Annotated in this window: 112 protein-coding genes, 2 tRNA genes and 1 pseudogene (1 of these 115 running past the window's edge); 57 read left to right on the forward strand and 58 right to left on the reverse strand. The window is 62.5% G+C overall.

Features of this window, described 5'->3' with window-relative positions:
• The 7 genes from OOJ09_RS13265 to OOJ09_RS13290 all read left to right on the forward strand — a co-directional run.
• Positions 1–495, forward strand: a 495-nt coding sequence (locus OOJ09_RS13265) for an aquaporin (protein ID WP_269905655.1), incomplete at its 5' end; no start/stop codon positions are given.
• Positions 492–914 carry an arsenate reductase (glutaredoxin) gene (gene arsC, locus OOJ09_RS13270; protein WP_269905656.1) on the forward strand — a complete coding sequence of 141 codons (423 nt, stop codon included), beginning with the start codon at positions 492–494 and terminating at the stop codon, positions 912–914. The genes OOJ09_RS13265 and arsC, both read left to right, overlap by 4 nt.
• 19 nt (positions 915–933) lie before the next feature.
• Positions 934–1,635 (forward strand): arsenical resistance protein ArsH, encoded by a 702-nt coding sequence (arsH, locus tag OOJ09_RS13275; RefSeq protein WP_333474468.1) that lies wholly within the window; start codon positions 934–936, stop codon positions 1,633–1,635.
• Positions 1,636–1,784: 149 nt separating this feature from the next.
• Positions 1,785–2,669, forward strand: a complete 885-nt coding sequence (locus tag OOJ09_RS13280) for a DMT family transporter (RefSeq protein ID WP_269905657.1) — start codon at positions 1,785–1,787, stop codon at positions 2,667–2,669.
• Between the two features lie 188 nt (positions 2,670–2,857).
• Complete coding sequence (arsA, locus tag OOJ09_RS13285; protein WP_269905658.1) at positions 2,858–4,612, forward strand: arsenical pump-driving ATPase; 1,755 nt, start codon at positions 2,858–2,860, stop codon at positions 4,610–4,612.
• A 507-nt stretch (positions 4,613–5,119) separates the two neighbouring features.
• Positions 5,120–5,422 (forward strand): helix-turn-helix domain-containing protein, encoded by a 303-nt coding sequence (locus OOJ09_RS32050; protein WP_420107513.1) that lies wholly within the window; start codon positions 5,120–5,122, stop codon positions 5,420–5,422.
• Positions 5,305–6,417 (forward strand): tyrosine-type recombinase/integrase, encoded by a 1,113-nt coding sequence (locus tag OOJ09_RS13290; protein WP_269905659.1) that lies wholly within the window; start codon positions 5,305–5,307, stop codon positions 6,415–6,417. Before OOJ09_RS32050 ends, OOJ09_RS13290 begins: the two co-directional genes overlap by 118 nt.
• Positions 6,418–6,522: 105 nt before the next feature.
• On the opposite strand, the gene OOJ09_RS13295 is transcribed toward OOJ09_RS13290, so the two are convergent.
• The 4 genes from OOJ09_RS13295 to OOJ09_RS13310 form a co-directional block, all read right to left on the reverse strand.
• Positions 6,523–7,791: an O-antigen ligase family protein gene (locus OOJ09_RS13295; protein ID WP_269905660.1), complete on the reverse strand. Its 1,269-nt coding sequence runs from the start codon at positions 7,789–7,791 to the stop codon at positions 6,523–6,525.
• On the reverse strand, positions 7,788–9,323 hold the full coding sequence (locus OOJ09_RS13300; protein ID WP_269905661.1) for an undecaprenyl-phosphate glucose phosphotransferase: 1,536 nt from the start codon (positions 9,321–9,323) through the stop codon (positions 7,788–7,790). Before OOJ09_RS13300 ends, OOJ09_RS13295 begins: the two co-directional genes overlap by 4 nt.
• Positions 9,324–9,421: 98 nt before the next feature.
• A complete protein-coding gene (locus OOJ09_RS13305) occupies positions 9,422–10,552 on the reverse strand; it encodes a glycosyltransferase family 4 protein (RefSeq protein ID WP_269905662.1) in 1,131 nt (376 codons plus the stop codon).
• A gap of 11 nt (positions 10,553–10,563) precedes the next feature.
• Positions 10,564–11,127, reverse strand: coding sequence for a polysaccharide biosynthesis/export family protein (locus tag OOJ09_RS13310; protein WP_258593017.1), 564 nt, complete (start codon positions 11,125–11,127; stop codon positions 10,564–10,566).
• A 258-nt stretch (positions 11,128–11,385) separates the two neighbouring features.
• On the opposite strand from OOJ09_RS13310, the gene OOJ09_RS13315 reads away from it, so the two are divergent.
• Entirely contained in the window at positions 11,386–13,635 is a 2,250-nt protein-coding gene (locus tag OOJ09_RS13315) for a GumC family protein (RefSeq protein ID WP_269905663.1), read from the forward strand.
• A gap of 44 nt (positions 13,636–13,679) precedes the next feature.
• On the opposite strand, the gene OOJ09_RS13320 is transcribed toward OOJ09_RS13315, so the two are convergent.
• From OOJ09_RS13320 to OOJ09_RS13345, 6 genes are all read right to left on the reverse strand, one after another.
• Entirely contained in the window at positions 13,680–14,516 is an 837-nt protein-coding gene (locus OOJ09_RS13320; protein WP_269905664.1) for a GNAT family N-acetyltransferase, read from the reverse strand.
• Positions 14,517–14,521: 5 nt separating this feature from the next.
• Positions 14,522–15,268, reverse strand: a complete 747-nt coding sequence (locus tag OOJ09_RS13325; RefSeq protein ID WP_269905969.1) for an aspartate/glutamate racemase family protein — start codon at positions 15,266–15,268, stop codon at positions 14,522–14,524.
• A 2-nt stretch (positions 15,269–15,270) separates the two neighbouring features.
• The gene (locus tag OOJ09_RS13330; RefSeq protein WP_269905665.1) at positions 15,271–16,089 is read right to left on the reverse strand and encodes an ABC transporter permease; all 819 of its coding nucleotides are present in this window, start codon (positions 16,087–16,089) and stop codon (positions 15,271–15,273) included.
• Position 16,090: 1 nt separating this feature from the next.
• Positions 16,091–17,002: an ABC transporter permease gene (locus tag OOJ09_RS13335; protein WP_269905666.1), complete on the reverse strand. Its 912-nt coding sequence runs from the start codon at positions 17,000–17,002 to the stop codon at positions 16,091–16,093.
• Between the two features lie 89 nt (positions 17,003–17,091).
• Complete coding sequence (locus tag OOJ09_RS13340) at positions 17,092–18,381, reverse strand: ABC transporter substrate-binding protein (RefSeq protein WP_269905667.1); 1,290 nt, start codon at positions 18,379–18,381, stop codon at positions 17,092–17,094.
• Positions 18,382–18,415: 34 nt separating this feature from the next.
• Positions 18,416–19,504 carry an ABC transporter ATP-binding protein gene (locus OOJ09_RS13345; protein WP_269905668.1) on the reverse strand — a complete coding sequence of 363 codons (1,089 nt, stop codon included), beginning with the start codon at positions 19,502–19,504 and terminating at the stop codon, positions 18,416–18,418.
• 262 nt (positions 19,505–19,766) lie between these two features.
• Here OOJ09_RS13345 and OOJ09_RS13350 point away from each other — a divergent pair, with 262 nt between their 5' ends.
• Positions 19,767–20,480, forward strand: a complete 714-nt coding sequence (locus OOJ09_RS13350) for a GntR family transcriptional regulator (protein WP_269905669.1) — start codon at positions 19,767–19,769, stop codon at positions 20,478–20,480.
• Between the two features lie 83 nt (positions 20,481–20,563).
• Here the strand turns inward: OOJ09_RS13350 and OOJ09_RS13355 are convergent, their stop codons facing one another.
• Complete coding sequence (locus tag OOJ09_RS13355) at positions 20,564–21,790, reverse strand: GNAT family N-acetyltransferase (protein WP_269905670.1); 1,227 nt, start codon at positions 21,788–21,790, stop codon at positions 20,564–20,566.
• A 91-nt stretch (positions 21,791–21,881) separates the two neighbouring features.
• Here OOJ09_RS13355 and OOJ09_RS13360 point away from each other — a divergent pair, with 91 nt between their 5' ends.
• Positions 21,882–22,940 (forward strand): polysaccharide deacetylase family protein, encoded by a 1,059-nt coding sequence (locus tag OOJ09_RS13360; RefSeq protein WP_269905671.1) that lies wholly within the window; start codon positions 21,882–21,884, stop codon positions 22,938–22,940.
• 22 nt (positions 22,941–22,962) lie between these two features.
• Here OOJ09_RS13360 and OOJ09_RS13365 read toward each other — a convergent pair whose 3' ends face one another.
• Positions 22,963–23,178, reverse strand: a complete 216-nt coding sequence (locus OOJ09_RS13365) for a DUF2842 domain-containing protein (RefSeq protein ID WP_269905672.1) — start codon at positions 23,176–23,178, stop codon at positions 22,963–22,965.
• Positions 23,179–23,375: 197 nt separating this feature from the next.
• Between OOJ09_RS13365 and OOJ09_RS13370 the strand changes: the two genes are divergently transcribed.
• Positions 23,376–24,467 carry a COX15/CtaA family protein gene (locus tag OOJ09_RS13370; protein WP_269905673.1) on the forward strand — a complete coding sequence of 364 codons (1,092 nt, stop codon included), beginning with the start codon at positions 23,376–23,378 and terminating at the stop codon, positions 24,465–24,467.
• 19 nt (positions 24,468–24,486) lie between these two features.
• Here the strand turns inward: OOJ09_RS13370 and OOJ09_RS13375 are convergent, their stop codons facing one another.
• The 3 genes from OOJ09_RS13375 to speB form a co-directional block, all read right to left on the reverse strand.
• Positions 24,487–24,807 (reverse strand): hypothetical protein, encoded by a 321-nt coding sequence (locus OOJ09_RS13375; protein WP_269905674.1) that lies wholly within the window; start codon positions 24,805–24,807, stop codon positions 24,487–24,489.
• 175 nt (positions 24,808–24,982) lie between these two features.
• Complete coding sequence (argC, locus tag OOJ09_RS13380; RefSeq protein WP_269905675.1) at positions 24,983–25,909, reverse strand: N-acetyl-gamma-glutamyl-phosphate reductase; 927 nt, start codon at positions 25,907–25,909, stop codon at positions 24,983–24,985.
• Positions 25,910–25,939: 30 nt separating this feature from the next.
• Complete coding sequence (gene speB / locus OOJ09_RS13385; RefSeq protein ID WP_269905676.1) at positions 25,940–26,950, reverse strand: agmatinase; 1,011 nt, start codon at positions 26,948–26,950, stop codon at positions 25,940–25,942.
• A gap of 124 nt (positions 26,951–27,074) precedes the next feature.
• Here speB and OOJ09_RS13390 point away from each other — a divergent pair, with 124 nt between their 5' ends.
• From OOJ09_RS13390 to OOJ09_RS13400, 3 genes and pseudogenes are all read left to right on the forward strand, one after another.
• A complete protein-coding gene (locus OOJ09_RS13390) occupies positions 27,075–28,283 on the forward strand; it encodes an acyltransferase family protein (RefSeq protein WP_269905677.1) in 1,209 nt (402 codons plus the stop codon).
• Between the two features lie 96 nt (positions 28,284–28,379).
• On the forward strand, positions 28,380–29,438 hold the full coding sequence (locus OOJ09_RS13395; RefSeq protein ID WP_269905678.1) for a glycerophosphodiester phosphodiesterase family protein: 1,059 nt from the start codon (positions 28,380–28,382) through the stop codon (positions 29,436–29,438).
• A pseudogene (locus OOJ09_RS13400) lies at positions 29,438–29,593 on the forward strand (DNA polymerase III subunit chi); the annotation flags it as partial. The gene OOJ09_RS13395 and the pseudogene OOJ09_RS13400, both read left to right, overlap by 1 nt.
• 145 nt (positions 29,594–29,738) lie before the next feature.
• On the opposite strand, the gene OOJ09_RS13405 reads toward OOJ09_RS13400, so the two are convergent.
• The 3 genes from OOJ09_RS13405 to OOJ09_RS13415 all read right to left on the reverse strand — a co-directional run bounded on the left by OOJ09_RS13405 (position 29,739) and on the right by OOJ09_RS13415 (position 31,894).
• Entirely contained in the window at positions 29,739–30,473 is a 735-nt protein-coding gene (locus OOJ09_RS13405; RefSeq protein ID WP_269905679.1) for a class I SAM-dependent methyltransferase, read from the reverse strand.
• A gap of 239 nt (positions 30,474–30,712) precedes the next feature.
• Entirely contained in the window at positions 30,713–30,868 is a 156-nt protein-coding gene (locus OOJ09_RS13410) for a hypothetical protein (protein WP_269905680.1), read from the reverse strand.
• 147 nt (positions 30,869–31,015) lie between these two features.
• Positions 31,016–31,894, reverse strand: coding sequence for an aldo/keto reductase family oxidoreductase (locus OOJ09_RS13415; RefSeq protein WP_269905681.1), 879 nt, complete (start codon positions 31,892–31,894; stop codon positions 31,016–31,018).
• Positions 31,895–31,985: 91 nt separating this feature from the next.
• On the opposite strand from OOJ09_RS13415, the gene OOJ09_RS13420 reads away from it, so the two are divergent.
• Positions 31,986–32,885 (forward strand): LysR family transcriptional regulator, encoded by a 900-nt coding sequence (locus OOJ09_RS13420; RefSeq protein WP_269905682.1) that lies wholly within the window; start codon positions 31,986–31,988, stop codon positions 32,883–32,885.
• 99 nt (positions 32,886–32,984) lie between these two features.
• On the opposite strand, the gene rpsI is transcribed toward OOJ09_RS13420, so the two are convergent.
• From rpsI to OOJ09_RS13435, 3 genes are all read right to left on the reverse strand, one after another.
• Positions 32,985–33,467: a 30S ribosomal protein S9 gene (gene rpsI, locus OOJ09_RS13425; protein ID WP_091578186.1), complete on the reverse strand. Its 483-nt coding sequence runs from the start codon at positions 33,465–33,467 to the stop codon at positions 32,985–32,987.
• A 1-nt stretch (position 33,468) separates the two neighbouring features.
• A complete protein-coding gene (gene rplM / locus OOJ09_RS13430) occupies positions 33,469–33,933 on the reverse strand; it encodes a 50S ribosomal protein L13 (protein WP_010915638.1) in 465 nt (154 codons plus the stop codon).
• Positions 33,934–34,148: 215 nt separating this feature from the next.
• Positions 34,149–34,613 (reverse strand): PaaI family thioesterase, encoded by a 465-nt coding sequence (locus OOJ09_RS13435; RefSeq protein WP_269905683.1) that lies wholly within the window; start codon positions 34,611–34,613, stop codon positions 34,149–34,151.
• A 152-nt stretch (positions 34,614–34,765) separates the two neighbouring features.
• On the opposite strand from OOJ09_RS13435, the gene OOJ09_RS13440 reads away from it, so the two are divergent.
• The 6 genes from OOJ09_RS13440 to OOJ09_RS13465 all read left to right on the forward strand — a co-directional run bounded on the left by OOJ09_RS13440 (position 34,766) and on the right by OOJ09_RS13465 (position 39,193).
• Complete coding sequence (locus OOJ09_RS13440; RefSeq protein WP_269905684.1) at positions 34,766–35,587, forward strand: enoyl-CoA hydratase; 822 nt, start codon at positions 34,766–34,768, stop codon at positions 35,585–35,587.
• 2 nt (positions 35,588–35,589) lie between these two features.
• Positions 35,590–36,012 (forward strand): VOC family protein, encoded by a 423-nt coding sequence (locus OOJ09_RS13445; protein WP_269905685.1) that lies wholly within the window; start codon positions 35,590–35,592, stop codon positions 36,010–36,012.
• A complete protein-coding gene (locus OOJ09_RS13450) occupies positions 36,012–36,794 on the forward strand; it encodes an AAA family ATPase (protein WP_269905686.1) in 783 nt (260 codons plus the stop codon). Before OOJ09_RS13445 ends, OOJ09_RS13450 begins: the two co-directional genes overlap by 1 nt.
• Complete coding sequence (locus OOJ09_RS13455; RefSeq protein WP_269905687.1) at positions 36,791–37,312, forward strand: CoA-binding protein; 522 nt, start codon at positions 36,791–36,793, stop codon at positions 37,310–37,312. Before OOJ09_RS13450 ends, OOJ09_RS13455 begins: the two co-directional genes overlap by 4 nt.
• Positions 37,313–37,561: 249 nt before the next feature.
• Complete coding sequence (locus OOJ09_RS13460; protein ID WP_269905688.1) at positions 37,562–38,842, forward strand: O-acetylhomoserine aminocarboxypropyltransferase; 1,281 nt, start codon at positions 37,562–37,564, stop codon at positions 38,840–38,842.
• Positions 38,843–38,848: 6 nt separating this feature from the next.
• A complete protein-coding gene (locus tag OOJ09_RS13465; RefSeq protein WP_256750831.1) occupies positions 38,849–39,193 on the forward strand; it encodes a cupin domain-containing protein in 345 nt (114 codons plus the stop codon).
• On the opposite strand, the gene OOJ09_RS13470 is transcribed toward OOJ09_RS13465, so the two are convergent.
• Positions 39,194–40,150: a hypothetical protein gene (locus tag OOJ09_RS13470; RefSeq protein WP_269905689.1), complete on the reverse strand. Its 957-nt coding sequence runs from the start codon at positions 40,148–40,150 to the stop codon at positions 39,194–39,196.
• A gap of 135 nt (positions 40,151–40,285) precedes the next feature.
• The gene (locus OOJ09_RS13475; RefSeq protein WP_269905690.1) at positions 40,286–41,536 is read right to left on the reverse strand and encodes a cytochrome P450; all 1,251 of its coding nucleotides are present in this window, start codon (positions 41,534–41,536) and stop codon (positions 40,286–40,288) included.
• A 104-nt stretch (positions 41,537–41,640) separates the two neighbouring features.
• Between OOJ09_RS13475 and OOJ09_RS13480 the strand changes: the two genes are divergently transcribed.
• Positions 41,641–42,744 (forward strand): NAD(P)/FAD-dependent oxidoreductase, encoded by a 1,104-nt coding sequence (locus OOJ09_RS13480; RefSeq protein WP_269905691.1) that lies wholly within the window; start codon positions 41,641–41,643, stop codon positions 42,742–42,744.
• 13 nt (positions 42,745–42,757) lie between these two features.
• Here the strand turns inward: OOJ09_RS13480 and OOJ09_RS13485 are convergent, their stop codons facing one another.
• A complete protein-coding gene (locus OOJ09_RS13485) occupies positions 42,758–43,348 on the reverse strand; it encodes a hypothetical protein (RefSeq protein WP_269905692.1) in 591 nt (196 codons plus the stop codon).
• Between the two features lie 329 nt (positions 43,349–43,677).
• Between OOJ09_RS13485 and clpP the strand changes: the two genes are divergently transcribed.
• From clpP to OOJ09_RS13510, 5 genes are all read left to right on the forward strand, one after another.
• On the forward strand, positions 43,678–44,307 hold the full coding sequence (gene clpP / locus OOJ09_RS13490) for an ATP-dependent Clp endopeptidase proteolytic subunit ClpP (RefSeq protein ID WP_256750838.1): 630 nt from the start codon (positions 43,678–43,680) through the stop codon (positions 44,305–44,307).
• 295 nt (positions 44,308–44,602) lie between these two features.
• Positions 44,603–45,877 carry an ATP-dependent Clp protease ATP-binding subunit ClpX gene (clpX, locus tag OOJ09_RS13495; RefSeq protein WP_023759839.1) on the forward strand — a complete coding sequence of 425 codons (1,275 nt, stop codon included), beginning with the start codon at positions 44,603–44,605 and terminating at the stop codon, positions 45,875–45,877.
• A gap of 306 nt (positions 45,878–46,183) precedes the next feature.
• A complete protein-coding gene (gene lon, locus OOJ09_RS13500) occupies positions 46,184–48,595 on the forward strand; it encodes an endopeptidase La (protein WP_269905693.1) in 2,412 nt (803 codons plus the stop codon).
• A 196-nt stretch (positions 48,596–48,791) separates the two neighbouring features.
• Positions 48,792–49,064, forward strand: coding sequence for an HU family DNA-binding protein (locus tag OOJ09_RS13505; RefSeq protein ID WP_023798342.1), 273 nt, complete (start codon positions 48,792–48,794; stop codon positions 49,062–49,064).
• A gap of 328 nt (positions 49,065–49,392) precedes the next feature.
• The gene (locus OOJ09_RS13510; protein ID WP_269905694.1) at positions 49,393–49,575 is read left to right on the forward strand and encodes a hypothetical protein; all 183 of its coding nucleotides are present in this window, start codon (positions 49,393–49,395) and stop codon (positions 49,573–49,575) included.
• Between the two features lie 217 nt (positions 49,576–49,792).
• Here the strand turns inward: OOJ09_RS13510 and OOJ09_RS13515 are convergent, their stop codons facing one another.
• Positions 49,793–50,815, reverse strand: a complete 1,023-nt coding sequence (locus tag OOJ09_RS13515) for an aldo/keto reductase (protein ID WP_269905695.1) — start codon at positions 50,813–50,815, stop codon at positions 49,793–49,795.
• Positions 50,816–50,981: 166 nt separating this feature from the next.
• On the opposite strand from OOJ09_RS13515, the gene OOJ09_RS13520 reads away from it, so the two are divergent.
• Both OOJ09_RS13520 and OOJ09_RS13525 read left to right on the forward strand, forming a co-directional pair.
• Complete coding sequence (locus tag OOJ09_RS13520) at positions 50,982–51,548, forward strand: SIS domain-containing protein (RefSeq protein ID WP_269905696.1); 567 nt, start codon at positions 50,982–50,984, stop codon at positions 51,546–51,548.
• 3 nt (positions 51,549–51,551) lie between these two features.
• The gene (locus OOJ09_RS13525) at positions 51,552–52,295 is read left to right on the forward strand and encodes a creatininase family protein (protein WP_269905697.1); all 744 of its coding nucleotides are present in this window, start codon (positions 51,552–51,554) and stop codon (positions 52,293–52,295) included.
• Here OOJ09_RS13525 and OOJ09_RS13530 read toward each other — a convergent pair.
• The 4 genes from OOJ09_RS13530 to OOJ09_RS13545 form a co-directional block, all read right to left on the reverse strand.
• Complete coding sequence (locus tag OOJ09_RS13530; RefSeq protein WP_269905698.1) at positions 52,292–52,606, reverse strand: hypothetical protein; 315 nt, start codon at positions 52,604–52,606, stop codon at positions 52,292–52,294. The genes OOJ09_RS13525 and OOJ09_RS13530 overlap by 4 nt on opposite strands.
• A complete protein-coding gene (locus OOJ09_RS13535; RefSeq protein WP_269905699.1) occupies positions 52,603–53,520 on the reverse strand; it encodes a carbohydrate ABC transporter permease in 918 nt (305 codons plus the stop codon). Before OOJ09_RS13535 ends, OOJ09_RS13530 begins: the two co-directional genes overlap by 4 nt.
• 12 nt (positions 53,521–53,532) lie before the next feature.
• Positions 53,533–54,654, reverse strand: a complete 1,122-nt coding sequence (locus tag OOJ09_RS13540; protein ID WP_269905700.1) for a carbohydrate ABC transporter permease — start codon at positions 54,652–54,654, stop codon at positions 53,533–53,535.
• Between the two features lie 96 nt (positions 54,655–54,750).
• Entirely contained in the window at positions 54,751–56,415 is a 1,665-nt protein-coding gene (locus tag OOJ09_RS13545; protein WP_269905701.1) for an ABC transporter substrate-binding protein, read from the reverse strand.
• Positions 56,416–56,703: 288 nt separating this feature from the next.
• Here OOJ09_RS13545 and OOJ09_RS13550 point away from each other — a divergent pair, with 288 nt between their 5' ends.
• The 4 genes from OOJ09_RS13550 (at position 56,704) to OOJ09_RS13565 (ending at position 60,006) form a co-directional block, all read left to right on the forward strand.
• Positions 56,704–57,762 carry an ABC transporter ATP-binding protein gene (locus OOJ09_RS13550; protein WP_269905702.1) on the forward strand — a complete coding sequence of 353 codons (1,059 nt, stop codon included), beginning with the start codon at positions 56,704–56,706 and terminating at the stop codon, positions 57,760–57,762.
• 27 nt (positions 57,763–57,789) lie between these two features.
• On the forward strand, positions 57,790–58,242 hold the full coding sequence (locus OOJ09_RS13555) for an RbsD/FucU family protein (RefSeq protein ID WP_269905703.1): 453 nt from the start codon (positions 57,790–57,792) through the stop codon (positions 58,240–58,242).
• Positions 58,243–58,246: 4 nt separating this feature from the next.
• Complete coding sequence (gene rbsK / locus OOJ09_RS13560; RefSeq protein ID WP_269905704.1) at positions 58,247–59,176, forward strand: ribokinase; 930 nt, start codon at positions 58,247–58,249, stop codon at positions 59,174–59,176.
• 83 nt (positions 59,177–59,259) lie between these two features.
• On the forward strand, positions 59,260–60,006 hold the full coding sequence (locus tag OOJ09_RS13565) for a hypothetical protein (protein WP_269905705.1): 747 nt from the start codon (positions 59,260–59,262) through the stop codon (positions 60,004–60,006).
• Positions 60,007–60,195: 189 nt separating this feature from the next.
• Here OOJ09_RS13565 and OOJ09_RS13570 read toward each other — a convergent pair.
• Positions 60,196–60,272 (reverse strand) — tRNA-Asp (locus tag OOJ09_RS13570).
• Between the two features lie 217 nt (positions 60,273–60,489).
• On the opposite strand from OOJ09_RS13570, the gene OOJ09_RS13575 reads away from it, so the two are divergent.
• Positions 60,490–60,565, forward strand: a tRNA-Val gene (locus OOJ09_RS13575).
• On the opposite strand, the gene OOJ09_RS13580 is transcribed toward OOJ09_RS13575, so the two are convergent.
• The 6 genes from OOJ09_RS13580 to OOJ09_RS13605 form a co-directional block, all read right to left on the reverse strand.
• Positions 60,553–60,822: a hypothetical protein gene (locus tag OOJ09_RS13580; protein ID WP_269905706.1), complete on the reverse strand. Its 270-nt coding sequence runs from the start codon at positions 60,820–60,822 to the stop codon at positions 60,553–60,555. The two genes, OOJ09_RS13575 and OOJ09_RS13580, sit on opposite strands and share 13 nt — an antisense overlap.
• Positions 60,823–60,994: 172 nt before the next feature.
• Positions 60,995–61,765, reverse strand: coding sequence for an SDR family NAD(P)-dependent oxidoreductase (locus tag OOJ09_RS13585; RefSeq protein ID WP_269905707.1), 771 nt, complete (start codon positions 61,763–61,765; stop codon positions 60,995–60,997).
• A gap of 13 nt (positions 61,766–61,778) precedes the next feature.
• Complete coding sequence (locus OOJ09_RS13590; protein ID WP_269905708.1) at positions 61,779–62,774, reverse strand: ABC transporter permease; 996 nt, start codon at positions 62,772–62,774, stop codon at positions 61,779–61,781.
• A gap of 123 nt (positions 62,775–62,897) precedes the next feature.
• Positions 62,898–63,938, reverse strand: a complete 1,041-nt coding sequence (locus OOJ09_RS13595) for a sugar ABC transporter substrate-binding protein (protein WP_269905709.1) — start codon at positions 63,936–63,938, stop codon at positions 62,898–62,900.
• Between the two features lie 38 nt (positions 63,939–63,976).
• Positions 63,977–64,741 (reverse strand): ATP-binding cassette domain-containing protein, encoded by a 765-nt coding sequence (locus tag OOJ09_RS13600; RefSeq protein WP_269905710.1) that lies wholly within the window; start codon positions 64,739–64,741, stop codon positions 63,977–63,979.
• Complete coding sequence (locus tag OOJ09_RS13605; protein WP_269905711.1) at positions 64,738–65,904, reverse strand: ROK family transcriptional regulator; 1,167 nt, start codon at positions 65,902–65,904, stop codon at positions 64,738–64,740. Before OOJ09_RS13605 ends, OOJ09_RS13600 begins: the two co-directional genes overlap by 4 nt.
• Positions 65,905–66,205: 301 nt before the next feature.
• Between OOJ09_RS13605 and OOJ09_RS13610 the strand changes: the two genes are divergently transcribed.
• On the forward strand, positions 66,206–66,829 hold the full coding sequence (locus tag OOJ09_RS13610) for a class I SAM-dependent methyltransferase (RefSeq protein WP_269905712.1): 624 nt from the start codon (positions 66,206–66,208) through the stop codon (positions 66,827–66,829).
• Positions 66,830–66,959: 130 nt separating this feature from the next.
• Here OOJ09_RS13610 and OOJ09_RS13615 read toward each other — a convergent pair whose 3' ends face one another.
• Together OOJ09_RS13615 and OOJ09_RS13620 are read right to left on the reverse strand one after the other, a co-directional pair.
• Positions 66,960–68,264, reverse strand: coding sequence for a M23 family metallopeptidase (locus tag OOJ09_RS13615; protein ID WP_269905713.1), 1,305 nt, complete (start codon positions 68,262–68,264; stop codon positions 66,960–66,962).
• 149 nt (positions 68,265–68,413) lie between these two features.
• Positions 68,414–68,881, reverse strand: a complete 468-nt coding sequence (locus tag OOJ09_RS13620) for a peroxiredoxin (RefSeq protein WP_269905714.1) — start codon at positions 68,879–68,881, stop codon at positions 68,414–68,416.
• A 95-nt stretch (positions 68,882–68,976) separates the two neighbouring features.
• On the opposite strand from OOJ09_RS13620, the gene OOJ09_RS13625 reads away from it, so the two are divergent.
• Positions 68,977–72,357 carry a DUF3971 domain-containing protein gene (locus OOJ09_RS13625; protein WP_269905715.1) on the forward strand — a complete coding sequence of 1,127 codons (3,381 nt, stop codon included), beginning with the start codon at positions 68,977–68,979 and terminating at the stop codon, positions 72,355–72,357.
• 6 nt (positions 72,358–72,363) lie between these two features.
• Here OOJ09_RS13625 and tyrS read toward each other — a convergent pair whose 3' ends face one another.
• On the reverse strand, positions 72,364–73,617 hold the full coding sequence (gene tyrS, locus OOJ09_RS13630; protein WP_269905716.1) for a tyrosine--tRNA ligase: 1,254 nt from the start codon (positions 73,615–73,617) through the stop codon (positions 72,364–72,366).
• Between the two features lie 144 nt (positions 73,618–73,761).
• Positions 73,762–73,953 (reverse strand): hypothetical protein, encoded by a 192-nt coding sequence (locus OOJ09_RS13635; RefSeq protein WP_143019425.1) that lies wholly within the window; start codon positions 73,951–73,953, stop codon positions 73,762–73,764.
• On the opposite strand from OOJ09_RS13635, the gene OOJ09_RS13640 reads away from it, so the two are divergent.
• The 4 genes from OOJ09_RS13640 (at position 73,931) to OOJ09_RS13655 (ending at position 77,545) form a co-directional block, all read left to right on the forward strand.
• Positions 73,931–74,665 carry a glycosyltransferase family 2 protein gene (locus OOJ09_RS13640; RefSeq protein WP_269905717.1) on the forward strand — a complete coding sequence of 245 codons (735 nt, stop codon included), beginning with the start codon at positions 73,931–73,933 and terminating at the stop codon, positions 74,663–74,665. The two genes, OOJ09_RS13635 and OOJ09_RS13640, sit on opposite strands and share 23 nt — an antisense overlap.
• Entirely contained in the window at positions 74,658–74,993 is a 336-nt protein-coding gene (locus tag OOJ09_RS13645; RefSeq protein ID WP_256750863.1) for a lipid-A-disaccharide synthase N-terminal domain-containing protein, read from the forward strand. Before OOJ09_RS13640 ends, OOJ09_RS13645 begins: the two co-directional genes overlap by 8 nt.
• A gap of 41 nt (positions 74,994–75,034) precedes the next feature.
• On the forward strand, positions 75,035–76,684 hold the full coding sequence (locus tag OOJ09_RS13650; RefSeq protein WP_269905718.1) for an ArnT family glycosyltransferase: 1,650 nt from the start codon (positions 75,035–75,037) through the stop codon (positions 76,682–76,684).
• A gap of 75 nt (positions 76,685–76,759) precedes the next feature.
• On the forward strand, positions 76,760–77,545 hold the full coding sequence (locus OOJ09_RS13655) for a phosphatase PAP2 family protein (protein ID WP_269905719.1): 786 nt from the start codon (positions 76,760–76,762) through the stop codon (positions 77,543–77,545).
• A gap of 20 nt (positions 77,546–77,565) precedes the next feature.
• On the opposite strand, the gene OOJ09_RS13660 is transcribed toward OOJ09_RS13655, so the two are convergent.
• Positions 77,566–78,216 carry an FMN-binding negative transcriptional regulator gene (locus tag OOJ09_RS13660; protein ID WP_269905720.1) on the reverse strand — a complete coding sequence of 217 codons (651 nt, stop codon included), beginning with the start codon at positions 78,214–78,216 and terminating at the stop codon, positions 77,566–77,568.
• A gap of 21 nt (positions 78,217–78,237) precedes the next feature.
• Positions 78,238–78,912, reverse strand: coding sequence for an alpha/beta hydrolase (locus OOJ09_RS13665; protein WP_091578247.1), 675 nt, complete (start codon positions 78,910–78,912; stop codon positions 78,238–78,240).
• A 241-nt stretch (positions 78,913–79,153) separates the two neighbouring features.
• On the opposite strand from OOJ09_RS13665, the gene OOJ09_RS13670 reads away from it, so the two are divergent.
• The 6 genes from OOJ09_RS13670 (at position 79,154) to OOJ09_RS13695 (ending at position 85,763) form a co-directional block, all read left to right on the forward strand.
• Positions 79,154–80,332, forward strand: a complete 1,179-nt coding sequence (locus OOJ09_RS13670) for a cysteine desulfurase family protein (protein ID WP_269905970.1) — start codon at positions 79,154–79,156, stop codon at positions 80,330–80,332.
• 188 nt (positions 80,333–80,520) lie between these two features.
• Positions 80,521–82,038: a Fe-S cluster assembly protein SufB gene (gene sufB / locus OOJ09_RS13675; protein WP_269905721.1), complete on the forward strand. Its 1,518-nt coding sequence runs from the start codon at positions 80,521–80,523 to the stop codon at positions 82,036–82,038.
• 27 nt (positions 82,039–82,065) lie between these two features.
• Positions 82,066–82,821, forward strand: coding sequence for a Fe-S cluster assembly ATPase SufC (gene sufC / locus OOJ09_RS13680; RefSeq protein ID WP_269905722.1), 756 nt, complete (start codon positions 82,066–82,068; stop codon positions 82,819–82,821).
• Between the two features lie 25 nt (positions 82,822–82,846).
• Complete coding sequence (gene sufD, locus OOJ09_RS13685; protein WP_269905723.1) at positions 82,847–84,115, forward strand: Fe-S cluster assembly protein SufD; 1,269 nt, start codon at positions 82,847–82,849, stop codon at positions 84,113–84,115.
• 5 nt (positions 84,116–84,120) lie between these two features.
• Positions 84,121–85,365, forward strand: coding sequence for a cysteine desulfurase (locus OOJ09_RS13690; RefSeq protein ID WP_269905724.1), 1,245 nt, complete (start codon positions 84,121–84,123; stop codon positions 85,363–85,365).
• Positions 85,366–85,370: 5 nt separating this feature from the next.
• Positions 85,371–85,763, forward strand: coding sequence for an SUF system Fe-S cluster assembly protein (locus tag OOJ09_RS13695; RefSeq protein WP_256750870.1), 393 nt, complete (start codon positions 85,371–85,373; stop codon positions 85,761–85,763).
• Positions 85,764–85,765: 2 nt separating this feature from the next.
• Here OOJ09_RS13695 and OOJ09_RS13700 read toward each other — a convergent pair whose 3' ends face one another.
• On the reverse strand, positions 85,766–86,302 hold the full coding sequence (locus OOJ09_RS13700) for an STM3941 family protein (RefSeq protein WP_269905725.1): 537 nt from the start codon (positions 86,300–86,302) through the stop codon (positions 85,766–85,768).
• Between the two features lie 173 nt (positions 86,303–86,475).
• On the opposite strand from OOJ09_RS13700, the gene sufA reads away from it, so the two are divergent.
• On the forward strand, positions 86,476–86,856 hold the full coding sequence (gene sufA, locus OOJ09_RS13705) for a Fe-S cluster assembly scaffold SufA (protein WP_013532156.1): 381 nt from the start codon (positions 86,476–86,478) through the stop codon (positions 86,854–86,856).
• Positions 86,857–86,889: 33 nt separating this feature from the next.
• Here sufA and OOJ09_RS13710 read toward each other — a convergent pair whose 3' ends face one another.
• Complete coding sequence (locus OOJ09_RS13710; protein ID WP_269905726.1) at positions 86,890–87,387, reverse strand: GFA family protein; 498 nt, start codon at positions 87,385–87,387, stop codon at positions 86,890–86,892.
• A gap of 90 nt (positions 87,388–87,477) precedes the next feature.
• On the opposite strand from OOJ09_RS13710, the gene OOJ09_RS13715 reads away from it, so the two are divergent.
• The gene (locus tag OOJ09_RS13715) at positions 87,478–87,801 is read left to right on the forward strand and encodes a TfoX/Sxy family protein (RefSeq protein WP_269905727.1); all 324 of its coding nucleotides are present in this window, start codon (positions 87,478–87,480) and stop codon (positions 87,799–87,801) included.
• Positions 87,802–87,812: 11 nt separating this feature from the next.
• On the opposite strand, the gene OOJ09_RS13720 is transcribed toward OOJ09_RS13715, so the two are convergent.
• Both OOJ09_RS13720 and OOJ09_RS13725 read right to left on the reverse strand, forming a co-directional pair.
• On the reverse strand, positions 87,813–88,730 hold the full coding sequence (locus OOJ09_RS13720) for a pseudouridine-5'-phosphate glycosidase (protein ID WP_269905728.1): 918 nt from the start codon (positions 88,728–88,730) through the stop codon (positions 87,813–87,815).
• Between the two features lie 75 nt (positions 88,731–88,805).
• Positions 88,806–89,750, reverse strand: coding sequence for a carbohydrate kinase family protein (locus tag OOJ09_RS13725; RefSeq protein ID WP_269905729.1), 945 nt, complete (start codon positions 89,748–89,750; stop codon positions 88,806–88,808).
• 281 nt (positions 89,751–90,031) lie between these two features.
• Here OOJ09_RS13725 and recA point away from each other — a divergent pair, with 281 nt between their 5' ends.
• Entirely contained in the window at positions 90,032–91,129 is a 1,098-nt protein-coding gene (gene recA / locus OOJ09_RS13730; protein WP_269905730.1) for a recombinase RecA, read from the forward strand.
• Between the two features lie 273 nt (positions 91,130–91,402).
• Positions 91,403–94,069 (forward strand): alanine--tRNA ligase, encoded by a 2,667-nt coding sequence (alaS, locus tag OOJ09_RS13735; RefSeq protein ID WP_269905731.1) that lies wholly within the window; start codon positions 91,403–91,405, stop codon positions 94,067–94,069.
• Positions 94,070–94,295: 226 nt separating this feature from the next.
• On the opposite strand, the gene OOJ09_RS13740 is transcribed toward alaS, so the two are convergent.
• Positions 94,296–94,922, reverse strand: a complete 627-nt coding sequence (locus tag OOJ09_RS13740; RefSeq protein ID WP_269905732.1) for a glutathione S-transferase family protein — start codon at positions 94,920–94,922, stop codon at positions 94,296–94,298.
• Positions 94,923–94,999: 77 nt separating this feature from the next.
• Positions 95,000–96,211, reverse strand: coding sequence for an NADP-dependent isocitrate dehydrogenase (locus OOJ09_RS13745; RefSeq protein WP_269905733.1), 1,212 nt, complete (start codon positions 96,209–96,211; stop codon positions 95,000–95,002).
• Between the two features lie 217 nt (positions 96,212–96,428).
• Here OOJ09_RS13745 and OOJ09_RS13750 point away from each other — a divergent pair, with 217 nt between their 5' ends.
• The 3 genes from OOJ09_RS13750 to OOJ09_RS13760 all read left to right on the forward strand — a co-directional run bounded on the left by OOJ09_RS13750 (position 96,429) and on the right by OOJ09_RS13760 (position 98,396).
• The gene (locus tag OOJ09_RS13750; RefSeq protein ID WP_269905734.1) at positions 96,429–97,349 is read left to right on the forward strand and encodes an RNA methyltransferase; all 921 of its coding nucleotides are present in this window, start codon (positions 96,429–96,431) and stop codon (positions 97,347–97,349) included.
• Positions 97,342–98,142: a glutamate racemase gene (murI, locus tag OOJ09_RS13755; protein ID WP_269905735.1), complete on the forward strand. Its 801-nt coding sequence runs from the start codon at positions 97,342–97,344 to the stop codon at positions 98,140–98,142. The genes OOJ09_RS13750 and murI overlap by 8 nt, the downstream gene beginning before the upstream one ends.
• 65 nt (positions 98,143–98,207) lie before the next feature.
• Positions 98,208–98,396 carry a DUF3008 family protein gene (locus OOJ09_RS13760; protein ID WP_269905736.1) on the forward strand — a complete coding sequence of 63 codons (189 nt, stop codon included), beginning with the start codon at positions 98,208–98,210 and terminating at the stop codon, positions 98,394–98,396.
• Between the two features lie 68 nt (positions 98,397–98,464).
• On the opposite strand, the gene OOJ09_RS13765 is transcribed toward OOJ09_RS13760, so the two are convergent.
• A complete protein-coding gene (locus tag OOJ09_RS13765) occupies positions 98,465–98,671 on the reverse strand; it encodes a hypothetical protein (RefSeq protein ID WP_269905737.1) in 207 nt (68 codons plus the stop codon).
• A gap of 381 nt (positions 98,672–99,052) precedes the next feature.
• On the opposite strand from OOJ09_RS13765, the gene rpsD reads away from it, so the two are divergent.
• From rpsD to OOJ09_RS13780, 3 genes are all read left to right on the forward strand, one after another.
• Positions 99,053–99,670 carry a 30S ribosomal protein S4 gene (rpsD, locus tag OOJ09_RS13770; protein ID WP_269905738.1) on the forward strand — a complete coding sequence of 206 codons (618 nt, stop codon included), beginning with the start codon at positions 99,053–99,055 and terminating at the stop codon, positions 99,668–99,670.
• 131 nt (positions 99,671–99,801) lie between these two features.
• Complete coding sequence (ttcA, locus tag OOJ09_RS13775) at positions 99,802–100,695, forward strand: tRNA 2-thiocytidine(32) synthetase TtcA (protein ID WP_269905739.1); 894 nt, start codon at positions 99,802–99,804, stop codon at positions 100,693–100,695.
• Positions 100,685–101,512: an inositol monophosphatase family protein gene (locus OOJ09_RS13780; protein WP_269905740.1), complete on the forward strand. Its 828-nt coding sequence runs from the start codon at positions 100,685–100,687 to the stop codon at positions 101,510–101,512. Before ttcA ends, OOJ09_RS13780 begins: the two co-directional genes overlap by 11 nt.
• 56 nt (positions 101,513–101,568) lie before the next feature.
• Here OOJ09_RS13780 and OOJ09_RS13785 read toward each other — a convergent pair whose 3' ends face one another.
• The 6 genes from OOJ09_RS13785 to OOJ09_RS13810 form a co-directional block, all read right to left on the reverse strand.
• The gene (locus tag OOJ09_RS13785; RefSeq protein WP_269905741.1) at positions 101,569–102,837 is read right to left on the reverse strand and encodes a multidrug effflux MFS transporter; all 1,269 of its coding nucleotides are present in this window, start codon (positions 102,835–102,837) and stop codon (positions 101,569–101,571) included.
• A 172-nt stretch (positions 102,838–103,009) separates the two neighbouring features.
• Positions 103,010–103,345 (reverse strand): Grx4 family monothiol glutaredoxin, encoded by a 336-nt coding sequence (gene grxD / locus OOJ09_RS13790; protein ID WP_269905742.1) that lies wholly within the window; start codon positions 103,343–103,345, stop codon positions 103,010–103,012.
• Between the two features lie 180 nt (positions 103,346–103,525).
• Positions 103,526–103,759 carry a BolA/IbaG family iron-sulfur metabolism protein gene (locus OOJ09_RS13795; protein WP_010909092.1) on the reverse strand — a complete coding sequence of 78 codons (234 nt, stop codon included), beginning with the start codon at positions 103,757–103,759 and terminating at the stop codon, positions 103,526–103,528.
• A gap of 125 nt (positions 103,760–103,884) precedes the next feature.
• Positions 103,885–104,397, reverse strand: coding sequence for a hypothetical protein (locus OOJ09_RS13800; RefSeq protein ID WP_269905743.1), 513 nt, complete (start codon positions 104,395–104,397; stop codon positions 103,885–103,887).
• Positions 104,394–106,625: a phosphoribosylformylglycinamidine synthase subunit PurL gene (gene purL, locus OOJ09_RS13805; RefSeq protein WP_269905744.1), complete on the reverse strand. Its 2,232-nt coding sequence runs from the start codon at positions 106,623–106,625 to the stop codon at positions 104,394–104,396. Before purL ends, OOJ09_RS13800 begins: the two co-directional genes overlap by 4 nt.
• A gap of 122 nt (positions 106,626–106,747) precedes the next feature.
• Positions 106,748–108,166: a PLP-dependent aminotransferase family protein gene (locus OOJ09_RS13810; protein ID WP_269905745.1), complete on the reverse strand. Its 1,419-nt coding sequence runs from the start codon at positions 108,164–108,166 to the stop codon at positions 106,748–106,750.
• A gap of 93 nt (positions 108,167–108,259) precedes the next feature.
• Between OOJ09_RS13810 and OOJ09_RS13815 the strand changes: the two genes are divergently transcribed.
• Entirely contained in the window at positions 108,260–108,511 is a 252-nt protein-coding gene (locus tag OOJ09_RS13815) for a DUF1127 domain-containing protein (RefSeq protein WP_269905746.1), read from the forward strand.
• A 65-nt stretch (positions 108,512–108,576) separates the two neighbouring features.
• On the opposite strand, the gene OOJ09_RS13820 is transcribed toward OOJ09_RS13815, so the two are convergent.
• The 3 genes in view from OOJ09_RS13820 to OOJ09_RS13830 are tightly spaced (at most 2 nt apart) and all read right to left on the reverse strand, a layout consistent with a single transcriptional unit that may run on beyond the window.
• Entirely contained in the window at positions 108,577–109,221 is a 645-nt protein-coding gene (locus OOJ09_RS13820; protein ID WP_269905747.1) for a Pr6Pr family membrane protein, read from the reverse strand.
• A gap of 2 nt (positions 109,222–109,223) precedes the next feature.
• Positions 109,224–109,631 carry a hypothetical protein gene (locus OOJ09_RS13825; protein WP_269905748.1) on the reverse strand — a complete coding sequence of 136 codons (408 nt, stop codon included), beginning with the start codon at positions 109,629–109,631 and terminating at the stop codon, positions 109,224–109,226.
• A protein-coding gene (locus OOJ09_RS13830; RefSeq protein ID WP_269905749.1) for a glutathione S-transferase family protein crosses the window boundary here: on the reverse strand, positions 109,628–110,117 show its 3' portion. Its footprint extends 176 nt past the window's final position; the window shows 490 of its 666 coding nt (coding positions 177–666); its start codon lies off the right edge, out of view; its stop codon occupies positions 109,628–109,630. The genes OOJ09_RS13825 and OOJ09_RS13830 overlap by 4 nt, the downstream gene beginning before the upstream one ends.

Consider the following 110,117-nt stretch of genomic DNA (forward strand, 5'->3'; position numbering starts at 1 on the left):
CACTTCAATCCGGCGGTAACGCTGGTCTTTGCCTTGAAGCGGGAGATCGAGACCAATACGGCCGCGGCCTACGTCCTGGCCCAGGTCGCAGGCGGCATCGTCGGCACGTTGCTGGCACACGCTATGTTCGAGCTGCCGGTGTTGCAGTTGTCTGAAACCGCGCGGACTGGAAACGGCCAATGGATCGCCGAAATTGTCGCGACCTTTGGCCTGGTCTTCACCATTCTTGCCGGCCTGCGGGCTCGCCCGGACTCAATCCCGTGGCTGGTCGGGCTCTACATTACCGCCGCCTACTGGTTCACGGCATCGACCTCCTTCGCCAATCCGGCTGTCGCCATTGCGCGGGCACTGTCCAACACCTTCGCCGGAATCCGCCCTGTCGACTTGGCGGGGTTCATTGTCGCCGAACTTTTAGGCGCGCTGCTTGCCATGGGTTTGGCTGCGTGGCTGCTCACCGAGGCGAAACCAATCAGACAGATGAAAGCAGCAGAATGACCATCACTATCTACCATAACCCAGACTGCGGCACGTCGCGCAACACGCTGGCCATCATCAGGCAATCCGGCGAGGAGCCGGAGGTGATCGAATATCTGAAGAATCCGCCATCGCGGGAACGGCTCGTCGAGCTTATCGCGGCGATGGGGATGACGCCGCGCCAACTGCTCCGCGAGAAGGGCACGCCCTACGCCGAACTCAATCTCGGTGATCCGAAATGGACTGACGATGAAATTCTGGATTTCATGCTGGCGCATCCGATCCTGATCAACCGGCCGATCGTCGTCAGCCCGCTCGGCGTCGTCCTGGCGCGGCCGTCGGAAAAGGTGCTGGACATCCTGCCCAACCCGCAGATCGGCGCGTTCACCAAGGAGGATGGCGAGGTGGTCATAGACTCGCAAGGCAAGCGCGTAGCCTGATCACGTGCCCGAAGAAGCTTTGCCGAACCTGGACGAGGAACAGTTCCAGCCGATTGACCTGCAGGCGCTGCTGGACGCGCCTCGCTCAATCCACAAGCCTCGCGTGCTGATGCTCTACGGGTCGCTGCGCGAACGATCCTATTCGAGGCTCGCTACCGAAGAGGCGGCCCGTATTTTGCGTCGCTTGGGCGCCGAGGTTCGCATCTACAATCCTTCGGGCCTGCCGCTGCCGGATTCAACGTCGGTCGAACACACCAAAGTGAAGGAATTGCGGGATCTCTCGATCTGGTCGGAAGCCCAAGTTTGGTGTTCTCCCGAGCGGCATGGCGCCATGACCGCCATCATGAAGGCGCAGATTGATTGGCTGCCACTCTCATTGGGCGGCGTGCGGCCCACCCAGGGCCGGACGCTTGCCGTCATGCAGGTTTCCGGCGGCTCGCAGAGTTTCAACGCCGTCAACCAGCTGCGCATCCTCGGCCGCTGGATGCGCATGGTCACCATCCCGAACCAGTCGTCGGTGGCAAAAGCCTTTAATGAGTTCGACGAGGCCGGCCGCATGAAACCGTCGCCCTACTACAACCGGATCGTCGATGTGATGGAGGAGCTGATGAAATTCACCTTGCTCCTGCGTGATCGATCGGCCTATCTCACGAGCCGTTACTCCGAGCGCATCGAAAGCGCGGAGGAGGTTGCCAAGCGGGTGAACCAGCGGTCGATTTGAGCCGGCTGGTTGGCGCAAACGGGACGGCGGCAGCATCGTTGTAGGTCGACTATCGGCGCCCTGAGACGCACCTCCGTCTATGACGATCTGTAGGGGAATTCGGGTGGCATCTGGATTTCGCATCAACACGCCAGCGGCGAGATCGATCAATGAGACGGCGTGACGTTCTCATCGCGACGATGCCTCCGGTGCTGTGGGCAATCGCCTACACCGTGGCGAAGCCGGCTATGGAACGCTTTCCGCCATTGTTTCTCATGAGCCTTGTCTACGCGGTGACGGCACTGGCTCTGTATCGGCCGTGGCAGCTGCGGCAAACATCGCTGTGGGCCGTGATCGCGGCAGCGACACTTGGCGCCAGCTTGCAAAGCGCGCTTATTTTCAGCGGCATCGCCCATGTCCCTGCCACCATGGCGATACTCGCTGTTCAATCCCAGGTTCCGTTCGCGGTTCTCGCAGCTTGGCTTGTCGGTCAGGAGCAGACAAACGCTCGCCGCCTGGTGGGTGTTGTGGTCGCCTTGGCGGGGGTCACGCTGATCGTTGGGCTGCCGAACTCCGTTGGTGAATCCAGTGGCCTGTTGTTGATTGTGCTTGGCACGCTCTGCTGGGGTGTTGCCCAAGCCATCATTCGCACCAAATCCCGAGATCCCGGCGCACGCCTGATGGGAATGATGGCGGCAATTGCCGCGCCACAACTGCTGATCATGTCGCTTATTCTGGAACGTGGGCAGCAGGCAGCCATGGTCCAAGCGACCGTGTCTCAATGGTGCGCAGTTGCTGTCTTGGCGGTTGGAGGTTTCGTCGCCGCGTATTCGATCTGGTATGGCCTGCTTCGCCGACATCGCATTGATGAAATCGCCCCGTTCATCCTCCTGATGCCGCTCTTCGGCGTGCTGACGGCACATGTGCTCCTTGGCGAGGCGATCACCCCGCTGGTCATAACTGGAGGCGCGATCATCCTCATGGGTCTCATACTTGTCGTTTTTACACCGACTGTGGATGACGCAGTGTCTGCCGAGCCGTTGCCTCCTGGATGATGGCCGTCGTGGCTGGACCGTGTGTCACTAACTGAATGCCGGGGCAATCCATGAAGAAATTGTCCAACCCACCGCGAAAGCAGCAGTCTAGAAAGGCCGCCGTTCCTCGCCGGGTTGCCCTCGATCAAGTCCATCTGCTCGACTTGCTGTAAGCTCAATCCCAAGACGACCAGCAACTATGGACCCCCATGACCCAGTTCAGCGCACTAGAGCATCCTACTCGATATCTGTTTTTCACCGGGAAGGGTGGAGTGGGCAAGACTGCGCTGAGCTGTGCGAGTGCGCTTGCCTTGGCAGATCGGGGTCTGCGCGTGCTGCTAGTCAGCACCGATCCAGCGTCCAATCTCGACGAAATGCTCAATGTCGAGTTGTCGGATACCCCTAGACTGGTCCCAGACGTCCAAGGGCTTCTGGCGTTGAACATTGATCCGGAGGCCGCGGCAACGCAATACCGCACACGCGTGCTCGATCAGTTGGATCCCGATGCCACTGATACGGAGCGCTCGACGATCCGGGAACAGCTCTCCGGTGCCTGCACGACAGAAATCGCGGCGTTCGATGAATTCGTTGGCTTGCTGGCAGGCGATGCGCCCGGTTTCGACCACGTCATTTTCGACACTGCCCCAACTGGCCACACCCTACGGCTACTCAGCCTGCCGAAGGCGTGGACAGGTTTTCTGCATGACAACGATCGAGGAGCCTCATGCCTTGGGCCACACTCGGGCCTGAAAATGCAGGAGCAACGTTTTCAGGAGGCTTTGCACTGCCTCGGCGATCCCGCCCGCACTTCGATAGTGCTGGTGACACGCCCCGATCAGGGCGCGATCCGCGAGGCCGCCCGGACGTCGAGTGAGCTCGATGCGCTTGGACTCTCCAACCAGTCGCTTGCCATCAACGGCATGTTTCGCGCGCAAGACAAGTCCGACGCAGTTGCCTCGGCACTCGAACAGGAGCAGGAAAACGCTCTCGCCGCGATGCCTGCTTCGCTGGCGAAGCTGCCCCGGGATGAGTTTCCGCTGCTCGGATTCGATATGATTGGATTGCCAGCGCTTCGCGCGCTTTTGTCGCCAGCGGCGGCGCCAGCTGTAATCGATGCTGCGGAAGCTGCACCTATCGATCTTCCTCGCCTCTCGCACCTTGTGGAGGAAATCGCACACGGCGAGAAGGGCCTCATCATGGTCATGGGCAAAGGTGGCGTCGGCAAGACAACTGTCGCCGCGGCAATCGCGGTCGGACTTGCAGAACGTGGCCATGCGGTGCATCTCACGACCACCGATCCGGCTGCTCATGTGCAGTTGGTCGTGGAAGGAGCGATGCCTGGGCTTACTGTTGATCGCATCGACCCGATCGCAGAGACGAGACGCTATATCGAGAAGATCATGTCGTCTCGCGGGCGGGATCTCGATGACGAAGGCAAGGCGTTGCTGCGAGAGGATCTCGCTTCACCATGCACCGAAGAGGTCGCGGTCTTCCATGCATTCTCGCGGGTCGTCGCGGAAGCGCGCAGCGCCTTTGTCGTGATCGACACAGCCCCTACTGGTCACACGCTTCTGCTTCTGGATGCCACCGGCGCCTACCACCGGCAAATGACACGTCATCTGGATCCCGCCGCGCCCGGGCGCGCGGTTACTCCGTTGATGCGCTTGCAGGACGCAAACTACACCCGCATCATCCTCGTGACCCTTCCTGAAACTACGCCGGTCTCCGAGGCAGGCGCGTTGCAAGACGATCTCCGCCGCGCAGGCATCGAGCCCTATGGCTGGATTATCAACAAGAGCATGATCGCATCTGGCACCCACGATCCCCTCTTGCGCTCAAGGCTGAAGGGAGAAAGAGCGCAGATTGATCGTGTCCTGGCGGCCTACGCGAAGCGGGTATATCTGCTTGGATTTCGCACCACGCCGCCGGTTGGGCTGGGCGAACTCAAGAACCTTGCGAGCTAGCAACACAACGCGGGCGAAGATTCGCCAGCAACGCCGACGATGTCGAACGCAGTTCAAAGCGCCGCAAGAAAAGAGATGCTGTGCTGATCGAGATGCATCGAACCGCGAGACGAACTGACGGTAGTCGCCAGCAAGTGGATACCATTCCAGCCTCCCTGATGGGCGAGGTCAGCTGGCGCGGGACCTGTGTTGCTTACGCGCCATTCTGCCCCAGATTGCGCTTCCTCGCGATCCGCCGCAACAGGCCGTCAATTCCGTATCGAACGATGCGGCCGCTCCGTTCAGGGAACGCGGATCGCTCGTTACATGGGTCATTTTGACGGACGTCACAATGTTACAAAATGTCTTATAAGTTATTGATTTTATTTATGTAACCCAGAGTTCAATCCTCTCTGGCAACACCGCAGAGTAGACCAGAACTTGAGCAAGAATGCTTCAAATCGGCCTGATTGATGGCTGTAACAATTCGTGAAAATAGCCCATCGACTTATTGCTATAACCTCAAAGATGTTGAGGTTGCTCACCCCCACCCAAGCTGCTGAATTTCTCGCTGTCACTCCGAAGCACTTGCTCGAGCTGACGAACGAAGGCGCTGTGCGCTGGGTGAACATTGGTCTTGAAGGCAAGAGGCCCACCCGTCGCTATAGACAAGACGACCTTGCCGAGTTCATTGCAAAGCGGAGCCAAAAGGCATGCCGGTATACCGAAAGCACGGCAAACCAGAATACACCTATGATTTCCAATTTCTCGGTCGTCGATTTTCCGGTCCCACGGGCACGAGCAACAAGCGCCAGGCGGAACGCATCCTAGAGCAAAAGCGGCAGGAAGCGCGGAGCAAGCTGAAGGCGGCTGCAAGCTTCACTGCCGAAGGACCAATGACACTTGAGATAGCTGCTTCCCGCTATTGGCTGGAGGTGGGGCAGCACCTGGCCAATGCCGATAACTACTACCGCTTTCTCGGGTGGCTCCTCGATCATTTTGGCAAGCATGTCACGCTGGACCGGATCTCGGACTCCTTGGTGGCTGCAATGGTATCGCAGAGGCGCAGCGACGGCGTCAGCAACGCCACTGTCAATCGCACCGCTACAGTTCCGCTCCGCGGCATCATGACCCGAGCGAAGAAGACCTGGAAGGTCCCGGTCGGTGATATTGACTGGAGCAGGCATATGCTCAAAGAGCCGAAGGAACGCGTTCGTGAAGCCAGCCAAGACGAAGAGAAGCGCCTGCTGAATGCGATGCGCGACGACTATGCACCCGCTGTTCGGTTTGCCCTCCTAACCGGTTGCCGTCGCATGGAGATCGTCGACCTCACGTGGTCCCGTGTTGACTTCTTTGGCAGGATGATCACCGTCACTGGCAAGGGCGATAAGACGAGGGTCCTGCCGATGACAGACGCGGTGCATGCCCTCTTGTGGGCTCTGAAGGACCACAATCCGACGTCGGTCTTCACCTACGTTGCCCGAAGAACAAACAAACGTCTCAAGCTCGTCAAGGGAACCCGCTACCCAATCACGATGGAAGGCTTCAAGACAGCCTGGCGACGCTACAGAGATAAATCAGGCGTGGAGAACTTCCGGTTCCACGACACGCGCCATACAGCGGCGACGAGAACCCTGCGCACCGGCAACATGAAGATCGTGCAGAGGATGCTGGGCCACGAAGACATCACCACCACGGCGAAATACGCCCATGCGATGATCGAAGATATGCGCATTGCCATGGAGGCAGCAAACCACACCGGAAGTCACACCGGACGAGGAAAGAAAGTCACTAGCGAACTGAAAGATAAGAAGAAATCAGCCTGAGCAACCTTGCCCCCCAGTCAAGTGCGCTACCGGGCTGCGCTACACTCCGGACCGGTCGCGATGTATCGTGATAACCCCGCTCGGGTCAACCGAATTCGGCGACTTTTATCTTGCTGCGATTGCGGGTGCGGGCGAACCCGGCAATGCCGGCCGCAGCAGCCGCTGATGCCGGTATTCCAGCGCGATTGCGCCCCAGATCAGCCCGAGCAGCAGGTAGACATGGCGCCAGTGATCGATGTCGATGAAGGTGCCGAGCCCGATATTGCCGATGAAGGCGACGTAGGCGCACAGGAGATAGGGTTGCCACGGCCGGTCGCGCAGCAGGATGCGGAAACCGGCTGCTATCGTCCAGGCGACGAGCGTCAGGAACGACACGAAACCGAGCCAGCCATAGTCCATCAGCATCTTCAGCCAGATGTCGTGGGTGTCTTCGCCGAAGATCGTGCCGAAGACCAGCGGGCCGATACCGAACGGGTGCTCGAGCGCCATCTGGAAGCCGATCGCGTAGCGGGCGAAGCGGCCGAGTCGCGCCGTGTCGTAGCTCTGTTCGAGATGGGCGCGGTTGGAAAACATCTCCGCCACGCCGGGCAGTTGCAAGATGACGATCATGGCGATGACGAGCAGCGCCAGTGCCGCGATCGTCATCACCACCACGCGCAGCCGGAGCATGCCGCTGGCGCTCTGCAGGAACAGGCAGCCGGTGAGCAGGATGGCCGAGACGGCGAACATGCCCCAGGCGCCGCGCGAGAAGGAGAAGAAGATGCCGGCGGTGATGATCAGCAGCGGCACCGCCAGCAGCGGCATGCGCGGGATCGGTCCGGTCAGCAGCAGGTAGAGCAGATAGATGCCAGGCAGCACGAGGAATGGGCCGAAGACGTTCGGGTCCTGGAAGGCGCCGGCGGCGCGGTCGTATTTGGTGAACATCTCCGCGCCCGGGAAGGCATGGAAATAGCCGGCAATGCCGAGCAGCGAGGTGATCACCGCCGACACGACATAGGCGAAGAAGATCAGCCGGTAGAGGCTGGGTTGCGCCGCCGTCACCGAGGCGAAGAACACGGCGGTGAAGGCGAGAAACAGCGAAACGGAGAGATAGAGCGGGGTGTTGGCGAGGTCCGACATTTGCGTCATGGCGATCATGCCGCCGATGTTCATCGTCACCAGCAGCACCAGCAGCGGCAGTGCCGCACGCGAAATCCTCAGGCCGAAGAGCGCCCAGATGGCGATCAGCCCCGCCATGTAGAGTTCATAAGGCGCCGGTTCGCTGATGACGAAGCCGGACAGGAATATGCCGAGGAAAACCGCCGCCGATGAGATCAGCGAGATCAGCTTGGCGTTGACCGCGCCCAGTGGCAGCTCGTGGGAAATCGCGCTCAATAGGCGTTTTCCGTGTTCAGCAACCGGATCGGCGTCAGGAGCAGGATCCGCAAGTCGAACAGCAGCGACCAGTTCTCGATGTAATAGAGGTCGTACTCGGTTCGCATGCGGATCTTCTCGTTGGTGTCCATCTCGCCGCGCCAGCCATTGATCTGCGCCCAGCCGGTGACGCCGGGCTTGACCTTGTGGCGCGCGAAATAGCCGTCGACCACTTCGTTGTAGAGGAGATTGTGCGACTGCGCGGCGATGGCGTGCGGGCGCGGACCGACAAGCGACAGCGAGCCGAGCAGCGAGTTGAAGAATTGCGGCAGTTCGTCGATCGAGGTCTTGCGGATGAAGCGGCCGACGCGGGTGACGCGCGGATCGTTCCTGGTCACCGTCTGCTTGGCGGTCGGGTCCGACCGGTCCGTGTACATCGAGCGGAATTTGTAGACCTCGATGATCTCGTTGTTGAAGCCGTGCCGCTTCTGGTGAAACAGCACGGGTCCCTTGCTGTCGAGCTTGATGGCAATGGCGGTCGCCAGCATCACCGGCGAGAACACGACGATGCCGATGAGGCTGAAGACGATGTCGAAGGCACGCTTGGCGACCGAATCCCAGTCGTTGATCGGCTTGTCGAAGATGTCGAGCATCGGCACCGAGCCGATATAGGAATAGGCGCGCGGACGAAATTGCAGCGCATTTGAATGTGCCGACAGGCGGATATCGACCGGCAGCACCCACAGCTTCTTCAACAGCTGCAGCACGCGCGATTCGGCCGTCAGCGGCAGCGACACGATCAGCATGTCGATGCGGGCGATGCGGGCGAATTCGATCAGTTCGGAAATGGTGCCGAGCTTGGGATAGCCGGCGACGATGGGCGGCGAGCGCTTGTCGCCGCGATCATCGAAGATGCCGCAGATACGAATGTCGTTGTAGGGCTGCTTTTCGACGGAGCGGATCAGGATTTCCGCTGTCTTGCCGCCGCCGACGATGACAGCGCGCCGCTCCATGCGGCCGTCGCGCGCCCAGCGCCGGATCAGCTTCGACATCACCAGCCTGAGGCCGAAGATGAGGATGAAACCGACGACGAACCAGGTCCCGAACAGCAGGCGCGAATAATCTTCCGACATCTTCGTGGCGAAGGCAGTCAACGCCATCAGGGCGAAGGTGCCGGCCCAGACCAGCAGGACGCGGCCAAAATTGGCGATCGGCCGCATCAAGGCAACAACCTGGTAGCAGTCGGTGACGTCGAGCAGCACCACGGCAAGGAAAGACGTGGCGGCAATCGCCAGCGGGTACTGCCAGGCGAGATAGTTGAAGAACCCGACATAGTAGAAATAGACGCTGAGCCCGGACAGGAACAGCAGCCCGAATTCGACCATGCGCAGGACGCCGCTGACCATGATCGGCGACATCGTATCGCGCCTGTACTGTGACGCGACCTGGCGGGCGACGTCGTTCATGCCGCCGGGCGCATCGCCGTCGGTCGGGGCGTCGAATTTACGCACCGCCTCTGCTGAAAAGCGGTGCGCGGGGTCGATCTCGTTCATGGGGCTTTTCCGCAAGCTTCCCTTCGGTGAATAGCAAAAGAGAGCTAAGAAACCCTTGAAACAACAGGTGGCTTTGGAATGGCTTGGGGGGTTGCGGCCTACTTGTTGAGCGCGGCGAAATAGGCCTTCTCTATCTCGGCGGCCATCACATCGGCGCCGAAGCGTGCCTTGAGGCTGGCCTCATCGGGCATCAGGTTGCGATAGGCGGCGGGGTCGGCCAGCGCCTGGCTCATCCTGGCCGCAAGCTCGATCGGGTCGGGCCGGATCAGGGCAGGGGAGCCAGCGCCGAAAATCTCTGGTATGCCGCCGACGGCCGTGGCGATCATCGGTTTTCCCGCGGCTAGCGCCTCGAGGACGATGTAGGGCATGGCTTCTGCGCGCGACGGAACGACCACGAGCGCCGCCAGCGCGAAGGCTTCCCTGGCCGGCATCGGCGGCAGGAAACGGACATTGCCATCGAGCCCGAGGCGCTTCACTTGACCATGGTAACGCGGCAGGTCGTCACCGTCGCCCACCATGACCGCGGTAAGCGCGCGGCCGAGCTGGGGGCCGGCCGCGGCCAGCGCATCGATGAAGATGTCGGGTCCCTTCAGGTCGCGCATCATGCCGATATAGAGCAGATCGGCACCATCGGCCCCGGTGATCACCGGTTCGAACTCGGCGGCACGCAGGCCGTTGTAGACCAAGGTGTTCGGGATCGGCGGTTCGCCGACCTTGCGGCGATAGGTTCGCCTTTCGTAGTCGGAAACAAACAGCAGGCAGTCGGTGAAGCGGGCCATGAACCGCTCGAGCGCGAAGAACAGCTTTCCGGTGGTCGTGTTCTCGTCATAGTGGAGGGAGCCACCATGCGGCGAATAAAGGCGGGCTACGCGAGACCTTGATACCCGCAACAATGAGCCGAACAGACGGGCATAGGCGCCACCCTTGGCGCCGTGCCCGTGCAGCACGTCCGGCCGCAATTCCTTGATGATCCTGTAGGTGCGCCAGGCCGACGCCGCGTCGCCCGGGCCGACATGGCGTTGCATCGGCGTGCGATGGATGCCGAGCGCCAGCATATCGTTCATCTGCTCGAACAGGCGCTCCTCGAATTCTCCACCCGTCGTCGAATCGCAGACGATGCCGACCGAATGCCCGGCGGCAACCTGTGCCTCGGTCAGGTCGCGCACATGTCGGAAAATTCCTCCGACGGGTGAGCGAAAGCAATGGACGATCCGGAGTTTGTCCGCCACGTGGTGGTTCGTCAGAAGAGACGTTCGCGGACGTAGACGGTATCTCCGGGCAGCAGCGGGTCGGAAGTGACCACGCGGCCGGTCATCACCTTGCCGTTAATGTCGCGGGTGATGTCGACGCTTTCCTGGTTGGCGCGCGGTGTGAAGCCGCCGGCAATGGCGATCGCCTTCTGCACCGTCAGGCCGGGGACGTAGGAATATTGACCGGCAGCGCCCACTTCGCCCATGACGAAGATCGGCCGGTAGCGGTCGATCTCGACCGAGACGTCGGGATCGCGCAGATAGCCTTGTCGCAGCTTGTCGGCGATTTCCTTTTCCATCTGCTGTGCGGTGTGGCCGCGTGCCGGTACGGCGCCGACAAGCGGGAAGGAGAGATAGCCGGATTGGTCGACACTGTAGGTATTGGTCAGCCCGTCCTGCTCGAACACGGTGACGCGGACGCGGTCGCCGGCGCCGAGGCGGTAGGGCTGATTGAGCACCTCGTGGAAGGCTGCCGGCGTCGGCCGGTAGCTGGAGCAGCCGGCAAGCATCGATACGGCAAGCAGCGCGCGAAAGAGGGAAGCAGTGCTTTTCATGACCGGACACGTACCTTCGACTGGTCGCTGCAGCGTCGCAGCAAGCTCGGGGATCGAGTTTCGTTATCATCCTGTTAGGGTTAATGGCCGGTAAAGGAGGTGGCGGATACGGCGAGCGTCGGCAAGAGTTTTCGCGGTCTTTGGCGGTTTTGTTTGTTGCCTTCCAGTAAACCCTAACGACAGCTTACCGTGATCTTAACGGCTGAGTTACCATAGTTGTTTACGGTGCATCCTGACCCAGTACCGGAGTAGGGATGCATGTCCGTTCAGTCCGCGGCCGCAGATGTCGACGTCGATCTCAGGCAGCTCTTCGCCAGTCTGGCGAGGAACTGGCTGCGCATCCTCGTCGTCACGCTGGTGGTGACCGGCGCGGCTTTCGCGTTCGCCTCGACGGCAACCCGGCACTACAAGGCCCAGGCACAAGTGGAGATCATTCCACGTGAATCGGTCTATACGCGGCCGGCCGGCAACAACGACACCGACAAGCCAATCCTCGATGAATCGGGCATCGCCACCCAGGTCCAGATAATTTCCTCAAATGACATCCTCAAGCAGGTGGCGCAGAAGCTCGATCTGGCGAAACTGCCCGAATTCGACGAAGCAGCCGGCATGTCATCGTTGAGTCGCCTGCTGGTTCTGGTCGGGTTGAAAAGCGACCCGATGGACATACCGGTCGACGAGCGCGTGCTGAAGAAGATGCGCGAGAAGCTCAACGTCTATGGCGTTGAAAAGACCCGCATTATCGCCATCGAGTTTTCCTCGCAGGATCCGATGCTCGCAGCGGCGGTCCCTGACGCCATTGCCGCTGCCTATATCGCTGGCCAAGGGACAGCCAAGCTCGAATCCAATGCCGCGGCCGCTGATTTTCTGGCGCCGGAGATCGCCGACCTGCAGCAGCAGGTCAAGGCTGCCGAGGCCAAGGTCGCGACCTACCGCGCCCAGTCCGATCTTCTGATGGGCGGCAACAACTCGGTGCTGGCCACGCAGCAGCTTGCGGAGCTGTCGAGCGAACTGTCGAAAGTGCGTGGCAATCGTGCCTCGGCGGAAGCGACAGCGGACAATGTGCGCAAGGTGCTGCGGAATGGCGGTTCGCTGGATACGGTGCCGGAAGTCCTGTCATCGGACCTGATCCAGCGTCTGCGTGAGCGACAGGTCGAATTGCGCTCCAATATCGCCGATCTGTCCACGACCCTGCTTGGCAATCATCCGCGCATTCGCGCGCTGAAGTCGCAACTGGCCGATCTCGATGCACAGATCCGCGGCGAAGCCGAGAAGATCATAAAGGGCCTGCTGGCGCAGGCCGATACGGCCAAGGCGCGCGAGAGCCAGCTTGTCGCCGATGTCAATACGCTGAAGGCGGCTTCGGCGCGCGCCGGCGAACAGCAGGTCGATCTCGACGCACTGCAGCGCGACGCCGCTGCCAAGCGCCAGCAACTCGAGCTTTATCTGACCAATTACCGCGAAGCGGCTTCTCGCCAGGATCGCAAGTATCTGCCCGTCGACGCCCGCATCTCCTCAAAGGCCTCGGTACCGTCCGAGCCCTATTTCCCGAAGGTCCTGCCGATCGTCAGCGCCGCTTTCGTCGCATCGCTGCTGATCATGGCCATTGCGACGCTTCTGCAGGAGCTGTTTTCAGGCCGCGCGATGCGGCCGGCGGCGGGTGCCGGCTTCGAGCCGATCGATGAGGTCGCGATGCCGGTTGTCCGCCAGGAACCCGCTACCCTCCAGGAGATGGGGGAATATCCGGCTGAAGCGGTGGTCGAGCCCGACAAGGCCCCGCTGCCCTATACAACTGCAATGCCCGAGACCGTCGCGTCCGATATGGCCGAGGCCCCTGGCATGGTTGCGGTGCCCGAGGCGGTGCCAGCCGAGCGTATCGCCGACGAGATCGAACCGGCACGTTCCAGCCTGGGTGAGATCGACATCGAAAAGGCGGCTGAGAAGCTGATCGCAAGCGGGGCCGCGCGCGCCATATTCGTCTCTCCGGAGGGCGATGAGGCAGCCGCATCGGCGGTCCTGGTGGCGCGCGAGGTCTCGGACGCCGGCCTGCGCGTCTTGTTGCTGGACCTGACGGCGTCGGGGGCTGCCTCGCGGCCGATGCTGGACAGTGGTCTTTTCCCCGGCATCACCAATCTGCTCGCTTCGGAAGCGCAGTTCAGCGACGTCATCCACGCCGATCTCTACTCGGACTGCCACGTCATCCCCGTCGGCACCGCCGATCCGGTCCGCGCCATGCGCGCGGCCGATCGGCTTCCGATCATCATGCAGTCGCTGACCACCGCCTATGACCTTGTCGTTGTCGAATGCGGACCGGCCGATGCGCAGGGTATCGGCCGTCTGGCCGGCGATGCCACCGAGGTCTTTCTCTCGATGCTGGAACCGGACGACGAAGTGGCACAGGCCGCGGTCAAGCTGATCGAAAGCGGCTATCCCGACCTGACACTGGTGACGCCGCTCGGCCACGAGCCGCCCGGCAATCCGGTGCCGGGACGGCGCTCCGCCGCGTGAAAGAGCCGTAGAGCGCTTGTGGGGGCCTGTTCGGAGGTCCGGTTCTATCCCAGCTCCAGGGTCGTCACGCCGAATATCCGGTGCGGGCCGAGCTTCGGGGGCGGACCCTTGTACATGCGGGTGGTGGTGAAGGTCGGTGAGAAGCCTGCCGCATCGAGCGCGGCGATGAAGTCCACATTGGCGGCCGGAACGTCGATGTGAAAGTCGCCGCCCTCGCACGCACCCGCCAGCCCCTCCAGCAGGTGCAGCGCGACTCCGATATCGTCGGCAAACAGCGGGCCGATCTTAAAGCCATTGCGACAGGAGCGCGCCACGGCATAGCCCGTCGTTCCAAGAGATGAGATCACCGCCAGCGCGTGGTGGGGCGGCTGCAGCCATCGCCGCAGGAAGGCGCGCCGAGGGGCGGGGAAGCAATGGGCATCATAGGCGATGATGTCGGGTACGAGCTCGGTCTTCACCGTCCTGAGTCCGTCCGCCCTGACCGGCGGGCCCGCCTTGCGGCCGCTGTAGCGGATTGTTTCATAGGCCGGACTGAAGCCCTTGCGCCGGTAATTGGCCTGCTGCTCTGCCACGCCGTCGAGGCCGACGGTGCGACCGGCAAGTCTTTTCATGCCAGCGTTCCAGACCGCCTTGCCGAAGCCTTTGCCGCGCTTGTCCGGCCGGCAGATGTAGAGGCCGATGAAGCCGAATTCGCGGCCATAGGCCACCGCCGAGATCGCCGCGACCATTTCGTTGCCGACGAAGGCACCGATGAAGCCTTCGGGGTCCGCGGCCTGGAACATCGCCGCGTCCTCGAGACCAGGGTTCCAGCCTTCCGCCGCTGCCCAGTCGATCAGGACCGTCAACTCCTGCAGCGACAGCGTGCGGATGGTTGGCTTCATTGCGCTCACTCCGCTGCGACTGCTCCGGGTGAGAAGGATTTCAGCACACCACGATAGGGCTTGGCCAGCGGGCTCGCATAGGCGCCGCGCTTCGATGTCGACAGGCCGAGTGCGATCAGCGCCTCGGCCTGCTTCAGCGCCGCGCCGACGCCGTCGATGACCGGCAGTTCGAATTCCGCCTGCAGCCGGTGCGCGAGATCGGCCATGCCGGCGCAGCCGAGCACGATGGCCTCGGCGCGGTCCTCGTCGACGGCGCGGGCGATTTCGTCGCGCAGCTTTCCGACCGCGCCCGATGCCGGATCGTCAAGCGCAAGTACCGGAATGTCGGCGACGCGCACGCGCGCCCGTCCCGCCATGCCGTAGCGCTGCACCAGCGCCTCCACCGGCACGCGCGAGCGGTCGGTGGTGGTGACGACGCTGAATCGCTGGGCGATGAAGGACGCCATGCCGAGGGCCGCCTCGCAGATTCCAATGACGGGAATCGCGGCCATGGCGCGCGCCGCGTCGAGGCCGGTGTCGTCGAAGCAGGCGATGATGGCCGCCTGCGCGCCGCGCCGCTCACCGGCGGCGATCTCCATCAGCAGGCCAGGCACGGCGAGCGCCTCGTCATAATAGCCTTCGATCGAGGCCGGCCCCATCGATGAGGTCACGGCGACGACCTCGGTCCAGGCGCCAGCCGCCGCGCGCGCCGCGGCCGCGATGGTCTCGGTCATGCTGGCCGTCGTGTTGGGATTCACCACCAGTATCCGCACGATCAAGCTCTCGCCCGGCGGCGGCCGACATGGAGGATGGCGCCCAGCGTTGCCAGGATCACCAGGAAGGAAAACACGGTCGTCACCGTGCCCAGCGCATAGAGCACCGGCGTCGTCACATTGGTCGTCATGCCGTAGATTTCCAGCGGCAGCGTGTTGAAGGTGCCCGACGTCATCAGCGTGCGGGCGAATTCATCGTAGGACAAGGTGAAGCCGAACAGGCCGACGCCGATCAGGCTCGGCGCGATCATCGGCAGCACGACGTGGACGAAGGTCTGCCAGGAGGTGGCGCCCAGATCGCGCGCGGCTTCCTCATAGGCAGGCGAGAAGCGGTTGAAGACGGCGAACATGATCAGCACGCCGAAGGGCAGCGTCCAGGTCAGATGCGCGCCCAAGGCCGATGTGTACCAGGCCGGGCGAAAGCCGATCTGCTGGAAGACGACGCCGATGCCCAGTGAAATGATGATCGAAGGCACGACGAGGCTGGCGACGGCGAGGTAGAACAGGGCCGTGGCGCCTCGGAAATTCCGGCGGAAGGCAAGACCCGCGAGCAGCGACACCACGACGGTGACGATCATCACCATGACGCCCAGCACCAGCGAGCGCCTGAAGCTGCCGCCGAAATCGCCGACCGCCTGGCGTTCGAACAGATTGGCGAACCAGTGCAGCGACACACCATTGAGCGGAAACGTCAGTCCGCCCTCGGGCCCCTGGAAGGACAGGATCAGGATCGCCGACAGCGGGCCATAGAGGAACAGCACGAAGAGCGTGAAGAACACTGCCAGCACGTAGAATTCGAAGCTGCGTTTTTCGTGGCTCATGTCACAGTTCTTTCCTGATATCGACGATGCGCAGGATGCCGGCGACCATCAAGAGCACCAGCACCAGCAGCACGACGGCGTTGGCGGCGGCCGCCGGATATTGCAGCAGCGACATCTGGTTTTTCATCATCAGCGCCACCGACGCGCTCTGCCCGCCCGACATCACCTGCACGGTTGAGAAATCGGCCATCACCAGGGTGACGACGAAGATGGTGCCGATCGCCATGCCTGGCTTGGCCAGCGGAATGATGACGTTCCACAGCACTTGCCAGCCCGAAGCGCCGGCGTCGCGGGCGGCCTCGACCAGCGAGCGGTCGATGCGCATCAGCGTGTTGAAGATCGGCGTCACCATGAACAGCGTGTAGAGATGCACCATGGCCAGCACGACGGCGAATTCGGAATAGAGCAGCCATTCGATGGGCTTGGGCACAATGCCCAGATGCACCAGCGTAGAATTGATCAGGCCGTTGCGGCCGAGCACCGGGATCCACGAGATCATGCGGATGATGTTGGAAGTCAGGAAGGGAACGGTGCAGACCAGGAACAGCACCATCTGCATGGCCGTGGTGCGGATGTGGAAGGCGAGGAAATAGGCGACCCAGAAGCCGATGAACAAGGTCAGCGCCCAGACGATGGCCGCGAATTTGATCGTGTTGAGATAGGTTTTCCAGGTGACCCAAGAGCCCAGCACGTCGGAATAGTTGGTGGCCAGGAAATCCGGGTACATGGCGGCGAAGTCGTAGTCCCAGAAAGAGACGACGACGATCATGATGATCGGCAACAGCAGGAACGCACCGAGGATCAGCGCCAGCGGCGCCGATTGCAGATAGGGCGTGACGGCGCCGAGCGAGAAGCGGCGGCGCCTGGCGGGTTTCGCGGCGGCGATTGCGGGACGTTCGAGCGCGACTGTCATCAATGCTCTCGGGTTTGGCGATGCGGCCTGAGCCGTGTTCCCTTCTCCCACGAGGGGAGAAGGGAAGAGGAGGCGCGCGCTAGGCTTCCTTACGCCGCGATGAATTCGTTCCAGCGCTTCACCATGTAGCGGTCCTCGTCCATGACGGAGTTCCAGCAGGCGACATGGCCCATGCGCTCCTCGAACGAGCCGCCGTCGCGCAGCGCGCCGGCCTTTTCCATGACGGTGCCGTCGGGCGCCTTGATGTCGCCCTTGGCTGGCTTGCCCTCGATCCAGTAGCCCCACTCGTCCTCGGTCATGAACTTCTTGGCCGAGACCATGTTGGCCGAGTAGTAGCCCTGGCGGTTGAGATAGCCGCCGACCCAGCCAGACGTGTACCAGTTGATGTATTCATAGGCGGCGTCGAGCTGGGCGCCCGAGAGATGCGCCGCCAGCCCAAGCCCGCCGCCCCATGAGCGGTAGCCTTCCTTGAGCGGCTGGAAGCGGCAGGCGATACCCTTGGAACGTACGGCGGCGACAGCCGGCGACCACATCGACTGGATGACCACTTCGCCCGACGCCATCAGGTTGACGCTCTCGTCGAAGGATTTCCAGAAGGCGCGGAACTGGCCGCCCTGCTTGGCCTTGATCAGGAAGTCGATGGTCTTGTCGATCTCTTCCTTGGTCATGTTGCCCTTGTCGGCATATTTGATGTTGCCCATGGCTTCCATGATCATGGCGGCGTCCATGATGCCGATGGACGGGATGTTGAGGATCGCGGTCTTGCCCTTGAAGGCCGGGTCCATGATGTCGGCCCAGGTGGTGATGTCGCGGCCGACGAGATCGGGGCGGATGCCCAGCGTGTCGGCGTTATAGATGGTCGGCACCATCGTGAACCAGTTGGTCGGCGCCTTGGCGAACACCTTGCTGTCCTGCGCCTCGACGAAGCCGACCGTGTGCGGCGCGGTGCCTTGGGCAATCACGCTGTCGGGCGTCAGCTTGCCGGTTTTGAACAGCGGCACCAGCTCGTCGTAATATTTCAGCTTGCTGACATCCATCGGCTGCAGCACACCGGTGGGGAACACTTTCTTGCAGATCCAGTATTCGATGTCGGCGATGTCGTAACTGTCGGGCTGGGTTACGGCGCGCTGGGCGGCGGCGTCGGAATCGGTCGCGGTCATTTCCAGCGTGATGCCGAGGTCGGCCTTGCACTTGTCGGCGATGGCATTGAGGTTCGACACGCCGGTGCCGAACTGGCGCAACGTGATGTTGGATTGCGCCCAGATCGTCGGGAAGCCGGTGATGGCGCCGGATCCGGCGGCGAGGCCGACGGCCGCCGCACCTGTCTTGAGCAGCGAGCGGCGCGATATGCCCGTCTTGGCTTGCGTGGTGTTTGTCATGTCTATTCCCCTTTCTTGTTTTGCTTCGTTGGCGTCATGAATGAAGGCGGCCGAGGACGATCGCGTCTTGCGGATCCCAGGCGAGCGGTACGGCGTCGCCGATGGCGACCGGTTTGGCGAAGAAGTCGGAATCGTCGACGATGACCGTGAAATCGCCGATGCCGGCGCCAGTGACGGAGAGCTTCACCGTGGCGCCGCGGTATTCGATGTTGGAGACGATGCCGGTGAAGCCGAGGCCGGGCGAGGCAGCGGCGCCGATGCGCACATGGTCGGTGCGGATGGCGATGTCGATCGGCTGCCCCGCCTCCTGTGGCTTCCCGCTGGCGGCGAGCGAGCCACCGCCATTGACGTCGAAGACGACCATGCCGTCCTGGTTGCCGGTGACGCGGCCGGAGATGACGTTGTGGTCGCCCATGAAGCGCGCGACGAAAGCGGTTGCCGGCCGCTCGAACACGTCGCGCGGCGGGGCCGCCTGCTCGATGCGGCCGTCATTCATCACCACGATCAGGTCGGCGAGCGCCATCGCTTCCTCCTGGCTGTGGGTGACGTGGACGAAGGTGATGCCGAGCGACGTCTGCAGTTTCTTCAACTCGGCGCGCATGCGGATCTTCAGGAACGGATCGAGTGCCGACAGCGGTTCGTCGAGCAACAGCGCCTCGGGATCGGTGATCAGCGCACGCGCCAGCGCCACGCGCTGCTGCTGGCCGCCGGAAAGCTGCGCAGGGCGGCGCGTGGCATAGGCCTCCATCTGCATCAGCTTGAGCATATCCAGCGCCTTGGCGCGGCGCTGTTCCTTGTCGACGCCCTTCATCTTGAGGCTGAAGGCGACATTGTCGATGAGGTCGAGATGCGGGAACAGCGCATAGGACTGGAACATCATCGCCGTGCCGCGCTTGGCCGGCGGCAGGTCCGTCACGACGGTGTTGCCGAGGCGTACATCGCCGCTGGAGATGCTCTCGTGGCCAGCGATCATGCGCAGCGTGGACGTCTTGCCGCAGCCGGAAGGGCCAAGCAGACAGCAATAGGTGCCGGCGGGGATCTTCAGGCTGATATCCTCGACGGCGGTCGTCGTTCCATAGACTTTCGAAACGGACACGATGTCGATTTCGGCGGCTTTGGACATCAGGCTTCCCCGTTTGGTCGCATTAACCAAAGCATCATGCGTGCCAATCGCGAGGCGAGTGGCCAAGCGGTTGAATCGTCGGCAGAATCTGAATTCCTGATCGCTGCTCACGGAACGGGCTGGCTTGTGCATTGCACAAATAATGGGCTATTGTAAGCGATATGCACAAAAATCGTATGCAATCTTTTTTGCCTTCGTGTTCACTTTGCCTCTCGTGCTGGCCTTGCGAGTCGCGCTAGAAGGAGGCAGGACACCTTCCGCCATGAACATCGCCGATCAGGTCTATTCAGCCGCCGACAGCGCCACGCAGGATCGCGCCCAGACGATCCGCGACCAGCTGCGCGACGCCATCGTCGATCGCCGGCTGGCGCCAGGCACCAAGCTGTCGGAAGGCGAGGTCGGCACGTTGTTCGATGTCTCCCGCACTGTCGCACGCGCGGCCCTGCAGATGCTGTCCTTCGAAGGGCTGGTGCGCACCGAGCGCAACCGTGGCGCCTTCGTCGCCAACCCGTCGCCAGAGGAGGCGCGCCAGGTATTCGCCTCGCGCCGGCTGATCGAGCCGGGCATCGCGATCGCCGCCTGCGGGCGCGTAACCGCCGCCGACATCGTCGCCTTCAGGGCGCAGCTCGACGAGGAGGGGCGCTTTATCGCCGAGCGCGGCCCACATGCGAGACGCTCCGAAATCAAGGCGTCGGGCGACTTCCATCTGCTGCTGGCCTCGGTTGCCGGCAATGCCATCCTGCAGCGCTTCATGGAGGAGCTGGTGGCGCGCTCGTCGCTGGTCATTGCCCTTTATGGACGATCCGGCGCGTCGGCCTGCGGGCACAGCGAGCACACGGGCATTGTCGGCGCGCTGGAGAGCCGAGATTCCGGGCTGGCGAGCCGGCTGATGCTGCACCATATCGACCATATCGAGGCGGATCTCGATCTGCGCGTCAGGGCCGGCCCGGCGCTCAGGGAAGCCCTGAATTTCTGAGACCCGGGGCATGATTTCGGAAAAGATCATGCTCAAACGAACAGATGGAGCCTCATCCCGATTCCATCGCGATGAAACGGGCTCTAGCTTTCGTCCTCGGTGCGAGCCGCTGTCTGTCCCGCCGCCTTGCGGCGCAGCATCTTGGTCAGCTTCCAGACCGTCGGGCTGTTCTTGATGAAGGCTTTCAGCCGCGCACCTTGCCGGAGCGTCAGCGCCAGCGCGCGGGCCTTCAGGGTCAAGGGAAACAGCACTTCGAAATGCTGGGTTTCGATATCGCACCACAGCCGCTTGTAGGGCTCGTCGCCGACGGAGAAATCGTAGACCTCGAAACCGGTCTCGCAGGCTTCCTGGATGTTGTCGAAGAACAGGAAGTCGCCCGGGCTGGTGTGGCCGAGATCGTCCTCGGCGATCGCCCCGAACTCGCAGATCAGGCGCTTGCCCGAACGGCTTGAGCCTGTGATGGCACGCAGCTTGCCGGCGACCTCGAGCCCGTGCAGCACGAAGAAAGGCTTGTCCTCGGCAAGCGCTTGCGTGAACAGCACGCGGAAGAAGCCACGCACTTGCTCGTCGGCGAAGACGTTGGTGATGCCCATCTTGCGGAAGCGGAACTCCTTCATCTCGAAGAAGGCGTCGAGCAGCCTGTTCACCTCGTCCGGAGTGGTGGCCTCGATGCGGCGAAGGCTGCCGACGGCCTCGAACTTGCGCATCTGCGAGCGGTGCTTCTTGCGCTTGCGCTTGCCGCTGGCGCGCAACAGCAGCGCATCGAAGCCATCGGCGAGATTAACTGCCAGCGACAGATTGGGACTGGCAAAATGGTCAAACGAGGCGAGTGGATTGGCGACGCCATCGAGATCGGGCAGCAATCTTTCCAGTGCCAGGAGGTCGATGTCAGGACGTGCCTTGGCAATGGCGGTCAGCATCGATCGGATGGCCGGGATATCCGGCCTGGCCAGCCATTGCGGATCGACGGCGATGAAGTTGCCGTTGGCGTGGCGCCCACCCATGAAGCGGGCGACGCGGAACGGTCCGGTGCGGCTGACCTCCAGGGCCAGCGAGAAAACCGGCCTGCCTTCGGCGTTCAATGTCGCGACAAGCAGATCCGGTCCAAGCTGCCCAGCCCAGTTCAGGACCCAGGCAGCACTCTGCGCCGGCGCAAACAGCGCCGAGCGGCAGAACTCGGCATAGGCCGCGAGGCCCTCGGCGGATGCCACGGATGTCGACGGCCCGGCCTGGTCCCGCGGCAAGGCGCGGGGCGACGCCTCGGTCGCCGCGAGCCGATTGCCGTCAAATGACGCTGTTGCGTCAACCATACCTCAATCCTTAGGGCGTATTGATCGCGATTTGGGGGTTCGCGTAGGCGCATTCCGTGCTTGGATCAGCCTAGGCGCAAAAGGTGAATGAATGATCGACGGAGGCGAGGCAATCCGGAAACTGGCGCTGAACGTCGCCCGCTATTCCGGTCTCGCACCGCTGGCCAAGCCGTTCATCGGCGGCATTGGCGCCATCCTGATGCTGCACCGCGTCACCGCGACGCCGGAAAAGCCTGACAGCGTCAACCGGCATCTGAATATCGCGCCCGGCTTCCTTGACGCCGTGATCGCCGACATGAAGGCGAGCGGCTATGCCTTCGTCCCGATGGACGAAGCGGTTGAGCGCATCAAGGCAGGCGGCAAGGGCGGTCAGTTTGCCACCATCACCGCCGATGATGCCTATCGTGACAACATGACCGAGGCGTTGCCGGTGCTGGAAAAGCATGGCGCGCCGATCACCATATATGTTGCGCCCGGACTGATCAGCGGCACCGCCGATCTGTGGTGGGAGGTGGTCGAGGACATCGTCAATGCAGGCACCCGGCTGACCTTGAATACGCCAGGGGGCCCATTGACGATCGATTGTTCGACCCCGGCCAAAAAGCTTCAGGCCAACGCACGCCTTCACGCCCACCTCACCTCAGAAGTCCGCGAGGAGGACCTGCGGGCCGTGCTGCGTGACCTGGCGGACGCAACAGGCGTCGACGCTGACGGCCCGCGTCTGCGGACACTGATGAACTGGGATGAAATCCGCGGCATGGCCGCGCATCCGCTGGTGACGATCGGCGCCCATACGATCAACCACAGCAATCTGAAGCGGCTTTCCGAAGCCGATGCTCGGCACGAGATCGGCGCCGTGCGCGGCCTGTTGCAGGCTGAACTGGGCGAAGAACCGCGCCATTTCGCTTATCCCTATGGCTATGCCAGCGCGGTGGGCTGCCGCGAAGTGGGGTTCGCCCGCGACGCCGGCTATATCTCCGCCGTGACGACGCGCCACGGTGTGCTGCGCGCCGAACATGCCGGCTTCCTGCACGCCTTGCCGCGTATTTCAATCAACGGCCGCTACCAGAGCCTCGCCCACATCCGCACCATGCTGTCGGGCGTGACGACGCCGCTCGCCAACGCCGGCAAGATGCTTGTCACCATCTGACCACAACTGGCCGAGGTGCGGTTCAGCGCTTGGTCCGTGGTTCCAGCATCAGCCACTTGATGATGCCCATCGCCGGCAGCACCCAAAGCAGGCCGCTCAGCAGGAAGAACAGGAAGTGCACCCACGGCCCCGACTCCGACAGTCGGGCGACCGCGAAGATCGATGCGAGCAGCGCATAGATGATGACCAGCGCCACCAGCAGAAACGTTCCGATCAGCTTTTTCAGGCGCACGGGCATGGATGGCCTCCTGGTCGAGCCTGTCGGGAACCCGGACAGGGATCCCGGCGAGCTCAGGGTGTTGGCTTCGCATAGGCCTTGACGCGAAGCGGTGCAACCCGGCAGACGCGGCGCGACGGCGTGCCGCGCCGCCCGGTCTTGCCAGCACCGGTGCGATGGTCCACCAATCCGGGAAACCAACATGCCGGGACAAGACCATGGCTGCCATATCAGCTGCCGCGCCATTCGTGGCCCGCGACCGCGACCTGTACAACCGGGCGCTGGTGCGCGGCTGGCTTTATGTCGTGCTTCTGGTGCTGTTCGCGCTGGTGCTGGTCGGCGGCGCCACAAGGCTCACCGATTCCGGTCTCTCGATCACCGAGTGGAAGCCGATCCACGGCGTGATACCGCCACTCAACGATGCCGAGTGGCAAGAGGAATTCCAGCTCTACCAGCAGATCCCGCAATATGCCGAGCTCAACAAGGGCATGAGCATCGAGGCGTTCAAGTCGATTTTCTGGTGGGAATGGGCGCATCGTATCCTGGCGCGCAGCGTCGGCCTGGTCTTTGCCTTGCCGCTGCTGTTCTTCTGGGCAACGCGCCGCATCGAACGCGGCCTGGGGCCGAAACTTGCGGGCATTCTCCTCCTTGGCGGCCTGCAGGGCGCCATCGGCTGGTGGATGGTGGCCTCCGGGCTGGTCGACCGCGTTTCGGTCAGCCAGTACCGGCTGGCGACCCATCTGACGCTGGCCGCGCTGATCTTCACCGCGACCATGGTCGTTGCACGCGGGTTGGCGCCGCATTCCGAACCCGCCGCCGATCGTTCGACGCAGAGGCTGGCCGGCTTCATCGTGCTTCTGGCGCTGATCCAGATCTATCTCGGCGGTCTGGTGGCCGGGCTCGACGCCGGCCTGAGCTACAACACTTGGCCGCTGATGGACGGCAAGCTGATACCTGGTGATCTGCTGATCATCGAGCCGGCGTGGCGCAATTTCTTCGAAAGCCCGAAGACGGTGCAGTTCGTCCATCGCCTCGGTGCCTACACGGTTTTCGCCGTCGCGCTCTGGCACATGATCGCAACGCGGATGCGCCTGTCGGGCTCGACCCACGCCCGCCGCGCGACGCTGCTGTTCCTGCTGGTGCTGGTCCAGGCCTCGATCGGCATCGGCACGCTGCTGATGCAGGTGCCGCTGCATATGGCGCTGACCCATCAGGGTTTTGCGCTTGTCGTGCTGGGTTTTGCCGCCGCGCATTGGCGCGGCACCAAGGGTGCCTATCCCTTGCCGCACGAAATCGCGCTCAGGAACTGATCCGAAGCCGAGCGCTCGGTCACATCCAAAAGGCGTTGGACTGCGTGGTTTTCTCACCGTCGAATTCCGCCTGGCGCAAAGCGGCGGCGGATGTCGTCGACTGGCTCTGAGCGGCCTTGGCAGCTTTCTCGGCGTCTGCGGCCCTGAGCGCGTCAAGTTTAGCCTGGGCGGTCGCGATATCCTGCTGCACCTGGGCGGCTTGAACCTGATCCTTGATCGCCTTGGCCTGGTCTTCCAGATTCTGGATCTGCTTTTCGAGCGCGGCCTCCTGGGCTGCGTTGCTCGACGAGGCGGACGAGGAATATTGGGTTGCCGAGGAACCCGAGATCGCGCTGACCATGACAAATCCTTGAGCGAAGCCAGGATACGTCAGTAGCCCATCATGGTGAACAAGCGGTTACGACCGCCCATGAACCATCCTCGCGCCGCACCTTCCAGGTCCCGGCTCGAAAGGGTTTCAGCAATGAGTCCGGGCGCACTGATTTTCCAGCACGCCGGAAATACCGCTGCGTCCATCAGAGACCGAGCATCAGGTCCATGTTCTGGACGGCGGCACCCGACGCACCCTTGCCGAGATTGTCGTAGACGGCCAGCAGCAGCGCCTGCGCGCGTTTGTCGTTGGCGAAGACGTAGACCCTCATCCGGTTGGTGCCGTTGTAGATCTCCGGATCGATCTCCGGCATGCGCTCCAGATGCACATAGGGTGCCACCTCGACCACGCCGCCCTTGATACCGGCGAAATGGTCGGCAATGGCGGCATGAAGCTCGGCGCCGGTCGGCACATGGTCGAGGCCGCCAAGCTGCAGCGGCACCACCGTGATCATGCCTTGCGCGAAATTGCCGACCGCCGGCTGCATGATCGGGTCATGCGACAGCCTGGCATAGGTCCTCAGCTCCGGCACATGCTTATGCTGCAGGGTGAGGCCATAGGGCAGGAATTCCGGAGCGTCCTCGCCTTTGGCGACATAGTCCTCGATCATCGGCCGTCCGCCGCCCGAATAGCCCGAAATGCCGTTGACCGTGATCGGGAAATCCGCCGGCAACAGGCCGGCGGCAACCAGTGGCCGCAATGTCGCGATCGGGCCCTGCGGCCAGCAGCCGGGGTTGGCGACGCGCTTCGCCGAGGCGATCGTCCTGGCCTGTTCCTTGTCCATTTCGGCAAAGCCATACGCCCAGCCTTCGGCCACGCGATGCGCCGTCGACGCATCGATGACCTTGGTGGTGTCGTTGGCGATCAGCGAGACGCTTTCCTTCGCCGCATCGTCCGGCAGGCAAAGGATCGCGATATCGGCGGCATTGAGGAACTCTGCCCGCGCCGCCGTTTCCTTGCGGCGCTCGGCAGGAATGGAAATGATCTCCAGATCGCCGCGCTCGGCAAGCAGCGCCCGAATCTGCAGGCCGGTGGTGCCGTGCTCGCCGTCGATGAAGATTTTCGGTTTCATTGCCTGATCAAATTCCCTGATATTTCAAGACTATATGCCCTGACCGTGATTCACTGCGGCACCGTTGTGATTGCCGTTGTTGTTCAGCTCTTCAAGCCGGGCCTTTCGCTCCGCCAGCAGACCGAGATACTGCATGGCCACCATCGAGCCCGCGATCGCCGTTATATCGGCGTGATCATAGGCCGGCGCAACCTCCACGACATCGGCGCCGACAATATCGACCTGGTTGAGCTGGCGCAGCGTCGACAGGATCTTCGCCGAGGACGGCCCGCCCGCAACCGGCGTGCCGGTGCCGGGCGCATAGGCCGGATCGAGGCAGTCGATGTCGAAGGTGAGATAGGTCTTCTTGCCGCCAGTGCGGTCGACGATGGCGTAGGCGATGTCGGACGCCCGCATCTCCTCGATCTCGTGGCCGTAGAGGATCTTGATGCCGAATGTGTCAGGCGCATGGGTGCGAATGCCGATCTGGATCGAGCGGTCTGGATCGATGATGCCTTCTTTCACGGCGCGGCCGACGAAGGATCCATGGTCGATGCGCTTGCCATCGTCCGGCCAGGTATCCTGGTGGGCATCGAACTGCACCAAAGCGAGCGGACCGTGGATGGCGGCATGCGCCTTGAGCAGCGGCCAGGTCACGAAATGGTCGCCGCCTAGCGTCAGCAGGAAGGCGCCCGACTTCAGGATCTTCGTCGCCTCGCGTTCGATCGTCCCTGGCGTCTTCTGGTGGTTGCCCGAGTCGAGCAGGCAATCGCCATAGTCGACCACCGCCAGATGCTCGAACAGGTCGCGTGAAAACGGGTATTGCGGGTCGTTGTCGAGGATCGCCGAGGCGCGGCGAATCGCTTGCGGCCCGAAACGCGCGCCGGGCCGGTTGGTGACGGCGGCGTCGAACGGAATGCCCCATACCACCGCGTCCGCGCCCTTCACGTCCTTCGTGTATTTGCGCCGCATGAACGACAGCGCGCCGGAATAGGTCGGCTCGAGGGCGCCGCCCGTTTTGGAACGGGCGGTGAAGGCGTGGTCGATGTTCTTGTTCGCCATTACGGATCCTCGTTTTTCATCGGGGTGCAACAACTACAGAACCGGCACGGAAGATGCCAGTCACAGCTTGGCGAGACGAAATGGCGCCGCTCGAGTGCCGCGGCAAGACAGGATTTGTATCATCATGACGCAGACGGCGTTCCTCAATCCTTCTCGCGCCGTGGTGTCGGCCCACGCCGGCACGATCGCAGGCGAACGCTTCCTGGTTCTCGATTCGTGGCGCGGCATCTGCGCGCTTCTGGTGGCGCTGTTCCATTTTCCGACCGCTTCGATGGTTTCGCAAAGCGCCTTCATCGGTTCGTCCTACCTTTTTGTCGACTTCTTCTTCGTTCTTTCCGGTTTCGTCATCGCCAGCAGTTACGGCAATCGGCTGAACCAGCCGGAAGAGGCCGCTCGCTTCGCCCTGGTCCGTTTCGGCCGCATCTACCCGCTGCATCTCATCATGCTTGCCGCCTTTGCCGGTTTCGAGCTGCTGCGGCTGATGCTGCCGCAACTGCATGGCACCGGGGCTCCCCCCTTCACCGGCGGTTTCGACCTGAGGAGCCTGCTTGCCAATCTGCTTCTGCTGCAAGGCGTCGGCTTCGAGGATCGACTGACCTGGAATGCGCCAAGCTGGAGCATTTCGGCGGAGTTCTTCGCCTATCTCCTGTTCGCGGGCGTGGTCTTCGTCGCCGGCGCGCGCGCCTGGGTATGGTTCGTCGCCGCTGCGGTCACCGCGCCGCTGTTCCTGCTCGGATTTTCGACCCATCATATGGATGTGTCCTATGATTTCGGCTTCATCCGCTGCCTGTATGGCTTCTCGCTGGGTGCCTTGCTGGCCTGGTTTCAGCATGATTCCATTGCAGCGGCGCGACAGGCTCTCGCCAGGGGTGGCCCGCGCCTGGCCTGGAGCCTTGCCGAGATCGTCATGGTGGCGGTCATCGCGCTTTTTGTCTCGTTGGCGGGCAACAGTGATTTCGGCATCGCCGCGCCCCTGGTGTTCGCGCTGGCGCTGTTTCTCTTTGCTCATGAAGGCGGCTGGATTTCTGCCTTGCTGAGGACGCCCTTCATGCTGACGCTCGGCGCGCTGTCCTACTCGATCTACATGGTCCACATCTTCGTCCAGGCGCGCCTGATCAACGTTGCCGGGCTCGTCGAGCGCAAGCTCGGCCTGGGCCTCGTCGGCGACATCGTGCTGCGCGGCGATCCGGCGACAGGCTTCGGTACCGGCTGGGTTGGCACCGTGGCGATCCTCGTCATGCTCGTCGCCACCATCGTCGTCTCCTGGATCACTTGGCGCTTTGTTGAAATGCCGGCGATGGCATGGTTCCGCCGGCTCTCGAAACGCATCTGACGCCCTCTGCTTGCGAAGCCGCTAGCCGGCTTCGTTCACCTGGATGTCATGGGCATCGCCTATCCCCGGCTTCGATCCGGCAAGGAGCGATTCTCGATGCGGACGATCTGGCTGAGCCTTCTGCTTTCTTCGGCCCTCGCTGCCGCCTCCGCTCAGGCTCTGGCCGGCGAAAGCCGCACCAGGCAAATTCTCGACCGCTTCGAACATGCCAATCAGTGCCGTGACCACATCATGGTGGCCGCGCATCGCGCCGGCAGCATGCAGGCCGGCAAGACGCTCTATGCGGAAAACTCGCTTGCCGCCGTCGAAGGCTCGATCACCATGGGCGCCGAGATTGTCGAGGTCGATATCAGGCGCTCGAAGGACAATGAATTCGTTGTCATGCATGACAGCTGGCTCGACCGCACCACGACCTGCAAGGGCGAGGTGGTGAAGTACACGCTGGCCGAACTCAGGGCATGTCGGCTGGTGGTCGAGGGCACCCACGCCGTCACCGACGAGAGGGTCTCGACGCTGCGCGAAATGCTGCTGGCGACCAGGGACCGGATCCTCATCAATCTCGACAACAAGCTCGAAGTCGGCGACCTCCCGGGCATGATCGCGGTGGCGCGCGATCTGGGCATGGCCGACCAGGTCATCGTCAAGGAGAACCTCTGGAACCAGAACCGGATCACCACCGTGAAGGCGGCCATGGCCGCGATCGGTGGCGGCGTCCAGTTCATGCCGATCATCGCCGACGACGTGGTGCATGATGCCGGTTTCGCCGAGACGGTCGATCATGCTTTTGCGCCGCGCGCGATCGAATTGATCAACTGGCGGGCCGGGGCCGAGACGCTGACGCAAACCGGCGGACCGCTGTTCAGCACGCGCATGCGCGCGGCGGCGGTACGGGGCAACTGGCACATCTGGGCCGACACCTACGCCATCGTCAACAAGCCGGGCGGTTTCCTCGCCGGCGGCCGTGGCGACGAATTGGCGGTCCAGGCCAGCCTGCCGCGCGAAAGCTGGGGGTTCTGGGTCGATCGCGGCGCCACCATCATTCAGACCGACGAGCCGAAGGCGGCCATCGACTGGCTGGCGGCGAACGGTTATCGCGTGCCTTATGCCGGGACGGGCGAACGCCTCGAACCTGCCGCGACCGCCAGCATCAATTGAGCCAGAGCTACGAGCGCATGGTGCTGCTGTTCAACGGCGACGATCCGGACGCACTTGCCTTGGCCCGCAGCACCTGGACGGATTGCAAGACGCGCGGATTTGAGGTCACCTATTGGCAGGCCGACGAACGGGGCCGGTGGCAGCGGCGGAATTAGCGGTCGTTTGCAACGACCGGCCCGCGTGCGGGCATCTACACGTTCACGTCCGGCCGCCTGTCCTCGATCGAGGGCACGCCGGTTGCACCGAAGCCGGCCAAGCCGAAGGCGAAGAAGAAAGCGGCGACGTAAGGCGCCGCACGCATTAAGCGGCCTTTCGCCCCTTGATCGCCGTCGACCAGGCGTGAACCGTGATCGCTCCCGTGGCGTTTGCCGGCAGTCTGTCCTTTAGTCGGCGTTGCAGCTCCGCGCTCTCCGCATCCGACAGCTTCCCGACGATTCCGCTCGGGCTGCTCACGACCATGGATAGCCAATAATCGTCGAAGTCAGCGAAGGTGCGTTCGACGACAAGCTCGCGCGTCTCGACATCGCGGATGCCGAGCTCCGCCCAAAGCGCCTTCAGCGCCGCGAAACGCGAGACCTCCGCGCTCGGGGGACGTGCGGCCGGTTTGCCCATCGCGTCCATCTCCTCCCACAAATGCTGCGTAGGGGTGCCGCCGCGCATGACGTCCCAGGTGTAGGACGCGACGATGCCGCCGGGCTTGGTGACGCGGAGCATTTCCGCGGCGCCCTTGCGCGGGTCGGGGACGAAGAACAGCACCAGCGCCATCACCGCGACGTCGAAGCGGTTGGCGTCGTAGGGAAGGGCCATCGCATCGCCAATCGACAGCTCGACCTGCTTTGCCGAGATTTTTTGCCGAGCAGTCGCAATCTGCGCGTCGGAGGGATCGATCGCGCAAACGGACGAAGGGGCGGACTTCGCTAGAATGAGCTCGGTGAACGCGCCGTTGCCGGCACCGACATCAACCCAGGCCCGTCCGGAGTCCGGCGCCAGCCAGTCGAGGAACAAAGCCCCGGCGGATCGGCTCCAGGGAGCCATGAAGCGCTCGTAAGCCGCGCCGTCGGTGAATTTGATCGGTTCGGGTGACGACATCTGAGATCTCCCCCTAGAATTACCTATCCAGATATCCTTTGGACCGAAAAGGCCGGTCCCTGTTTCGTAGCATGGTGCCGCGCCGCGCGCGACGGGCCGCAGCAAATTTGCCGGGCCTGACACTTTCCGGATGTGCAACACGGCTTGCATCTATCGAATGCCGCGCCCGGACGGTTACAGTGTTGTCATACGCTATTGGGGAGGGGGCATGAGGCGGCGCGAATTGCCGGGAAGCCGCCGATCGACTGGGCCGGGTAGGCGCTTGTCGTGCTGACGCTGTTTTCGCTGACCGGCGCCTTCATCAAAACCGGCTCGTCGGGCTGGACTTCATTGCCGGTCATTGGCGGATTGATCCTGGCGGTGTTGGCTGGAAGCCTGTTCTTGCTGGTCGAAATGCTCACGCAAAAGGCCGCCCGGAGGCGGCCTTTCAAGATCGTTGGTCAGATGCTGCTGTCGCCGGGCGCCTGGCACCAGCGGACGCTGTGTCGTCAGCTTGAGGCGACGCTCGCTATGCTGTCCAACTCCCTGAGCACATCGTCCGAGAGCATGAGTTCGCCAACTGCGAGGTTCTCCCGCAGATGCGCGACCGACGACGTTCCTGGGATAAGCAGGATGTTGGGCGAACGGTGAAGCAACCAGGCGAGCGCGACCTGCATGGCGGTGGCGTCAAGGCGCTGCGCTACATCAGACAGCGTCGAAGACTGCAGCGGGTTGAAGCCGCCGAGCGGGAAGAACGGCACGTAGGCGATGCCATGACGGGCAAGGTCGTCGATCAGGGCGTCGTCATCGCGATGCGCCAGATTGTACTGGTTCTGCACGCAGACGATCTCGGTGATCCCGCGTCCTTCCGCGATCTGCGCTGACGTCACGTTGCTCAAGCCGATATGCCTGATCAGGCCCTGCCGCTGAAGCTCGGCCAGCACGGTGAGCGGCGCTTCGATCGACCCTTCGGCGGGACCATGGGTGTCGAACATGATCCGCAGGTTGACCACGTCCAGTGCCTCGAGGCCGAGATTGTGCAGATTGTCGTGCACCGCCTGGGTCAGCGCTTCGGGAGAGAAAGCCGGCAGCCACGATCCATCCGTGCCGCGCCGGGCGCCGATCTTGGTGACGATCACGAGATCGTCCGGGTAGGGTGACAGCGCTTCGCGGATCAGCCGGTTGGTGATGTGCGGGCCATAGAAGTCGCTGGTGTCGATGTGGTCGACCCCTTGGACAACGGCCTCGCGCAGCACGGCCAGTGCCGCGTCATGGTCCCTGGGCGGCCCGAACACACCGGGCCCTGCTAGCTGCATGGCACCATAGCCAAGACGCTTTACGGTGCGGCTGCCGAGGGTGGATGTTTCGGCCTGATCGATATTGGACATGAGTGGTCTCCTTTGAGGAGGCGAAGATAGGCGCTGCTCAATCTCGGGATAATCAGGTACAATCCACACAGGCTGTGCGGAATGGCGAACAATGATGGACCTTGGCGATCTGAACGCGTTCGTGGCGGTGGCGCGCGCCGGGGGTTTTCGCGATGGCGCGCGTGCGAGCGGCGGCAGCGCCTCCGGCTTGAGTGAGGCGGTGCGACGCCTCGAGGCACAGCTCGGCGTCAGGCTGTTCAACCGCACGACGCGCAGCGTTGTCCCGACCGAGGCGGGCCTCAGCCTGCTGGGGCGGCTCGGCCCGGCTCTGTCGGAAGTGGAAGCGGCCCTTGACGTGTTGAATGGCTTTCGCGACAGGCCGGCGGGATCGTTGCGTCTCAATGTGCCAGTCAGCGCCGCGCGACTGATATTGCCCGACATCGTTCCGGGCTTCCTCGCCGCATATCCCGGCATCCGGCTGGAAGTGATCGCCGATGAGAACTTCGTCGACGTGCTGGCGGCCGGGTGCGACGCCGGCATCCGCTACGACGAGCGGCTGGAACAGGACATGATCGCGGTGCCGATCGGACCGCGCGTCCAGCATTTCGCCACTGCCGCCAGCCCTGCCTATCTCGATCGCCATGGGCGGCCTGAACACCCGAGCGACCTGCTCGGCCACGCTTGCCTGCGCGGCCGCTTTGCCAGCGGTTCGATGCTGCCGTGGGAATTCGAGCGCGACGGCGAGGTGGTGCGGGTCGATCCGACGGGGCCACTGATCGTGCGGATCGGTGGGGCGACCGATCTTGCCGTCCATGCAGCCATCGCCGGCACCGGCATCATCGGCCTCTTCGAGGGCTGGCTTCGCCCTTACTTCGAAAACGGTGCCCTTGAGCCCGTGCTCGAACCATGGTGGCAGAGTTTTCCCGGACCGTTCCTCTATTATCCCGGTCGGCGCCTCGTGCCGGCCCCGCTACGTGCGTTCATCGACTTCATCAAGGCCGGTAGACCCTGAGATTTGTCGTCATTCGACGGGTGCGGCTGCTGTCTGGTGAGTTGCAAAAAGAAAGGCCGCCCGGAGGCGGCCTTTCGATTGTCTGAAGTTGCGTAGCGCTTAGCGCTTCGAGAACTGGAACGAGCGGCGGGCTTTCGCCTTGCCGTACTTCTTGCGCTCGACGACGCGGCTGTCGCGGGTCAGGAAGCCACCCTTCTTGAGCACGGCGCGCAGCGTCGGCTCGTAGTAGGTCAGCGCCTTGGAGATGCCGTGACGCACCGCGCCGGCCTGGCCGGAGAGGCCGCCGCCGACAACGGTGGCGACGATGTCGTACTGGCCCGAACGGTTGGCGGCGATGATCGGCTGATTGAGGATCATCTGCAGGACCGGACGCGCGAAATAGGTCGCGAATTCCTTGTCGTTGACGACGATCTTGCCGGAACCCGGCTTCACCCAGACGCGCGCGATGGCGTTCTTGCGCTTGCCGGTGGCATAGGCGCGGCCCGACTTGTCGAGCTTCTGGACATGGACGGGGGCCGCCGGCTGCGTGTTGGTGTTGCCGGTGGCGGCGCCCAGTTCTGCGAGCGAGGAAAGCTCAGCCATCTTATGCGACCTTCTTGTTCTTGGAATTCAGCTTGGCCACGTCGAGAACTTCGGGCTGCTGGGCGACATGCGGATGCTCGGCGCCTGCATAGACGCGCAGGTTCTTCATCTGGCGACGGCCGAGCGGGCCACGCGGGACCATGCGCTCAACGGCCTTCTCGACGACGCGCTCGGGGAAACGACCCTCGAGCAACTGGCGCGCGGTGCGCTCCTTGATGCCGCCGGGGTGGCCGGTGTGCCAGTAATAGACCTTGTCGGTGAACTTCTTGCCGGTGAACACCACCTTGTCGGCATTGATGACGATGACGTTGTCGCCGTCGTCGACATGCGGGGTGAAGGTCGGCTTGTGCTTGCCGCGAAGATGATTGGCGATGACAGTGGCGAGACGGCCGACGACGAGACCCTCGGCGTCGATCAGGATCCACTTCTTCACCACATCCGCAGGCTTCTGCGAAAAGGTTGTCATGGTTTTCTGCTTTCGGTTCGGACCTTCACGAGGAAGGCGTTTCTTGTTGCTTGGATTGGCGATGAGACGCTGTCCGTCGCCAATAACAAAACGGCGGCCTTTGCGGGCCGCTGCTTCGTGAGGGCTTATAGGCGAGGGCAGTTGCTGCGTCAAGGCGCGTAAAAAGTCTTGTAGCAGGAAAAACACAGCAAGAACAATGCCCTAAGCAAAAGGTATTATTTTACCACATCGCTATTTCGCTTCGGGGGAATCGAATAGGTGCCCGTTGCATGCGCGATCGTGTGCCCGTCCGGACCGGCGACGATGTCGATGTCGAACACCATCAGGCTCTTCCCCAGCTTCACAATACGGCAATGGCCGTCGATCGGTCCGGCCTCGGCCTTGCGGACGAAATTGATGTTGAGATTGGTGGTGACCGAGAGCGCATCCGGCCCGGCATGCGAAAGCACGCAGACATAGCCGCCGATGTCGGCGAGCGTGAACAGCGACGGGCCGGACACCGTGCCGCCGGGGCGCAGGTGCCGTTCGCCGGCATTGAGCCGCACAACGCAGCCGCCTGGGAACACGTCGATCGCCTCGTAATATTTGAACTGCTCATTGAGCTGCGGATAGACGGTTTCCATCAGAACATTGACTTGCGCCGCGGTCAGCACGGGCTTCAGATTGGTCTGGGCAGGCATGTCGGCCTCTCGTGTTGCACCAGCCTGTATGAGCGCAGCACGGCGTTTCTGGCAACAGCTCCGTCCCCTGGCGCAAGCGATGGAGTGTTGGATGAAACCCGATCCGGTATTAGATACTCTGCCAGCCCGAGCGGAATCGAGGAGACCTATCCATGGCCGAAATCCTTGCCATCAAGCCTGCTGCCGTTGACGGTCCGGTCGCCGCACGGTTGGACAAGGGCGTGCTGCGGCTGACACTTGCCAATCCACCCGCCAACGCCTTGTCGCTTTCCGTGATGGCGGCGCTGACGGCGGAACTCGACCGCGCCAGGGCCGACAAGGCCGTTCGCGTCATCGTGCTGTCGGCGGCCGGCAAGGTGTTCTGCGCCGGCCATGATCTCAAGGAAATGACTGCACGGCGCGCCGACGCCGATCGTGGCAAGGCCTTCTTCGAAGAGACGTTTGCGGCCTGCGCCGCCCTGATGCAGGCGATCGTGCGCCATCCCCTGCCTGTCATCGCCGAGGTCGACGGCCTGGCCACTGCCGCCGGACTGCAGCTGGTCGCCAGTTGCGACCTGGCGATCGCCTCGCATGAGGCGACCTTCTGCACGCCGGGCGTCAACATCGGCCTGTTCTGCTCGACGCCGATGGTGGCGCTGTCGCGCAATGTCTCGCGCAAGCATGCGATGGAGATGCTGTTGACCGGCGAGACGATCGATGCCGCAACCGCCAAGGAATTCGGACTGGTCAACCGCGTCGTGCCGCGCGAATATCTGAATCAGATTGTCACCAAATACGCGCAAACCATTGCTTCCAAATCCTCTTTGGTGGTGAAGACCGGCAAGGAAACTTTTTACGAACAGGTCGAAATGGGGCTGGCGGACGCCTATGCCCATACCGGCCGCGTCATGGTCGAGAACATGCTGGCGCGCGACGCGGAGGAAGGCATCGGTGCCTTCATCGGCAAGCGCAAGCCGGAGTGGACGGACGAGTAGTCGTGGAACCTCGCATCTCCATCATAACGATCGCGACCGACGATCTCGAGCGCGCGGTGCGCTTCTACGAGGCGATGGGCCTCATCCGTCATGCCGGCATCACCGACGGTGTCGCCTTCTTCCAGATGGGCGGCGCCATTCTCGGCCTGTTCCCGCGCGAAAGCGCCGAGGAGGATTCCGGCATCGCCTTCGCCAGGGCGCCGTCGGCGGTCTACCTCGCCTACAACACCCGCTCCGACGCGGAAGTCGACGAAGTGCTCGCCATGGCCCAGAAGGCCGGCGGCCGCATCGTCAAGCCGGCCGGCCGCGCCTTCTGGGGCGGCTGGTACGGCTACTTCGCCGACGCGGACGGGCATGTCTGGGAAGTGGCGCACAATCCGGCCTTTCCGATCGCCGAAGATGGCACGATTTCGTTGCCTCGGTAATGGCTTACCGCAGGCAGCTGACGCGGCTCAAGGCACCGTATCTCAAGCGCATCCTGCTCGACCCCGAGCGGGTGGCTGACTGGGAGAGATACCCCTGGAACCTGCCGCTGTTTCGCGGCCACGACTTCGAACTCGAATTCACCACGCCCATCACCATCGTCGTCGGCGAGAACGGCACCGGCAAGTCCACCTTGCTCGAGGCGATCGGCGCGTTGGCAGGCTACGACGAGGCCGGCGGCGGCAAGGGCTACAGGCCGGTCGATCATTCCGGCGCCATCGACAAGAGCGGTGCCGCACTGGCGAACACGTTGCGCGGCCACTGGTTGCCGAAGGTCACCGCCGGCTGGTTCTTTCGCGCCGAATCCTTCTATTCAGTCGCCCGTTATCTCGATCAGGCGGCGCTGGAAGATCCGTTCAGGCCACCACCGCCGGATTTCCTGTCCTGGTCGCATGGCGAGGGTTTTATCCGCTTCTTCGAGGAACGTTGCCGCAGGCAGGGCATCCATATCCTCGACGAGCCGGAGAGCGCGCTTTCTCCGTCGCGGCAGATCGAGCTGCTCAAGATGCTGCGGCGCATGGACCAGTCGGGCACCGCGCAGGTTATCATGGCGACGCACTCGCCGCTGCTGATGGCCTGTCCCGGCGCCCAACTGTTCCGCATCAGCCGGTTCGGGCTCGAGCCTGCCGATTTTCGCGACACCGACCACTTCCGCATGATGCGCGATTTCAGCAATGACCCGGATGGTTTTCTGGCCGAGGCGTTGTATGAGGACAAGGCATGAATCACGACAGCTACGACAACGCCTACATTGCCGGCATCCTCAATTCGGTGAAGACCATCGCCATGGTCGGCGCATCCGCCAACGATGTGCGACCGAGCTATTTCGTGCTGAAATACCTGCTGGCCAAGGGATTTTCGGTGTTCCCGATCAATCCCGGCCAGGCCGGCAAGGAAATCCTCGGCCAGATGACCTATGCAAGGCTTGCCGATATTCCGCAGCCAATCGACATGGTCGATATCTTCCGCGCGGCAACCGCGGTGCCTGGCGTTGTCGACGAGGTGTTGCGGCTCGATCCCTTGCCGAAAGTCATCTGGATGCAGCTTGGCGTGCGCCATGACGAAGCTGCCGCGCGCGCTGAAGCCGCAGGCATCAAGGTGGTGATGAACCGCTGTCCCAAGATCGAATATGGCAAACTGTCCGGCGAGATCGGCTGGACCGGCGTCAACTCCGGGGTGCTGTCGTCGAAGAAGCCGCTGATGCGCCCGGGATTCCAGAGTTTCGGCGTGCGTCAGAAATGATGCATGTCGCCAAACGGCGCGCAGCGATTTTTGGGATAACGAGATGCACCGGGAGGAAGGCCTAAGGCGCGCCGCATACATTCCTTCAAACTCGATAGGCCCCCGGCGCAAAATTATTCCCGCAAGCGCTGTATTTTCTTGCGCTTCGGTCGAAATTCCCGCACCGAAAGGTACTTTCTTCTTTGCATTCGCGCACGGGCTTCGCCAAGAATGCGCGGCTATTTTCAGAAGGTTCAAAGGGAGGTTTCAGTGACCCGCACGCCCGGTTTCAATACGCTCGCCGTCCATGCCGGTGCCAAGCCAGATCCGGCCACCGGCGCGCGCGCCACGCCGATCTACCAGACGACCTCCTTCGTCTTCGACGATGCCGATCACGCCGCCTCGTTGTTCGGGCTGAAGGCCTTCGGCAACATCTACACCCGCATCATGAACCCGACGCAGGCGGTGCTGGAAGAGCGTCTTGCCGCGCTGGAAGGTGGAACGGCCGCACTCGCGGTCGCGTCCGGCCACGCCGCGCAGGTGATCGTCTTCCACAATCTGATGCAGCCGGGCGACAATTTCGTCGCCGCCAACAAGCTCTATGGCGGTTCGATCAATCAGTTCGGCCACGCCTTCAAGAACTATGGCTGGGAAGTGCGCTGGGCCGACACCAATGACATCTCGACCTTCGAAAGCCAGATCGACGACAGGACCAAGGCGATCTTCATCGAGAGCCTCGCCAATCCGGGCGGCACCTTCGTCGACATCGAGAAGATCGGTGACATCGCGCGCAAGCATGGCCTGCCGCTGATCGTCGACAACACGCTGGCTTCGCCCTACCTGATCCGGCCGATCGAGCATGGCGCCGACATCGTCGTGCATTCGCTGACCAAGTTCATTGGCGGCCACGGCAATTCGATCGGCGGCGCCATCGTCGATGGCGGCACCTTCGACTGGTCGAAGTCGGGCAAATACCCGATGCTGTCGGAACCGCGCCCCGAATATGGCGGTCTCGTCCTGCATGAAACCTTCGGCAACTTCGCTTTCGCCATTGCCGCGCGTGTGCTCGGCCTGCGCGACCTCGGCCCGGCGATCTCGCCGTTCAACGCCTTCCTTATCCTGACCGGCCTGGAAACCTTGCCGTTGCGCATGCAGCGCCACTGCGACAATGCGGTGACCGTCGCCGGCTGGCTGTCCAATCACCCCAAGGTCGCCTGGGTGAACTATCCCGGCCTGCCGAGCGACAAGAACAACGCGCTGCAGAAGAAGTACTCGCCGCTGGGCGCCGGTGCCGTGTTCACCTTCGGCCTCAAGGGCGGCTACGAGGCCGGCGTCAAGTTCGTTGAGGCGCTCGAACTGTTCTCGCACCTCGCCAATGTCGGCGACACCAAGTCGCTGGTCATCCACCCGGCGTCGACGACCCACCGCCAGCTTTCCGACGAGCAGAAGGTCAAGGCCGGTGCGGGCCCGGACACCGTGCGGCTTTCCATCGGCATCGAGGACGTCAACGACATTGTCGCCGACCTTGAGCAGGCGCTTGCCAAGGTCTGATTGCCCATGGCCGCGTTTCTTTCCGTCGACACCAAAAGCGTCGAACCCGAATCTGGCGCGCCGGCGCCAGATCGGCTGATCTCCGGCGATCCCAAATTCCGCACCTGGAACGTCGAGGAGCGGGAAGGCGGCCTCTACGCCGGCATCTGGGAATCGACCCCTGGCAAATGGCGCATCGTCTATGACGAATGGGAATTCTGCCACATCCTGTCCGGCGTTTCGGTGATCGCGGAAGACGGCGGCGATGCCCGCACCGTTCGAGCCGGGGACAGTTTCGTGCTGAGGCCCGGCTTCAGGGGCAGCTGGGAAGTGCTTGAAACGACCCGCAAGGAGTATGTGATCAAGCTTTGATCACTTCGCCGGGAACTGGCTGAGACAAGCCTCCGACGCCTTGTCGTGGAAGGCCAGGACGTCGGCGTCCTGTGCGTCGATGTCCGCATCCGAGATTTCGTTGCGATAATACCGTGTCAGCAGATCAAGACCCGCCTGGCTGATGCCCTGGGTTGGCATTTCGCGGGCAAGGCAGCCGCAAAGGCCAAGCGCCCGGTCCGGTGAGCCAATCTTGTGGTTGGTGAGGATGAAATCCTGTGCCGGGCAGGCCTCGAGGAAGCTGTCGAAATGCAGCTTCTGCGGCGGCTGGTCGCCATGATTGAAATAGGCTTGGGGCCATTGGCTCTTGCCACTGGCGACATCGCAGCCGGTACCGACATCCTCGGCATTTTTCAGCAGCGCTTGCCAGGCGATCTCTTTCCCGCCCGTCGGATATTCGAAATTCTCGCCCAGCGACGCGGTGTACATGTCGAGATCGGCCTGCGTGAAGCTGGTCACCTGAAACCGGTTGAACTGGCATTGGCATGTGGCGCTCACCCGCTCCGCCTCGCCCTCTGCCGGTTGCTCGCTGGATTTGCTTTTCTCACAGGCCGCCAGAAAGGCGGCGCCGTCGAGCGATGAGGCTGGAAAGGTGGATGCGTCGACATAGCGCTTGCCGTCCCAGCCGATGGTCATCTGGTCGGACTGGATGTCGAGAAAGCCGTTCCGCTTGAAGGCGCTGAGTCCGATCTTGTCCTGCGGCACCAGTCGGGCCCCCGGAATGTCGGCGAGAACTTCGTGATAGCTGTCGCCTTCCAGGACGAACAGGAAGTTGCCGCAATTGGTGCCGTCACAGCCGGGTGCATAGCGATAGGCGAAGATCTCCGGAAAGCCGTCGAGGTTGAGATCGACCTCGACGGCAAAGGATGTCAGTGGCAGGCCCTTGGAGCCGGTCTGACGCTCCAGGAGAACCGTCGCCATTTTCTGGGCGATGGCCATGCTGTTTTCCCACGGGATGTTTTCGGGCTGTTGCTGGGCATGCGCCACCCCCAGGCATGCCCATGGCAATACCACTGCGAACGCCGTCGCCGGTCTTGAAAACAGTCTCATCCCGCAGCCCCAGCCCCGCGATCGTCAGAAGCCGACGGCGAGCGTTTCCAGCCCATGGAAGTGGTAAGTGTCGCGGAAGCGCGGCTGTTCGGCAAGATGGAGTCGCGGGTGCCGTCCGAACAAAGTTCTCAGCGACACCTGCAATTCGAGCCGGGCGAGCGGCGCACCGATGCAGAAATGGATGCCGGCGCCGAATGACACGTTCTTCTGGTCCGCACGATCCGGCCGGAAGGCGAGGGGTTCGGCGAAGGCGCGCGGGTCATGATTGGCCATGCCAAGCAGCAGGCCGATCGTCTGGCCCGGCTGCACGACGATGCCGGGCGCGATTTCGATCTCCTGATAGGCGTAGCGCGTGAACATGTGCAGCGGCGCGTCGAAACGCAGGCATTCCTCAACCGTTGCCGCGGTCGCTTCGGGCGAGATGAAGAAGCGGCGCGGGTCACCGCCTTGCGCGAGAATCGAGCGGACGGCGTTGCCCGTCTGATGCACCGTCGCTTCGTGGCCGGCATTGAGCAACAGGATCGCCGACGACACCAGCTCGTCCTCCGACAGTTTCTGGCCGTCCTGCTGCGCCGAGATCAGCAGCGACAGCAGGTCGTCGCCCGGGTTCTTGCGCCGTTCGGTGACATGGAAGCGCAGGAAATCGGTAAATTCGCCAGCGGCGCGGTTGGCCGTCTCCTCGGTCTCGCGCGTGCGGCCATGCATGTACATCGCCACCATCCGATGCGACCAGTCGAGCAATTGAGGCCCCATCTCGACCGGTACGCCGAGCATCTCGGCAATGATGGTGATCGGCAAGGGAGCCGCGAAGGCGGGCAACAGGTCGACGGCTTTGTCCGGTTCGAAACGGTCGATCAGCTCGTTGGCGAGGGCTTCGACACGTGGCCGCAGCCGTTCGATCTGACGCGAGACGAAGGCACGGTTGACCAGTGTTCTGAGCCGCGTGTGCACCGGCGGCTCCAGCTCCAGCATCGAGTTGGCTTCGATGCCGTCGAAGGCGCTCAGATGGCTGCGATCCTGGTCGATGCCGCGGCTGTCGGGAACGCCTGCCGGGTTCTGGCGGCCGAGGCGGCGGTCGCGCAACAGCCGGTTGACATCGTCGAAGCCGCCAAAGCACCAAAAGCCGAATTCTTCCCAGAAGAACGCATTCGATGCGCCGTGCAGGAAGCCATAGGCCTCATACGGGTTCTGGAAGAAGGCCTGTTCGTGCGGGTCAAGCCGCAGATGGCGGGTGGCTGGATCAAAGGCCAGGTAAGGTGGCGTCAATTTGGTCATGCCAGACCATTAGCGCGGCTTGCCAGCTTGGTGCCAGACCGTATGTTGGCGCCCGACACCCGATGAGTTGAGCCAGCCAATGCGGCTGCGGAAAGTCTGATCTGATGAATGTGATTGTGGTCGGTGCTGGGATCGCCGGGCTTTCGACGGCGTGGTCACTGGTCAAGGCTGGACACAGCGTCTCGATCGTCGAACAGGGGGCGATCCCCAATCCGCTGGCGGCGTCGGGCGACCATCACCGCATCATCCGCCGCGCCTACCGGGCCGGAACAGGTTATGGCCGGCTGATCACCGAAGCTTATCGGGCCTGGGACGAGATGTGGGCCGATCTCGGCGAAAGCCATCTCGATGCGCGCGGATTTGTCTGCATTTCGCGCGAGCCGGGCGACGAGGCCGAGGAATACCGCGAGGGCCTCGAAGAGGGCAATTTTCCATTCGAATTGCTGGAGCCGGACGCAGCCGTGGAACGCTGGCCATTCCTTGAGGCTGGCTCGTTCCGCTACGCTTATTTTTCGACCGAAGGCGGTGCGCTGCATTGCCGCAAGATAGCGTCCGGCCTGGCAAAATGGCTGCGGGCCAACGGCGCCAACGTCTACGAAAACAGCAAGGTCGTGGAAGTCGATGCCGAAGCCGGCCGCATCGTGCTTGCCGGTGGCGAGACCATGCAGGCCTACCGCATCGTCGTCGCTGCCGGCGCCTGGGTGTTGAAACTGTTCCCGGAATTGGGTGGCGAGCTGAAGACATATCGAACCGCGCTCGCCTATGTCGAACCGCCGGCGGACCTCGAGGCCGCCTGGCAGGCAGCACCGGTAGTTCTCGATGTCGGCGGCGCTGTCGACGGCTATGTCATCCCGCCCTCCGGCGGCGCCGGGATGAAATTCGGTTCGGGACTGCACCGGGTGCCGACCAGCGATGCCGACTGGAACCGTCAACCGGTGGCAGGCGAGGGCGAGGCGATCCGCAACCTGTTTTCGCCACCGATCGCCCGTATCGCGGAGTATCGGGTGACCGAAGTGGTCACCTGCGCCTACACCTTCACCGAAGATGAGAAGTTCCTCGCCCATGAGCGAGGAAAATGCCTGGTTGTCTCGGCCTGCTCCGGCCATGGCTACAAATTCGGCGCGGCAGTTGGCCGGCGCGTTGCTGCGGCCATCGGCAACGGAGATATTGCCGGCCTCAAGAAATGGCTGCGGGCCGAGGTGGCCTGAGCGCTTGCCTGGCCTAATCCTGGCAATGCCTCGGTATATGCACACGCCGCCAGCCTGACGACCCTTCTCGGATCAGCACGCGCCGCGCGACGGTCTGGTAGGAGGCGGGAACATCGATGACGCGCCTCTGTTCCGGCTGCACCAGCACCTCTTCGGCAATCTTGTCGTACTGCGCCGGGATGACGACGCGCCGCGTGCGCTCCGGCTGGATCACCACGGTCTCGGCGACCCGCCCGTAACGTGCCCTGTGCCAGATCTTGCACAGCACCCGGCGGCCGTGGATAACGCGCCATTCCCAGGAATAGCCGCCATCATCGACCTGGACCGTATGGTAGACGGTACGGGTGACGGCGGGCACGACCTCGTAGGTCACCTGTGCCGGAACGGTCATCACCACGCGCTCGCGGGTGCCGTAGATGGCGGGGACATAGTCGACCTGCTGGCCGGGCGGGCTGATCATGACGTCTTCGTAGACTGTATCGTAGATGGCTGGCGTCCGGAGAGGTTCATAGCATTCGACGGCGCGGCCGCCTGCCGCCGTTTCGGAAATCGTGCCGAGCATGGTCAGCCCGGCAATGGTGAAGCATGCAGTTTTCCTGAACATGACACTCCCCCTGTTTGAACTCTCCGCACAAGTTCAACGTTGAATTGTAGAGGAAGCCTTTTCGGAGAAAAGCGGTTTCCGCGCATTTCGTTAAGCGACGCGGTTAAGAAACTGCTACTGGATCACCAGTGTCGCCAGCAGGAGACGGCGTCAGCCGACAAATCCTGTCAGCGTAACCTTGATTCGACTTACCCAGATGGCTAGGACGGGTCGGCCTTGCACAAGGATGAGCCGGCATCCTATTTACGGAACAACGATCCAGAACCGATTCTGCCCGACTTGCCAGCCTTCCCGGCGCCGGAATCCCACCGCGAGATAAGAGATAACTAATGAAGAACCCCGTCGAAACCTACATGAACCTCGTTCCGATGGTGGTCGAACAGACCAATCGCGGCGAGCGGGCCTACGACATTTTCTCCCGCCTCCTCAAGGAGCGCATCATTTTCATCACCGGTCCGGTCGAGGACGGCATGGCGACGCTGGTCTGCGCGCAGCTTTTGTTCCTTGAAGCCGAGAATCCGAAGAAGGAAATCAACCTCTATATCAATTCGCCGGGCGGTGTCGTCACCTCGGGCATGGCGATCTATGACACCATGCAGTTCATCAAGCCGGCCGTCTCGACGCTCTGCATCGGCCAGGCGGCCTCGATGGGCTCGCTGCTTTTGACCGCTGGCCACAAGGATATGCGCTTCGCCACGCCGAACGCGCGCATCATGGTTCACCAGCCGTCAGGCGGCTTCCAGGGCCAGGCCTCCGACATCGAGCGCCACGCCCAGGACATCATCAAGCTGAAGCGTCGCCTCAACGAGGTTTATGTCAAGCACACCGGCAAGAGCTACGAAGAGATCGAGAAGACGCTCGACCGCGACCATTTCATGACCGCCGACGAAGCCAAGGATTTCGGCCTCATCGACAAGGTCATTTCGTCGCGCGAGGCGGCCGAAGGAGCGGTGGCATAAGGGCTTGTTGGCAGTTGGATGGCACCATCACGCGCTTTTGGCGCGTCTTGCGGCATTTCGGCCACAATTGGCTGTTCCCTCGGCGGACAGGATTGCCTACGTTAAGGCTATGTTGAGTTTCGGCGGCTTAGCTTTATGCGGGGCTGTCGCGAATCATTGCCACGTTTTCTGATTTGTGTTTCGTACGGAATGCGTTGCGGGAGCCGGGATACTGGCGGCGGCGGATTCCCGCGATAGATAGAGTATGCGCCCTTTCAGCCAGACCATCGGCGGGCGGCCATGAAAGGACATGAAAATGAGCAAGGTCGGCAACAACAGCGGCGATTCCAAGAACACGCTTTATTGCTCGTTTTGCGGCAAAAGCCAGCACGAAGTGCGCAAGCTGATCGCCGGTCCGACGGTCTTCATCTGCGACGAGTGCGTCGAGCTCTGCATGGACATCATCCGCGAGGAGAACAAGACCTCGATGGTGAAGTCGCGCGAGGGCGTGCCGACACCGCAGGAGATCCTCAAGGTTCTCGACGACTATGTCATCGGCCAGCCCTACGCCAAGCGCGTGTTGTCGGTGGCGGTTCACAACCACTACAAGCGCCTCGCGCATGCCGGCAAGAACAACGATGTCGAGCTGGCGAAGTCGAACATCCTGCTGATCGGCCCGACCGGTTGCGGCAAGACGCTGCTCGCGCAGACGCTGGCCCGCATCATCGACGTGCCGTTCACCATGGCGGACGCGACGACGCTGACCGAGGCCGGTTATGTCGGCGAGGATGTCGAAAACATCATCCTGAAGCTGTTGCAGTCGGCTGACTACAATGTCGAACGCGCCCAGCGCGGCATCGTCTACATCGACGAAATCGACAAGATTTCGCGCAAGTCCGACAATCCCTCGATCACCCGCGACGTGTCGGGCGAGGGCGTGCAGCAGGCGCTGTTGAAGATCATGGAAGGCACGGTCGCCTCCGTGCCGCCGCAGGGCGGCAGGAAGCATCCGCAGCAGGAGTTCCTGCAGGTGGACACCGCCAACATCCTGTTCATCTGCGGTGGCGCCTTCGCCGGCCTGGACAAGATCATTTCGGATCGCGGCAGAAAAACCTCGATTGGCTTCGGCGCCATCGTCGCTTCGCCGGAGGATCGCCGCACCGGCGATGTTTTCCGCCTTGTCGAGCCCGAGGATCTCTTGAAATTCGGCCTTATCCCCGAATTTGTCGGCCGTCTGCCGGTCCTGGCGACCCTTGAGGACCTTGACGAGCCCGCGCTGATCCAGATCCTGACCGAACCGAAGAATGCGCTGGTCAAGCAGTATCAGCGGCTGTTCGAGATGGAGAATGTCGACCTGACATTCCACGAGAACGCCCTGTCGGCGATCGCCAAGCGCGCCATCGAGCGCAAGACCGGCGCGCGCGGCCTGCGCTCGATCATGGAAGCGATCCTGCTCGACACGATGTTCGAACTTCCCGCGCTCGAAGGCGTGCGCGAAGTGGTGATTTCGGAAGAGGTGGTTACCGGCAGCGCCCGGCCGCTCTACATCTATTCCGAACAGAAGGAAAAGAAGGGCAATGTCAGCGCCTGACATGAGCCCGCAGCGGAATTTTGAAACGGCGCCGCAAGGCGCCGTTTTGCTGTCATGCAGGGTTTTGCGGCTGCGTCCGGTCTTGCCGTCGCAAATCTGTCATTTGCGGGCACGTTGGAGGAGTGGATTTGTACCGGCCCCTTGATCTTTGTGGATCGTGCATCCAACTAAACGGAGAAGGCCGAGGTGCCCGATTTCTGTGCTGTAAAACTCCCGTCATAAACGGTGGTAGGCGGAACGATCCCCGGTCGTTAATATAGGATTCGCGGTTGGCTGGTTGGCGGCCGCGACATGAAAGGTTCGACAATGGCCAAAATATCCAAGGCTCCCGGCGACGGCGTCTTCGCGGTCCTCCCGCTGCGCGACATCGTGGTGTTCCCGCACATGATCGTTCCGCTCTTCGTCGGGCGTGAAAAGTCGATCAAGGCGCTGGAAGAGGTGATGGGGCAGGAAAAGCAGATCCTGCTTGCCACCCAGATGAACGCCGCCGACGACGATCCCGAGCCCGATGCCATTTTTGACATCGGCACGCTCGCCAATGTGCTGCAATTGCTGAAGCTGCCCGACGGCACCGTCAAGGTTCTGGTCGAAGGCGCCTCGCGCGCGAAAATCGTCTCGTTCACCGACCGTCCCGACTTCCACGAGGCCCGCGCCACGGCGCTGGTCGAGCCGGAAGAGGAAGAGGTTGAGGTCGAGGCGTTGGCTCGTTCCGTCGTCACCGACTTCGAGAACTACGTCAAGCTGAACAAGAAGATCTCGCCTGAAGTGGTGGGTGCCGCCAGCCAGATCGACGACTATTCCAAGCTCGCCGACACGGTTGCCTCGCATCTCGCCATCAAGATCCCCGAGAAGCAGGAAATGCTGGCCACGCTCTCGGTCAAGGAGCGGCTGGAAAAGGCGATGGGCTTCATGGAAGCCGAAATCTCCGTCCTGCAGGTGGAGAAGCGCATCCGCTCGCGCGTCAAGCGCCAGATGGAGAAGACGCAGCGCGAGTACTACCTCAACGAGCAGATGAAGGCGATCCAGAAGGAGCTCGGCGAGGGCGAGGACGGCCGCGACGAGGCCGCCGAGATCGAGGCGCGCATCAAGAAGACCAAGCTCTCCAAGGAGGCTCGCGAAAAGGCGGAAGCCGAATTGAAGAAGCTCAGGACGATGTCGCCGATGTCGGCTGAATCGACCGTCGTGCGCAACTATCTCGACTGGATCCTGTCGATCCCGTGGGGCAAGAACTCCAAGGTCAAGCAGGACCTGGCTTTCGCGCAGAACGTGCTCGACACCGATCATTTCGGCCTCGACAAGGTCAAGGACCGCATTGTCGAGTACCTTGCCGTGCAAAGCCGCCAGAAGAAGCTGAAGGGGCCGATCCTGTGCCTCGTCGGCCCTCCCGGCGTCGGCAAGACCTCGCTCGGCAAGTCGATCGCCAAGGCGACGGGTCGCGAATTCATCCGCATGGCGCTGGGCGGCGTGCGTGACGAAGCCGAGATCCGCGGCCATCGGCGCACCTATATCGGCTCGATGCCCGGCAAGGTCATCCAGTCGATGAAGAAGGCGAAGAAGTCCAACCCGCTCTTCCTGCTCGACGAGATCGACAAGATGGGCCAGGACTTCCGTGGCGATCCGTCGTCGGCGCTGCTCGAGGTGCTCGATCCCGAACAGAACTCGACGTTCATGGACCACTACCTCGAGGTCGAATACGATCTGTCGAGCGTGATGTTCGTGACGACGGCGAACACGCTGAACATCCCTGCGCCCTTGATGGACCGCATGGAGATCATCCGTATCGCCGGCTACACCGAGGACGAGAAGATCGAAATCGCCAAGCGGCACCTGATGCCGAAGGTGGTGCGCGACCATGCCCTGCAGCCGAAGGAGTTCTCCGTCGGCGAGGACGCGATCCGCGCCATCATCCAGACCTACACCCGTGAAGCGGGCGTCAGAAGCCTGGAGCGCGAGCTGATGAAGCTCGGGCGCAAGGCGGTGACCGAGATCCTGAGGACGAAGAAGAAGACGGTGAGCATCACGGCGGCGAACCTCGCCGACTACCTCGGTGTTCCGCGCTTCCGCTTCGGTCAGGTCGAGGCTGACGATCAGGTCGGTGTCGTCACCGGGCTTGCCTGGACGGAAGTCGGCGGCGAGCTGCTGACGGTTGAAGGCGTCATGATGCCCGGCAAGGGCCGCATGACGGTGACCGGCAACCTGCGCGACGTGATGAAGGAATCGATTTCGGCGGCGGCCTCCTATGTCCGCTCGCGCGCCATCGATTTCGGCATCGAGCCGCCGCTGTTCGACAAGCGCGACATCCACGTGCACGTGCCGGAAGGCGCCACGCCCAAGGATGGACCGTCTGCCGGCGTGGCGATGGCGACCGCGATCATCTCGGTGCTGACCGGCATTCCGATCAAGGCCGATGTGGCGATGACCGGCGAGATCACGCTGCGCGGCAGGGTGCTGCCGATCGGCGGCCTCAAGGAGAAGCTGCTGGCCGCATTGCGCGGCGGCATCAAGAAGGTGCTGATCCCGGAAGACAACGCCAAGGACCTGGCGGAGATTCCGGACAACGTGAAGAACGGCATGGAAATCATTCCGGTCTCGCGGGTCGGTGAGGTGTTGCGCCACGCGCTGGTGCGTATGCCGGAGCCGATCGAATGGGTCGAACCGGTCAATCCGCCGGCAACGACCGACAACGCGGACGATGCCGGCAAGACGCTCGCACATTAGTAAAAGCTAAAGTTGCAGCGCACAAACAGAGAGCCGGGCTTCATGCCCGGCTTTTTCATGTGAAAAACCCCGGAATTCCGGGCTTTTTCCGCTTTTTCTTGGGCATTTCGACTTGGTTGCGGCAACGCTTCTTTCTAAAGTCCGTTTCCTGCCGGATGAGTCGTTAGTTCCGGTGTTCTCATGGAAGGGAATTTTTATGAACAAGAACGAACTGGTGTCCGCTGTCGCCGACGCCGCGAGCATTTCGAAGGGTGACGCGCAGTCGGCGGTCGATGCGGTATTTTCCGTGATCACCGGCGAACTGAAGAAGGGCGGCGATGTCCGGCTTGTCGGCTTTGGCAATTTCACCGTGTCAAAGCGTGCGGCCTCGACCGGTCGCAATCCGCAGACCGGTGCCGAAGTGCAGATCCCGGCACGCACCGTGCCGAAGTTCTCGGCCGGCAAGGGCCTCAAGGACGCAGTAAACTAAGCGTTTCGTTTCTTTTCAGAGACCAGAAAAGCCGGGCTTGCCCGGCTTTTCATTTTTGTGCCCGACGCCGATACACGCGACCAGAAAAGCCGGGCTTGCCCGGCTTTTCATTTTCATTTGCCGGGCCTGGAGTGGGTCAGGCTGTCCCGGAAAATGAGGGCGCGAAGCAGCCAAACTCGCGAGTCAGAAAAGCCGGGATGGAGGGCGCTTGACGCGAGTCCGCGTTTTGCGCTCGACCGAGAGCCCTGGCCATACTATCCTGAACCTTGGACACAGGCGGCGCTGCTCCACCTCAAGAGAGGTTCCCCATGCCTAGGGGTGTTCGGAAATGAACCTGTTGATCGACAAGCTTGGCGGATTGATCTTTATCGTCCTTGGCTTCCTGCTGGCGGCATCGGGGTACCGGGCCACATCGATGGGATATATGGCTGCCGGGATCGTTCTGCTCGCCATCGGTATTGCACTGGTGGTACGCAAGGTGTTCCGGCGAAATCAAGACAGTCAACGGTGACGGCCGCCGAGGGGTAGAGAGCCAACCCCCTGCGTTCGAGCGGTCGGCCGACAGCATCCGAACAGATCGGTCGGCAGCCGTGCAAGCGCTGCATAAACCTGTAAATTGGCCCTCGGATTTGCTTTGAAGCGAGTATACGCTTCCATCGCCAGGCCTTTCACCTGGTCGGGCACCGGCAAATGGCCGGTAAGCCGGGTCCGCTTTTGGGCGACATGCATTAGCCATTCGGCGCGTCGGAGCGCATCAGGCCTTCCTGCTTGAGATCGGCCCAAAGCGCTGCCGGCAGCTTCGCGTCGAGCAGCGAGCGGTTGCTCTCGACTTCGCTCGGCCGCTGGCCGCCGGGGATCACCGAGACGACCGACGGGTGCAGCAACGGGAATTGCAGCGCCGCCTCGATCAGCCGCACGCCATGGCGCTTGCAGACGGCCTCGATGCGCGCCACGCGGTCAAGCACGTCCTGTGGCGCTTCGGTGTAGTTATAGTAGGCGCCCGGTTTCGGCCCCGTTGCCAGGATACCGGAATTGTAAGGTCCGCCGAGAACGATGCCGATGCCGCGCGCCTGGCAAAGCGGCAGGAAGGATATCAGCGCCTCCTGCTCCAGCAGCGTATAGCGCCCGGCAAGCAGGAACAGGTCGAAATCGCCGCGCTCGGCCAGAATCTGGGCAACCTGCCACTCGTTGATGCCGCCGCCGAACGCCTTGATCGCGCCCTGGTCGCGCAGCGACAGCAGCCCGTAGTAGCCCGAGCGCATGAATTCCTCGATGCGCCGGTCGGACGCTTCCTTGCTGCCATGGGTGAAGATGTCGACATCGTGTACGAAAAGGATGTCGATGCGGTCGACACCGAGGCGCTCGAGCGAGGCTTCGAACGAACGCATGACGCCGTCATAGCTGTAGTCGTACACCTCACGGCGCGACGGGGTGTCGAAGAACTTGCCTATGCCGGTGCGCTCTTCCGGCGGACAGGCACGCATGATGCGGCCGACCTTGCTCGACAACACATAGTCGTCGCGCTTCTTGGAGCGCAGGAAGGGGTTGAGCCGCGTTTCCGACAGGCCGAGCCCGTAGAGCGGCGCGGTGTCGTAGTAGCGGCAGCCGGTCGCCCACGCAGCCTCCAGCGTGGCATTGGCATCCTCGTCCGAGACGGCACGGTAGAGGTTGCCGAGCGGCGCCGTGCCGAAGCCGAGCTCGGTAAAGCTGATGCCGCCATTGCCGATGCGGTCGAAATGCCGTGTCTTCATGTTCTACGGTTTTCCTGGGTTGATTTGTCTGACATGACACTATCATGCCCGTGGCCCGGCAAAAGCGCCGCGCAGCGTTGGACACGCATTTTCCCCGTTGCTAGCATGAACGAAATCAAGCTGTTCGCGGGAGAAATCCCGGGATGATTTTGAGGGCGGGTTTGTGGTGAGCGAGCAGGGCGAAAACCTCTTCAAGACCGCGCTCGGCGAACTCGGCGGCGTATTGGCTCGCATCGACGAGAGTCGCATCGACGCGGCTTGCAGGATGCTGGCCGACGCCGGGCGGATCGTCGTCTATGGCTGCGGCCGCGAGGCCTTGCAGGTCAAGGGTTTTGCCATGCGGCTCTACCATCTCGGCCTGCCGGTCTCCGTGGTCGGCGACATGACCACGCCGCCCCTGGGGGCGGGTGATGTCTTCCTGGCCAGTTCCGGGCCTGGCGAGACATCGACCGTGCTGACCCTGATGCGGGTCGCGCACGGTGCCGGCGCAACCAACCTCCTGCTGACCGCTCAGGCCGGGAGCAGCGCAGCAAGACAGGCCGATTTCACGCTGCTCATCCCGGCGCAGACCATGGCCAACGACCAGGGGCCGAAGAAGACATCGGTGCTGCCGATGGGCTCGGTATTCGAAGGCGCGCTGTTCCTGCTGTTCGAGGTGATGGTGCTGAAGCTCAGGGATTTGACGGCGGCGACACCGGAAGCCATGCGCGCCCGCCACACCAACATGGAATAGATCATGCGCTACGAACTGATGTTGCCACACCAGATCCGCAAGGCGATCGCCGAGAACTGGCCGGTGGCATTGCCGCTCGGCGTGCTCGAGTACCACGGCGAGCACATGGCCGTCGGCATGGACACGCTGGCCGTCATCAAGACGCTGGAACTGTTCGAGAAGGAGAGGGACGTTGTCATCCTGCCGCCCTTCTACTACGGCGCGGCAAGCTATGCGGTGGCGCCGCCGGAAGGCAGCGGCTCGGTGCAGGTCGGTGGCAATGCGCTGGCGCCGTTCGCGGAGGAGCTGTTCTACAGCCTGCTGCGCATCGGTTTTCGCAACATCCACGCCATCATCCACCACCAGACCGAGAATTTCGCCGCCGGCATGCCGACCGACCTCGCCTTCAAGACCGCCGGCCGCCAGGCGATCTTCCGCTTCCTCGAGAAGCAGCGCGGCGAGGGCTGGTGGGGATCGGAGGCGATGGCCGACTACTATTCCGGGCACGCCGCGGGTGAAAATTTCTTCAATTGGGTGCAAGTGCATCCGCTGATGCCGGCGGCAATGAACGGCAAATACCCGTTCGACCATGCCGGCATTGGCGAGACGTCATTGATGCTGGCGCTATGCCCGGAAGCCGTCGATGCCGCTCATTTCGCCGACAATACGGGCTGGTACACGGCGAGCGCCAAGGATGCATCGGCTGAGCTCGGAGAAGAGGGCGTCGCCATGATCATGGATCACCTGCGCGCGATCCTGAGGGGCTAATCGCTGATTTTCTGCCGCTCTGCCCGGTAGTCGGCGATCGACTTGTCCGGATCGCTTTTCGTTGCCGCGGCCCAAATGAACGTGCCGCCGCCGGCAATTGCAAGGATGGCAAAGAGCGCGATGCCAAGTGGAAACAGCTTGGTGTAGAGCACGATCAGCAGCAAGGAGAGGCCGCCTCCCACCATCGCCAGTACAAAGCCGGCGATGACGGCTTGGCCTTGCCAGGCGACGGGCATGACGCCCTTGCCGTAGCGGTCGTAACCCTGGTGGCCCGCGCGGATGTTGCGCGCGAACCAGTATGTGGTCGTCACTTCACCGCCCCGGCAGTCATGCCCATGATCAGATAACGTTCCAGCGCGATGCCAATAACGGCAAGCGGCGCTATTGCCGCGGTGGCCAGCGCTGCCATCGACCACCAGTTGATGCCTTGCGAGCCGGTCTGGCTCGCCACCATGACGGGAATTGTCTTGGCGTCGGTCGAAGTCAGAAGCGCGGCGAAGAAATACTCGTTCCAGCACAGCACCATCGCCAGGATGAAGGCGGCGACCATGCCCGGCAACGCGATCGGCATGACAATGCGCAGGAACGCCCCCCAGATCGAAAGCCCGTCGACCAGTGCCGCTTCCTCGAGCTCGACCGGGATCGAGTTGAACTGGTCGCGCATGATCCAGATGACGATCGGCAACACCATCAGCGTGTAGAGCAGGATCAGCCCGACGCGCGTGTCGAGCAGGCCGACTTCCCGGTAGAGCACCAGGAAGGGCAGCGCCAACACCACCGGCGGCAGGATCAGCTGCGACAGGAAGAAGAACGAGATGTCCTCGTTCTTGAACCAGGCGAAGCGGTAGCGATAGCGGGTGAGCCCGTAGGCCGCGAGGCTGCCGATGACGATGGCGAGGCTCGACGCGCCGACCGAGGTGATAACCGAGTTCATGAAGCGCTTGAAGAACTCATCGCGCACCGTGGAGGTCTGGAAGATCGAATCCGGCGACAGGCCGAGCGAACGCCAGCCCTTCCAGTCCGGCTGGAAATCGACGAAGGGGATCAAGTGGCCCTGGGTGACATCGACCGCCGATTTGAACGAAGTGGTTAGCGTCCAGTAGATCGGGAACAGGCAGATGAAGGCCCAGAACACCAGCGCGCCGTAGATGAAGACGCGGCTGGTGATGAAGCTCGCCGGAGAGCGGATTTCGGAAACGGTGTATTCGGTGGTTTGAACGCTCATGATCCCGGCCGCTCAGTTAACGTTGCGCACGAAGCGGTTGGCGAATTTCAGCAGCCAGGTCACGAACACGATGATGATGACGAGATAGGCCATCGCCAGCATGGTTCCATAGCCGACATTCGAGCGGTCGCGGTATTCGCGGTAGATGAAACTGGAGACGGAATCGGTGGCGCCACCGGGCCCGCCCGAGGTCACCGTGATGATGATGTCGGCAAGCTTCAGCTTGAAGATGATGCGCAGGATGACGGCCGTCACCGACACCGGCAGCATCAGCGGAAAAGTGACCTGCCAGAAGGTCTGCCACGCATTGGCACCGTCGACCCGTGCGGCTTCGAGTATCTCGCGCGACATCGCTTGCAGGCCGGCGAGCAGCATGATCATCATGAACGGGATGAAGGTCCATGCATCCAGCACCATGATGGAGATGCGGGCGGTGATCGGATCCGAGAAGAAGGCCGGATTTTCCCAGCCGAGATGGCGCGCCAGTGTTGCCGCCGGCCCGAAGCGGTATTCCATCAGCGATTTGCCGACCATCCACGACACCGCGACCGGCGACAGCATCAGCGGCATCAGGAAGACGACGCGGAAGAACTTTCGTGCGCGGATTTGTGCATTGAGCAACAGCGCCAATCCGAATGCGATCACATATTCGACCAGCACGGCAAGCACATAGAGCACCATGTTGAACAGCGCGTTGCGATAGTAGGGATCGCTCAGCATCTGCCAGAAATTGTCGAGCCCGTTGAACCTGCGGCCGCTGAAGGAACTGAGGTTCCAGTCGGTGAGCGCGATGTAGAAGCCGAACAGCGTCGGGAAGATCACCATGGCGATGGTGAACAGCAGTGCCGGCAACAGGAACAGCGCGCGCTGGCCGTCTTCACCGCGCGTCAGCACCTGGCCGATGCCGATTGCCACGCCCCACAGCACATAGGCGTAGACGACCGGACGCCAGGTCTCGAAGCCGATAGCGCCGGTGTCGGTCTTGTACTGGATCTCCAGCGCGATCGTCGCCAGCAGGCCGAGCGTAGCAGCAGCCATCAAAGCCCAGCCCAGCCGTTTACGGGCCGGTGAAATCAGGTCGTAAGGGGCGGCGTCTGCCGGCCACTGGTTCGCGGTCGAAGTCTGGTCAGCCACAAATCTCGCCCATTCAGGGGCTCCGCGATGAGGCGGAGCCGGTCAGTTGTGGTCCGGCGGCCTATGCCGCCGGACCACGGGTTCACATAAGCCAGCCTACATGCCGAGCGAAGCCTTGTAGAGCTTGACCTGCTTTTCGCGGCCGATCTGGTCGGTCAGCTTCTCCCAGGCCGCGGCAATGGCGTCGGCGCCCTCCTGCGCCTTCATCTTGCCCGCGAAGGTGTTGGCCAGAATGTCCTCGGCGGCGCTGTAGTACTGGAAGATGCCGGGGATGCGGGGCTCGATCGCCGCGTTCGGATGGTTGTAGGAGTCGCCTTCCGACTTGAGGTACGAGGTGATGAAAGCCTCGTCGTAGCCTGCCGCCACCCATTCCGGAATATCGAAGTGGGAATTGCGGTAGGGCTGGAAGCCCGACGGATACATCGCCGTCCAGATCGACAGGTCCTTGCCGCCGAGATGGGCGGCGGCGGACCATGCCGCCTTCTTCTTCTTCTCGTCGGCATCGACGCGGGCCATCACATAGACGCCCCAGCCGAGATAGGCGCAGTTCGGCGAATAGTTCGGCCCGCTGGCGAGCTTTTCCCACTTGCCGGTCTTGGAATTGTAGACGTCGTCGGAACCGGGCAGGATCGAGAAGCCGGTGACATCGCCAATGACCGAGGAATCGTTGGTCTTGACGTTGGAGCCGATGTCGCCCCACCAGGGGATCATCGAACCGGTGCCGGCCAGGAACTGCTGGAAGCCGGTAGTGTTCGGGTCAGCGTTGATCTGGTCCGCCGGCTCGGAAGGCAAGGCGTCGATGACGTCCTGGATTGCCCGCACCCAGGCCGGGTTGTTGATGCGCGGCTTCATCGTGTCGGCGTCGAACAGCCAGGCCTTGTCATCGGGATGCTTGGCATAGGCGGTAGCGCGGCTGCCAAGGAAGTAGAAGCCGAACCCGCCCCAGGGCTTGGGCGCGTCGAGATAGCCATAGACGTCCTGGCCCTTGAACTTCTTGCCCTTGAGGAATTTGGTGACCGCCTGGACCTGTTGCCAGGTCTTCGGCACGCCCCACTCGCCCTCACCGCCGCCATCCTTCCACTGCTTGGCGAGATCGGCGTCGGCGAACACGTCGGTGCGGTAGTTGAAATTGTGCGTGTCGCCGTCAATGGTCACGCGGTACTGCTTGCCGTCCCAGGTGCCGACCGGAGGCTTGAGATAGTTGACCAGATCGTCGAAATCGATCTGCTTCTTGACCCAGTCGGGCATTTCCGATGTCAGGCCCTTGCCGCAGACATCGCCTTCGAACGGCGCGCCCATCTCGATGATGTCGAAGTCGACGGTGCCGGTGGCGATCGACTGCTGCAGGCGGGCATTGTAATCGGCCTGCGCCAGATCGATCCAGCTGATCTTGGCGCCGGTATAGGCTTCCCATGGCTTCAGGAAGCCGCGGAACAGCACATTGTGCAGGTTCTGGTTGTTGAGACCCATGAAGGTCAGCTCGACGCCGGCGAATTCGCCTTCCTTTACGTTGGCCTTGGTTGCTTCCAGGCAAAGCTCGCCGACCTTCTGGAAGTCAGCGTCCGTCGGCTGACCCTTGCCGACACCGGGGATCTGCAGGATTTTCGTGCGAAGCTCGCTGGCGGCGGAGGCCGGACGCGTCAACGCGCCAAGCCCGGCGCCGGACGCGGCTGCGATAGCGGCCATGCTGGCAGCGCCCTTCAAGATGTCGCGCCTCGTGGCGCCGGCACGGACCAGCTTTTCGTAAAGACCTGTTCTCATGGACTATTCCTCCCAGAATATCAGTGTGAATGGATGTGGTCACTGTCGGACGCTGGAGCACCAGCGATTCTCCCGGCTCGGAAACGAATTACGCAGGACCCCACACTGCGTCGACTGATGTTCCGATTGCGGATCGGCCACCGACTTTGGACCAGCACCCACCACTATTCTCACAACCAACTGCCGTGTCAACGAGGACAGGTTTTTATCTATAAGAGACCGACTTGCCCTCACAGGTCGCGTTGGTTAGCTTCTGCGCCTACGGCCAATGGAGCCGATGGGGGAGATATGGCGCAAGTCGCAATCAGCAAGGTGGCCAAGGCGTTCGGAACCGTCAAGGTTCTGCATGAGGTCAGCGTCGACATAGCCGACGGACAGTTCGTGGTGCTGGTCGGTCCCTCCGGTTGCGGCAAGTCCACGTTGCTGAGAATGGTGGCCGGGCTGGAGACCGTTTCCGGCGGCACGATCGCCATTGGCGACCGCGTCGTCAATCATCTGCCGCCGGCCAAGCGCGATATCGCCATGGTGTTCCAGAACTATGCGCTCTATCCGCACAAGACGGTCGAGCAGAACATGGCCTTTGCCCTCAAACTGCGCAAAACCGATCCGGCCGAGGTCGCCGAGCGGGTCAAGCGCGCCGCCGACATCCTCGACCTCAATCCCTATCTGAAACGCTATCCCCGGCAGCTCTCCGGGGGCCAGCGCCAGCGCGTGGCGATGGGGCGCGCCATCGTGCGCAACCCGCAGGTGTTCTTGTTCGACGAGCCGCTGTCCAATCTCGACGCCAAGCTGCGCGTGCAGATGCGCACGGAGATCAAGGAGCTGCACCAGCGGCTGAAGACCACCACCATCTACGTCACGCACGATCAGATCGAAGCCATGACCATGGCCGACAAGATCGTCGTCATGCGCGACGGCCGCATCGAGCAGGTCGGCGCGCCGCTGGAGCTGTTCGATCGGCCGGCCAATCTTTTTGTCGCCGGCTTCATCGGCTCGCCTTCGATGAACCTGCTCAAGGGCGTCATGCGCAAGGGCGACAGGCCCGGCGTCGAAATCGCCGGCACACTGTTCCCGATTGCCGCGGACAATGCCGCGCGGGACGGGCAGGCCGTCGTCTACGGCGTGCGGCCGGAGCATCTCGAGATCCATCCCGACGGCGTGCCGGCGAAGATTTCGGTGGTTGAGCCGACCGGCTCGGAAACGCTGGTGTTCCTGCGCTTTGGCGAGGGCGAGATGGCGGCGCTGTTCCGTGAGCGTCACGACTTCAAGCCCGGCGACACGCTCAAGCTGAAGCCAAGGCTCGACCAGATCCATCTTTTCGATGCCGAGACCGGCAAGCGTCTCTGATCTCAAACGGACTTCACGAGGACTATCATGCTCAAAGGCATCAATCCGCTGCTCAATGCCGACGTGCTCCAGGCATTGCGGGCGATGGGCCATGGCGATGACCTGATCATCGCCGACACCAACTTCCCGTCCGATTCGGTGGCGAGGCAGACAGTGCACGGCAAGCTGCTGCGCATCGACGCGCCGGCGGCCGAGGTGGTCAGGGCAGTGCTGTCGCTTTACCCGCTGGACACATTCGTCGACGACTCGGCGGCGCGCATGGAAATCGTCGGCAAGCCGGACGAGATCCCGCCCGTGCAAAAGGAAGTGCAAAAGGAGATCGACAAGGCCGAAGGCAAGGCCTGGCCGATGATTTCCGTCGAGCGCTACGCCTTCTACGAGCGCGCCAAACAGGCCTATTGCGTGATCCAGACAGGGGAACGCCGCTTCTACGGCTGCTTTGCCTTCCGCAAGGGCGTGGTGCCGCCGGATGCGGAGTAGGGACATGGCCGTGGGCAAGCCGATCGTCATCCTTGGCGTGTTCGTCGCCGATACGGCCTACAGGGCGCAGCGGCAGCCGCGCATGGGCGAGACGATCCTCGGGACATCCTTCACGCTGGGGCCGGGTGGCAAGGGTTCGAACCAGGCCGTGGCGGCCGGCAAGCTTGGCGCCGACGTCACTTTTCTCACTCGCCTCGGCGTCGACCCGTTCGCCGACATGGCAAGGCAGACCTGGGCGCGGGCGGGCGTGAAGAATGCCGTCATCGATACGCCGGCGAGCTATACCGGCGCCGCCTACATCTTCGTCGAGGAGACGACCGGCAACAACGCCATCATCGTCAGCCCCGGTGCGGCCATGCTAATCTCACCGGCCGATATCGAGGCCAATGCCGAGCTGATCCGCGCCGCCGGCGTCTTTGTCACGCAGCTCGAACAGCCGATCGACGCCGCGATGCGAGCACTGGAGATCGCGCGTGGGGCAGGGGTGACGACCATCCTGAACCCTGCTCCGGCGGCAAAGCTTCCGGACCGCATCTACACGCTCTGCGACTACCTCACGCCCAACGAGACGGAGACGGAGGAATTGACCGGCATGAAGGTCTCCTCGGTCGACGACGCGCGCCGCGCCGCGGACAAGCTGCTCGACAAGGGCGTCGGCACGGTCATCGTCACGCTCGGCGACAAGGGCGCGCTTCTGCACACGAAGGATCGCTCCGACCATGTCCCCGCCATCAGCGCGGGGCCGGTCGTCGAGACCACGGGGGCGGGGGACGCCTTCAATGGCGGCCTCGCCGCAGCACTTTCGCGAGGGGTTGAGCCGCTGCAGGCGGTGCGCTTCGCCTGCGCCGTAGCCGGCATTTCCGTGACCCGCCCCGGCACCGCGCCGTCGATGCCGACGCTGCAGGAGGTCGAGGCGCTGCTCGACGAGAGCTGAGCTGGGAGCATAGCCGCCTGGTATCACGCCTGTCAGGACAGCCTTTGGCCGACACCCCACCATCATCGAGAAATACCGGTGACTTGACCGTCGATTTCGAAACCAACTGCTACGAGAACGACTGGCGGATCGTGCTCGGAAGACACTATCTGCGCGTCGTCCTGGACCGCTGCGCCTATCCGTTTTCCAGACGCCGCCTGATCGTCAACAACATCAGGAAGCGTCGTCCGGTCGAAGCCGCGGCAAAGGCGGCAATCGCCCGAGGCCATCTCGACGAGTATTTATTCGTGGAAGACCACGCCGATGCCGCGTTGGATTTCTTCCAGATCGACAGGGCGTCCCTTGGCCGTGGCTACCTGTATTCGATCAGTGAACTGGTCGGCATCCACGCCAGCACAGCCGACTATCTGCTCTACTACAAGGGCGACTCATACCCGAACCGTCGTCACAGGTGGATCGATCCTGTCATCCAGCTCATGGAAAGCAGGAGCGATCTTGTCGTCGCCAATCTGTGCTGGAATGACAGGTTTGATGAAGCGAGATCGGAGAGTTTCGACCGGGCGGGCGAGTTCCTTGTCGGCTACGGTTTCTCGGATCAGTGCTTTCTGGCAAAGATGTCCGTCTTTCGTGCGCCCATTTACAATGAACACAATCCCGCATCCGCGCGATATCCGGACTATGCCGGTGAATCATTCGAAAAGCGGGCCGATGCCTACATGCGCAATCACGAGGCGAAACGCCTGACGCATGGCAGTCAGAGCTACACGCATAAAAATGTCCCGAAAGGCGGAATGGCGAGAATTCTGCGGCGGCTCAGACCGTTCGGGTAGAGCGCCTCTCGGCCCTGGCAGGAAATGGCGCCAGTGGCGCGCTCGATCCAAAAGCGGGTTTGCAGGCCGATCCCTGGGCGCGCTCGAACTCAGATCCGGAAAGACCTGAGCTGCTTCACGAAAGAAGACGTTTTGACATTCAATGTCGACATTTCTCCGTGCCAAGGGCTTGTTATCCCTTGAGAGAAATGGCGCGAGTGACGGGGCTCGAACCCGCGACCTCCGGCGTGACAGGCCGGCACTCTAACCAACTGAGCTACACCCGCGCATTGACGAGCACGTGTCAGCCGTGTTCGTCGTTGGGCCGCTGGATAAGGGGTTCGCCACCGGGTGTCAAGCGCGGCAGGACAGCATAACAGCAATCAGGAGAAGGTTTTTTGACAGCCGGCGTTTTGTTGGCAAAACCGGCCTCCAAGGAGGGCGCCCAGCACTCATTTGGCCTTGCGAAGCCGGTCCTGACCGCTTAAAGGTCCGCGCCGGAGCGGGCGATTAGCTCAGTTGGTAGAGCGCTTCGTTTACACCGAAGATGTCGGCGGTTCGAGCCCGTCATCGCCCACCATTCCAGCCACACAATCCATCCACCGCCGGGTCAGTGGCGAAGGTCCCGGTACGGAGTGGTAAGCTGTCCGTTGGCGGCGGCATCACAACCCGGCGCAGATCGGCATGGATGTTGCGGGTGTTCAACAGCTCGGCCGCTTCCGGGTAGCCCTCGTCAAGCAAGGTGGCAACGATCTCGGCTGGAGAGTTGTGCGCACCGCCCTCCGCCAAGGCATGAGCCCGCTGGTAGATGTGGCCGGTCCTGATTTCGTCTGTCATTCACAAGCACCTCCGTTGATGAGCACTTGGTGGACAACTTTTGAGACGTATCCGAGTTCCATGCAACTTAGAGGGAAATCTACCTGCCGATGCGCGAAGCGCTGAATCTTGCGCTTGAAGTCACGGCTCGCCGCCAGTAGACACAGCCGGTCCGTTGCCGTCGGTGCAGCGATTACGGTGGCAACAGCCTGAAATCATTGCCTTCCGGCAGCAATTGCCCGCCATCGACGACAATGGTCGTGCCGGTGATGTAACTGGCATCGTCGGAGGCGAGGAACAGGAAGGCATTGGCGACGTCGCGCGGGCTGCCGAGCCGGCCGAGCGGGATGGAGTCCTCCATGTTCTTGATATAGGCGGCGCCGCGGTGAAGTTCGATCGCTTCGGTGAGGATGTTGCCGGGCTCGACGCCGTTGACGGTGATGCCATAGCCCGAGAATTCGAGCGCGGCGGCACGGATGAAGCCGTTGATTCCGGCCTTGCTGGCGGAATAGTGGCCGTGGCCGGGGCTGGTGACGTGCGGGCCGGTGATGGATGAGGTGAAGAGCATGCGGCCGAAGCGCTGCGCCTTCATCGGCACAAGCGCCGCGCGCGCGGCATTGAAAGTGCCGCGCAGATTGACCGCCATGACGCTATCCCAGTCGTCCGACGTGGTGTTCTCGATCAGTTGCCAGGGATAGATGCCGGCATTCTGCACGATGATGTCGAGGCGTCCATGGTGCTTCAGCGCCGTCGCCACGGCGGCTTCCGCGTCACTCATCCGCGAGATATCGGTGCGGATGAAGGGGACGCCGAATTCGTCAGCGGTTGCTTGCCCGGCCTCGGCTTCGTTGTCGGCGAGCACGAGCCTTGCCCCTTCTTCGGCAAAGCGCAGCGCGATGCCCTTGCCGATGCCGCGCGCGCTGCCGACGATCAGCGCGACCTTGTCTTTTAACCGGTTGGTCATGCGAGCCGTCCTGTCATGCGAGTCTTTGGCGAATGGTTTGCTTGAAAGCGTCGAGCAGCACGGCGGCCAGCACCAGCAGGCCGTGGATCACCTGGGTGAAGTTGGCCGGGAGGCCCATGAGGTTGATCGCCGTGTTGATGGCCGAGAGCAGCAGCACGCCGGCATAGACGCCGGGCAGGGTGCCGACACCGCCTTTCAGGCTGACGCCGCCGATGACGACCGCGGCAAAGGCGTTGAACAGCAGGCCGACGCCGAGATTGGCTGTGGCGCCGGAGGTGCGGATTGCCAGCAGCCAGCCGGCGAGCCCGGCGATGGCGCCGGCGAGCACGAAGGCGATGATGAGATTGCGGTTCACGCGGATGCCGGCGCGGAAGGTTGCCGTCTCATTGCCGCCGATCATGACGAGATGGCGGCCGAACGGCGTCTTGGCCATGATCAGCGAGAAGACCACGAAACAGGCAATTGCTATCCAGGCCGTCAGCGGCAGGCCGGCGAGGCGCTGGATGCCGAACCAGCGGATTGCCGGTGCAAGGTCCTGCGCCGAGCGGCCGCCCGAAATCACGAGAACGAGGCCTCGCACCCAGATGTAGGAGGCCAGCGTGATGATGAAGGCGCTCATCTTCACCCTGACAACCAGATAGCCGTTGAAGGCGCCGATGAGGCCGCCCACGGCAAGCGCCAGCAGCAGCGAAACCGGAACCATCAACCATTCCGGATGGAGCTGAACGCCAAGGCCAATGCCCGACGAACAGAACAGGATGCCGACCGCCATGGCGCTGAGTGCTGCCACCGATTCGACCGACAGGTCCATGTGACCGGCGATGATGACCAGGGCCAGGCCGATCGACATGACGCCGAGCACGCTGGAAGCCTCGATGATGTTGGCGAAGATGCCGAGCTGGAAGTAATTCGGAATGAAAATGGAAAAGACAACCAGCACGAACAGCAACATGAACCAGACAAGGTTGTCGAGGACGAACTCCAGGCCGTGGCGAGTGCGGGGGTTCATGGGCTGATCCGGCTGGCGCACGAACCCGAAGATCGAATTCGATCTTCGGAGGACCATGCGCAAATTGAAATTGCGGAGGACTGGCTCCGGACCGAGAGGCCCGGAGCGCTTTGCGGGATGCGTCTATTCGACGGATTTGACGGTGTCCGTCGGCGGCTTCTGGTTGCCCCAGAAGGCCGGGTTGTCGACGTTTTCCTTGGTGATGGCGGCACCGGGGATCTTGATGTTCGGGCCCCAGGCCTCCTTGGTCACGGTCGATTTCAGGCCGAGCACGTCATATTCGCCCGGCTTGATCTCTTCTTTCTTGACGACCTTGTCCATGAACATGGCGACGGCCGCGGCCTGTGCGTAAAGCGGTTGCTCGACTTCGACGTTGAGCCAGCCTTTGCGGATCAGGTCGAGGCCGACCGGAGCGCCGTTCGAGCTCATCAGCATGACGTCGCCCGGCTTCTTGCCGGCGGCCTCGAGCGAGGCGACGGCAGCGACCGAGAGGTGCGCGGCATGGCTGAAGATCAGGTCGATATCGGGATTCGCCAGCATCTGGTCGGCAACGATGGTGCCGGCGTTGCTGGCTTCCCATTGCATGGCCGGAAGCGAGATGATCTTGACGTCCGGAAACGCCTTCATCTTCTCCTCAAAACCCTTCTGGATGTCGAGCGTGTAGGGATCGCCGGGGTCGCCGAGCACCTGCAGGACCTTGCCCTTGACCGAGCCGTTCTTTGCTTTCAGAAGCTTCTCGGCCTGGTCGGCGGCGACGTAACCGATCTCCACCGTTCCCGCGACCGACGTGAAGTCGGAGGGGGTCGAGGTGATCTGGCGGTCGAACTCGACCACCGGGATGCCGGCTGCGCGCGCTGCTTCGATGGACGGTTTCAGCGCATTGAAGTCGACGGCGGCAAGGATGATCGCGGCCGGCTTCAGCGCGATGACGTCATTCATCTGCGATTGCTGGGCGTCGGTCTTGTTGTCGGCGTTCAGCGTCTTCACCTCATAGCCGACCTGCTTCAGGAACAGCTCCAGAGCGCTCACCGAGCCGGTCTGAAACTCATCGAGCAATGTCGGCACCAAGTAATAGACGGTCCCCTTGGACTGGGCGAATGCCGGCGTGAGCGTGGCAAAGGCCAGTGCCAGGATACCGAAGACAGCAAGAAGTATTCGCTTCATGTCGTTCGCTCCTGTTAAGCCGGACCCCTCTTTGTCCCTCAGCCTGCTGGTCCGGCACCGGCAAGCGTCTCGCCGGTGATCATGTTGATCACCGCGTCGGGACTTGTTTTGTTGCGCGCGACATCGCCCGCCACGACGCCTTGCCGGATCACCACGATCCGGTCGGCGACCTGGAAGGCCTGCTGCATGATATGGGTGATGATGACGACGCCGATGCCCTGGCTCGCCACCTGGCGGATCATGTCGAGACCGCGCCGCGTCTGTTCGACACCGAGCGCGGCGAATGGTTCGTCGAGCAGCACCAGCTTGCCGCCCCAGTGCACGAAGCGGTTGAGCTCGATCGCTTGCCGCTGGCCGCCCGAAAGATGCTCGACATTGGTGCGCAGCGAAGGGATGCGGGTGCCGGCGGAGGCCAGCGCCTTTTCGACCACGGCCTCCATGGCGCGCTCATCGAGCACCGGAATGCCAAGAACCTTCCTGGTGATCTCGCGGCCCATGAAGAAATTGGCGACCACGTCGACATTGGTGCACAGCGAGAGGTCCTGGTAGACGGTTTCGATGCCCGCGGCCTTGGCTTCGGCGGGCGACCTTGCGAGGAATTCCTTGCCCTCGAACAGCATGCGGCCGGAGGTAGGCTCCAGCCCGCCGGAGATGATCTTGACCAGTGTGGACTTGCCGGCACCGTTGTCGCCCAGCAACGCCACGACCTCGCCCCGGCCGATCGAGAAGCTGATCCCCTTGAGCGCTTCGATCGCGCCATAGTTCTTGGTGACGTTGTCGAGGACCAGCAGCGGTTCGCTCATGCCGCGATCCCCCCGATTTTCAGAAGATCTCGCCCTCGGTCGCGTTCGGCCGTGAATATCTGGCCGAAGCGCGGCGACAGCACCCCGGAAACGGCCAGTGCGGCGGCGCCGCGCAGCACCGCGTGCTGCCCGCCGCTTGCGACCATGATGCGCGGCGATGAGCGGTCGCTTCGGGCCGAGACCGAATTGTGCAGGCCCGCGGCCGAACCAGCCAGCCGTTCCAGCAATTCGATCGGCGCCAGCCCGCCAAGGATGACCGTCTCTGGATCGAACAGGTTCTCGATGATGGCGATCGCGTTGTGGAAAATGGGGGCGACTTCGCTCACCCAGTCGGCATCGCTGCCGTTCCAGCGCCGGAGCGCTTCGAGCGAAAGGTATCTTTCGAGGCAGCCGCGGTTGCCGCAAGGGCAGATCTCACCGCCGGGAACGACGGGAATGTGACCGATCTCGCCGGCATTTCCCCAGGCGCCGCGCAACACGGTGCCTTCATGCACCATGACCCCGCCAAGGCCGACACCGAAATAGAGATAGTAGTATTCGGAATGTCCGGCACCAAGGCCATAGAGGCGCTCACCCAGGGCGGCCGCCGCCATGTCCGTCTCGAAGAAGGCCGGGAGCCCGGTCGAGACGGTTAGCCGCTCGCGCAGCGCGACATCCTTCCAACCGGCCAGCGTGGTCGGGCCGACAAAGCTCATGGATTCGACGCCGAATGGCCCTGGCAGGGCCATGCCTATTCCCAGAACGCGCCCGCCAGCCCGCAACCTCGTCAATTCAAGCACCATGGCGCCGATCAGCTCGAAAGCATCGTCGGGTGTGACATTGGGGGCTTCGCGGTGCGTGCTTTCGATCACGTCGCCGCTCAGATTGATCAGGGCGGCATTGATCCCCAGCGGCGTGACATGGATGCCGACCGCGTAGCCGCCTTCAGGATTGATCCGAAGGGTGGCTGGAGGAAGTCCGCGCCCCTTTGGCTCCTCACGCAGCGACAGGATGTAGCCTTGCTCTTCCAGCTCGCGCACGATGGTCGATACCGTCTGGACGGTGAGCCCGACGCGCCTGGCAATCTCGCCGCGGGCGATCGGTCCATGAAGGCGGATGGACTCAAGCACGATACGCCGGTTGTAGGGCCGGCCGAATTCCTGATTGGTCCCCCGCAGTGCCATGACTTGCGCCCCTTAGGAGAAGGCAGCTTCGCACCGCTTATTTATTCAGTCAAATGGAATTCAAAAATAAATTTCGCGCATCCCTCGGCGCCGCAGTCCGCAGGCGACGAGGCTATTGCGAACCGGTGCGGGACGGGGCCAAGGAAGGCGAAATCCACAGCGCTTGATTTTCTATCCCGCCTCACTCACAAGAGCACATTTGGTGGAGCGGCAAATAGTGTCGAAACTTACAAGTTTCTTGGAGAGACACGGTCTCAAACGAAAGCGTCAGCCATCAGTTGTTGTGCTTCCAGAACGGCGTATGTCGCAAATACTGCATGAGCGCTGCGTTATCGAGGGTGCTGAGTTTGTGGCGCCGCACATGGAGAATGCATTACTTTTCAACGACCAACGGCAAATACGAACTTACGCAATTGAGAAGGTGGCGAAGTCCGGGTTTCTGCTGGAATTTGGTGTCTTTGACGGGACAAGCATCAACCATTTTGCCGATAGGCTGACGGCGCGTGGCGACACGCGGCCAATCTTTGGATTTGATGCTTTTCTAGGTCTTCAAGAAAACTGGGCTGGAACTGACTTCCAAGCCAAAGGTCAGCAGTTCAACAGGGACGGCCTTGTGCCGAGGGTTCGGCAAAATGTGAGCCTGATAAAGGGCTGGATCGAAGATACGCTTCCAACGTTTCTTAAACAGCACCAAGGCCCGATTGCCTTCATTCATATTGACACGGACACCTACACACCCTGCAAAGCTATTCTCACGCTCTGCAAGGATAGGCTCGTCAGCGGCAGCGTTATCCTGTTTGACGAACTGCTCTGCTACCCAGGATGGCGATTTGGAGAGTGGAAGGCGCTGAACGAGGTGTTGAAGCCAGAGCAATACACTTGGGCGGCCTTCGAAGAGCAGCGGGCCGCGCTTGTCATCAATTGATGACAAGGGTTCACTCCACAAGATACGGCTCTAACCGGCGTCGGGTGTGTCAGTCCCGCCTGCCGGCGCACGCGATCGAACACATCGGCCAAGGCTTTAATCCCCCGGCCTCGTTCAGGGCTTGAGCGTCTCAGAGATACTGGGCGACCTTCTTGCCGACAGTCAGGAAGCGCAAGGGATCGATCGCTTCGCCATTGTGGCGGACTTCGTAATGCAGATGCGGGCCGGTCGAGCGACCGCTGCTGCCGGTCTTGCCGATGACGGCGCCGGCGTCCAGTTTCTCGCCGACGGTCACGTCGATCTCGCTGAGGTGCCCGTAACGCGTCGCAAAACCATTGCCGTGATCGACCTCCACCATGCGGCCATAGCCGCCGTTCCAGCCGGCCTTGGTGACGACGCCGGGCGCCGTGACCCTAGCAGCCATGCCAATAGGGGCCCTGAAGTCCATCCCGGAATGCAACGCGGCGGTGCCGAGGATGGGATCGGTGCGCACGCCGAACGGGCTGGTGACGGAGCGGCCGGGGGCCGGATTGGCAAGCGGCAGCTGGCGCGCTTCCTTCTTGAGCTGGTCTAGCGTGTCCAGCGCCTCGTCCAGTTCCTTGACCTTGCTGTCGAAGATCATCGAACTGTCGAGCGGTATCAGCGGTCCACCGACATCGCTGTTGCTCTTGCCGAAATCGCTGTCGACCGGCAGGCCCGCCGCTGCGAGCGCCTGGGTGATCGCGTCGGCGCTCTTGTAGGCATTGTCGGCAAGCGTGCTGATGCGGCTGAGCTGCTCGCTCTCGATGGATTTCAGCGACTGGTTGATCGACACGAAGAGTTTGTCGGCACGATCGGCGGCTGAATCGTTGGGCAGCGGATCGGAGCGGGTCGACCACAATGAGAACGGCCTGGTGTCGCCAGCACCGGGGTTGGCACTCAGACTGGCGACCGCGTAGTTTTGTGCAGGCTGGTTGATGCTGCCGGTCACTTCGGCGGGTTTGTCCGGCTTCCCGACCGCCGCCGGAGTTTCAGCTGGCGCCGTTCCGACTTCATTCTCGGCGCGTTCGAGCAGCGGACCGAGGCGGCCATGGCGCTGGCTCAACTGGCTCTGGCGTTCGAGCAGTTCACTGACCTTGGTTTCCATCAACTGCTGGTCGAGCAGTTGACGGCTGGTGATGCGGTCGACCTGGGCGCGAAGCGCCGAAATGCGATCTTCATAGGCCTGCTGCATGCGGGCCTGCCGTGCCGTGGTGGCGCCGATCAGGTCATCGCGCAGCACGAGGTAGGAGGTGGCCAGCAGGTAGCCGATGACGATGGCGGCCAGCGCTGAACCGAGAAATGCCGCGAGCCAGGGGCGGACCGTGAAGTGCCTGATCTCGTTGCCCCGGGCGATGATGACCGTATGCGGCTCCTTGCGCCTGCCGAAGACTGCGGACTGACCGGTTGCGTTCACGGGACCAAGCTTTCGTTACGACACCACGACTGCTTGATTACACATTATTAGGGTTAACAAAGCTTTGCGGTGTCGCCTTGCCGTCACCAATTGCCCGTCAGGCGGGCATAAGGTTGCGGGCAAGGAACATCAGCCTTGCCGGCAAGAACTCAAAGCGCGCGGACAGCCTCCAGCACATCCTCGGCATGGCCCTTGACCCGGACCTTGCGCCAGATCCTGGCGATCCGCCCATCACGGCCGATCAGGAACGTCGCCCGCTTGACACCCATGTATTTGCGGCCATACATCGATTTCTCGACCCACAGATGATAGGCCTCGATGACCTTGCGCTCCTCGTCGGCGGCAAGGTCGATGGTGAGATTGTATTTCGATTTGAACTTGTCGTGCTTCTTGGCGTTGTCAGGTGACAGGCCGATCACCACGGCACCGGCCTTTTCGAATTCCGGCTTCAGCTGCGAAAAGCTGATCGCCTCTTGGGTGCAGCTTGTTGTGTCGTCCTGCGGATAGAAATAGAGCACGACGGGCTTACCCGACAGTGCGGCAAGACTGAGCGATCCGCCGCCATCACGCGGGAGATCGAATTGCGGCGCAAGGTCACCTACGTCGAGGTCAGCCATACCAATGCCCTTGTTTGAGGTTACGCGCGAAGCAACACCGATATAGTGTCGAACGGGGATTCGTCCACGATCGAGTTCGTACAACGGAAAATTGCGTGGATCAGGAGCAACCGCAGCACGAGAAGATTCGGTTCAGGCGTGACGAGATCACCGACCTGGGGACTTTTCCGTCCGCGTGCCGTGTGCCGCCGCTTGGTCAGGCGTCGATCGGACGCGGCTTTCGCATCCTGGCAAGGGTGTTCGCCGGCTTCGCCAGCCTCGTGTTGTTGGCGGCTGTCGTGGTCTACCTGGTCGGTGTATCTGGCGTTGGCTCCGAGCGGCTTCGGGCGGAAGCGGAAACCGCCATTGAGAAACTGGCCGGCCTCGATGTCGATGTTTCGGTCGGACCGGCGCGCATCACCCTTGACGGATCGAGTTTCATTGCCTTGCAGGTCAGCGACGTCAGCCTGAAGACCGCCGACGGCAAGCCGATGGCGGATGCGGGCCGCGTGCGTTTCGGCGTGCACCTGATACCGCTATTGTGGGGCGACGTGCGGCTGACCAGCGCCAGGATATCCGATGCGCGCATTGTCGTGGCGGCGATGCCGTCCGGCGGCGACTGGTCCGCGGCCCTGCGCAACGAGGACGGCCTCATCGATCCGGAGAAACTGTCCGATGCGGTGTTCGGCAACATCCACCGCGCGCTCGACGCGGTGCGGGAAGATTCACTGCGCCGGATCGATCTTCGCAACGTCGAATTCGTGCTGCCCGACACCGGAACGATAAAACGGGTCAAGATCACCGACGCCACCGTCGCGCAGTCGGGGCCGGGCGGCATGGAGTTTTCGTCACAGGCGGATGTCGACGGCACGGTGGTTACCGTTACCGCTTCCGCCACCCGCGATATCGCGGCACGCCGGGTGACGGCGCTGAATGCGAGCATCGATCTGGCGGACGCCGGTGACACCACGGCCGCTGCCGGCAAGTTGGGCGCGGTCGCACTGAAGCTGACAGGATCGGAAGGAACCGGCACGAATGCTTCACGGCTGACGGCCGCGCTGTCATCGACAGGGTCCGTGCTCGATCTTGGCACACGTGGACTGCTGCCGGCGGATGTCGGTGTCGATGCGACGCTGGTTGCGGGCAGCAACAAGATCCAGGTGGACAGGCTGCTGCTGAAGACCGGCCGCTCGACATTCAATTTTGCCGGCTCGATAGGGCCGAAGCCGGCGACGGGGGCCGCGGGCGAGGAGCCGTCCTATCGTTACGACCTGACCAGCGACGGTTCGACGTTGGCGCCCTCGGAGTCGCCAGAGCCCGCGCTTGCTTTCCTCGCCCGAATTGCCGGCGTCTATCAGACCGTAAGCCATAAGCTGGTGGCCGAGCAGATCGCGCTTCGTTCCGGTTCGAGCGGCGAGGTGCTGGGAACCGCCGCCGTGGAATTCGTCGACGGCAAGGCGCCTGGGATCAATCTCGCCTTCAACGTCCATGATATGCCGGTCTCCCACGTCAAGCAGCTTTGGCCGTGGTTTTCGGCGCGCAATGCGCGGCTGTGGGTGCTGGACAATCTGTTTGGCGGCCGCGTCGTCGATGCCAACCTTCAGTTCCACGTCGTGCCGGATCGCCTGGGCAACGGCGTGCCGCTTTCCGCCGAGGAGGTGTTCGGCCGCTTCCAGATCGAAGGCTCGCGTTTCGACACGGCCGGCCGCATTCCGCCGATACGCGATGCAGTCGGCGTCGTTGGTTTCCGTGCCAATGATGTCGATATCGCGCTGACCTCGGGCACGGTCTTCATGCCCAGTGGCCGCACAGTCGCGGCCAGCAACGGAACGCTGACGGTCAAGGCGGCGAACCATTCACCGGTCATCGGCTCGCTCGACCTGGACGTAGAGGGCGAAGCGCCGGCAATCGCCGAACTCGCCTCGTATGAGCCGATCAACGCCATGCGCCATGTCGGCTTCCTGCCGGAAGACCTGTCCGGCAGCGTCACCGGCCACGTCAGGGCGGACATCCCGTTGCAGTCTGGCGTCGACACCTCGAAGCTCGATTGGCTGGTGTCGCTCGACTATACCGGCCTTTCATTGGCCAAGCCTTTCGAGGGCCAGACCGTGGCGGATGCAGACGGTTCGATCACGGTCGACCCCGAAAAGGCGGTGATCTCCGCCAAGGCATCGCTGAACGGCATACCGGCGGAGCTCGATCTCATCGAGCCGCTGGAGGATCGCGGGCCGGCGCGCAGCCGCAAGGTGGCTCTGATGCTCGACGACAAGGTCCGTGCCGCCGCGATGCCCGGCTTGACGCCGCTGCTTGCCGGAACGGTAAGGGTCGCCATCGACAAGAGCGGTACCGGCAACCAGAACGTCTCGGCCGATCTGACCAACGCCAGGTTGGACATTCCCTGGGCGGGCTGGAGCAAGGGCGCGGGGGTTCCCGCCAATGTCACATTCGTCATGACCAAGTCCGGCGACACCACGACGCTGTCCGACTTCAATCTCGACGGAAAGACTTTCTCCGTCGACGGCAGCGTCGTGCTGGTCAATGGCGCGCTCTCGTCGGCACGGTTCAGCAAGGTCGCCCTGAACAGGGGAGACGATGTCGCGGTGTCGGTGAAGCGGTCGGGCAAGGGCTATGCGGTCGACATCAATGGCAGCGTGCTGGATGCCCGTTCTCTCATCAAGCAGTTCACCTCGGACGTCGACACAGCCACCAAGACCACCGGTTCGGACGCCATTTCGGTCAGCGCCGACGTCGATCAGCTGACCGGTTTCCACGACGAGCAATTGTCCAACCTCAAGCTCGACTACAGCGCGGCCGGCTCGAGGGTGAACGGGTTGAAAGTCAGCGCCACGGCAAGTTCGGGTGCTGCCATAAGCATCAGCAACACGACCGGCGACGGCCGCCGCGCGCTCAACGTGCAGTCCGCGGATGCCGGCGCCATATTGAGGTTTCTCAACATCTACGAACACATGGAAGGCGGCTCGATCACGCTGGCGCTGTCGGGAGCGAGCGACGGTCCGATGAAGGGCAAGGTCGATACGACCAACTTCTTCGTCGTCAACGAACCGAAGCTGGCCTCCATCGTCTCGACGCCGCCGGCCGGCGACAGCCGCAGTCTCAATCAGGCGGTCAAGGGCAATCTCGATACGTCGCGGGTGAAGTTCGAACGCGGCTATGCCGAGATCGACAAGGGCAGCGGCTACCTGAAACTGGCCAATGGCGTGCTGCGCGGTCCGCGCATCGGCACCACCTTCCAGGGCACGCTTTATGACCAGGATAACAACATGGACATGACCGGCACCTTCATGCCGGTCTATGGCCTCAACCGCATCTTCGGCGAATTGCCGATCGTCGGCGCGCTTCTTGGCAACGGCCGCGATCGTGGCCTGATCGGCGTCACCTACCGGCTGAAGGGCAACGCCAACAAGCCGCTGCTGGACGTCAATCCGCTGTCCGTCATCGCTCCCGGGATATTCAGGTCGATCTTCGAGTACCGGTAACCGACCTCAGGCCGGCCGCACGAGAATGTGTTTTTTCCTGCCGAGTGAAAGCTTTAGGACGTTTTCCGGACTCAAATCCCTTGATGTCACCAGCCGGCGATCATCGCTGACAGGCTGATCGTTCAAGCGCACCGCACCACCTTGCACATGCCGCCGCGCTTCACCGTTCGACGCCGCCAGCCCGGCGGTTACCAGAAGCGACAGGATGCCGACGCCGGCCTCAAGCTTGGCGTTTTCCAACTCGATGGTCGGCAGCGATTCGGCGAGCGCGCCTTCCTCGAATGTCTTGCGCGCCGTCTCGCTGGCTCTTTCCGCCGCCTCGCGGCCGTGCAGCATGGCGGCGATTTCGGTGGCGAGCACCTTCTTTGCCTCGTTGATCTCGGATCCGCCGAGTTGCTCCAGGCGAGCGACTTCGGTCAAGGGCAGCGTCGTGTACAGTCTCAGGAACCGGCCGACGTCGGCATCCTCGGTGTTGCGCCAGTACTGCCAGAATTCATAGGGGCTCAGCATTTCCGCATCGAGCCAGACCGCGCCGGAGGCCGACTTGCCCATCTTGGCGCCCGATGAGGTGGTGAGCAGCGGCGTGGTCAGCGCGTAGAGTTGGGCATCCTCCATGCGACGGCCGAGGTCGATGCCGTTGATGATGTTGCCCCACTGGTCGGAGCCGCCCATTTGCAGGCGGCAGCCAAGGCGCTTGTAAAGCTCCACGAAATCATAGGCCTGCAGGATCATGTAATTGAATTCGAGGAAGGACAGCGACTGTTCGCGATCGAGCCGGAGCTTGACGGAATCGAAGGCGAGCATGCGGTTGACGGAAAAGTGGCGGCCGACGTCGCGCAGGAAATTGACGTAGTTGATCTCCATCAGCCAGTCGGCATTGTTGACCATGATCGCGTCATTCGGGCCGCCGCCGAATTTGAGGTAGGGCATGAAGTTGCGGCGGATGCCGGCGAGGTTGTCGTCGATATCCTGCGGGGTCAGCAGCTTGCGCGCCTCGTCCTTGAACGACGGATCGCCGATCATCGAAGTACCGCCACCCATCAGCGCGATCGGCCGGTGGCCGGTCTGCTGCAGCCAGTGCAGCATCATGATCTGGATCAGCGATCCGGCGTGCAGGCTCTTGGCGGTCGCGTCGAAGCCGATATAGGCCGTCACCGTCTCCTTGGCGAAGAGATTGTCGAGGCCGGCATCATCCGAAGTCTGGTGGATGAAACCGCGCTCGCTCATCGTGCGCAGGAAATCGGATTTGAAGGCGAACATTGTTTCTTTCCCGAAAGCGCCCGGCCGCTGCGGCTCTGGCGTGCATGAACGCGGGCGTTTAGCATCCAAGTGCGATCAGCAAAAGTGGAATCCGGTTTTGCGTCAGATTGCCCTTGCGGTTGGGGTCGCAAGACGCCGAAGCGATCACCCGTTGTTGAAACGTTGCAGCGAGCCTTCCGGCACGAATGCTTGCTTCATCGTTTCGGCTGGCGTAATGAGGCGCCGCGCCAGAAGGTTCTTGCAGCCCACGACCTCGAACGGCACCGCACGGCATCCATCCAATGCCATATCCGACGACAGAGCCCGACGCGACATGCCGGACGCATTGATATCCATCGTCATTCCTTGCAGGAACGAGGCGGCAAACCTGCCGCTGCTGATCGATGAGATCGAGGCGGCGATGGCCGGCCGCGACTTCGAACTGATCATCGTCAATGACGGTTCGACCGACGAGACCGCTTCGGTGCTCGCCGAACAGGCGGCAATTCGCCCGTTTCCGCTGCGGGAATTGCGGCACCAGAAATCCGCGGGCCAGAGCCTTTCCGTTCGTTCGGGCGCCTGGGCGGCGCGCGGCGGCATCGTCGCCACGATCGACGGCGATGGCCAGAACGATCCGCAATACATTCCGGTGCTGGTCGATGCCTTGCGGCAGGCCGGGCCCGATTTCGGCGCCGCGCAGGGGCAGCGCCTCAAGCGCCGTGACAGCAAGGTAAAGCAACTGGCGTCGCGTTTCGCCAATTGGCTGAGGAATGCCATCCTGCATGACGAGACGCGCGACACCGGCTGCGGCCTGAAGGCGGTCCATACCGATATCCTGCGCAAGCTGCCGTTCTTCGACGGCACCCATCGCTTCGTTCCGGCGCTGGTCATCCAGGAGGGCTACCGCGTTGTGCATTGCGACGTCGTCGATCGTTCGCGCCGCCACGGCAAGTCGAATTACGGGATTTTCGATCGTGGCCTGCAGGGCGCGCTCGATCTCGGCGGTGTCTGGTGGCTGCGCCGCAGGCGGCGCAGAATGCCCAAAGTAGAGGAAATCAGGCATGGGTAACGTGCTTCAGGAATTGGTGACCTGGCTTCACCAGGTTTTCATCAAGCAGTTCGATGCGTGGATCCTGCTCGGCTTCATCGCCCAGTTCTTCTTCACCATGCGCTTCGTCGTGCAGTGGCTCGCCTCGGAAAAGGCCAAGCGCAGTGTCGTGCCGGTCGCCTTCTGGTTCTTTTCCCTGTTCGGCGGCGGCCTGCTTCTGATCTACGCCATCCAGCGTCAGGATCCGGTGTTCATCGCCGGCCAGGCCATGGGCATGTTCATCTATATCAGAAATCTCTGGCTGATCGCCAATGAGCGCAAGGCGGCGGCGATGACCAAGGTCGATTGAGCGGCCTGGGCACTTCGAAAAATGGTCAGAGAGGCGAAAGCATGGCGCTGAACAGGAATTACATCCTTCTCTTCCTGTTCAGCCTGGTGATGACGGTTTCGGGGCTGGCGTCGATGCCGCCGATCGACCGTGATGAACCGCGCTTCGTCCAGGCCACCAAGCAGATGGTCGAGACCGGCGACTATGTCGATATCCGCTTTCAGGACGCCTCGCGCTACCAGAAGCCGATCGGTATCTATTGGCTGCAATCCGCGGCCGTGATGCTGAGCGGCGAGGGCGCCGAAGCGCCGATCTGGGTCTATCGCACGGTCTCTGCGCTCGGCATTGCCATTGCGGTGCTGGCGATCGCCTGGACCGGCACCAATCTTTTCGGAGCCAATGCCGGTATCGCCGCCGGCCTGGTCATGGCCGCGATCTTCGCCACCGCCTTCGAGGGCCGCGACGCCAAGACCGATGCGATGCTGCTGGCCTGTTGCGTGGCGGCGCAAGGCGCGCTGGCGCAGATCTATCTGGCGTCGCGCCGGAACGAACCCGTCGCCGGCCATCTGTGGTGGATCTTCTGGATAGCGCAGGGTGCTGCGATCCTCGTCAAGGGACCGATTGCGCCGCTGCTGTCGGCGCTCACCATTGCGGTGCTGTTTGCCTTCGAGCGCGACGGGCGCTGGCTGGCGAAGCTCAGAGTGGGGCGCGGTCTGGCGCTGGTCGTGCTGATCGTGCTGCCCTGGCTTGCGCTGATCACCTGGAAAAGCCATGGCGCTTTCCTGCAGCAAGCCGTCGGCAAGGACATGCTTGGCAAGGTCGCGTCGGGCGAGGAATCGCATGGCCTGCCGCCCGGCTTCTACATGCTGACCTACTCGCTGTTCATGTGGCCTTTCGGTCTGATCGCGGTTGGTGCCGGGCTCCAGGCGCTCAACCGGTTGCGCGACGATCCCCGGCTGCGTTTCTGCCTTGCCTGGTACATCCCATTCTGGCTGGTGTTCGAACTCATTCCGACAAAGCTGCCGCACTATGTCCTGCCGGCCTACCCGGGCATGGCGCTGCTGATCGGCTGGCTGCTGACATTGTCGCCGCAGGATGCCAATGCACCGCTCAGACGCTGGCAAACGTGGTTGTGGTGGTCGACCGCATTCGGTCTGGTCGTGGTTAGCCTTGGCCTGGCCGGGGTGGGCGTGGGCGCGCCGATCTACCTCACCGGCACCTTCTCATGGTGGAGCATTCCGGCGGCCGCCGCAGCGCTGGGCGCCGGCTACTTCGCCTTTTCGCGGCGGTTGCAAGTGCCGCTTCACCGCATTGCCGCCGTCGCGGTCTGTGCGGGCATCACCTATGCCTTGTTGTTCGGCGTCATTGCGCCGTCACTGAAGCCGGTCTGGCTGAGCCCGGCGATCGAGGCGGCGGTCCGCGCCAACAGGCCTTGCGACACCACCGTGCTTGCCTCGGCGGGGTTTCACGAGCCGAGCCTGGTGTTCCTTGTCGGCACGAAAACGGTTCTGACCGATGTCGATGGTGTCGCCAGACATCTGCTTGCCGACCCTGCCTGTGCGTTGGCGCTGGCGCAGGTCGGCGATGAGCAGAAACTGAATGGCCTGCTGGCGGCACAAGGCAAATCCGCGAACCGGGTTGCCCGGATCGACGGGCTTAACTATTCGTCGGGAGACAAACTGTCGCTCGGCCTTTACCGTGTGGTCCAATGACGGCTGTTCGATGACAGGGTCGAATTTCCTATGCTGGTGAAATCGCGCCCCTCTGTTTCCCGCGGGCTCCTCGGCGTGGGGCGCCGATCCCTGGACAATTTTCGCGATACGACGCAGATCGCAAGAAAGCGCTTTGCCGTTCGACCCGCCAGCTACCCGAACATACCGTGGCCGGTCTGGAGCCTGGTCTGGGTTTTGCTGACGGCGGCAGCGTTTGTTCGGCTCGACACCCCGGCGGGAATGCTTCGCGACCAATGGTCGCCAGGGTTCGTCCGTCTCGCCGATTTTTTCACGCAGTTCGGCCTGGGTGGCTGGTATCTCATTCCATCAGCGCTTCTGCTCGTCGCCGCGAACCTGACGGACTGGCGAAGCCTTTCCAGGCGTTCGCTGATGCTGGCCTACAACTGGACCTGCCTGGCATTTCTGGTGCTGAGCGCCGTCGGCCTGTCCGGCCTGACCGTCAATGTGCTGAAATATGCCATCGGTCGGGCCCGCCCGCTTTATTTCCACGATTTTGGTGTTCTGTCCCTGCACCCTTTCGCCTTTGATGCGCGCTTCGCCGGCTTCCCGTCCGGCCATGCCACGACAATGGGCGCCGTCTTCGGGGTCGCCCTGCTTTTGTTTCCGCGGCGCTGGTACATCGCCTTGGCGATCACCGCGTGCATCGCGTCGACGCGGGTCTTTGTCGGCGCGCACTATCCCAGCGACACCGTCGCCGGCTTCGGCCTTGGTTGCGCATTCGCGCTGGCTAGCGGGCTGGTCTTTGCCCGGCTTGGCTTCATCTTTCGTCCGACAGGGTCAGGATTGCCGGTTCGCAGGAAGACGTTTTGGCTGATTGGCCCGGCCAGGAAGACTGCCTGAACGCTCAGGTTTGCCGAAGCCTAGTTGCCGTCGAGACCGCCGTAGGATCTCACCAGGCTGGCCATATCGGGTGACCGATGGTCTTCGCTTTCCAGCCCTTGGGCAACACCGGCGCGGTCGGCGACCGGCCGGTTCTGGCTGACCTTCCATTTGCCGTGGATTTCGCTGATGTCGATTTCCAGCCCGATGATGCCCTTGATCTGCGACTGGATGAAGGGCGCCGGCGCGTCGGTCACGGCCCAGGGGGCCTTGCGAGCACCTTCCTGGGAGGCAGTCAGATCGGCAATCTGCCGCGCCAGCCAGTCCTGGTCATCCATCACCTTGACGGTGCCGCGCACCTGCACGATGGCATAGTTCCAGGTCGGCACCACCTTGCCGGTCTCGCGCTTGGTCTCGTACCAGGACGGCGTCACATAGGCATCGCTGCCCTGGAAGACGATCAGCACCGGCGAGGCCGCATTGTCGGCCAGCAGGCGCCATTGTGGATTGGCCCTGGCAACATGCGCGCGCAGCCTGCCGTTGGGCGGCACGTCGGCATCGAGCAGGAACGGAATGGCGTTGGCGACCGGGCCGTCAGGCCCGTTGGAAATCAGCAGGCCCAGCGGATGCGCCCGGATCAGCCCGTGCAGGACATCCGGCCGCGTTTCCTTGAAATGAGGAGGCTCGTACATCGCCTGTCGCGTCTTCCTGGCCTATCTCAGCCGCTTCGGCCGCGGATCGGACAATTCGCCGGCGAGCCGGCGGTCGAGATAGTCCGCGCATTCCTCGAGCAGCAGGTCGGCGTCGTTGGCGAAGAAATGGTTGGCGCCAGGCAAGGTCTTCTGCGTGATGGTGATGCCCTTTTGCGTGTGCAGCTTGTCGACCAGGCCTTGCACGTCCTTCGGCGGCGCCACCTTGTCGGCATCGCCATGAATGATCAGGCCCGATGACGGGCAGGGCGCCAGGAACGAAAAGTCATAGGTGTTGGGCTGCGGCGCGATCGAGATAAAGCCCTCGATTTCCGGCCGGCGCATCAGAAGCTGCATGCCGATCCACGAGCCGAACGAATAGCCGGCGACCCAGCAGCTTTTGGAATCCGGGTGCAGCGACTGCACCCAGTCGAGCGCCGCGGCGGCATCCGACAACTCGCCGGTGCCGTGATCGAATTCGCCCTGGCTGCGGCCGATGCCGCGGAAATTGAAGCGAAGCGTGGTGAAGTCCCGCTTCTGGAACATGTAGAAGAGGTCATAGACGATCTTGTTGTTCATCGTGCCGCCAAATTGTGGATGCGGGTGCAGGATGATGGCAATCGGCGCGCTCTTTTCCTTGGAGGGCTGGTAGCGTCCCTCCAGACGGCCGGCAGGACCGGTGAAAATGACCTCAGGCATGAAATACTCCACTTAGGTAATACGAATGCGCGGCGCCCGGAACGTATCTTCCTCTGGCCTTGACGCAGGGCGAGCGTCTTCTTAGAAGCTAGTTTAGAATTGTTCAAAACTGAGTGGCCAAAACGTCGAGCCCGGCCACTCGCGCCGCAAGCCGCGTAAATAGGACGGCTCGCCTTGGAATTTCAAGGAAATAACGCCATACGACGGCGGAATGGCTTTTGACGGGACCAACTGGACGAAAATGGCCGGAATACGCGCCTATCTCGACTACAATGCCAGTGCGCCGCTGCTTGCGGTGGCGCGTGAGGCTATGGTCGCGGCGCTTGATGTCGCCGCCAACCCGTCGTCGGTCCACGCCGAGGGGCGTGCCGCACGACGCCTGATCGAGACCGCAAGGCGTGACGTGGCGGCGCTGGTCAACGCCAAGGCCGAGCATGTCGTGTTCACCTCCGGCGCGACGGAAGCCGCCTCGACGCTGCTGACACCCGACTGGCGGATGGGACGCGGCACGGTGCGCATGAGCCGGCTCTACGTGTCCGAGGCCGATCATCCCTGCCTGTTGAATGGCGGACGCTTCCCGGCAGAGCAGGTGACGCGGATCGGCGTTGACGCCAACGGCATCGTCGACCTTGCGGCCTTGGCCGTGGCGCTTGCCGTGCATGACAAGGCCGATGGCCTGCCGCTGGTTGCAATCCATGCCGCCAACAACGAGACCGGGGTGATCCAGCCGATCGACCGGATTGCCGGGATAGTCAAGGCGGCGGGCGGTATTCTCGTCGTTGACGCCGTTCAGGCCGCGGGGCGCGTTCCGATCGATATGTCAGCGGGTTACGCCGACTATCTCATTTTGTCTTCGCACAAGATCGGCGGCCCCAAGGGCGCCGGCGCCATCGTCGCCGCCTCGGATCTGATGATGCCGAAGCCCCTGATCAGTGGCGGTGGCCAGGAGAAGGGCCATCGCGGCGGCACGGAAAACCTCGCCGCCATCGCTGGTTTTGGCGCGGCCGCGCGCGAGGCTAAGACCGGGCTGCCGGCCATGGATGCGGTCAGGCATCGCCGCGACGAGATCGAAGCCATCGTGAAAATGCTGGTGCCGGACGTGGAAATCTTCGGAACCGGTTCGCCAAGGCTTGCCAACACGACATTCTTCGCTATTGCGGGCGTCAAGGCCGAAACCGCGCAGATCGCCTTCGATCTGGCCGGTGTGGCTCTGTCCGCCGGCTCCGCCTGTTCTTCGGGCAAGGTCGGGCCGAGCCATGTGCTGAAAGCCATGGGGCACGGTGACAGCGTTGGCGCCTTGCGCGTGTCGATCGGTTCAGCGACCGGCGCGCAGGACATCGAGCTGTTCCGCACCGCGTTGGCGGGGATCGCCGCGCGGCAAACCGCCAGGGACAAGGCGGACAGGGAAAAGGCCGCATGAGCGGCCAGGGATAGACAGGCTTCACGGCCTGGTAGAGCCGTGCGTTTCATGCTGGCCGGGTGAATTTCCGGTCGGAACGTACTATATGGAACTTACGCTGCCGGGGACTGCCCTTTGGGTGCTCATTTTGGCGGTGCCATAGTTTGAAAACTGCCGGGCCTTGACCCCGGCGTGGATGGAGAACGCTTATGCCTGCTGTGCAGGAGACGATCGATCGAGTCCGCAAGATCGATGTCGACCAGTATAAATATGGATTCCAGACCGAAATCGCGATGGACAAGGCCCCCAAGGGGCTGAGCGAAGACATCATCCGTTTCATTTCGGCCAAGAAGGACGAACCGTCCTGGATGCTGGAATGGCGTCTGGAAGCCTATCGCCGCTGGCTGACGCTTGACGAGCCGACCTGGGCGCGCGTCCACTATCCCAAGATCGATTTCCAGGACATCTACTTCTATGCGGCGCCCAAGAGCACGCCCGGCCCGACCTCGCTCAGCGATGTCGATCCCGAACTGCTGAAAGTCTATGAAAAGCTCGGCATTCCGCTGAGGGAGCAGGAAATCCTCGCCGGCGTGCAGAAGACCGACGCCTCGGAGCTCGAGGAAGCCAGCGACAATGTCTACAAATCGGGCCGTGTCGCTGTCGACGCGGTGTTCGATTCCGTCTCCGTCGTCACCACCTTCAAGAAGGAGCTGGCGCAGGCCGGCGTCATATTCTGCTCGATCTCGGAAGCCATTCGCGAGCATCCGGAACTGGTGAAGAAATATCTCGGTTCGGTCGTGCCGACTTCCGACAACTACTACGCCACGCTGAATTCAGCTGTGTTCACCGACGGGTCCTTCGTCTTCGTGCCCAAGGGCGTGCGCTGCCCGATGGAACTGTCGACCTATTTCCGCATGAACGAGAAGAACACCGGTCAGTTCGAACGCACGCTGATCATCGCCGAGGAGGGGGCTTACGTCTCCTATCTCGAAGGCTGCACGGCGCCGCAGCGCGACGAGAACCAGCTTCATGCCGCGGTTGTCGAACTGGTGGCGCTCGACGATGCCGAGATCAAATATTCGACGGTGCAGAACTGGTACCCCGGCGACGCCGAGGGCAAGGGTGGCATCTATAATTTCGTCACCAAGCGCGGCGACTGCCGTGGCGACCGCTCGAAGATCTCGTGGACGCAGGTCGAGACCGGCTCGGCCATCACCTGGAAATATCCGAGCTGCATCCTGCGCGGCGACGATTCCAGCGGCGAGTTCTATTCGATCGCGGTGTCGAACGGCTATCAGCAGGTCGATAGCGGCACCAAGATGATCCATCTTGGCAAGAACACGTCGAGCCGCATCATCTCCAAGGGCATCGCCGCCGGCTTCTCGCAGAACACCTATCGCGGCCAGGTTTCGGCGCACCGCAAGGCGACCAACGCCCGCAACTTCACCAACTGTGACTCGCTGCTGATCGGCGACCAGTGCGGCGCGCACACCGTGCCCTACATGGAAGCCAAGAATTCAACGGCGCAGTTCGAACACGAGGCGACGACGTCCAAGATTTCCGAGGACCAGAAGTTCTACGTCATGCAGCGCGGCATCCCCGAGGAAGAGGCGATCGCGCTGATCGTCAACGGCTTCGTCAAGGACGTCATCCAGCAATTGCCGATGGAGTTCGCCGTCGAGGCGCAGAAGCTGATCGGCATCTCGCTTGAGGGCTCGGTCGGCTGACCGGACAGATATTCAGGAAACAAAAGAATGCTTGAGATCAAGAACCTGCACGCCCGCATCGTCGATGACGGCACCGAAATCATCCGCGGCCTGAACCTGACGGTGAAAGCCGGCGAGGTCGCCGCCATCATGGGCCCGAACGGCTCGGGCAAATCGACGCTGTCCTACATCCTCGCCGGCCGCGAGGACTACGAGGTGACCGAGGGCGACATCCTCTACAACGGCCAGTCGATCCTCGGAATGGATCCGGCCGAGCGCGCCACGTCGGGCATCTTCCTCGCCTTCCAGTATCCGATGGAGATACCGGGCGTGGCGACCATGGAATTCTTGAAGGTTGCGATGAACGAGCAGCGCAAGGCGCGTGGCGAAGAACCGCTGAAGATCCCGGAGTTCCTGAAGCGGGTAAAGGAAGCCGCCGCGTCGCTCAGCATGGACATGGCGATGCTGAAGCGGCCGCTCAATGTCGGCTTCTCCGGCGGCGAGAAGAAGCGCGCCGAAATCCTGCAGATGAAGCTGCTGGAGCCAAAACTCTGCGTGCTCGACGAAACCGATTCCGGCCTCGACATCGATGCGCTGAAGATCGTTTCCGACGGCGTCAACGCGCTGCGCGCGCCAGACCGCGCATTCCTGGTCATCACCCACTACCAGCGCCTGCTTGAACACATCGTGCCTGACACAGTGCACGTGCTCTACAAGGGCCAGGTCATCAAGTCCGGCGACAAGTCGCTGGCGCTCGACCTTGAAGCCAATGGCTATGCCGGCGTGATCGGCGAAGCCGCGTGAGATGCCAGAAGCCAAGGCAAGACTGATGAATATGCACACACAGCCCCAGCGGACACCGGCCGAGACGGCGTTGATCGACGCCTTCGGCGAACGGTTGTCGCTGCTGCCGGGCGACGGCGCGGTGATGCTGAAGCGCGACGACGCCATCGAGGCGATCAAGCACGGCCTGCCGACGCGGCGCATCGAATCCTGGCACTACACGGACCTGCGCCGGCTGCTGAATGCGGTGCCGGACTTCGATCCGGCCGCGGCGGTTAAAGCCATTGCTCCGATCGTGGAAGGCTCGGCCGTGTTGGCCGTCCTGAACGGCGTATCGAATACGAAGGTGCCGGCCGTTGAGGGCGTCACGGTGCAGCGCCTGACGGAAAAGCTGATCGACGGCAGCATCGCGCCGGGGCTCGATCCCTATGGCAGCGACGATGCCATCGGCGCGCTGAACACGGCCTTTGTTGCCGACGGTTACTTTGTCGACATCGCCGATGGCGCCGAACTGGACAAGCCGATCGAACTGCAGAACCTGCAGGCCGGTGGCCAGACCCATGTGCGCCTGCCGGTGCGGGTCGGCGCTGGCGCCAAGGCAATCATCGTCGAGCGTCAGACGGGTGACGGGGCTGCCCTGGTCAGTTCGGTCAGCCAACTTGTGCTCGGCGAGGGCGCCGAAGTGACGTGGCTGATCGTCCAGGAGCAGCCGGAAACGGCGACGCATCTGGCGCAGTTCAAGGCCCATATCGGCAAGAATGCCAAACTGACGCTGTTCGTCATGAATGCCGGCGGCAAGCTTGTGCGCCAGGAGATCATGGTCAAGACCACGGGCGAGGGCGCCGATTTCAAGCTGCGTGGTATCAACCTGCTTGCAGGCGACACCCATAGCGACGTGACCATGGTGCTCGACCACACCGTGCCGCATACGACCTCGACGGAAGTGATCCGCAATGTGGTGACGGGCAAGGCGCGCGGCGTCTTCCAGGGCCGCATCAACGTCCATCAGTACGCGCAGAAGACGAATGCCAAGATGGCCTGCAACACGCTGCTGTTGTCGGACGACGGCGAGTTCTCGACCAAGCCCGAACTTGAAATCTTCGCCGACGACGTCGTCTGCGGCCATGGTGCGACGGTGACCGAAATAGACCATGACCATCTATTCTACCTGATGGCGCGTGGCATCGACGAGAAGAGCGCGCGGGGGTTGCTTGTGAAGGCCTTTGTCGCCGAGGTGATCGAGGAATTGGACGACGAGACGATTGTCGAGGCGCTCGAAGCGCGGCTTGACGACTGGTTCGTGGCACACGGGTGATCCTGATGAACGCTCCAGGCAAGATCGGAGACTTCTACGACGTCGAAGCGATCCGCCGCGACTTCCCGATCCTGTCGCGGGAAGTCTATGGCAAGCCGCTGGTCTATCTCGACAACGGCGCCTCGGCGCAGAAGCCGCAGGTGGTGCTGGATACAATCCAGCACGCCTACAGCCAGGAATATGCCAACGTCCACCGCGGCCTGCATTTCTTGTCCAATGCCGCGACCGATGCGTATGAAAAGGCGCGCGAGACGGTGCGCCGGTTCCTCAACGCGCCGAGCACCGACAACATCGTCTTCACCTCGAACACGACGTCGGCGATCAACACGGTCGCCTATGGCTATGGCATGCCCAACATCGGCGAGGGCGACGAGATCGTGCTGTCGATCATGGAGCACCATTCCAACATCGTGCCGTGGCATTTCATCCGCGAGCGGCAGGGCGCCAGGCTGGTCTGGGTCCCGGTCGACGATCTCGGCGTCTTCCACATCGAGGAATTCGAGAAGCGGCTGACCGACCGCACCAAGCTTGTCGCCATCACGCAGATGTCGAATGCGCTGGGCACGGTGACGCCGATCAAGGAGATCGTGCGTATTGCGCATGCGCGCGGCATTCCAGTGCTGGTCGACGGCAGCCAGAGCGCCGTGCATATGCCGATCGACGTGCAGGATCTCGACTGCGACTTCTTCGTCTTCACCGGCCACAAGGTCTACGGCCCCTCCGGCATCGGCGTGCTCTACGGCAAGAAGGACATTCTCCTGGGCATGCGACCGTTCATGGGCGGTGGCGAGATGATCGAGGAAGTGACGGAAGACATCGTCACCTACAACGAGCCGCCGCATCGCTTCGAGGCCGGCACGCCGCCGATCGTCCAGGCAATCGGGCTGGGCGCCGCACTTGACTATATGGAAAAGGTCGGCCGCGAGCGCATTGCCACACACGAGGAAGACCTCAAGACCTATGCCCACGAGCGGCTGCGCGCGATCAATTCGCTGCGCATCTTCGGCGACGCACCGGGCAAGGGGGCGATCATCTCCTTCGAGTTGCAGGGCATTCATGCCCATGACGTATCGATGGTGATAGACAGGCAGGGCGTTGCAGTGCGGGCAGGCACCCATTGCGCCCAGCCGCTGTTGAAACGTTTTGGCGTAACCTCCACATGCAGGGCATCGTTCGGCATGTATAATACCAGGGCGGAAGTCGACGCTTTGGCGGAAGCGCTCGAAAAAGCGCGAAAGTTCTTCGGGTGACGATCATGGATGATGCTAGCCATACCACAGAGACCGCACCGGAAGCGGCCATCAACCCGCTGGTTTCCGCTTCGGCCATTCCCGCCGACGAATTGGCACGGCTGACCGACGACATCGTCTCGGCGCTGAAGACCGTCTACGACCCGGAAATCCCGGCCGACATCTACGAGCTTGGCCTTATCTACAAGATCGACATCGAGGACGACCGCTCGGTCAAGATCGACATGACGCTGACCGCGCCGGGCTGTCCGGTGGCCGGCGAAATGCCCGGCTGGGTGGAAAATGCCGTCGGCGCCGTCGAAGGCGTGTCCGGCGTCGAGGTCAACATGACCTTCGACCCGCCCTGGTCGCCCGACCGCATGTCGGAAGAGGCGCAGGTGGCGGTGGGTTGGTATTGATTCTAGCCGGCCTTGCCGCTGAAAGCCTGGAAGTAGATATCGACGGCTTGGGAAAAGTCATCGAATTTCACGCCAAACTCGGTTGTTGCAATGCATAACCCGTCAGCGCCGACGGATTGATTGGCGACGCGAGTCCATCGCGCCATCCTTGCAAGAGGCAGTTTGCGCCAGGCCGCGTCCGAGATTTTAAGCACAACTACCTTGTTGTTCCGGTAATTCCACACCGAGACCTTTTCCACCTCAGGCCAGGGAATGAATGCCGATGAGACTCGGCTGTCCCATAGGCCAGCGGGTGAGAGTTTGATGATGGGGATGTTGGATTTCAGACATCTCGAGCCCTTAAGGAGGAAGGCGGTGAAGAACAGCAACGTACCCGCCCATCCGGCAAACTGCACGAAGCTGCCGGGAGCAACGTTTGGCAAGACCGGCCAACCCGCTGCCAGACTCACAGCCGCACAAGCCAGAGTGAGCGCTGCCAGCGAGAACAATCGCGCTGCCGACGCCCGAAATTCGACCGTCTGATTCACATCGACTGCCATTCCATCTCCTTGCCAGAGCGTTTGCAGTACGCAGCTAGGCAAACAAGTTTCTTGGACACACATTGCGGTTCAATTTGAGGGCGATCAAGGGGTTGCACCGGCCGACAATCTTCACCATCTTAGGGAAGACTCATTCCGCAGGCCTTGAACTTGCGTGAACGCGGGGAAAATGAATGGGACGCTTCGCCGTCATCACAATGACCGAAAAGGCCGCCGACCGGGTGCGCGAGATCGTCGCCACCCGCGACAACGCGCATGGCATTCGCCTCGGCATCAAGAAGGGCGGCTGCGCCGGCATGGAATACACGGTCGATCTGGTGACCGAACCCAACACCAAGGACGACCACATCGAGCGCGACGGCGCGCATGTCTATGTGGCGCCTGAGGCGGCCCTGTTCCTGTTCGGCACCGAGATGGATTTCGAGCAGACGACGCTGCGCACCGGTTTCACCTTCCACAATCCGAACCAGAGTTCGGCCTGCGGCTGCGGCGAATCCGTCGAACTGAAGCCGGCTGACTTGAAGGCGCTGGCAGAGGCGCGGGCGTCGGCCTGAGATCTTCCTTCCCCGCAAACGGGGAGAAGGACGCTATTCCACCCACATTTTCATTCGTTTGTGCCACTCGGCGATCGATTCCTCCGGATAGACGTCGAACGTCTTGTCGCCCTTGCCGATATCAGGCTCGACCCAGTTCGCCTTGTACTTCAGCATCAAATGCACCTTGCTTGGAGGCTTCGGCAAGTCGCTGTCGATCGCCGAGGCGAAGGGATGCACCAGTTCCGGCCAGGTCGGATCGTAGAGCCACAGTGACGATCCGCATTTCCTGCAGAAATTCCGCTCGCCTGACGAGACTTCGCACTGCGGATGCTCGTCATCCTCGATCTCGGCTCGATAAACGCCGAGATTGCGCTTGCCGGTAATTTTCATCGTTTTGCAGTCGGCGCCGAGATTGATGGCGAAGCCGCCACCACCCTGTTGCTTGCGGCAGATCGAGCAGTAGCAGAGCATGAACGGCACCGGTGTGTGGCTCTCGACCTCGAAACGCACGGCGTTGCACCGGCACGACCCTTTGAGCAGAAGCGGCATGAAAAACTCCGACGAATTTCGTTCTCAACCTGTCAGCATGGTTTTGGTTGCGGCGATGACAATGCCGGATACCGATGACATGATCGCGGCATGGACAATGAACGCATCGCCGAACTTTTCGAAGGCCTTGGCCCGGTCAGCATCCGGAAACTGTTCGGCGGCAAGGGCATCTATTTCGACGGCGTCATCGTCGCCATCGTACTGCGCGGCGAATTGATGCTGAAGGCGGACGAGCAAAGCGCCCCCGCCTTCGAAGCCGCCGGTTGCAAGCAATGGACCTATACCGGCTCGCGGCACGGCAAGCTGGTCTCCATGCCCTACTGGAGCATTCCCGACAGCGCCTTCGACGACCTGGACGAGATGGCGGTGTGGGCACGCCGCGCCCATGAGGCGGGACGGCGCGCCGGCAAGTAGCTGCGTGGAAACTACAATGCCCTGGCGATCTTCGCCGCCAGTCGAGCATTGTTTTCAACCAGCGCGATGTTGGTCTTCAGGCTCCGGCCGCCGGTCAGTTCGAGGATCTTCGACAGCAGGAATGGCGTCACCGCCTTGCCGGTCACGTTGAGAGCCTCGGCTGCCTTCTGCGCGGCTTCGATATAGGCGGCCATCTCCTCGGCCGGGATTTCGTGGGTCTCCGGCACCGGATTGGCGATCAGCATGCCACCGCTAAGCCCGAGCGCCTGCCGCGTCTGGTAGAAATGCGCGATGTCTTCCGGTCTGTACAAGGTCAACGGCGCGCGGAACGGCGAATGCCGCGACCAGAAGGCCGGCATCGTCTCGCAGCCATGGCCGACCACCGGCACGCCGCGCGTCTCCAGCACTTCCAGCGTCTTTTCAATGTCGAGGATGGCCTTGGCGCCGGCCGATACGACGATGACCGGCGTGCGCGCCAGCTCATCGAGATCGGCGGAAATGTCAAAACTCTTTTCGGCGCCCTTGTGCACGCCGCCGATGCCGCCGGTGGCGAACACCTTGATGCCGACCATATGCGCCGCGATCATGGTGGCGGCGACCGTGGTGCCGCCGGTGCGCCCTTGCGCGACGGCAAAGCCGAGGTCGGCGCGCGACAGCTTCATGGCATCGCCGGTCATGGCGAGCGATTCGCGCTCACCGTCCGAAAGCCCGATCTTGATACGGCCGGCAACCACGGCGATTGTCGCCGGCACGGCGCCGCCGTCGGTGATGATCTTTTCGACGTCCGCCGCCATGGCGCCATTGTCGGGGTAGGGCATGCCGTGGGTGATGATGGTGCTTTCCAGCGCCACCACCGGCCGGCCAGCAGCCAGGGCTTGCGCCACCGGCGCGTGGATATCGATGAAGGGGCGGGCGGTCTCTGGGGTCATCTTGATCTCCAAGCCGGAGTGCGGCGATCCATCGGGACGCGCGGGCGGCGCCCCGGCACTATGAATTTGCCGGTCTCATGCCACTTCCTGCGCATCCGGCACAAGAGCCAGCGCCTCGGAGAAGGTCGCCGCGGTGAAATCGGGAACGGCGTCGGCGCTTTCGATGGCCAGCGTCGCCGCGGCGACGCCCTCGCGCAACGCCCCGCGCAATGGCATGCCGCGCAGCAGGGCAGCGACGGTTGCGCCCGCCAGCGCATCGCCGGCGCCGGTGACGTCCACAACTTTCCTGGGGGCAGGCGGCATGATGGCAAAGATGCCGTCCTGGTCGAAACCCAGCACCGGGCCGCCGCCCGCCGTGACCACAGCGCTGTTGAGACCGGCGCGTTTCAGACCATCAACGATGTCTTGCCCGGACGCCGTACCGTCCAGGCCTGCCAAGGCGACGGCTTCGCGCTGGTTCATGAAGACGACGGCCAGATGGCCGAGGACCGATTTCAAACGCACTATCTTGGCCGGCGAAATGGCAATGGCGAACACGGGCTTGCCGGCGGCAAGCAAAACCAGCCGTTCCAGTGCCGCCGAAGGCAGATTGGCGTCGCACAGAATGGCATCGGCGGCCGCGATCACCTCGCGCACCTTGGAACGACGAATCTGCTTGGGAAACGCCAACTCATAGAGCGCCATGTCGGCAAAACCGACGATCAGCTCGCCCTCGCGGTCGATCAGCGCCGTGTAGCTCGGCGTCGTCCGATCGAGGAACACGGCGGACAGGTCGGCGATGCCTGCTTCCGTGATGGCTCGCGAGACGGTATCGGCGGCGGCATCGCCGCCACGCACCGACAGCAGCGAGGCCGAGACTCCGCGCCGCACCAGACTGCGCAACGCGTTGAAGACGCCGCCGCCGACATCCTCGCGCATCGTGCCCGGATTGGAGGCGGCGGGCACGTAAGCGCCCGAAACCTGGCCGCGCCTGTCGATATGGGCACCGCCCACCGCCAGAATTCTTGGAGATTTCACCATGCTGGCGATATGACCTTTGTTATTCCACCCGCACAAGCGCTAGGCTGCGTGATGGAGCCTCGCATGCAAGGCAACGATTCGGCGGATCGAAACAACCGAGCTGTCTGGCCTAATGCGCGATGCATTCCTGCTCGAGTTCCTGGGACGAAAAAAGAACAAATCTGGATATCGATTGTTTTTCAGATATTTGAGGCCTCTTGCCAAACAAGAACAAAAAAGGTACAAAATGGCAGGGATTACGGATTGTCCGGCCTTCATTGACGACCAAGGGGTGATGTATCATGGCTCAGAATTCTTTGCGGCTTGTAGAGGATAAGGCAGTGGACAAATCAAAAGCTCTGGACGCGGCGCTGTCGCAAATCGAGCGGGCTTTCGGCAAGGGCTCGATCATGCGACTCGGCGCGAACGAGCAGGTCGTCGAGATCGAAACGGTGCCGACCGGCTCGCTTGGCCTCGACATCGCGCTTGGCGTCGGTGGCCTGCCGCGCGGCCGTATCATCGAGATCTACGGGCCGGAAAGCTCGGGCAAGACGACGCTCGCCCTCCACACTGTGGCTGAAGCCCAGAAGAAGGGCGGCATCTGCGCCTTCGTCGATGCCGAGCACGCGCTTGACCCGGTCTATGCGCGCAAGCTTGGCGTCGATCTCGAGAACCTCCTGATCTCGCAGCCCGACACCGGTGAGCAGGCGCTGGAAATCTGCGACACGCTGGTGCGCTCCGGCGCCATCGACGTGCTGGTGGTCGATTCGGTCGCGGCGCTGACGCCTCGCGCTGAAATCGAAGGCGAGATGGGCGATTCGCTACCCGGCCTGCAGGCCCGGCTGATGAGCCAGGCGCTGCGCAAGCTCACCGCATCGATCTCGCGCTCCAACACCATGGTCATCTTCATCAACCAGATCCGCATGAAGATCGGCGTCATGTTCGGTTCGCCCGAGACCACGACCGGTGGCAACGCGCTGAAATTCTATGCTTCGGTGCGCCTCGACATCCGCCGCATCGGCTCGGTCAAGGACCGCGACGAGGTCGTCGGCAACCAGACCCGCGTCAAGGTGGTCAAGAACAAGCTGGCGCCGCCCTTCAAGGTGGTCGAGTTCGACATCATGTATGGCGAGGGCGTGTCCAAGACCGGCGAACTGGTCGATCTTGGCGTCAAGGCCGGCGTGGTCGAGAAGTCGGGCGCCTGGTTCTCCTACAATTCGCAGCGTCTCGGCCAGGGTCGCGAGAATGCAAAACTGTTCCTGCGCGACAATCCCGACACGGCGCGCGAGATCGAACTGGCGCTCAGGCAGAATGCCGGACTGATCGCCGAGAAATTCCTCGAGAATGGTGGCTCCGAGAGCGGTGACGACGGTTTCGAGGATGAAGCCGGCGCGATGTAGGACATGGTCCGTCAGGGCTTCAGGCTGAGTTCGCGTATTCCAGTTTGAGTTTGCGTATCAATGCGTTTCGAACCGCCGGCCCTGGGTCGGCGGTTTTTGCGTTTTGGTGGTGAGGCAGGCTGGTCGGGATAGTCGGCAAGGCCGCGATTTGGACCAATTCCGTGTTTCTGGACAGGGTGCGGTGCGATCGCTAAAAGGCCAAGTCTATCTTCCAGGACGCAAGAGCCCATTTTCCGTCGGCTGGCCGGCGGTTCTCTCGAAAAGGCAGCATTCATGAGTGGCGTGAACGAGATCCGGTCGACATTTCTCGACTACTTCCGCAAGGAGGGTCACGAGATCGTTGCGTCGAGCCCGCTGGTGCCGCGCAACGATCCGACGCTGATGTTCACCAACGCCGGCATGGTGCAGTTCAAGAACGTCTTCACCGGCCTTGAGAAGCGGCCCTATTCGCGCGCCTCGACCGCCCAGAAGAGCGTTCGCGCCGGCGGCAAGCACAACGACCTCGACAATGTCGGCTATACCGCGCGCCATCTGACCTTCTTCGAGATGCTCGGCAATTTCTCCTTCGGCGACTACTTCAAGGAGCGTGCGATCGAGCTTGCCTGGAACCTGATCACCAGGGAATTCGGACTGAACAAGGACAAGCTGCTGGTCACCGTCTATCATACGGACGATGAGGCGGCCGGCTTCTGGAAGAAGATCGCCGGGTTTTCGGACGACCGCATCATTCGCATCGCGACCTCGGACAATTTCTGGGCGATGGGTGATACCGGGCCTTGCGGCCCATGCTCGGAGATTTTCATCGACCGGGGCGAGCACATCTGGGGCGGCCCTCCCGGCAGTCCGGAGGAGGACGGGGATCGTTTCCTCGAATTCTGGAACCTGGTGTTCATGCAGTATGAACAGGTGACGAAGGAGGAGCGCATCGACCTGCCGCGCCCTTCCATCGACACCGGCATGGGCCTGGAGCGCATGGCGTCGATTCTGCAAGGGGTGGAAAGCGTCTTTGAAACCGATCTGTTCCGTCACCTGATCGACGCGGCGTCGTCGGCGATCGGGCATGGCCCCGACAAGGAAACCGTCGCGTCGTTCCGCGTCATCGCGGATCATCTGCGCTCGTCCTCGTTCCTGGTGGCCGACGGCGTGCTGCCGTCGAACGAAGGCCGTGGCTATGTCCTGCGCCGCATCATGCGGCGCGCCATGCGCCATGCGCAGTTGCTTGGCTCACGTGATCCGCTGATGTGGCGCCTGGTGCCGGCGCTGGTGCGCGAGATGGGCCAGGCCTATCCGGAACTGGTGCGCGGCGAACAGTTGATCACCGAGACGCTGAAGCTCGAGGAAACCAGGTTCCGCAAGACGCTGGTGCGCGGCCTCGGCCTGCTTTCGGAGGCTACGGAAAAGCTGCATGCCGGCGACATGCTGGACGGCGAAACGGCCTTCAAGCTCTACGACACTTACGGGTTCCCGCTCGATCTGACGCAGGATGCGCTGCGCCAGCGCAACATCTCGGTCAATCTTGCCGGCTTCACCGATGCAATGGAGCGGCAGAGGGCCGAGGCGCGCGCGCATTGGGCGGGCTCCGGCGACGCGGCCACCGAGAGGGTCTGGTTCCCGGTGCGCGAGCAGGCGGGCGCCACCGAATTCCTCGGCTACGAGACCGAGCAGGCGGAAGGCCTCATCCAGGCGCTTGTCAGGGATGGCAAGACCGTCGACAGCGCCAGCAAGGGCGAGGCGGTTGCCGTGGTCGTCAACCAGACACCGTTCTACGGCGAGTCCGGTGGCCAGATGGGCGACACCGGCGTCATTTCGGGCGAAGGCTTCTCGATCGACATTTCCGATACGCAGAAGAAGGCTGATGGGCTGTTCGTCCACATCGGCAAGGTGGCCAGCGGCACGGTCAAGACCGGCGCGGCCGTCGAGTTGAAAGTCGACCATGCGCGCCGCACCAGGCTGCGCGCGAACCATTCGGCGACGCATCTGATCCACGAGGCGCTGCGCGAGGTGCTGGGCAGCCATGTCGCGCAGAAGGGCTCGCTGGTCGCGCCCGAGCGCCTGCGCTTCGACATTTCGCACAACAAGCCAATCTCGCCCGAGGAGCTCGAGGAGGTCGAGCGCATGGCCAACGAGATCGTCGTGCAGAACAGTCCGGTTTCCACGCGCCTGATGTCGGTCGACGATGCCATCGCCGAAGGCGCCATGGCGCTGTTTGGCGAGAAATACGGCGACGAGGTGCGTGTCGTGTCGATGGGCACTGGCTTGCATGGCACCAAGGCGAACCGGCCCTATTCGGTCGAACTCTGCGGCGGCACGCATGTCAGGGCGACTGGCGATATCGGTCTGGTGCGTGTCGTTTCGGATAGCGCGGTCGCCGCCGGCGTGCGCCGAATCGAGGCATTGACCGGCGAGGCCGCACGCAGGCATCTCGACGAGCAGGACCGGCGTCTCAAATCGATCGCCGCGACGCTGAAGATTTCGCCGGCCGACGTGCCGGCGCGTGTCGAGGCGCTGCTCGACGAGCGCAAGAGGCTCGAAAAGGAACTGACCGAGGCGCGCAAGAAGCTGGCGCTGGGCGGCGGTGCCGCGGCGGGTGCGCCGTCGGAGAACGAGACGGTTGCGGGTGTCGGCTTCCTCGGCAAGGCGGTCTCCGGTGTCTCGCCGAAGGATTTGAAGCCGTTGGCTGATGCTGGCAAGACGTCTCTCGGCTCCGGCGTCGTTGTCTTCGTCGGCGCCGGCGAGGACAACAAGGCCAGCGTCGTCGTCGCCGTCACCGATGATCTTGTCGGCCGCTTCAGCGCCGTCGATCTGGTGCGCGTGGCCTCCGCCGCATTGGGCGGGCAGGGCGGCGGCGGCCGGCCGGACATGGCCCAGGCCGGCGGCCCGGATGCCTCGAAGGCCAATGATGCGATCGCGGCTGTGAGGGCGGCGCTCGAAGCGGCGTAGGCCACCGAGGGGACTTATCTTCGGTTAGGCAGCGCCGCCCCTCATCTGGCTGCCGCCATCTTCTCCCCGTAAACGGGGCGAAGGACGCTCTTGTCGCTGCTTTCGCCAATCGCCAGCGTTGCAAAGAAGGCGCCTGCGTTGCGACAGCCTCTTTCGCCCCGTTTACGGGGAGAAATGCCCGGCAGGGCAATGAGGGGCGGCGCTAACGCCGAGCAAGTTCGCTCGATTAGCCAACCTTTTCGGTGTGCACAAAGCTCGGGCGTTCGATCACCCGCGCGTACCAGTCCCGAATATCCGCAAACCGAGCCAGCAGCTTTTGCCCCTCGGCGACCTTGACGAAATAGGCAATGATCGGCGCCGCATGCAAATCGGCCAGCGTCAGCTGGTCGCCCAGCAACCATGGCCCCGAGGCTTTCAGCGAGGAGAGCGCCTGCAACGCCGTGCTTGCCTGTGAAAGCCCGCCGGTTATCAGGGCCTCATCCGGCTCAGCCTTTTCCAGCCGCTCGACGGCGACATCCCAGACCATGGCTCGGTAGGCATAGGCGTCGAGCATGCCGATGATCTGGTTCATCGTTGCGCGTGCACGCGGGTCTTTCGGCTGCAGTGCCGGGCCGTCGAACGCTTCGTCGACATATCTGGCAATCGCGCCCGTCTCGTAAAGGCGGAAGCCGTCATGCTCGAAGGCCGGGATGCGGCCGAACGGGTGATGTTCGAGATACCAGGCCGGGATGCCGTCGGCGGCAAAGATGTCGAGCGGCACCAGCTCATAGTCGATGCCTTTCTCCTCCAGCGCCATTCGCGCGATGCGCACGTAGACGCTGTAGTCCGCGCCATAGAGGATTGGCTTGGTCATGCTGTCAGCCCTTCGCTTTCGCTGCCCAAAAAGCGAAGGCTCCTTTCGGAGCCTTCGACATGTGGAAATTTGGGCTCTTACGCCATCGCCTTCTGCAAATTCTCGTCGATCTTGTCGAGGAAACCGGTGGTCGAGAGCCAGGGCTGGTCGGGGCCGATCAGCAGCGACAGGTCCTTGGTCATGAAGCCGGACTCGACTGTCTGGATGCAGACCTTTTCCAGCGTCTCGGCAAAGCGTTTCAGTTCGGCATTGTCGTCGAGCTTGGCGCGGTGGGCGAGGCCGCGCGTCCAGGCGAAGATCGAGGCGATCGAATTGGTCGAGGTCTCCTCGCCTTTCTGGTGCTGGCGGTAGTGGCGGGTGACGGTGCCGTGCGCGGCCTCGGCTTCGACGGTCTTGCCGTCCGGCGTCATCAGCACCGAGGTCATCAGTCCGAGCGAACCGAACCCTTGTGCCACGGTGTCGGACTGGACGTCGCCATCATAGTTCTTGCAGGCCCAGACATAGCCGCCCGACCATTTCAGGCTGGAGGCCACCATGTCGTCGATCAGCCGGTGCTCGTACCACAGCTTCTTCGCCTTGAACTCGGCCTCGAACTCGGCCTCGTAGACTTCCTGGAAAATATCCTTGAAGCGGCCGTCATAGGCCTTGAGGATGGTGTTCTTGGTCGACAGATAGACCGGGTAGTTGCGCAGCAGGCCGTAGTTCAGCGAGGCGCGGGCGAATTCGCGGATCGACTCGTCGAGATTGTACATGGCCATGGCGACACCGGCGCCGGGCGCGTCGAACACCTCATGCTCGATCACCTTGCCGTCCTCGCTGACGAACTTGATCGTCAGCTTGCCCTTGCCGGGGAAGCGGAAGTCGGTGGCGCGGTACTGGTCGCCGAAGGCGTGACGGCCGACGATGATCGGCTTGGTCCAGCCGGGCACCAGGCGCGGCACGTTCTTCATGATGATCGGCTCGCGGAAGATGGTGCCGCCGAGGATGTTGCGGATGGTGCCGTTCGGCGACTTCCACATCTTCTTCAGCTTGAATTCCTCGACGCGCTGCTCGTCGGGCGTGATCGTCGCGCATTTCACGCCGACACCGTATTTCTTGATGGCGTTGGCCGAATCGATGGTCACCTGGTCGTTGGTAGCGTCACGATGCTCGATGCTGAGGTCGTAATATTCGAGTTTGAGGTCGAGATAAGGGTGGATCAGCTTGTCCTTGATGAACTGCCAGATGATGCGGGTCATCTCGTCGCCGTCGAGTTCGACGACCGGGTTCGCCACCTTGATCTTCGCCATGGAAAGAATGCCTCGTTGCTGGGATATGGGACGGCCTTGCCCGCGTGGCGTTCGGCCGGGGGATGCCCGCCCGTATATCAAAGCGTTTTTGGCCGCGCAAACGGCGATCGGTCACGAATGTGGGGCCGTGGCCTCCATCATTTGCGAATGCTTCATTTTAACGGCCGAATGTGGCAGGGGACGCTGAAATGCCGCAAACAGCAGTTCATTGACAATCATGCCAGCCACCGAAGACACCACCACCATTCCCGCCGCCGGTCCGGCCATCATCCTGGTCGAGCCGCAGCTCGGCGAGAACATCGGCATGGTAGCACGCGCCATGGCCAATTTCGGCTTGGTCGAGCTGCGCCTGGTCAACCCGCGCGACGGCTGGCCGAGCGAGAAGGCGCGCGCGGCCGCCAGCCGTGCCGACCATGTCATCGATGCGGTGAAGGTGTTCGACGATCTGGCCTCGGCGCTCGCCGACCTGAACTTCGTTTTCGCCACCACCGCCAGGCAGCGCGACGGCTTCAAAGCCGTGCGCGGCCCGGTGGAGGCGGGCAGGGTGCTCCGCGCCCGTCACGGTATGGGGCAGCGCACCGGCATCCTGTTCGGCCGCGAGCGCTTCGGTCTCTACAATGACGAGGTTGGCCTTGCCGACGAGATCGTCACCTTCCCGGTCGATCCTGATTTCTCCTCGCTCAACATCGCCCAGGCGGCCTTGCTGATGTCCTACGAGTGGATGAAGTCCGGCCTGGAAGACGAGACCAAAACCAACTTTGCCGGCCCAGACATGAAGCCGGCAAGCAAGGAAGAGTTGCACGGCCTGTTCGCCTATCTGGAAGGTGCGCTCGAAGCGCGCGGCTATTTCCGGCCGGCGCCGAAGAAGCCGAAGATGGTCGACAATCTGCGCACCGTGCTGACGCGCGCCGGCTTCGCCGAACCGGAGCTCAAGGTGCTGCGCGGCATCATCTCGTCGCTGGACAGATTTTCGCCGGCGATGCCGCGCGGCGACGGCTCTCCCGGCGACGATCCAAGGCGTTTGCCCGCGGCCGCCGCGCGCGCCCGCAAGGCGGAAGCGGGTCGACCGGCGCCCGACGCCAATGGCGACGACAATGACACGCCGCCGCTCGGCGGCAGGGGAACCGACAATGACTGAGCGGCCGATCCTGATGTTCGATTCCGGCATTGGCGGGCTCACCGTGCTGCGCGAGGCACGCGTCCTGATGCCCGATCGTCGCTTCATCTATGTCGCCGACGATGCCGCCTTCCCCTATGGCGCCTGGGAAGAGCCGGCGCTGAGGGCCCATATACTGGAGTTGTTCGACAAATTGCTAGACCGGTTTGCGCCGGCCATTTCGGTCATCGCCTGCAACACCGCCTCGACGCTGGTGATCGACGCGCTGCGCGAGAGATTTCCCGAGCATCCCTTCGTCGGCATGGTGCCGGCGATCAAGCCGGCCGCGGAACGCACGCGTTCCGGGCTGGTTTCGGTGCTGGCGACGCCCGGCACGGTGAAGCGTCAGTATACGCGGGATCTGATCGGCAAATGGGCGCAGAAGTGCCACGTCCGCCTGGTCGGCAGCGACAATCTGGCGGGATTGGCCGAGATCTACATGCGCGAGGGTTTCGTCGACGAAGAGGCGGTGCGCGCCGAGATCGCGCCCTGCTTCGTCGAACACGATGCGTTGCGGACCGATATCGTCGTGCTCGCCTGCACGCACTATCCCTTTCTGGCCAATCGCATGCGCAAGACGGCGCCCTGGCCGGTCGATTGGCTCGATCCGGCTGAAGCGATTGCGCGCCGGGCGCTTTCGCTTCTCGCGGACATCGATCCGAGCGGTCGTGGCGAGGTGCTCCCGGAAGGCCCCGACCTTGCTGTCTTCACATCGAAAAGAACCGATTTCCCGACCCGTCGCCTGATGCAGGGGTTCGGGCTGGCGATGTCCTGATCCTCGAAGGGAACATCACGGCGGCCGTTGCGTTTTTCTCCTGATGCAAAACGGGAGAACCGATCATGCCTGCCACCTCGAAAGCCCAGCAAATGGCCGCCGGTGCCGCACTTTCCGCAAAGCGCGGCGAGACGAAAAAGAGCGAGCTCAAGGGCGCGTCCCGGGAAATGTTCGAATCGATGAGCGAAAAGCAACTCGAGGAGTTCGCCGAGACGAAGCGCAAGGGACTGCCTGAAAAGAAATCGAAGCACTAGGTCAAAAGCCCGCGGCCAGAACCGCGGGCTTTGAATGATATGTGGGCCGCCTGGGGCCGAACTATGATCTACCAGCGCCCCCAGCAGCGCCGCACCTTGTAGCGGATGACGTGTCTGTGGCCATGCCGCCAGATCACCCTCTTCTTCACCACCACGCGGCAAACGTGGTGATGCCGGTGTCCCTGCCAATGTCTGGCTTCTGCCGGCTCCGGTGCAACCGCCACCGATCCGGCCAACACCGCCGCGCCTGCCAACGTTAGGAAGAACTTCTTCATGTGACTACAGTCTCCTTTAGCTCCAGTCCCTTCCTGATGCCGCTGGCGCAATCACCTCCCGCCACATCCGGCACTGCATCAACATCGGAAACGGTATATCGTTTGCCTTGCGCAACGCCAGGCACAAGCTTGACAGCGGTTAAAACTCGGTTTAACCAGCCGCCAACGCCGGGCAGCGATGTCCGGTGTTTGTTTTGTATACGCAAGATCAGTGAGCCTCAGACGTTTTCTGATCCTGTTTGAAATGACGTGTCCCGTGGGTTTTCCGCCGCGTTGCGTGGGAAGACCCTGTCAGGTCTCGAAAACGGAGGCCAGAGGAGGGCGCGTTTCCTTCACCCGGACCATGAGGTTCCGGGTGTGTTTGTTTTGAAAGGGAATGCGATGAGCAAGCGCGAATCCGCGAAGTACAAGATCGACCGCCGTCTTGGCGAGAACATTTGGGGCCGCCCGAAGTCCCCGGTCAACAAGCGTGAATACGGCCCCGGCCAGCATGGCCAGCGCCGCAAGGGCAAGCTTTCCGATTTCGGCCTGCAGCTGCGTGCCAAGCAGAAGCTGAAGGGTCACTATGGCGACGTCTCGGAAAAGCAGTTCCGCAAGGTTTATGAAGAGGCCGACCGCCGCAAGGGCGACACCTCCGAGAACCTGATCGGCCTGCTCGAGTCGCGTCTCGACGCGGTCGTCTATCGCGCCAAGTTCGTGCCGACCATTTTCGCCGCCCGTCAGTTCGTCAATCACGGCCACGTCAACGTCAACGGCAAGCGCGTCAACATCGGCTCGTACCGCTGCAAGCCGGGCGATGTCATCGAAGTACGTGAAAAGTCGAAGCAGCTGGTGATCGTCCTGGAGGCAGTCGGTCTCGCCGAGCGCGACGTGCCGGACTACATCGAAGCCGACCACAACAAGATGGTCGCGACCTTCGCGCGCATCCCTGGCCTGGCCGACGTTCCGTTCGCCGTGCAGATGGAACCGAACCTGGTCGTCGAATTCTATTCGCGTTGATCGAACGCATTTTACGACATCAAGAAAAGGCCGCCCTTCGAGGCGGCCTTTTCTTTGTCTGCCATGTCCGCTAATTCCGGGCGCAGCGACGTGCCGGACATTCGTCGCCCGAGGATTTTGGAACTGACGCCATGAACATGCTGCCAGACGCCGAATCGCTTGAACCAGGAACTGAAATCGAAGGTGGCTTTCATCCGCTGTTCGCCGATGTGCCGTCCTCTGTCGAATTCAACAAATTGCGCAAGCGGCTGCTGCGGCTCACGCGTCAGGCGATCGAGGATTTCTCGATGGTCAAGCCGGGCCAGCGTTGGCTGGTCGCGCTGTCGGGTGGCAAGGATTCCTACGGGCTGCTTGCCGTTCTGCTGGATCTCAAATGGCGCGGGCTGCTGCCGGTCGATTTGCTGGCCTGCAATCTCGACCAGGGCCAGCCGAATTTCCCCAAACAGATCCTGCCCGACTATCTCGCTCGATACGCCATCCCGCATCGCATCGAATATCAGGACACCTATTCCGTCGTCACCGGCAAGCTGCCCGAGGGCAGCACCTATTGTTCGCTGTGTTCGCGGCTCAGGCGCGGCCATCTCTATCGCATCGCGCGCGAGGAGGGGTGCTCGGCGCTGGTGCTCGGCCACCATCGCGAGGACATTCTCGAAACCTTCTTCATGAACCTGTTCCATGGTGGCCGTCTCGCCGCCATGCCAGCAAAGCTGCTCAACGACGAGGGCGACGTCATGGTGCTGCGGCCGCTGAGCTATTGCGCCGAAACCGACCTCGAAAAATTCGCCGCGTCGATGCGGTTCCCGATCATCCCTTGCGACCTCTGTGGCAGTCAGGAAGGTCTGCAGCGCAACGCCATGAAGGCGATGCTCGAGGATATCGAGAAGCGCATGCCCGGCCGCAAGGATACGATGCTGCGCGCGCTGTCAAACAGCAGGCCATCGCATCTGCTCGACAGAAAACTGTTCGATTTCGCAGCGCTCGATGAGACCCCAACCGCCAGGCAAGACATTTCCGATGATATTTGACGACACCGCGATCGACTGGCTGGCCGGCATTCTGGCAGAGGCGGCCCAGACCGAGATCATGCCGCGCTTTCGCCGGCTGGGCGACGGCGATATCCGGCAGAAGACATCCGCCGCCGACCTGGTGACGGAGGCTGACGTGAATGCCGAGCGGCTCGTCACCGCCAGTCTGCGCGGGCGTTATCCCCAGGCGATGATCGTCGGCGAGGAAGCCTGTTCCGACAATCCAGGGCTTCTCGACGGCCTGGGCGATGCCGATCTGGCTTTCGTCATCGATCCGGTGGATGGCACCTTCAACTTTGCTTCGGGCGTGCCGCTTTTCGGCGTCATGCTGGCCGTCGTGGTCAAGGGCGAGACCGTTGCCGGCATCATCCATGACCCTGTCGGCAAGGACTGGCTGATCGGCGCCAAGGGCGCCGGCAGCCATATCAGGCATGCGCATGGCGGTCTGGAGAAGGTGCGCGTCACGGCACCCGCGCCGCTCTCGGAAATGACCGGCTCTGTCTCCTGGCAATACATGCCGGAACCGGAACGGTCACGGCTGGCCCGCAACCAGACGAAGATCCTGTCGCAATTTGCCTACCGCTGCGCGGCGCATGAATACCGCCTGCTGGCCAGCGGCCATGCCCATTTCGTCGTCTATAACAAGCTGATGCCGTGGGATCATCTGGCCGGCGTGCTGATTCATGCCGAGGCGGGCGGCCACGCCGCGCGCTTCGACGGCAGCGCCTATCTGCCGTCGCATCTCGACGGCGGTCTGCTGGTCGCACCCGACAGGCAAAGCTGGCAGGACCTGCGCCGCGAACTCTGGGCACAATAGGATCAGCTCCCGCGCTGGCGACTAGATCGCCGGGCTGTATGCCGAAAAACAATAATTCAATGCACGTCGGTGACGTGACCTGAAACGGGCGGGTTGTGCGGCTGGAACATCTTGCCGCGCTCGGCGATGAAGATCATCAGCAATGCCGCGACCGAGACGCTGCAGAAGCCGGCGGCCAGCGGCGTCACCGTGCCGTTGAAGGCCTGACCGATCAGCGTGCCAAGAATGCCGCCGAGAAAGGTCTGCATGAAACCGAGGATGGATGACGCCGTGCCGGCCAGTTGGCCGAGCGGTTCCATGGCCAACGCGTTGAAATTGGCGCCGAGCGCACCGAACGGAAGCATGGCGCCGGCAAAGAACGTGATGAACAGCCAGAGCGGCATCTTCATTTCGATCGAAACGACCAGCCAGGCCAGGCTGACGACCAGAAACAGCAGCAGCGCGCTCTGCGACAGGCGGCGCATGCCGATACGGCCGACAAGCCGAGAGTTCAGATAGTTGGAGAAAGCAAGAACGCCCGCGACCCCGGCGAAGATGACCGGGAACATCTCACCGACGTTGAATATGTCGACATAGATCTGCTGTGCCGAGGCGATGAAGCCGAACATGGCGCCGAAAATGAAGGTGCTGGCGAAGGCGTAGCAGATGGCGATGCGGTTGGTGAGCACGATGCGAAACCCGCCGACGATGGCGTTGACGGTCAGCGGCCGGCGATATTCGGGATGCAGCGTTTCGGGCAGGCGCAGCAGCGACCATGCCGACACGATCAGCGCGCCGGCGGCCATGGTGACAAAGATCCAGTGCCAGGTCGCGAACAGCATGATGAACTGGCCGATCCCCGGCGCCACGACCGGAATGGCCATGAACACCATGAAGATCAGCGACATCACCTCGGCCATGCGTCGGCCGTCAAATGTGTCGCGCACGATCGAGACGGCGATGACGCGTGTGGCGGCCGCGCCAATGCCTTGCACGGCCCGGCACAAGAGAAGCGTTTCAAAGCTTGGCGCTATGGCGGCCGCGGCAGCCGCCGCCACGTAAATGATCAGCCCGGCGACAAGCGGTGCGCGACGGCCGAAACGGTCCGACACCGGCCCAAAGAACAACTGGCCGCCGCCGAAGCCGAGAATGTAGGCGGTGACCACATACTGCCGGTGGTTTTCATTCTCGACGCCGAGCGATGCGCCGATCTGCTGCAGGGCCGGCAGCATGATGTCGATCGCCAGCGAATTCAGCGCCATCAGCGCAGCGCACAGCGCGATGAATTCCCAGCGCGGAATAGGCAGCTTGCTTGCCGATTGCGTCGCTGCTGCTGGCTGGTCCACGGCAAGTCCGATCTCTCAAACGAAAACGCGCCGGCGGGCCGGCGCATTGGCTCGTCTTGGTCCCGACGTCAGGACATAAAAATTGCCGAGGTGAGATGGCCCCGACGCCTGGCGCATGACCCCGAAAATCGAACTCAATTTTCGGAGAGCATCATGCACGCACGAAGAAAAGTCAGGCGGCGCCTTTGACGCCGACACCCTTTTCGACGAGGAATGTCTGCAGTTCGCCCGCCTGGAACATCTCGCGGACGATGTCGCAGCCGCCGACGAATTCACCCTTGACGTAGAGCTGCGGGATTGTCGGCCAGTTGGAATATTCCTTGATGCCCTGGCGCAGTTCGGCGGAGTCCAGGACGTTCACGCCCTTATAGTCGGCTCCAATATAGTCGAGGATCTGCACGACCTGGCCGGAAAACCCGCACTGCGGGAAACCGGGCGTGCCCTTCATGAAAAGGACGACGTCGTTGCCCTTCACTTCATTGTCGATGTAGTCGTTGATACCGGTCATGGACGATCCTTTCACGCCTGTGGGAGTCAGGCTCGAAGCATGTCCTTCAAATAAACCCATCGATTGCCCGAAACAAGACGTTAGCCGTGCCGTGGCTGAAATGGCGCAAAGGATGGGCCGTCTTGGGCCAAGCGGCCTGAGGCGCATCCTGGCCGTCTCTGCGTGTCGGGTAGAAATGCCTTAGTCCGGTACACTGGTCTGCAGCGCCAGCGCGTGCAGCACGCCGCCCATATTGCCCTTCAGCGCGTCATAGACCATCTGGTGCTGCTGGACGCGGCTCTTGCCGCGAAAGCTCTCGGCCACCACCTCGGCAGCGTAGTGGTCACCGTCACCGGCCAGGTCGCGGATCGTGACCTTGGCGTCCGGAATGCCGTCCTTGATCAGTTTTTCGATGTCGTGGGCATCCATTGCCATGGCAAAATCCTGTTTCGAGCGGCCGGCCGGCGGCCATGCGATGTGACTCGCCAGAGCCTAGAGCCTTTCCGGTCCGGATTGAAGCTGTTCTGTCCCGCCACGGGCAAGACGGCTTCAGAACGGGCCTAAGCCCCTGGACTTGCTTCGTCCTCGGCAACCTCCTCGCGCGTCGAGAAAGCGCGGCCGAGACTGAAGGCCAGCACATAGAGCGGAACGTTGATGACCAGGCTGACGATGGGGAGATAGCTGGTCATCTGCCAGAGCGGCGAGAAGAACGCCTGGCCGTGGCCGTCACAGACAAGCGAGGAGCCGTACTCCCACAGTCCCCCTATGACCACCGCAACGGCGAAGAGCTTGACGCAGGTGACAATATGCCTTGCCCGCTCCGCCTCCGGTGAAAGGCGGTCCCATAGTACCAGGCACAGGACCGGAACCGCATAGATCACGTTCTGCACGGCAAGCATCGGAATGGCGCCGTTGGCCGCGGCAAGAAACTCATCGCGTGTTTCCAGCCGAGCGCAAACCTCGCTTGAGGTCGTCGACAGCAGGAAAAAGACGAACGGTCCGAGGAACCAGAAGAAGAACAGCGACGGCCAGAAAACGACTGCAAGCAGCGCCCGGGCAGCCAGTCTGGTCAACTGGCCTGATCCATGAAACGGGGGAACCAGCCTTCGTGGGCGGCGGTGAGTTCGCTGACCGGGATTGCTCGCGCCCCGCCGAGTTTCAGTGCGTTGCCGCCAGTCGAGCCGATCCACGGCGCGAAAATGCCGAGCTCGCTTTGCTGCTTGCGGATGGCATCCCATTCATCGCCATGCGGGTCGATCGACAGCGTCAGGAGATAGCGGCCCTGATCCTCGCCGAACCAGACCGGGATCGGATCGGTGCCGACAAGCCCGGGGACAGTCGCGCCGATGCCGGACGCCATCGCCATTTCGGCCAGAGCCACCGCGATGCCGCCGTCGGAAACGTCGTGCGCCGCCGTGACGATACCGGACGCAATCAACGCGCGCACATGGTCGCCGACGCGCTTTTCATGCTCGAGATCGACCGGCGGCGGCGGGCCATCCGTGCGGCCGTGGATGTCGCGCATATAGACCGACTGGCCGAGATGCGTTCCCCAGGAGGCGGGCGCGCCGACCAGCAGGATCATCTGGCCCTCGGCGGCGAAGCCGGTGCGCACCATCTTCGACCAGTCGGCGATCAGGCCGACGCCGCCGATCGTCGGTGTCGGCAGGATGCCCTGGCCGTTGGTTTCGTTGTAGAGCGAGACATTGCCGGAGACGATCGGGAAGCCGAGCGCACGGCAGGCATCGCCAATGCCTTTCACCGCGCCGACCAGTTGACCCATGATCTCGGGCCGTTCCGGATTGCCGAAATTGAGGTTGTCGGTGGCGGCGAGCGGCAAGGCGCCCGTCGCGGTCAGGTTGCGCCAGCATTCGGCCACCGCCTGCTTGCCGCCCTCATAGGGATCGGCTTCGCAGTAGCGCGGCGTCACGTCGGAGGAGAAGGCGAGCGCCTTGGTCGCATGGCCATCGACGCGCACCACGCCGGCGTCACCGCCCGGAAGCTGCAGCGAATTGCCCTGGATCAGCGTGTCGTATTGCTCCCACACCCAGCGGCGCGACGACAGATCCGGTCCGCCGAGCAGCTTCAGCAGCGCATCGGCAACATCGGCCTGCGGAATGTCATTGGCGGCAAGCGGCGCCGGCTTCTTGGACTCGACCCAGGGCCTGTCGTATTCGGGTGCCTTGTCGCCAAGGTCCTTGATCGGCAGGTTGGCGACCTCGTCGCCCTGGTGCAGAACCCGGAAGCGCAGATCGTCGGTGGTCTTGCCGACGATGGCGAAGTCGAGGCCCCATTTGTGGAAGATCGCCTCGGCCTCCTTTTCCTTCTCGGGGCGCAGCACCATCAGCATGCGCTCCTGGCTTTCCGACAGCATCATCTCATAGGCACTCATGCGCTCTTCGCGCACCGGCACCTTGTCGAGATCGAGCTCGATGCCGAGGTCGCCCTTGGCGCCCATTTCGACCGCCGAGCAGGTGAGGCCGGCCGCGCCCATGTCCTGGATGGCGATGACCGCGCCCGAAGCCATCAGTTCGAGGCACGCCTCCAGCAGGCATTTTTCGGTGAAGGGGTCGCCGACCTGCACCGTGGGGCGCTTCTCGTCGATCTTGTCGTCGAATTCAGCCGAGGCCATGGTGGCGCCGCCGACGCCGTCGCGGCCGGTCTTGGCGCCGAGATAAACGACCGGCAGACCAACGCCCTTGGCTTCCGACAGGAAGATCGCATCGGTCTTGGCAAGGCCCGCGGCAAAGGCATTGACCAGGATGTTGCCGTTGTAGCGGGCGTCGAAATTGACCTCGCCGCCGACGGTCGGCACGCCGAAGGCGTTGCCGTAGCCGCCGACGCCTGAAACCACGCCTGAGACGAGGTGCCTGGTCTTGGGATGGTCGGGGGCGCCAAAACGCAGCGCATTCATCGCCGCGATGGGCCGCGCGCCCATGGTGAAGACGTCGCGCAATATGCCGCCGACGCCGGTCGCGGCCCCTTGATAGGGTTCGATGTAGGAGGGGTGGTTGTGGCTCTCCATCTTGAAGACGACGCAGTCGCCGTCACCGATGTCGACCACGCCGGCGTTCTCGCCTGGACCCTGGATGACCTGTGGGCCTGTGGTAGGCAAGGTACGCAGCCACTTCTTGGAGGATTTGTATGAGCAATGCTCATTCCACATCGCCGAGAAGATGCCGAGTTCGGTGAAGCTCGGCTCGCGGCCGACGAGATCGAGGATGCGCTGATACTCATCGGGCTTCAGCCCGTGCGCGGCGATGAGCTCGGGGGTGATCGGCACGGAATTGGAAATGGTCATGGGCGGCGATTTGTGTCCATGGAAGCGGGGATTTTGAGTCCCCTCTTATCGCAAGCTTTGCGGCCGATACACCCATGGATTGACGAAAAAAGCAGGAAAGCCGGACAAAGCCACGAAGGGACTTAGGAGAAGCTGTCGTAGCCGGCGCGGCCCTCGTCGAGAAGCCGCCGGATGACCGCAACGCCTTCGGCAATGTCCTTGCGCTGTCTTGGCTGCGAAACGCCGAAACGGACGCCATGGAAAACCTGCTCGGAGCGGCCCGCCCTGAATTCGTCCTCGTCGTCGAGCAGCACGCCATGTTCGAGGCAGGCGTTCTTGAATGTGCCGGAAAGCCACGGATCAGGCAGGGTGAGCCAGACGAAAGGCACCTTGTCGTGCGCCTTGAATTCAAATCCGGCCAAAGTCTCGCGCACGATCGCGATGCGGGCGCTGATTTCGGCGATGCTGCGCTTGCGTATCTCTGCGGCCTGGCCGGACAGCACCAGCCGGGCATTCACCTCCGCCAGCAGGAAGGGCATGCCGCCCGTCATCATCTTGTGGGCGACGCGGATGCGATGGCGATAAGCGGATGGGCAGGAGAGCCAACCGCCGCGAATGCCGGCCGCCACCGATTTCGACAGGCCGCCGGCGACAATGGTGCGTTCGGGCGCATATTCGGCAAGCAGCGGCGTCGGGTCGTCTGTGAGGTCGCCGTAAAGGTCGTCTTCGATGAGGATGACATTGTACTCGCGCGCCACCCGGGCGATTGCCTCGCGGCGCGTGGCCGACAGCGTCACCAGCGTCGGATTCTTGGCTGTCGGCATCAGGAAGACCATCTTGGGATGTTTTTGAGCACAGACGCGCTCGAAATCGGCCGGGTCGAGGCCTTCCCCGTCCGATGCCACAAGCGCGGTGCGCCGGCCGATCAGGCCGGCGCTGCGCGATATCTGCGAATAGGTGAGATGCTCGAAGGCAACATAATCGCCGGGTGTGGTCAGCGCTGCGATCGCCGCCATCACAGCGGCATGGGTGCCGAGCGTCGGAACGATGGTGTCGGCGGTTGGCCGGAAGGAATTCCGCGACAACCAGCGGGCGCCGGCTTCGCACCAGCGGTCTGGAAAATCCCGCGTATAGCTTGAAATCTCATGCGGATGATCCTGTGCCGTGCGCGACAGGACATCGGCGACAATGGCGCCCTGGCCGATGTCCGGCGCTGCCGTGCTGTCGAACCGCAGCTTGTCTCGGGGCACATCGATGTAACGCGTGCCTTCGGCGCTGACGTCGGGAACCAATAAGTCCTGCGTGATCCCCCCGGCGCGCTGGCCGAGCACATAGGTTCCGCGCCCGACTTCGCCGCTCACCAGCCCGCGCTCGCGCAGCAATTGATAGGCCCGGCCGACCGTGCCGACGGTGGTGCCTATGTCGTAGGCGAGATCGCGTTGCGGCGGCAGCTTTGCACCCGCGTCGATAACACCTCGGTCGATGTCGGTTTCGATGGAATCCGCCAGGCGTTGATACAGCGGGCCTGAGCCGGCGGTGAGATCTGGAAGCCAATTTGTCATGGTGACAATTTTCTATATTGCACCGGAATGTGAGTCAATACATATCATCGGCGTGAAGAAAAGGGTACAATTGAGAGTTCCGGTAGAAAGAAAATGAATACAATCGCGACAATCCCTCATTCGAGGGCCGAGTTACCACGTCAACCAGCACACCCGTCGGGCCTGCGCGGCTTTGTCAGCCGTCTGGTGCGCGTGGTCGGGTCGCTGGCGAGATGGATCGGCAATCTGCTGGAGCGCCGGCGCAGCCGGCTGGCATTGCTGGAAATGACCGACGATCAGCTCAAGGATATCGGCATCTCGCGCTGCGATGCCCATCGCGAGGGGCTCAGGCCTTTCTGGGACTAGCGTGAACGGATTTCGAAAAGACCATCGCCAGGAGCGAAAGCCATGATCTCGAACCGGAACATCAGCTAACGATTGCCGCCCGGCGCCCGCAGGCGTGAAACGCTGCGGTCCGCAAGGACCGCGATGACGCACAGCACGAGAAAAAGCCCGGTGATGGCAAGCGCCGAGAGGGCGACGCTGGCTGGACCGTTCTTGGCGACATCGAGGAAGGGGTAGGGCACCTCGCCGGCGAGCGGCGCCCGCGCCAGCACATAGACCAGATAGGCCACGGGATAGAGCACCCACCAGGAAATGTCGCTCCACCGCGTCCTGCCGTCGGCGCCTTCTATCAGCCACCACAGCACGAATAGCACCGGCGTCACATAGTGCAGAAGAACATCGCAGAGCAGGAAGAGCCCCTGTGGCTGCCACAGCCGCGCCAGCACCGTCGCATAAACGATGAAGACCAGTGTGGTCGAAACCGCGACGACCGTCCGCATTCGTGGTCCGGCGAAGGCCGGCAGCCACGCATAGCCAGTGGGCGACAACAGCGATGTGTACACCAACACCGCGCCGATGTTGGTCAGGATGGTGAAGAAGCTGAAATAGAAGACGATCGAGCCAGTCAGGCTGCGGCCGGCTTCCATCGATGCTGGAATGGTGATGCGGAACTGCAGGACGAGCCCGGCCAGACCTATGACCAGACCGGCTAGCTGCAGAAAGCGACCCATGGCTAGGCGGTCGCGGCGCAGGCCGGGTTGCCGCCTTGCCAGCGGGCGATATCCGAGCCGATGCGCGCGCCGAGCGGGTCGTTCATCAGCGGTCCGAACGCGTCGACGCGGCTTGAATTGCCTTGCGCCTGAACGACCAGCAATGGTTTGCCACCATAGTGCTTGGCGGGCACCAGCAGGAAACGCGGCGTGCCGCTGAACGAGTTCAGTTCGTTGGCCATCTGGTATTGCTTGAAGGCCGGGTCCTTGCTGGCGATCCAGCATTTATGGGCGGATATCGCCACCTGTTCCATGGCCAGCAACGAGGCGCTCTTGCCCGAGGGGACAGGCGTGCTCTTTGGGGTCGATTGGCAGGAAGCCAGGGCAAAGCCCGCCGCGGCGACGAAGGCGATCGTCTTGCTCTTGATCAAGCGGCACCCATCTCAAGTTCGGACAGAAAGATCTTCAAGCCGTCGGTCATCTCGCCCCACACCCGCGACAATGCCGGGTGTTGCAGGGCGATTTGTTCGTAAGCTTCGAATTTGGGATAGGCGTCGAGCAGGTCGTGGCGGCCTGTCATCGCCCGGAAATTGTTGAAGATGAACCGCGTCGGCGTCAGCCAGGCATCGGCGAAGCTGATGTCGTTGCCGAGCGCGAAGGGGCCTTGCGCCATGCGCGCCTCGATTGCCGTCAGTCCGTGGTGCAGGCGGACGAACTGGGCGTCGATCTCGACATTGTTTCGCTTCTGCACGAAATGAAGTTCGAAAAGCTTCATCGTCGGGGTGAGGACATCGAGGTCGGTGATACGGGCGAACATGCGCACCAGCGCACGGTCCTTGGAATCGGGCGGTAGCAACGCCGGCTCCGGAAAGCGCTCCTCGAGATACTCGGCGATGACCACCGATTCGATGATCGTT

The sequence above is a fragment of the Mesorhizobium qingshengii genome (assembly GCF_027563465.1).
GTDB classification, from domain to species: domain Bacteria; phylum Pseudomonadota; class Alphaproteobacteria; order Rhizobiales; family Rhizobiaceae; genus Mesorhizobium; species Mesorhizobium qingshengii_A.

Excerpts from the sequence above, each read along its gene's own strand:
- OOJ09_RS13375 (WP_269905674.1), bottom strand. The coding sequence starts at position 24,807 with ATGGTCAGCGCGATCTCGGGTTCCTCGGCAACCCAATATTCCTCGTCC.
- OOJ09_RS13515 (WP_269905695.1), bottom strand. The coding sequence starts at position 50,815 with ATGAAGACACGGCATTTCGACCGCATCGGCAATGGCGGCATCAGCTTT.
- OOJ09_RS13620 (WP_269905714.1), bottom strand. The coding sequence starts at position 68,881 with ATGGCTGACCTCGACGTAGGTGACCTTGCGCCGCAATTCGATCTCCCG.
- OOJ09_RS13395 (WP_269905678.1), top strand. The coding sequence starts at position 28,380 with ATGCGGACGATCTGGCTGAGCCTTCTGCTTTCTTCGGCCCTCGCTGCC.
- OOJ09_RS13335 (WP_269905666.1), bottom strand. The coding sequence starts at position 17,002 with ATGACAGTCGCGCTCGAACGTCCCGCAATCGCCGCCGCGAAACCCGCC.
- OOJ09_RS13780 (WP_269905740.1), top strand. The coding sequence starts at position 100,685 with ATGATATTTGACGACACCGCGATCGACTGGCTGGCCGGCATTCTGGCA.
- OOJ09_RS13605 (WP_269905711.1), bottom strand. The coding sequence starts at position 65,904 with ATGGCACTGCGGGGGACCAATCAGGAATTCGGCCGGCCCTACAACCGG.
- OOJ09_RS13525 (WP_269905697.1), top strand. The coding sequence starts at position 51,552 with ATGCGCTACGAACTGATGTTGCCACACCAGATCCGCAAGGCGATCGCC.
- OOJ09_RS13435 (WP_269905683.1), bottom strand. The coding sequence starts at position 34,613 with ATGCCTGCCCAGACCAATCTGAAGCCCGTGCTGACCGCGGCGCAAGTC.
- OOJ09_RS13645 (WP_256750863.1), top strand. The coding sequence starts at position 74,658 with ATGGGTAACGTGCTTCAGGAATTGGTGACCTGGCTTCACCAGGTTTTC.
- grxD (WP_269905742.1), bottom strand. The coding sequence starts at position 103,345 with ATGACCGGTATCAACGACTACATCGACAATGAAGTGAAGGGCAACGAC.
- OOJ09_RS13745 (WP_269905733.1), bottom strand. The coding sequence starts at position 96,211 with ATGGCGAAGATCAAGGTGGCGAACCCGGTCGTCGAACTCGACGGCGAC.
- clpX (WP_023759839.1), top strand. The coding sequence starts at position 44,603 with ATGAGCAAGGTCGGCAACAACAGCGGCGATTCCAAGAACACGCTTTAT.
- OOJ09_RS13300 (WP_269905661.1), bottom strand. The coding sequence starts at position 9,323 with ATGAACGAGATCGACCCCGCGCACCGCTTTTCAGCAGAGGCGGTGCGT.
- alaS (WP_269905731.1), top strand. The coding sequence starts at position 91,403 with ATGAGTGGCGTGAACGAGATCCGGTCGACATTTCTCGACTACTTCCGC.
- OOJ09_RS13465 (WP_256750831.1), top strand. The coding sequence starts at position 38,849 with ATGGCCGCGTTTCTTTCCGTCGACACCAAAAGCGTCGAACCCGAATCT.
- OOJ09_RS13410 (WP_269905680.1), bottom strand. The coding sequence starts at position 30,868 with ATGACCGGCAATGAAGTCCAGCCCGACGAGCCGGTTTTGATGAAGGCG.
- OOJ09_RS13365 (WP_269905672.1), bottom strand. The coding sequence starts at position 23,178 with ATGCCCGTGCGCCTGAAAAAGCTGATCGGAACGTTTCTGCTGGTGGCG.
- clpP (WP_256750838.1), top strand. The coding sequence starts at position 43,678 with ATGAAGAACCCCGTCGAAACCTACATGAACCTCGTTCCGATGGTGGTC.
- OOJ09_RS13600 (WP_269905710.1), bottom strand. The coding sequence starts at position 64,741 with ATGAGCGAACCGCTGCTGGTCCTCGACAACGTCACCAAGAACTATGGC.
- OOJ09_RS13390 (WP_269905677.1), top strand. The coding sequence starts at position 27,075 with ATGACGCAGACGGCGTTCCTCAATCCTTCTCGCGCCGTGGTGTCGGCC.
- OOJ09_RS13340 (WP_269905667.1), bottom strand. The coding sequence starts at position 18,381 with ATGACAAACACCACGCAAGCCAAGACGGGCATATCGCGCCGCTCGCTG.
- OOJ09_RS13740 (WP_269905732.1), bottom strand. The coding sequence starts at position 94,922 with ATGACCAAGCCAATCCTCTATGGCGCGGACTACAGCGTCTACGTGCGC.
- OOJ09_RS13555 (WP_269905703.1), top strand. The coding sequence starts at position 57,790 with ATGCTCAAAGGCATCAATCCGCTGCTCAATGCCGACGTGCTCCAGGCA.
- OOJ09_RS13795 (WP_010909092.1), bottom strand. The coding sequence starts at position 103,759 with ATGGCAATGGATGCCCACGACATCGAAAAACTGATCAAGGACGGCATT.
- rbsK (WP_269905704.1), top strand. The coding sequence starts at position 58,247 with ATGGCCGTGGGCAAGCCGATCGTCATCCTTGGCGTGTTCGTCGCCGAT.
- recA (WP_269905730.1), top strand. The coding sequence starts at position 90,032 with ATGGCTCAGAATTCTTTGCGGCTTGTAGAGGATAAGGCAGTGGACAAA.
- OOJ09_RS13665 (WP_091578247.1), bottom strand. The coding sequence starts at position 78,912 with ATGCCTGAGGTCATTTTCACCGGTCCTGCCGGCCGTCTGGAGGGACGC.
- OOJ09_RS13810 (WP_269905745.1), bottom strand. The coding sequence starts at position 108,166 with ATGACAAATTGGCTTCCAGATCTCACCGCCGGCTCAGGCCCGCTGTAT.
- OOJ09_RS13535 (WP_269905699.1), bottom strand. The coding sequence starts at position 53,520 with ATGAGCGTTCAAACCACCGAATACACCGTTTCCGAAATCCGCTCTCCG.
- OOJ09_RS13315 (WP_269905663.1), top strand. The coding sequence starts at position 11,386 with ATGTCCGTTCAGTCCGCGGCCGCAGATGTCGACGTCGATCTCAGGCAG.
- OOJ09_RS13450 (WP_269905686.1), top strand. The coding sequence starts at position 36,012 with ATGGCTTACCGCAGGCAGCTGACGCGGCTCAAGGCACCGTATCTCAAG.
- OOJ09_RS13580 (WP_269905706.1), bottom strand. The coding sequence starts at position 60,822 with ATGACAGACGAAATCAGGACCGGCCACATCTACCAGCGGGCTCATGCC.
- OOJ09_RS13280 (WP_269905657.1), top strand. The coding sequence starts at position 1,785 with ATGAGACGGCGTGACGTTCTCATCGCGACGATGCCTCCGGTGCTGTGG.
- OOJ09_RS13595 (WP_269905709.1), bottom strand. The coding sequence starts at position 63,938 with ATGAAGCGAATACTTCTTGCTGTCTTCGGTATCCTGGCACTGGCCTTT.
- OOJ09_RS13405 (WP_269905679.1), bottom strand. The coding sequence starts at position 30,473 with ATGGCTCCCTGGAGCCGATCCGCCGGGGCTTTGTTCCTCGACTGGCTG.
- OOJ09_RS13505 (WP_023798342.1), top strand. The coding sequence starts at position 48,792 with ATGAACAAGAACGAACTGGTGTCCGCTGTCGCCGACGCCGCGAGCATT.
- OOJ09_RS13370 (WP_269905673.1), top strand. The coding sequence starts at position 23,376 with ATGGCTGCCATATCAGCTGCCGCGCCATTCGTGGCCCGCGACCGCGAC.
- OOJ09_RS13350 (WP_269905669.1), top strand. The coding sequence starts at position 19,767 with ATGAACATCGCCGATCAGGTCTATTCAGCCGCCGACAGCGCCACGCAG.
- OOJ09_RS13440 (WP_269905684.1), top strand. The coding sequence starts at position 34,766 with ATGGCCGAAATCCTTGCCATCAAGCCTGCTGCCGTTGACGGTCCGGTC.
- OOJ09_RS13545 (WP_269905701.1), bottom strand. The coding sequence starts at position 56,415 with ATGAGAACAGGTCTTTACGAAAAGCTGGTCCGTGCCGGCGCCACGAGG.
- speB (WP_269905676.1), bottom strand. The coding sequence starts at position 26,950 with ATGGCGAACAAGAACATCGACCACGCCTTCACCGCCCGTTCCAAAACG.
- OOJ09_RS13290 (WP_269905659.1), top strand. The coding sequence starts at position 5,305 with ATGCCGGTATACCGAAAGCACGGCAAACCAGAATACACCTATGATTTC.
- OOJ09_RS13475 (WP_269905690.1), bottom strand. The coding sequence starts at position 41,536 with ATGACCAAATTGACGCCACCTTACCTGGCCTTTGATCCAGCCACCCGC.
- purL (WP_269905744.1), bottom strand. The coding sequence starts at position 106,625 with ATGACCATTTCCAATTCCGTGCCGATCACCCCCGAGCTCATCGCCGCG.
- OOJ09_RS32050 (WP_420107513.1), top strand. The coding sequence starts at position 5,120 with ATGTTGAGGTTGCTCACCCCCACCCAAGCTGCTGAATTTCTCGCTGTC.
- OOJ09_RS13660 (WP_269905720.1), bottom strand. The coding sequence starts at position 78,216 with ATGTACGAGCCTCCTCATTTCAAGGAAACGCGGCCGGATGTCCTGCAC.
- OOJ09_RS13320 (WP_269905664.1), bottom strand. The coding sequence starts at position 14,516 with ATGAAGCCAACCATCCGCACGCTGTCGCTGCAGGAGTTGACGGTCCTG.
- lon (WP_269905693.1), top strand. The coding sequence starts at position 46,184 with ATGGCCAAAATATCCAAGGCTCCCGGCGACGGCGTCTTCGCGGTCCTC.
- OOJ09_RS13710 (WP_269905726.1), bottom strand. The coding sequence starts at position 87,387 with ATGCCGCTTCTGCTCAAAGGGTCGTGCCGGTGCAACGCCGTGCGTTTC.
- OOJ09_RS13635 (WP_143019425.1), bottom strand. The coding sequence starts at position 73,953 with ATGGATATCAATGCGTCCGGCATGTCGCGTCGGGCTCTGTCGTCGGAT.
- OOJ09_RS13610 (WP_269905712.1), top strand. The coding sequence starts at position 66,206 with ATGTCGCAAATACTGCATGAGCGCTGCGTTATCGAGGGTGCTGAGTTT.
- OOJ09_RS13695 (WP_256750870.1), top strand. The coding sequence starts at position 85,371 with ATGGATGATGCTAGCCATACCACAGAGACCGCACCGGAAGCGGCCATC.
- OOJ09_RS13815 (WP_269905746.1), top strand. The coding sequence starts at position 108,260 with ATGAATACAATCGCGACAATCCCTCATTCGAGGGCCGAGTTACCACGT.
- OOJ09_RS13470 (WP_269905689.1), bottom strand. The coding sequence starts at position 40,150 with ATGGCCATCGCCCAGAAAATGGCGACGGTTCTCCTGGAGCGTCAGACC.
- OOJ09_RS13670 (WP_269905970.1), top strand. The coding sequence starts at position 79,154 with ATGGCCGGAATACGCGCCTATCTCGACTACAATGCCAGTGCGCCGCTG.
- OOJ09_RS13765 (WP_269905737.1), bottom strand. The coding sequence starts at position 98,671 with ATGAAGAAGTTCTTCCTAACGTTGGCAGGCGCGGCGGTGTTGGCCGGA.
- OOJ09_RS13760 (WP_269905736.1), top strand. The coding sequence starts at position 98,208 with ATGCCTGCCACCTCGAAAGCCCAGCAAATGGCCGCCGGTGCCGCACTT.
- OOJ09_RS13355 (WP_269905670.1), bottom strand. The coding sequence starts at position 21,790 with ATGGTTGACGCAACAGCGTCATTTGACGGCAATCGGCTCGCGGCGACC.
- sufA (WP_013532156.1), top strand. The coding sequence starts at position 86,476 with ATGGGACGCTTCGCCGTCATCACAATGACCGAAAAGGCCGCCGACCGG.
- rpsD (WP_269905738.1), top strand. The coding sequence starts at position 99,053 with ATGAGCAAGCGCGAATCCGCGAAGTACAAGATCGACCGCCGTCTTGGC.
- OOJ09_RS13345 (WP_269905668.1), bottom strand. The coding sequence starts at position 19,504 with ATGTCCAAAGCCGCCGAAATCGACATCGTGTCCGTTTCGAAAGTCTAT.
- OOJ09_RS13455 (WP_269905687.1), top strand. The coding sequence starts at position 36,791 with ATGAATCACGACAGCTACGACAACGCCTACATTGCCGGCATCCTCAAT.
- OOJ09_RS13750 (WP_269905734.1), top strand. The coding sequence starts at position 96,429 with ATGCCAGCCACCGAAGACACCACCACCATTCCCGCCGCCGGTCCGGCC.
- OOJ09_RS13640 (WP_269905717.1), top strand. The coding sequence starts at position 73,931 with ATGCCGGACGCATTGATATCCATCGTCATTCCTTGCAGGAACGAGGCG.
- OOJ09_RS13590 (WP_269905708.1), bottom strand. The coding sequence starts at position 62,774 with ATGAACCCCCGCACTCGCCACGGCCTGGAGTTCGTCCTCGACAACCTT.
- OOJ09_RS13690 (WP_269905724.1), top strand. The coding sequence starts at position 84,121 with ATGAACGCTCCAGGCAAGATCGGAGACTTCTACGACGTCGAAGCGATC.
- argC (WP_269905675.1), bottom strand. The coding sequence starts at position 25,909 with ATGAAACCGAAAATCTTCATCGACGGCGAGCACGGCACCACCGGCCTG.
- sufD (WP_269905723.1), top strand. The coding sequence starts at position 82,847 with ATGAATATGCACACACAGCCCCAGCGGACACCGGCCGAGACGGCGTTG.
- arsC (WP_269905656.1), top strand. The coding sequence starts at position 492 with ATGACCATCACTATCTACCATAACCCAGACTGCGGCACGTCGCGCAAC.
- sufC (WP_269905722.1), top strand. The coding sequence starts at position 82,066 with ATGCTTGAGATCAAGAACCTGCACGCCCGCATCGTCGATGACGGCACC.
- OOJ09_RS13485 (WP_269905692.1), bottom strand. The coding sequence starts at position 43,348 with ATGTTCAGGAAAACTGCATGCTTCACCATTGCCGGGCTGACCATGCTC.
- arsA (WP_269905658.1), top strand. The coding sequence starts at position 2,858 with ATGACCCAGTTCAGCGCACTAGAGCATCCTACTCGATATCTGTTTTTC.
- tyrS (WP_269905716.1), bottom strand. The coding sequence starts at position 73,617 with ATGTTCGCCTTCAAATCCGATTTCCTGCGCACGATGAGCGAGCGCGGT.
- OOJ09_RS13510 (WP_269905694.1), top strand. The coding sequence starts at position 49,393 with ATGAACCTGTTGATCGACAAGCTTGGCGGATTGATCTTTATCGTCCTT.
- OOJ09_RS13310 (WP_258593017.1), bottom strand. The coding sequence starts at position 11,127 with ATGAAAAGCACTGCTTCCCTCTTTCGCGCGCTGCTTGCCGTATCGATG.
- OOJ09_RS13360 (WP_269905671.1), top strand. The coding sequence starts at position 21,882 with ATGATCGACGGAGGCGAGGCAATCCGGAAACTGGCGCTGAACGTCGCC.
- OOJ09_RS13725 (WP_269905729.1), bottom strand. The coding sequence starts at position 89,750 with ATGGTGAAATCTCCAAGAATTCTGGCGGTGGGCGGTGCCCATATCGAC.
- rpsI (WP_091578186.1), bottom strand. The coding sequence starts at position 33,467 with ATGGCTGAGCTTTCCTCGCTCGCAGAACTGGGCGCCGCCACCGGCAAC.
- murI (WP_269905735.1), top strand. The coding sequence starts at position 97,342 with ATGACTGAGCGGCCGATCCTGATGTTCGATTCCGGCATTGGCGGGCTC.
- OOJ09_RS13415 (WP_269905681.1), bottom strand. The coding sequence starts at position 31,894 with ATGTCCAATATCGATCAGGCCGAAACATCCACCCTCGGCAGCCGCACC.
- OOJ09_RS13715 (WP_269905727.1), top strand. The coding sequence starts at position 87,478 with ATGGACAATGAACGCATCGCCGAACTTTTCGAAGGCCTTGGCCCGGTC.
- OOJ09_RS13720 (WP_269905728.1), bottom strand. The coding sequence starts at position 88,730 with ATGACCCCAGAGACCGCCCGCCCCTTCATCGATATCCACGCGCCGGTG.
- OOJ09_RS13700 (WP_269905725.1), bottom strand. The coding sequence starts at position 86,302 with ATGGCAGTCGATGTGAATCAGACGGTCGAATTTCGGGCGTCGGCAGCG.
- OOJ09_RS13480 (WP_269905691.1), top strand. The coding sequence starts at position 41,641 with ATGAATGTGATTGTGGTCGGTGCTGGGATCGCCGGGCTTTCGACGGCG.
- ttcA (WP_269905739.1), top strand. The coding sequence starts at position 99,802 with ATGAACATGCTGCCAGACGCCGAATCGCTTGAACCAGGAACTGAAATC.
- OOJ09_RS13420 (WP_269905682.1), top strand. The coding sequence starts at position 31,986 with ATGATGGACCTTGGCGATCTGAACGCGTTCGTGGCGGTGGCGCGCGCC.
- sufB (WP_269905721.1), top strand. The coding sequence starts at position 80,521 with ATGCCTGCTGTGCAGGAGACGATCGATCGAGTCCGCAAGATCGATGTC.
- rplM (WP_010915638.1), bottom strand. The coding sequence starts at position 33,933 with ATGACAACCTTTTCGCAGAAGCCTGCGGATGTGGTGAAGAAGTGGATC.
- OOJ09_RS13585 (WP_269905707.1), bottom strand. The coding sequence starts at position 61,765 with ATGACCAACCGGTTAAAAGACAAGGTCGCGCTGATCGTCGGCAGCGCG.
- OOJ09_RS13330 (WP_269905665.1), bottom strand. The coding sequence starts at position 16,089 with ATGAGCCACGAAAAACGCAGCTTCGAATTCTACGTGCTGGCAGTGTTC.
- OOJ09_RS13820 (WP_269905747.1), bottom strand. The coding sequence starts at position 109,221 with ATGGGTCGCTTTCTGCAGCTAGCCGGTCTGGTCATAGGTCTGGCCGGG.
- OOJ09_RS13650 (WP_269905718.1), top strand. The coding sequence starts at position 75,035 with ATGGCGCTGAACAGGAATTACATCCTTCTCTTCCTGTTCAGCCTGGTG.
- OOJ09_RS13550 (WP_269905702.1), top strand. The coding sequence starts at position 56,704 with ATGGCGCAAGTCGCAATCAGCAAGGTGGCCAAGGCGTTCGGAACCGTC.